At 43.0% G+C, this 115,343-nt stretch carries 95 protein-coding genes, 1 tRNA gene and 2 pseudogenes (2 of these 98 cut by a window edge); 74 read left to right on the plus strand and 24 right to left on the minus strand.

Going from position 1 to position 115,343, the window contains the following annotated elements:
- The 3 genes from TY03_RS17690 to TY03_RS17700 form a co-directional block, all read left to right on the plus strand.
- Nucleotides 1-1,035 carry the 3' portion of an aspartate kinase gene (locus TY03_RS17690; protein ID WP_042372408.1) on the plus strand. The gene continues 285 nt to the left of window position 1, outside the view, so the window shows 1,035 of its 1,320 coding nt (coding positions 286-1,320); its start codon lies off the left edge, out of view; the stop codon is at nucleotides 1,033-1,035.
- A gap of 1 nt (nucleotide 1,036) precedes the next feature.
- Nucleotides 1,037-2,197: a diaminopimelate decarboxylase gene (gene lysA, locus TY03_RS17695; RefSeq protein WP_042372697.1), complete on the plus strand. Its 1,161-nt coding sequence runs from the start codon at nucleotides 1,037-1,039 to the stop codon at nucleotides 2,195-2,197.
- Nucleotides 2,198-2,285: 88 nt separating this feature from the next.
- Nucleotides 2,286-2,768, plus strand: coding sequence for a ferritin (locus TY03_RS17700; RefSeq protein ID WP_042372409.1), 483 nt, complete (start codon nucleotides 2,286-2,288; stop codon nucleotides 2,766-2,768).
- Between the two features lie 70 nt (nucleotides 2,769-2,838).
- Here TY03_RS17700 and TY03_RS17705 read toward each other — a convergent pair whose 3' ends face one another.
- Together TY03_RS17705 and kbl are read right to left on the minus strand one after the other, a co-directional pair.
- Nucleotides 2,839-3,243 (minus strand): DUF2721 domain-containing protein, encoded by a 405-nt coding sequence (locus TY03_RS17705; RefSeq protein WP_042372411.1) that lies wholly within the window; start codon nucleotides 3,241-3,243, stop codon nucleotides 2,839-2,841.
- Nucleotides 3,244-3,253: 10 nt separating this feature from the next.
- Nucleotides 3,254-4,441, minus strand: a complete 1,188-nt coding sequence (kbl, locus tag TY03_RS17710; protein ID WP_042372413.1) for a glycine C-acetyltransferase — start codon at nucleotides 4,439-4,441, stop codon at nucleotides 3,254-3,256.
- 136 nt (nucleotides 4,442-4,577) lie between these two features.
- On the opposite strand from kbl, the gene TY03_RS17715 reads away from it, so the two are divergent.
- From TY03_RS17715 to TY03_RS17735, 5 genes are all read left to right on the plus strand, one after another.
- On the plus strand, nucleotides 4,578-5,528 hold the full coding sequence (locus TY03_RS17715; RefSeq protein ID WP_042372415.1) for an NAD-dependent epimerase/dehydratase family protein: 951 nt from the start codon (nucleotides 4,578-4,580) through the stop codon (nucleotides 5,526-5,528).
- 2 nt (nucleotides 5,529-5,530) lie between these two features.
- On the plus strand, nucleotides 5,531-6,382 hold the full coding sequence (locus TY03_RS17720; protein ID WP_042372417.1) for a DUF4348 domain-containing protein: 852 nt from the start codon (nucleotides 5,531-5,533) through the stop codon (nucleotides 6,380-6,382).
- Between the two features lie 13 nt (nucleotides 6,383-6,395).
- The gene (gene murB, locus TY03_RS17725; protein ID WP_042372698.1) at nucleotides 6,396-7,397 is read left to right on the plus strand and encodes a UDP-N-acetylmuramate dehydrogenase; all 1,002 of its coding nucleotides are present in this window, start codon (nucleotides 6,396-6,398) and stop codon (nucleotides 7,395-7,397) included.
- A complete protein-coding gene (locus tag TY03_RS17730) occupies nucleotides 7,397-8,155 on the plus strand; it encodes an MBL fold metallo-hydrolase (protein WP_042372419.1) in 759 nt (252 codons plus the stop codon). Before murB ends, TY03_RS17730 begins: the two co-directional genes overlap by 1 nt.
- A 64-nt stretch (nucleotides 8,156-8,219) precedes the next feature.
- The gene (locus tag TY03_RS17735; protein WP_042372421.1) at nucleotides 8,220-9,842 is read left to right on the plus strand and encodes a hypothetical protein; all 1,623 of its coding nucleotides are present in this window, start codon (nucleotides 8,220-8,222) and stop codon (nucleotides 9,840-9,842) included.
- A 545-nt stretch (nucleotides 9,843-10,387) separates the two neighbouring features.
- Here the strand turns inward: TY03_RS17735 and TY03_RS17740 are convergent.
- Complete coding sequence (locus TY03_RS17740) at nucleotides 10,388-10,759, minus strand: DUF3127 domain-containing protein (protein WP_042372424.1); 372 nt, start codon at nucleotides 10,757-10,759, stop codon at nucleotides 10,388-10,390.
- Between the two features lie 151 nt (nucleotides 10,760-10,910).
- On the opposite strand from TY03_RS17740, the gene dnaN reads away from it, so the two are divergent.
- The 8 genes from dnaN to TY03_RS17780 all read left to right on the plus strand — a co-directional run bounded on the left by dnaN (nucleotide 10,911) and on the right by TY03_RS17780 (nucleotide 19,616).
- A complete protein-coding gene (dnaN, locus tag TY03_RS17745; protein ID WP_042372425.1) occupies nucleotides 10,911-12,035 on the plus strand; it encodes a DNA polymerase III subunit beta in 1,125 nt (374 codons plus the stop codon).
- A gap of 33 nt (nucleotides 12,036-12,068) precedes the next feature.
- Complete coding sequence (locus TY03_RS17750) at nucleotides 12,069-12,842, plus strand: 3'-5' exonuclease (RefSeq protein WP_042372426.1); 774 nt, start codon at nucleotides 12,069-12,071, stop codon at nucleotides 12,840-12,842.
- A gap of 1 nt (nucleotide 12,843) precedes the next feature.
- Entirely contained in the window at nucleotides 12,844-14,046 is a 1,203-nt protein-coding gene (gene coaBC, locus TY03_RS17755; protein WP_042372427.1) for a bifunctional phosphopantothenoylcysteine decarboxylase/phosphopantothenate--cysteine ligase CoaBC, read from the plus strand.
- Nucleotides 14,047-14,049: 3 nt separating this feature from the next.
- Nucleotides 14,050-15,717, plus strand: coding sequence for a DNA repair protein RecN (gene recN, locus TY03_RS17760; RefSeq protein WP_042372428.1), 1,668 nt, complete (start codon nucleotides 14,050-14,052; stop codon nucleotides 15,715-15,717).
- A 102-nt stretch (nucleotides 15,718-15,819) separates the two neighbouring features.
- Nucleotides 15,820-16,560, plus strand: a complete 741-nt coding sequence (gene rlmB / locus TY03_RS17765; protein ID WP_042372429.1) for a 23S rRNA (guanosine(2251)-2'-O)-methyltransferase RlmB — start codon at nucleotides 15,820-15,822, stop codon at nucleotides 16,558-16,560.
- A 15-nt stretch (nucleotides 16,561-16,575) separates the two neighbouring features.
- Nucleotides 16,576-18,279 (plus strand): serine protease, encoded by a 1,704-nt coding sequence (locus tag TY03_RS17770; RefSeq protein ID WP_042372431.1) that lies wholly within the window; start codon nucleotides 16,576-16,578, stop codon nucleotides 18,277-18,279.
- Nucleotides 18,280-18,530: 251 nt separating this feature from the next.
- Nucleotides 18,531-19,112 carry a DUF805 domain-containing protein gene (locus TY03_RS17775; protein ID WP_042372433.1) on the plus strand — a complete coding sequence of 194 codons (582 nt, stop codon included), beginning with the start codon at nucleotides 18,531-18,533 and terminating at the stop codon, nucleotides 19,110-19,112.
- A gap of 129 nt (nucleotides 19,113-19,241) precedes the next feature.
- Nucleotides 19,242-19,616 carry a RidA family protein gene (locus tag TY03_RS17780; protein ID WP_042372435.1) on the plus strand — a complete coding sequence of 125 codons (375 nt, stop codon included), beginning with the start codon at nucleotides 19,242-19,244 and terminating at the stop codon, nucleotides 19,614-19,616.
- Here the strand turns inward: TY03_RS17780 and TY03_RS17785 are convergent.
- Entirely contained in the window at nucleotides 19,584-20,918 is a 1,335-nt protein-coding gene (locus tag TY03_RS17785; RefSeq protein WP_042372436.1) for a bifunctional folylpolyglutamate synthase/dihydrofolate synthase, read from the minus strand. The genes TY03_RS17780 and TY03_RS17785 overlap by 33 nt on opposite strands.
- 132 nt (nucleotides 20,919-21,050) lie before the next feature.
- On the opposite strand from TY03_RS17785, the gene TY03_RS17790 reads away from it, so the two are divergent.
- The gene (locus TY03_RS17790; protein WP_042372438.1) at nucleotides 21,051-22,376 is read left to right on the plus strand and encodes a PhoH family protein; all 1,326 of its coding nucleotides are present in this window, start codon (nucleotides 21,051-21,053) and stop codon (nucleotides 22,374-22,376) included.
- Nucleotides 22,377-22,555: 179 nt separating this feature from the next.
- On the plus strand, nucleotides 22,556-24,460 hold the full coding sequence (locus tag TY03_RS17795; protein ID WP_042372440.1) for a polysaccharide biosynthesis protein: 1,905 nt from the start codon (nucleotides 22,556-22,558) through the stop codon (nucleotides 24,458-24,460).
- Nucleotides 24,461-24,547: 87 nt separating this feature from the next.
- On the opposite strand, the gene TY03_RS17800 is transcribed toward TY03_RS17795, so the two are convergent.
- Genes TY03_RS17800 through TY03_RS17810 form a run of 3 tightly spaced genes read right to left on the minus strand, consistent with a single transcriptional unit; the run spans nucleotide 24,548 to nucleotide 26,680 of the window.
- Entirely contained in the window at nucleotides 24,548-25,525 is a 978-nt protein-coding gene (locus TY03_RS17800; RefSeq protein ID WP_042372441.1) for a dihydroorotate dehydrogenase-like protein, read from the minus strand.
- An 18-nt stretch (nucleotides 25,526-25,543) separates the two neighbouring features.
- On the minus strand, nucleotides 25,544-26,212 hold the full coding sequence (locus TY03_RS17805; RefSeq protein WP_042372442.1) for a YggS family pyridoxal phosphate-dependent enzyme: 669 nt from the start codon (nucleotides 26,210-26,212) through the stop codon (nucleotides 25,544-25,546).
- Between the two features lie 3 nt (nucleotides 26,213-26,215).
- Entirely contained in the window at nucleotides 26,216-26,680 is a 465-nt protein-coding gene (locus tag TY03_RS17810) for a DUF4494 domain-containing protein (protein ID WP_042372443.1), read from the minus strand.
- A 242-nt stretch (nucleotides 26,681-26,922) separates the two neighbouring features.
- Between TY03_RS17810 and TY03_RS17815 the strand changes: the two genes are divergently transcribed.
- Both TY03_RS17815 and TY03_RS17820 read left to right on the plus strand, forming a co-directional pair.
- Nucleotides 26,923-29,775, plus strand: a complete 2,853-nt coding sequence (locus TY03_RS17815; protein WP_042372444.1) for a bifunctional fucokinase/fucose-1-phosphate guanylyltransferase — start codon at nucleotides 26,923-26,925, stop codon at nucleotides 29,773-29,775.
- Nucleotides 29,776-29,972: 197 nt separating this feature from the next.
- Entirely contained in the window at nucleotides 29,973-32,129 is a 2,157-nt protein-coding gene (locus TY03_RS17820; protein WP_042372445.1) for an alpha-galactosidase, read from the plus strand.
- Between the two features lie 108 nt (nucleotides 32,130-32,237).
- Here the strand turns inward: TY03_RS17820 and TY03_RS17825 are convergent, their stop codons facing one another.
- The gene (locus tag TY03_RS17825; protein ID WP_042372447.1) at nucleotides 32,238-32,888 is read right to left on the minus strand and encodes a DUF1349 domain-containing protein; all 651 of its coding nucleotides are present in this window, start codon (nucleotides 32,886-32,888) and stop codon (nucleotides 32,238-32,240) included.
- A 149-nt stretch (nucleotides 32,889-33,037) separates the two neighbouring features.
- Here TY03_RS17825 and TY03_RS17830 point away from each other — a divergent pair, with 149 nt between their 5' ends.
- The 7 genes from TY03_RS17830 (at nucleotide 33,038) to TY03_RS17860 (ending at nucleotide 40,650) form a co-directional block, all read left to right on the plus strand.
- A complete protein-coding gene (locus TY03_RS17830) occupies nucleotides 33,038-33,799 on the plus strand; it encodes a response regulator transcription factor (RefSeq protein WP_042372448.1) in 762 nt (253 codons plus the stop codon).
- Nucleotides 33,800-33,986: 187 nt separating this feature from the next.
- Complete coding sequence (locus TY03_RS17835; protein ID WP_042372450.1) at nucleotides 33,987-36,038, plus strand: tetratricopeptide repeat protein; 2,052 nt, start codon at nucleotides 33,987-33,989, stop codon at nucleotides 36,036-36,038.
- 80 nt (nucleotides 36,039-36,118) lie between these two features.
- Nucleotides 36,119-38,059: a threonine--tRNA ligase gene (gene thrS, locus TY03_RS17840; protein WP_042372452.1), complete on the plus strand. Its 1,941-nt coding sequence runs from the start codon at nucleotides 36,119-36,121 to the stop codon at nucleotides 38,057-38,059.
- 115 nt (nucleotides 38,060-38,174) lie between these two features.
- Nucleotides 38,175-38,801: a translation initiation factor IF-3 gene (gene infC, locus TY03_RS17845; RefSeq protein ID WP_187374011.1), complete on the plus strand. Its 627-nt coding sequence runs from the start codon at nucleotides 38,175-38,177 to the stop codon at nucleotides 38,799-38,801.
- A gap of 65 nt (nucleotides 38,802-38,866) precedes the next feature.
- A complete protein-coding gene (rpmI, locus tag TY03_RS17850) occupies nucleotides 38,867-39,064 on the plus strand; it encodes a 50S ribosomal protein L35 (RefSeq protein ID WP_042372457.1) in 198 nt (65 codons plus the stop codon).
- Between the two features lie 101 nt (nucleotides 39,065-39,165).
- Nucleotides 39,166-39,516 carry a 50S ribosomal protein L20 gene (rplT, locus tag TY03_RS17855; protein ID WP_004297540.1) on the plus strand — a complete coding sequence of 117 codons (351 nt, stop codon included), beginning with the start codon at nucleotides 39,166-39,168 and terminating at the stop codon, nucleotides 39,514-39,516.
- 363 nt (nucleotides 39,517-39,879) lie between these two features.
- Entirely contained in the window at nucleotides 39,880-40,650 is a 771-nt protein-coding gene (locus TY03_RS17860; protein WP_042372463.1) for an EFR1 family ferrodoxin, read from the plus strand.
- Between the two features lie 62 nt (nucleotides 40,651-40,712).
- Here the strand turns inward: TY03_RS17860 and xpt are convergent, their stop codons facing one another.
- The 6 genes from xpt to TY03_RS17890 all read right to left on the minus strand — a co-directional run bounded on the left by xpt (nucleotide 40,713) and on the right by TY03_RS17890 (nucleotide 46,977).
- Nucleotides 40,713-41,279 (minus strand): xanthine phosphoribosyltransferase, encoded by a 567-nt coding sequence (gene xpt / locus TY03_RS17865; protein WP_042372464.1) that lies wholly within the window; start codon nucleotides 41,277-41,279, stop codon nucleotides 40,713-40,715.
- A 9-nt stretch (nucleotides 41,280-41,288) separates the two neighbouring features.
- A complete protein-coding gene (locus TY03_RS17870; protein WP_042372466.1) occupies nucleotides 41,289-42,599 on the minus strand; it encodes a phenylacetate--CoA ligase in 1,311 nt (436 codons plus the stop codon).
- Nucleotides 42,596-43,186, minus strand: a complete 591-nt coding sequence (locus tag TY03_RS17875; protein WP_042372469.1) for an indolepyruvate oxidoreductase subunit beta — start codon at nucleotides 43,184-43,186, stop codon at nucleotides 42,596-42,598. Before TY03_RS17875 ends, TY03_RS17870 begins: the two co-directional genes overlap by 4 nt.
- 3 nt (nucleotides 43,187-43,189) lie before the next feature.
- Nucleotides 43,190-44,782, minus strand: a complete 1,593-nt coding sequence (locus TY03_RS17880) for a thiamine pyrophosphate-dependent enzyme (RefSeq protein ID WP_042372471.1) — start codon at nucleotides 44,780-44,782, stop codon at nucleotides 43,190-43,192.
- An 84-nt stretch (nucleotides 44,783-44,866) separates the two neighbouring features.
- Complete coding sequence (mltG, locus tag TY03_RS17885; RefSeq protein WP_042372474.1) at nucleotides 44,867-45,904, minus strand: endolytic transglycosylase MltG; 1,038 nt, start codon at nucleotides 45,902-45,904, stop codon at nucleotides 44,867-44,869.
- A gap of 239 nt (nucleotides 45,905-46,143) precedes the next feature.
- On the minus strand, nucleotides 46,144-46,977 hold the full coding sequence (locus TY03_RS17890; RefSeq protein WP_042372699.1) for a DNA/RNA non-specific endonuclease: 834 nt from the start codon (nucleotides 46,975-46,977) through the stop codon (nucleotides 46,144-46,146).
- A 627-nt stretch (nucleotides 46,978-47,604) separates the two neighbouring features.
- Here TY03_RS17890 and TY03_RS17895 point away from each other — a divergent pair.
- From TY03_RS17895 to TY03_RS17975, 16 genes are all read left to right on the plus strand, one after another.
- Entirely contained in the window at nucleotides 47,605-48,198 is a 594-nt protein-coding gene (locus tag TY03_RS17895) for a contractile injection system tape measure protein (RefSeq protein ID WP_052332547.1), read from the plus strand.
- Between the two features lie 45 nt (nucleotides 48,199-48,243).
- The gene (locus TY03_RS17900; RefSeq protein ID WP_052332548.1) at nucleotides 48,244-48,597 is read left to right on the plus strand and encodes a hypothetical protein; all 354 of its coding nucleotides are present in this window, start codon (nucleotides 48,244-48,246) and stop codon (nucleotides 48,595-48,597) included.
- A gap of 150 nt (nucleotides 48,598-48,747) precedes the next feature.
- On the plus strand, nucleotides 48,748-49,164 hold the full coding sequence (locus TY03_RS17905) for a Hint domain-containing protein (RefSeq protein ID WP_042372475.1): 417 nt from the start codon (nucleotides 48,748-48,750) through the stop codon (nucleotides 49,162-49,164).
- Between the two features lie 107 nt (nucleotides 49,165-49,271).
- A complete protein-coding gene (locus tag TY03_RS17910; RefSeq protein WP_042372477.1) occupies nucleotides 49,272-49,664 on the plus strand; it encodes a hypothetical protein in 393 nt (130 codons plus the stop codon).
- A gap of 512 nt (nucleotides 49,665-50,176) precedes the next feature.
- Complete coding sequence (locus TY03_RS21620) at nucleotides 50,177-51,304, plus strand: Clp protease ClpP (protein ID WP_052332550.1); 1,128 nt, start codon at nucleotides 50,177-50,179, stop codon at nucleotides 51,302-51,304.
- Between the two features lie 20 nt (nucleotides 51,305-51,324).
- Nucleotides 51,325-52,386, plus strand: a complete 1,062-nt coding sequence (locus tag TY03_RS17925; RefSeq protein WP_042372479.1) for a hypothetical protein — start codon at nucleotides 51,325-51,327, stop codon at nucleotides 52,384-52,386.
- Nucleotides 52,387-52,401: 15 nt separating this feature from the next.
- Nucleotides 52,402-53,019, plus strand: coding sequence for a hypothetical protein (locus TY03_RS17930; RefSeq protein ID WP_042372481.1), 618 nt, complete (start codon nucleotides 52,402-52,404; stop codon nucleotides 53,017-53,019).
- Nucleotides 53,016-53,609 carry a hypothetical protein gene (locus tag TY03_RS21625; protein WP_148335708.1) on the plus strand — a complete coding sequence of 198 codons (594 nt, stop codon included), beginning with the start codon at nucleotides 53,016-53,018 and terminating at the stop codon, nucleotides 53,607-53,609. Before TY03_RS17930 ends, TY03_RS21625 begins: the two co-directional genes overlap by 4 nt.
- 3 nt (nucleotides 53,610-53,612) lie before the next feature.
- On the plus strand, nucleotides 53,613-54,788 hold the full coding sequence (locus TY03_RS17940; protein WP_042372483.1) for a hypothetical protein: 1,176 nt from the start codon (nucleotides 53,613-53,615) through the stop codon (nucleotides 54,786-54,788).
- Nucleotides 54,760-55,272, plus strand: coding sequence for a DUF6712 family protein (locus TY03_RS17945; protein WP_042372485.1), 513 nt, complete (start codon nucleotides 54,760-54,762; stop codon nucleotides 55,270-55,272). Before TY03_RS17940 ends, TY03_RS17945 begins: the two co-directional genes overlap by 29 nt.
- Nucleotides 55,269-59,093: a hypothetical protein gene (locus tag TY03_RS17950; protein WP_042372487.1), complete on the plus strand. Its 3,825-nt coding sequence runs from the start codon at nucleotides 55,269-55,271 to the stop codon at nucleotides 59,091-59,093. Before TY03_RS17945 ends, TY03_RS17950 begins: the two co-directional genes overlap by 4 nt.
- A 17-nt stretch (nucleotides 59,094-59,110) precedes the next feature.
- Nucleotides 59,111-59,449 (plus strand): hypothetical protein, encoded by a 339-nt coding sequence (locus TY03_RS17955; protein ID WP_074434204.1) that lies wholly within the window; start codon nucleotides 59,111-59,113, stop codon nucleotides 59,447-59,449.
- Complete coding sequence (locus tag TY03_RS17960; protein ID WP_042372489.1) at nucleotides 59,446-59,751, plus strand: hypothetical protein; 306 nt, start codon at nucleotides 59,446-59,448, stop codon at nucleotides 59,749-59,751. Before TY03_RS17955 ends, TY03_RS17960 begins: the two co-directional genes overlap by 4 nt.
- A gap of 198 nt (nucleotides 59,752-59,949) precedes the next feature.
- The gene (locus TY03_RS17965; protein WP_042372491.1) at nucleotides 59,950-60,384 is read left to right on the plus strand and encodes a phage holin family protein; all 435 of its coding nucleotides are present in this window, start codon (nucleotides 59,950-59,952) and stop codon (nucleotides 60,382-60,384) included.
- The gene (locus tag TY03_RS17970; RefSeq protein ID WP_042372493.1) at nucleotides 60,381-60,875 is read left to right on the plus strand and encodes an N-acetylmuramoyl-L-alanine amidase; all 495 of its coding nucleotides are present in this window, start codon (nucleotides 60,381-60,383) and stop codon (nucleotides 60,873-60,875) included. The genes TY03_RS17965 and TY03_RS17970 overlap by 4 nt, the downstream gene beginning before the upstream one ends.
- A complete protein-coding gene (locus TY03_RS17975; RefSeq protein ID WP_042372495.1) occupies nucleotides 60,872-61,468 on the plus strand; it encodes a DUF6549 family protein in 597 nt (198 codons plus the stop codon). The genes TY03_RS17970 and TY03_RS17975 overlap by 4 nt, the downstream gene beginning before the upstream one ends.
- 205 nt (nucleotides 61,469-61,673) lie before the next feature.
- Here the strand turns inward: TY03_RS17975 and TY03_RS17980 are convergent, their stop codons facing one another.
- On the minus strand, nucleotides 61,674-62,618 hold the full coding sequence (locus TY03_RS17980; protein WP_042372497.1) for a hypothetical protein: 945 nt from the start codon (nucleotides 62,616-62,618) through the stop codon (nucleotides 61,674-61,676).
- A 264-nt stretch (nucleotides 62,619-62,882) separates the two neighbouring features.
- On the opposite strand from TY03_RS17980, the gene TY03_RS17985 reads away from it, so the two are divergent.
- From TY03_RS17985 to TY03_RS18020, 8 genes are all read left to right on the plus strand, one after another.
- The gene (locus TY03_RS17985) at nucleotides 62,883-63,353 is read left to right on the plus strand and encodes a HEPN family nuclease (RefSeq protein WP_222860408.1); all 471 of its coding nucleotides are present in this window, start codon (nucleotides 62,883-62,885) and stop codon (nucleotides 63,351-63,353) included.
- A 1-nt stretch (nucleotide 63,354) separates the two neighbouring features.
- Nucleotides 63,355-63,570 carry a hypothetical protein gene (locus TY03_RS17990; protein ID WP_042372501.1) on the plus strand — a complete coding sequence of 72 codons (216 nt, stop codon included), beginning with the start codon at nucleotides 63,355-63,357 and terminating at the stop codon, nucleotides 63,568-63,570.
- Nucleotides 63,571-63,667: 97 nt separating this feature from the next.
- On the plus strand, nucleotides 63,668-64,102 hold the full coding sequence (locus TY03_RS17995; protein ID WP_042372504.1) for a GIY-YIG nuclease family protein: 435 nt from the start codon (nucleotides 63,668-63,670) through the stop codon (nucleotides 64,100-64,102).
- Between the two features lie 115 nt (nucleotides 64,103-64,217).
- Nucleotides 64,218-64,847 (plus strand): hypothetical protein, encoded by a 630-nt coding sequence (locus tag TY03_RS18000; RefSeq protein ID WP_148335710.1) that lies wholly within the window; start codon nucleotides 64,218-64,220, stop codon nucleotides 64,845-64,847.
- A 226-nt stretch (nucleotides 64,848-65,073) separates the two neighbouring features.
- Nucleotides 65,074-65,286: a DUF2589 domain-containing protein gene (locus tag TY03_RS18005; protein WP_042372509.1), complete on the plus strand. Its 213-nt coding sequence runs from the start codon at nucleotides 65,074-65,076 to the stop codon at nucleotides 65,284-65,286.
- A 147-nt stretch (nucleotides 65,287-65,433) separates the two neighbouring features.
- Nucleotides 65,434-65,637 carry a helix-turn-helix transcriptional regulator gene (locus TY03_RS18010; protein ID WP_042372708.1) on the plus strand — a complete coding sequence of 68 codons (204 nt, stop codon included), beginning with the start codon at nucleotides 65,434-65,436 and terminating at the stop codon, nucleotides 65,635-65,637.
- A gap of 4 nt (nucleotides 65,638-65,641) precedes the next feature.
- A complete protein-coding gene (locus TY03_RS18015) occupies nucleotides 65,642-66,643 on the plus strand; it encodes an AAA family ATPase (protein ID WP_042372511.1) in 1,002 nt (333 codons plus the stop codon).
- Nucleotides 66,644-66,651: 8 nt separating this feature from the next.
- The gene (locus TY03_RS18020) at nucleotides 66,652-69,222 is read left to right on the plus strand and encodes a S8 family peptidase (RefSeq protein WP_042372513.1); all 2,571 of its coding nucleotides are present in this window, start codon (nucleotides 66,652-66,654) and stop codon (nucleotides 69,220-69,222) included.
- 292 nt (nucleotides 69,223-69,514) lie between these two features.
- On the opposite strand, the gene TY03_RS18025 is transcribed toward TY03_RS18020, so the two are convergent.
- Nucleotides 69,515-70,777 (minus strand): Y-family DNA polymerase, encoded by a 1,263-nt coding sequence (locus tag TY03_RS18025; RefSeq protein ID WP_042372515.1) that lies wholly within the window; start codon nucleotides 70,775-70,777, stop codon nucleotides 69,515-69,517.
- A 1-nt stretch (nucleotide 70,778) separates the two neighbouring features.
- Nucleotides 70,779-71,219 (minus strand): LexA family protein, encoded by a 441-nt coding sequence (locus TY03_RS18030; protein WP_042369637.1) that lies wholly within the window; start codon nucleotides 71,217-71,219, stop codon nucleotides 70,779-70,781.
- A gap of 301 nt (nucleotides 71,220-71,520) precedes the next feature.
- Between TY03_RS18030 and TY03_RS18035 the strand changes: the two genes are divergently transcribed.
- Nucleotides 71,521-71,730, plus strand: a complete 210-nt coding sequence (locus TY03_RS18035; RefSeq protein ID WP_042372518.1) for a hypothetical protein — start codon at nucleotides 71,521-71,523, stop codon at nucleotides 71,728-71,730.
- A 54-nt stretch (nucleotides 71,731-71,784) separates the two neighbouring features.
- Here the strand turns inward: TY03_RS18035 and TY03_RS18040 are convergent, their stop codons facing one another.
- Together TY03_RS18040 and TY03_RS18045 are read right to left on the minus strand one after the other, a co-directional pair.
- Nucleotides 71,785-72,966, minus strand: coding sequence for a tyrosine-type recombinase/integrase (locus TY03_RS18040; protein ID WP_042372520.1), 1,182 nt, complete (start codon nucleotides 72,964-72,966; stop codon nucleotides 71,785-71,787).
- Nucleotides 72,967-73,118: 152 nt separating this feature from the next.
- Nucleotides 73,119-73,191 (minus strand) — tRNA-Thr (locus TY03_RS18045).
- A 452-nt stretch (nucleotides 73,192-73,643) separates the two neighbouring features.
- Between TY03_RS18045 and TY03_RS18050 the strand changes: the two genes are divergently transcribed.
- From TY03_RS18050 to TY03_RS18060, 3 genes are read left to right on the plus strand one after another with little or no spacing between them, the layout of a single operon-like run.
- Nucleotides 73,644-76,064: an SLBB domain-containing protein gene (locus TY03_RS18050; protein ID WP_042372522.1), complete on the plus strand. Its 2,421-nt coding sequence runs from the start codon at nucleotides 73,644-73,646 to the stop codon at nucleotides 76,062-76,064.
- Nucleotides 76,065-76,071: 7 nt separating this feature from the next.
- Nucleotides 76,072-77,184 carry a GNVR domain-containing protein gene (locus tag TY03_RS18055; protein WP_042372524.1) on the plus strand — a complete coding sequence of 371 codons (1,113 nt, stop codon included), beginning with the start codon at nucleotides 76,072-76,074 and terminating at the stop codon, nucleotides 77,182-77,184.
- Between the two features lie 5 nt (nucleotides 77,185-77,189).
- On the plus strand, nucleotides 77,190-77,654 hold the full coding sequence (locus TY03_RS18060; RefSeq protein ID WP_042372711.1) for a WbuC family cupin fold metalloprotein: 465 nt from the start codon (nucleotides 77,190-77,192) through the stop codon (nucleotides 77,652-77,654).
- Here the strand turns inward: TY03_RS18060 and TY03_RS18065 are convergent.
- Nucleotides 77,651-78,856, minus strand: coding sequence for an ROK family transcriptional regulator (locus tag TY03_RS18065; protein ID WP_042372527.1), 1,206 nt, complete (start codon nucleotides 78,854-78,856; stop codon nucleotides 77,651-77,653). The genes TY03_RS18060 and TY03_RS18065 overlap by 4 nt on opposite strands.
- A 311-nt stretch (nucleotides 78,857-79,167) precedes the next feature.
- Between TY03_RS18065 and TY03_RS18070 the strand changes: the two genes are divergently transcribed.
- The 4 genes from TY03_RS18070 to TY03_RS18085 are packed head-to-tail and all read left to right on the plus strand — an operon-like array spanning nucleotide 79,168 to nucleotide 82,999.
- A complete protein-coding gene (locus TY03_RS18070) occupies nucleotides 79,168-80,085 on the plus strand; it encodes a dihydrodipicolinate synthase family protein (RefSeq protein WP_042372529.1) in 918 nt (305 codons plus the stop codon).
- Between the two features lie 15 nt (nucleotides 80,086-80,100).
- A complete protein-coding gene (locus TY03_RS18075) occupies nucleotides 80,101-81,285 on the plus strand; it encodes an AGE family epimerase/isomerase (RefSeq protein ID WP_042372531.1) in 1,185 nt (394 codons plus the stop codon).
- A gap of 16 nt (nucleotides 81,286-81,301) precedes the next feature.
- Entirely contained in the window at nucleotides 81,302-82,540 is a 1,239-nt protein-coding gene (locus tag TY03_RS18080) for an MFS transporter (protein WP_042372533.1), read from the plus strand.
- 12 nt (nucleotides 82,541-82,552) lie between these two features.
- On the plus strand, nucleotides 82,553-82,999 hold the full coding sequence (locus TY03_RS18085; protein WP_042372535.1) for a YhcH/YjgK/YiaL family protein: 447 nt from the start codon (nucleotides 82,553-82,555) through the stop codon (nucleotides 82,997-82,999).
- A 497-nt stretch (nucleotides 83,000-83,496) separates the two neighbouring features.
- Here the strand turns inward: TY03_RS18085 and nanU are convergent, their stop codons facing one another.
- Complete coding sequence (gene nanU, locus TY03_RS18090; RefSeq protein ID WP_042372536.1) at nucleotides 83,497-85,059, minus strand: SusD family outer membrane lipoprotein NanU; 1,563 nt, start codon at nucleotides 85,057-85,059, stop codon at nucleotides 83,497-83,499.
- Between the two features lie 18 nt (nucleotides 85,060-85,077).
- Nucleotides 85,078-86,706 (minus strand): annotated as a pseudogene (locus TY03_RS18095) (SusC/RagA family TonB-linked outer membrane protein); the annotation flags it as partial.
- 134 nt (nucleotides 86,707-86,840) lie between these two features.
- On the opposite strand from TY03_RS18095, the gene TY03_RS18100 reads away from it, so the two are divergent.
- A complete protein-coding gene (locus TY03_RS18100) occupies nucleotides 86,841-88,124 on the plus strand; it encodes an IS1380 family transposase (protein WP_042366226.1) in 1,284 nt (427 codons plus the stop codon).
- Nucleotides 88,125-88,295: 171 nt separating this feature from the next.
- Here TY03_RS18100 and TY03_RS18105 read toward each other — a convergent pair.
- Nucleotides 88,296-89,939 (minus strand): annotated as a pseudogene (locus TY03_RS18105) (SusC/RagA family TonB-linked outer membrane protein); the annotation flags it as partial.
- A 308-nt stretch (nucleotides 89,940-90,247) separates the two neighbouring features.
- Between TY03_RS18105 and TY03_RS18110 the strand changes: the two are divergent.
- From TY03_RS18110 to TY03_RS18150, 9 genes are all read left to right on the plus strand, one after another.
- On the plus strand, nucleotides 90,248-93,574 hold the full coding sequence (locus TY03_RS18110; RefSeq protein WP_042372538.1) for a SusC/RagA family TonB-linked outer membrane protein: 3,327 nt from the start codon (nucleotides 90,248-90,250) through the stop codon (nucleotides 93,572-93,574).
- Between the two features lie 19 nt (nucleotides 93,575-93,593).
- Nucleotides 93,594-95,138 (plus strand): RagB/SusD family nutrient uptake outer membrane protein, encoded by a 1,545-nt coding sequence (locus TY03_RS18115; protein ID WP_042372716.1) that lies wholly within the window; start codon nucleotides 93,594-93,596, stop codon nucleotides 95,136-95,138.
- Nucleotides 95,139-95,368: 230 nt separating this feature from the next.
- Nucleotides 95,369-97,003, plus strand: coding sequence for a sialidase family protein (locus tag TY03_RS18120; RefSeq protein WP_148335711.1), 1,635 nt, complete (start codon nucleotides 95,369-95,371; stop codon nucleotides 97,001-97,003).
- Between the two features lie 39 nt (nucleotides 97,004-97,042).
- A complete protein-coding gene (locus tag TY03_RS18125; RefSeq protein WP_042372718.1) occupies nucleotides 97,043-99,055 on the plus strand; it encodes a family 20 glycosylhydrolase in 2,013 nt (670 codons plus the stop codon).
- 17 nt (nucleotides 99,056-99,072) lie between these two features.
- Nucleotides 99,073-99,738, plus strand: coding sequence for an SGNH/GDSL hydrolase family protein (locus tag TY03_RS18130; RefSeq protein ID WP_042372541.1), 666 nt, complete (start codon nucleotides 99,073-99,075; stop codon nucleotides 99,736-99,738).
- Entirely contained in the window at nucleotides 99,735-101,801 is a 2,067-nt protein-coding gene (locus tag TY03_RS18135; RefSeq protein WP_042372542.1) for a GDSL-type esterase/lipase family protein, read from the plus strand. Before TY03_RS18130 ends, TY03_RS18135 begins: the two co-directional genes overlap by 4 nt.
- A gap of 18 nt (nucleotides 101,802-101,819) precedes the next feature.
- Nucleotides 101,820-104,387: a beta-mannosidase gene (locus TY03_RS18140; protein WP_042372543.1), complete on the plus strand. Its 2,568-nt coding sequence runs from the start codon at nucleotides 101,820-101,822 to the stop codon at nucleotides 104,385-104,387.
- A 17-nt stretch (nucleotides 104,388-104,404) separates the two neighbouring features.
- Entirely contained in the window at nucleotides 104,405-106,729 is a 2,325-nt protein-coding gene (locus tag TY03_RS18145; protein ID WP_042372720.1) for a glycoside hydrolase family 20 protein, read from the plus strand.
- Nucleotides 106,730-106,741: 12 nt separating this feature from the next.
- Nucleotides 106,742-107,947: a cyclically-permuted mutarotase family protein gene (locus TY03_RS18150; RefSeq protein ID WP_042372722.1), complete on the plus strand. Its 1,206-nt coding sequence runs from the start codon at nucleotides 106,742-106,744 to the stop codon at nucleotides 107,945-107,947.
- A gap of 71 nt (nucleotides 107,948-108,018) precedes the next feature.
- Here the strand turns inward: TY03_RS18150 and TY03_RS18155 are convergent, their stop codons facing one another.
- Nucleotides 108,019-109,896 carry a fimbrillin family protein gene (locus TY03_RS18155; RefSeq protein WP_042372724.1) on the minus strand — a complete coding sequence of 626 codons (1,878 nt, stop codon included), beginning with the start codon at nucleotides 109,894-109,896 and terminating at the stop codon, nucleotides 108,019-108,021.
- Nucleotides 109,897-110,021: 125 nt separating this feature from the next.
- Here TY03_RS18155 and TY03_RS18160 point away from each other — a divergent pair, with 125 nt between their 5' ends.
- The 5 genes in view from TY03_RS18160 to TY03_RS18180 are tightly spaced (at most 13 nt apart) and all read left to right on the plus strand, a layout consistent with a single transcriptional unit that may run on beyond the window.
- A complete protein-coding gene (locus tag TY03_RS18160; protein WP_042372726.1) occupies nucleotides 110,022-111,281 on the plus strand; it encodes a TolC family protein in 1,260 nt (419 codons plus the stop codon).
- Nucleotides 111,282-111,294: 13 nt separating this feature from the next.
- Nucleotides 111,295-112,197 (plus strand): HlyD family secretion protein, encoded by a 903-nt coding sequence (locus TY03_RS18165; RefSeq protein WP_042372544.1) that lies wholly within the window; start codon nucleotides 111,295-111,297, stop codon nucleotides 112,195-112,197.
- Nucleotides 112,194-113,663, plus strand: a complete 1,470-nt coding sequence (locus tag TY03_RS18170) for an ATP-binding cassette domain-containing protein (protein ID WP_042372545.1) — start codon at nucleotides 112,194-112,196, stop codon at nucleotides 113,661-113,663. The genes TY03_RS18165 and TY03_RS18170 overlap by 4 nt, the downstream gene beginning before the upstream one ends.
- Nucleotides 113,664-113,665: 2 nt before the next feature.
- The gene (locus tag TY03_RS18175) at nucleotides 113,666-114,769 is read left to right on the plus strand and encodes an ABC transporter permease (protein WP_042372546.1); all 1,104 of its coding nucleotides are present in this window, start codon (nucleotides 113,666-113,668) and stop codon (nucleotides 114,767-114,769) included.
- Nucleotides 114,766-115,343: the 5' portion of an ABC transporter permease gene (locus tag TY03_RS18180; RefSeq protein WP_042372547.1), read on the plus strand. The gene runs 541 nt beyond the window's last position; the window shows 578 of its 1,119 coding nt (coding positions 1-578); its start codon is at nucleotides 114,766-114,768; its stop codon lies off the right edge, out of view. The genes TY03_RS18175 and TY03_RS18180 overlap by 4 nt, the downstream gene beginning before the upstream one ends.

Raw genomic sequence — 115,343 nt, forward strand, 5'->3', positions numbered from 1 at the left:
GACTACATTCGCTCTTATACCAAAGACCTGTTCACGCTGTTTGAAGAAAAAGTAGTGTTGGCTCAAGGTGAGTTAATCTCTACTGCTTTGGTTAACTATTACTTGCAAGAGTGTGGTGTGAAATCTATATTGCTTCCGGCTTTAGAGTATATGCGTACAGACAAGAACGCAGAACCCGATCCGGGCTATATCAAAGAGAAACTTCAGGCACAACTGGAGCTTTATCCCGATGCCGAGATCTATATTACACAAGGGTACATCTGCCGCAATGCATACGGCGAAATAGACAACCTGCAACGTGGGGGAAGTGATTATACAGCCTCGTTGATCGGTGCTGCCATCCATGCAAGTGAAATTCAGATCTGGACAGATATCGACGGTATGCACAACAATGATCCACGTATTGTCGATCAGACCTCTCCGGTGCGTCAACTACATTTCGAAGAAGCAGCCGAGTTGGCTTATTTCGGTGCTAAGATTCTGCATCCTACCTGTATTCAGCCTGCTAAATATGCTAATATCCCGGTTCGTTTGCTCAATACCATGGAGCCTGCTGCCCCCGGAACGATGATCTCTAACGATACGGAGAAGGGAAAGATCAAAGCAGTAGCTGCGAAAGAAAATATTACGGCCATCAAAATCAAATCGAGCCGCATGCTATTGGCTCATGGATTTTTGCGCAAGGTATTCGAGATATTCGAAAGCTATCAAACTCCGATTGATATGATTTGTACCTCGGAGGTAGGTGTATCGGTATCGGTTGATAATACCAAGCACTTGAATGAGATTCTGGACGACCTGAAGAAGTACGGTACAGTAACGGTTGATACCGATATGTGTATCATCTGTGTAGTGGGAGACTTGGATTGGGAGAATGTAGGTTTCGAGGCCAAAGCATTGGATGCTATGCGCGATATCCCCGTACGTATGATTTCGTTCGGTGGAAGTAACTATAATATCTCCTTCCTTATCCGTGAATGTGATAAGAAGAAAGCACTGCAATCGTTAAGTGACGTATTGTTCAATGGAAAATAAAATGAAAGGAATATTCCCTATTGAAAAGTTCCGTGAGTTGCGAACACCTTTTTATTATTATGATACGAAGGTGTTGCGCGATACACTGGCCTGCATCAAGAAAGAGATCGGCAGATATCCTAACTATAATGTGCATTATGCTGTCAAAGCCAATGCCAACCCGAAGGTGTTGACGATCATTCGCGAGAGCGGACTGGGAGCTGATTGTGTGAGTGGTGGTGAGATTCGTGCGGCGATAAAAGCCGGCGTAGCTGCCAATCAGATTGTGTTTGCCGGTGTGGGTAAAGCCGATTGGGAAATCAATCTGGGGCTGGAGTATAATATATTCTGCTTCAATGTAGAGTCTATACCCGAACTGGAAGTGATTAATGAGTTGGCAGCCGCTCAAGGCAAGGTGGCCAAGGTGGCTTTCCGTATCAATCCCAACGTGGGAGCGCATACACATGCTAATATCACTACCGGACTGGCCGAGAATAAGTTCGGCATCAGCATGCAAGACATGGAAACGGTCATTGACGTGGCCTTGACCATGAAGCATGTAAAGTTCATCGGGTTGCACTTTCACATCGGTTCGCAAATTCTCGATATGGGCGACTTTGTTGCACTCTGCAATCGTGTTAATGAATTGCAAGATAGATTGGAAGCCCGTCACATCCTCGTAGAACATATTAATGTAGGAGGTGGATTGGGTATCGACTACGACCATCCCAATCGTCAGCCCATCCCCGATTTTAAATCATATTTCTCTGCCTATGCCACACACCTGAAGTTGCGTCCTCACCAGACGCTGCACTTTGAGTTGGGGCGTGCGGTAACGGGTCAATGCGGTACATTGATCTCCAAAGTGCTGTACGTGAAGAAGGGAGCAAACAAGCAATTTGCCATTCTCGATGCAGGTATGACCGATCTCATTCGTCCGGCTCTCTATCAGGCGCATCATAAGATGGAAAACATTACTTCGGATGAAGCAATGCAGACCTATGATGTAGTAGGTCCTATCTGCGAATCATCGGATGTGTTTGGTAAGGCTGTCGATCTGAACGGAGTGAAGCGTGGCGATTTGATCGCTCTTCGTTCGGCAGGTGCTTATGGTGAGATTATGGCCTCGAGCTATAACTGCCGTGAGTTGCCTAAAGGTTATACATCTGAAGAACTTGTATAATAAAAATTGCCCGAGGATAGAACAAAGAAGAAAGATTGGTTGTTGTAGTTATATATAGTTTTCATTCACTTAAATACATAGTATAGTTATGATGACAGAGAAATTACAGCAAGTGTTAAACGAACAGGTGACTGCTGAACTGTGGTCGGCCAATCTTTATTTATCAATGTCTTTCTATCTTGAAAGAGAAGGTTATACCGGTTTTGCTGCTTGGATGAAGCGTCAATCGCAAGAAGAAACTGAACATGCTTATGCTATTGCCAACCATATTATGAAGCGAGGTGGTATTGCTAAGGTGGATAAAATAGATGTAGTACCTACAGGTTTTGGTACTCCGCTCGAAATCTTCCAGCACGCTTACGAGCACGAATGTCATGTTTCTAAAATGATTGATCTGTTGATAACGATTGCTGCTTCCGAAAAAGACAATAGTACGCAAGACTTCTTGTGGAGTTTTGTTCGCGAACAAGTGGAAGAGGAGTCTACTCTGCAATGTATTGTAGACCGCTTGAAGAGAGCGGGTGACAATGGATTGTTATTCCTCGACGCACAGCTCGGACAACGAAAATAAAAAAGATGGCCCGCAGAAAACGTAACGTAATCTGCGGGCCATTGTTTTGTTTGCCCGGAAGCTAACTCTCTTATTTATGCGCCTTCTCCATCGTGCTTAAATAGATATCAAGTGCGCGGGTCGATATCTGTATCTCGCGCAACGAAACGCCAAGCGAGGCAATAAGCAGCAGTAATGCCAATCCGAATACATAAACGGATAGCAGCTGGAGGTTGATGTATATCAGAAACATACTGATGACGCAAAGAAAGAGACTTCCGATGCCTAACTCCTGCATGGTGCGGGTTAAGTTGAGCCGTTTGCGCAAATTAACGATTTGTGCTGTCGTAATCTCTTCGGTCGGATTCTCCATGTGCCGATCGCGCAACAAACGCACCAACTGCGCGTATGATAAAAATCGGTTGGTGTAAGCCAATAAGATCAACGAAACTGCCGAAAAGAGTAGGGCAGGCGTTGTGAGGGTTAGTTCTTCCATACAATGATAATTATTTCACTACTCCCAGCTCCTTACCAATCTTGATAAAGGCTGCAATACATTTATCCAAATGTTCCCGTTCGTGTCCGGCTGATAACTGTACGCGTATACGAGCTTGATCTTTCGGAACAACAGGATAATAGAATCCGGTTACATAGATACCCTCTTCCAACATGCGGGCTGCATAGATCTGAGACAGCTTGGCGTCGTACAACATCACCGCACAAATAGCACTCTGTGTGGGTTTGATGTCAAATCCGGCAGCGATCATCTTATCGCGGAAGTACGTAACGTTCTCTACCAGCTTGTCGTGCAGTGCAGAGCTTTCTTTGAGCATCTTGAATACTTCAAGGCTAGCACCGATAATACCTGGTGCCAATGAGTTAGAGAATAGATACGGACGGCTGCGTTGGCGCAACAGGTCGATGATTTCTTTGCGTCCGGTTGTGAATCCGCCCAATGCACCACCAAAGGCTTTGCCCAGTGTGCCGGTGTAGATGTCTACCTTACCGTAGGTGGCGTACTGTTCACTTACTCCATGTCCTGTAGGGCCTACCACACCCGCCGAGTGCGATTCGTCTACCATAACCAATGCATCATACTTCTCAGCCAAGGCACAAATGCGATCCATCGGAGCCACATTGCCATCCATCGAGAATACTCCATCGGTTACTACGATGCGGAATCGTTGCGCTTGTGCCTCTTGCAAACATTTCTCCAATTCACCCATGTCGGCATTGGCATAACGATAACGTTTTGCTTTACACAAACGTACACCATCAATGATTGAGGCATGGTTCAGCGAGTCGGATATAATTGCATCCTCTTCCGTAAACAGAGGCTCAAACACTCCACCATTGGCATCAAAGCAAGCAGCGTATAGGATGGTGTCCTCTGTTTGGAAATAGTCCGAGATAGCTGCTTCGAGTTCTTTGTGGATATCTTGCGTTCCGCAGATGAAGCGAACGGACGACATACCGTATCCGCGGCGGTCCATCATCTTCTTGGCACCTTCGATCAAGCGGGGGTGATCGGATAGCCCTAAATAGTTGTTAGCACAGAAGTTAAGCACCTGTTTCCCCTTTACGGAAATAGCCGCTTGTTGTGCACTTTCAATCAGTCTTTCCTCTTTGTAGAGGCCGGCTTCTTTGATTTCAGCAATCGTGTTGCTAAGGTATTCTTTCATTTTACCGTACATAGCGTTTGAGTTTTAAGTTTCTTTGCAAAGGACACTATTTTTCTTGGAATAAACAATTTCTTTTTGCTATAAATGTGAAAAAAAAGTGCTTACTTTGTGCTCCCATTTAGCTTAATATACCTTATAAGTTGTAAGAATGAAAAATATTTTGGTAATTGGAGCAACCGGACAGATTGGTTCGGAGCTCACAATGGAATTACGCAAACGCTACGGCAACACAAACGTAGTAGCAGGTTACATTCAAGGCGCAGAGCCCAAAGGAGAATTGAAAGATTCGGGGCCGTCGGAAATAGTAGATGTAACGAACGAGGCAATGATCGAATCGGTAGTGAAGGCTTATCATATCGATACGATTTATAACTTAGCCGCTTTGTTGTCGGTTGTTGCCGAATCAAAGCCCAAGTTGGCTTGGAAGATTGGTATTGACGGGTTATGGAATGTGCTCGAAGTAGCGCGTGTACATGGTTGTGCTGTGTTTACACCTAGCTCTATCGGGTCATTCGGTGCCGATACGCCTCACACCTTGACGCCGCAGGATACCATTCAGCGTCCTCGCACGATGTATGGTGTAACAAAGGTGACCACCGAGATGCTGAGCGACTATTATCACACCAAATATGGAGTCGATACGCGTGCTGTACGTTTCCCGGGCATCATCTCAAATGTAACACCTCCAGGGGGTGGAACAACCGATTATGCTGTTGATATTTATTATTCGGCAGTAAAGGGTGAGAAATTTGTATGCCCCATTGCCGAAGGAACGTTGATGGATATGATGTATATGCCCGATGCGTTGAATGCCGCCATCTCATTGATGGAGGCTGATCCAACGAAGTTAGTGCATCGCAATGCTTTCAATATTGCCTCGATGAGCTTTGCTCCCGAGATGATTTATGCTGCCATTAAGAAAGAAGTGCCTGATTTTGAAATGGTTTATGACGTAGATCCTTTGAAACAGAGTATTGCCAATAGTTGGCCGGACAGTCTTGACGACACTTGCGCTCGTAACGAGTGGGGATGGAAACCGGTTTACGATTTGGAGAGTATGACAAAGGATATGCTTGAAAAGTTAAGAGCTAAACTGTAAAAATGAAGAGATTTATTGCTGGGGTTGCTATGCTTGCGTTCTTAGGTTCTTGTGGAAATAAGAAAGCAAGGGTAGACCCCTTCGCAGCAATTACAAATGAGATCGATTCTGTTATCATGAAGAAGGATACGCTTCATAAAGAGAAAGAATCTGATGAACCTAAACCGATAGAGGCAGATGAATCATTTGATGATTTCATCTACAGCTTTGCTTCCGATGATGCGTTACAGCGTCAGCGTGTACTTTTTCCATTGCCCTATTATAATGGAGAGGCACTCTCTAAAATCGAAGAGAAGTATTGGAAGCACGACGATTTATTTACGAAACAAAGTTACTACACACTTCTCTTTGAACGTGAAGAAGACATGGATTTAGTGGGTGCCAATACCCTTACTTCGGTACAGGTTGAATGGATTTTTATGCCCAAACGAATGGTGAAAAAGTACTGTTTCGAGCGAATTAAAGGCGCTTGGATGCTTCAGGCCATTCGGTTGCAGCCTATCGACAATGCCGAAAATGAAGATTTTGTGGTCTTCTTTGATCGCTTTTCAACCGATAGCGTCTTTCAAAGCCAACGCATTAGACAACCGCTTCAGTTCGTAACGATCGATCCGGACGATGACTTTTCGGTCATTGAAACCACCCTTGATCTTAATCAATGGTTTGCGTTTAAGCCCACATTGCCTACCGATAAGTTATCGAATATAAACTACGGGCAGAAAAGCGATGGGCAGTCGCCCTATAAGATACTGGCATTGAAAGGTATCGGGAATGGATTCTCTAACATCCTTTATTTCCAGCGTAAAGGCGATGGAAACTGGGAGTTATATAAGTTTGAGGATACAAGTATTTGAGGAATTAATTATGATGAAATTAGAACACTGCTCTTTGCTGTCGCACAATACCTTTGGTATTGACGTGGCAGCTCGTTGTTTTTTGGAGTATAACTCGGCCGAAGAACTTGGCCGACTGATAGCCGATAGGCAGATTACCGAACCCTATTTGCACATTGGTAGTGGCAGCAACTTGCTATTTACTAAAGATTATGATGGGGTTATTCTGCATTCGCGCATTGGAGGCATCGAAGTGATTGATGAAACTGACGAGTCTGTTTGGGTACGTGTGGGTGCAGGAGTGGTTTGGGATGATTTTGTAGCTTATTGCGTAGCACAGGGTTGGTATGGTGCCGAGAATTTGTCTATTATTCCAGGCGAAGTCGGAGCGAGTGCTGTACAGAACATCGGCGCTTACGGTGTGGAGGTAAAAGATTTGATTACCGTAGTCGAAACCATGAATATGAGAGGAGAAATTGTCTCTTATCCGGTCGAAGCATGTGCCTATGCTTATCGTGATAGTTTGTTTAAACGCTCTGATATGAAAGATGTTTTTGTGATTTACGTCTGCTTCCGGTTAAGTAAAATAGAGCGCTACACTCTCAACTATGGTACCATTCTTCAAGAACTCGAAAATCATCCGAACGTGACGCTCGAAGCGGTGCGCCAATCCATCATTGCCATTCGTGACAGTAAACTGCCCGATCCCCATGTGGTGGGCAATGCGGGAAGTTTCTTTATGAACCCTGTCGTCTCTCGGGCACAATTTGAGCCTTTGCAGCGGCAATACCCTCGGATGCCTTTTTACGAGGTGAGCGAGAATAAGGTGAAGATCCCTGCCGGCTGGATGATTGACCAGTGTGGTTGGAAAGGCAAGGCGTTGGGAGCGGCTGCCGTGCATGATAAGCAGGCGTTGGTGCTGGTCAATCTGGGTGGTGCTACGGGTGCCGATGTGATTGCGTTGTCGGATGCTGTGCGTGCTTCTGTGTGTGAGAAGTTCGGAATCGATATCCATCCCGAAGTTAATATTGTCTGATGAAGAGGTTAAGGATACTCGGTAGTGGAACGTCGACGGGAGTTCCCGAGATTGGTTGTACCTGTGAGGTCTGTACTTCGAAAGATCCTCGAGATAAACGTTTGCGTGCCTCGGTGCTACTCGAAACAGGTGATGCTCGGATACTGATTGACTGTGGTCCCGACTTTCGCGAGCAAATGCTTCCTTTGTCATTCGGTAAAATTGACGGCGTGCTGATTACTCATGAACATTACGATCATGTGGGTGGGCTCGACGACTTGCGTCCCTTCTGTAAGTTTGGCGAAATTCCGATTTATGCCGAAACTTATACTGCCGATCGGTTGCGTACGCGTATGCCTTACTGCTTTGTCGAACAAACCTATCCGGGAGTGCCTCGCATTCCTTTGCGCGAAATCGAAGTAGGTCACCCATTTTTTATTAATCAAACCGAAATTATTCCCCTGCGGGTGATGCACGGTCGTCTGCCTATTCTGGGTTATCGCATCGGAAATGTGGCTTATATTACCGATATGTTGACCATGCCCGACGATTCGTATGAACAATTAGCCGATCTTGATGTTTTGGTGATGAATGCGCTTCGTCCGGCTCTCCATCCTACCCATCAAAATTTGGTTCAAGCACTGGATACGGCAAAGCGCATCAGTGCAAAAGAAACCTATTTCATTCATATGAGCCATCATATGGGTTTGCATGCGGATGCAGTCAAAGAGCTTCCTCTACATGTCCATTTATCCTTTGATGGGTTAGAAATATTTTAGCAAAAGTTTTGTTTCTTTTGTAGAATTTATTATTTTTGCGCGTAACCGATAAATTCTAACTCGTATGAAGCTTCGTGTTCTCATGAAAATATCCGTTTTCACCTCTATTGTGCTTTTTTGTACAGCACTTATTGCATACCTGTTTCTTCGGATGACGGCTGTTGAGAATAACGAAAATTTCAATCTTTACAAACTCGTGCCTACCGATGCTGTTGCGGTTCTTGAAATCAACGATGTTGAAGAGCTTATAGGTGACATTGACGAGCTTGATTGCAGTCGTGATCATCATTTTTTATATATTTCCCATCTGTTTTCTTTGTTGAAAACGAATCTTTATGCATTAAAGGAGGAGAGCGCTCACGGTTTGAGTCGGCAGATGAATCAGATGCTGCTTAGTTTTCATGAACCCGATAGTGATAAAAACCAAGTACTTTATTGCAGTCTGGGTACAGGTGATTTTGGCTTGATTGAGCGATTGATTCAAAAATACTTTTTGGGCGCTTCCATGGTAAAAACTGCTCAGTATAAGGGTAAGGATATTCGCATCTATCCCATGCCCGATGGGAGCTTTCTCTCTTGCTATGTTACCTCGCAGTTTGTGGCCGTCAGCTTTCAGAAAAAACTGATTGAACAGGTAATGGATGCCTACTCTTCGGGGCATTCGCTATCTCGGGATCCATCCTTCAAGATGACTCGGGCAAAGAAACCTATAAACGGTGCTGTCACTATTTATGCGCGGATGCAATCGCTCGATATGGGCAAGATGACCGATGGGGCCTTTTCTACGATCTCTTTAGGTGGTTGGACCGAGTTCGATGTGAGGATGGGGGGTAAGACGCTCTATTTTACCGGTGTCAGCCACGATACCGACACTTGTCTGACGTTTATGAATGTGCTGCGCAAACAGCGCGCTATCGAAGGTTTCCTGCCCGAATCGCTCCCTGCTACGACGTTTTTCTTCAGCCGTCGTTCGGTCAGTGATCTGCAAACAGTATTCGATTTTACCTCCGAGCAAGCATATCTAGATTCTGTACAGTCCTCTTATATGCATGCCAGAGACGCTGAGCTTATAGCTTATTTGCAAGAGAATGGTGGTGTGGAGATGATGACTTGTGTTTTTGAAAACAAGGATACTGCGGCTCTTCCGGCGGTAGTGATGAGCTTTTCGATAAATGATCCGCCCGGAGCCGAACGAATGTTTAAAAATCTTCTTAAAACGACTCCGGGCGATCCGCTAGCGCCTTTATGGCAATTTGTAGAGAATCGATCCATTGCTTCGCAATTCTTCCCCGTTTATCGGATGCCCCGCAATACGCTGTTTGCTCGATTAACCGGTATTGGCACTGCCGATCTGCACACTTATGCATGCTTCTACGGTGGTAGGATGCTGCTCTCTCCCGACCCCGAACACTTGCTACTTTACATCGAATGCATTGAAAACGATGATGTCATTGACCTCGAGACTGTGTCCGACGAAGGCATTTCCGATCTGTCCGAATTGTATCATTTTATGTTCTTTTCCGATCTTGAAAAAGTGTTCGATCAACCCGAAAATTACGTACGGTTGATTCCCGGTTTCTTCTTTCGGAATGCCGAGTTCTTTCGGCACTTTAAACTTTCGGCCCAGTTTACCTGCACTGATGGGGTGGTGTCGCCCAATGTGGTGTTGCTGTACAAAGGCGATTGAGCCCGATCTTTGCGGGTGCGTGCAGCAGTTTGCTACTCATAGCTGTTCGGAATAGAATACCTTTTCGTTTCATAAGAAGCATCTTTTTCCCGTGGGCAAAATATCTATCGTTTTCGAAACGCTGTTTTTATCCGAGAGGTAGAGAGTGAATTTTTCTTTCGTTAGCTCACTGGGGATGAATATGTGAACTTTTTTTGTTTGATATTTGTACGCTTTTTCTTCTCTTTTTCCGCTTGTCGAGTCTGTTTACTTATGTGTACCCTAAGGTATACCCCTTGATATGTAGTAATATATTTGTTATCATTGTGTTATGTGTTTCTGTATTGAGGTCTTGGTGTACGGGTCAGTGCCACAATATAAAATAATTATAAAAAATAAAAGATAGATCTTTTCGTTTCCTTTTTGGCATAAAAAAACAAGTGCGGTGCATTAGTTTGCTTGTGTAACGGAGAAAATAAACGCAAATTTTATAACCCACAGAAATGTTTTTTGTAAATATTTGTGTGAGTTGTAAAATCTGCGCTAAAATAAGTCGGACAGGTTGCTTAGAACGGTAGGTCGTCTTTGGCGTCACCGCTCAAAAATTCGGGTGCAGCCGATGGTGCGGGTGGGGGAACCGGAGCTCCGGTAGTCATAGGGGCGCCGGCACTTACGCGTTCAACCTTCCATGCACGGATACTGTTAAACCAGCGATCTTGCCATTGACGTGCATCAATATCAAATGAAACGGTCAGTTCCTCGCCCATTTGAATATTGAATTGCTCTATTTTATCAGTGCCGAATACCTCAAAGCACATTTTGCGAGGATATTGATCGTGATTTTCAACAACAAACTCTTGTGCTTTCCACTCGTTGCCTGTTTTAGATACTCCACCCTTGGGCTGGAGTATGGCGATAATTTTTCCTGTAAATTCCATTATGATAATTTTAAAATCTGCGGCGAAGGTACTATTTTTTGGGAATATCCGACGAACAACTCCTGTTTTTTCTCTCTTTTGTTAGGGTGAGCCAATCTTTTTTTGTAATTTTGTGCATTGATAAAACTAAAATTTAAACATTCGGAAATATATGAAATTTATCGTTTCAAGTACCGCTCTTTCGAGCCGTTTGCAAGCTATCAGCCGCGTGATTAACTCAAAAAACGCATTGCCTATTTTAGATTGTTTTCTCTTTCAGTTGGAAGACGGAACGCTGTCTGTAACTGTTTCTGATAGCGAAACTACTATGGTTACCTCGGTCGAGGTGAACGATAGCGATACGAATGGTCGTTTTGCTGTTGTAGCCAAAACATTGATCGATGCACTGAAGGAAATACCCGAACAGCCACTTGCGTTTGATGTCAATCCCGAATCGTATGAAATTACTGTTCGATACCAGAATGGTGTGTATAGCCTTGTGGGACAAAATGCCGACGAATTTCCACAATCGGCTTCGCTGAGCGATAGTGCCGTGCGTGTGGAGATGAACGCTTCGGTGTTGCTTAACGGCATCAACCGTTCGGTATTTGCTACAGCCGACGATGAACTTCGTCCGGTGATGAATGGTATTTATTTTGATATAACCACCGAAGATATCACGATGGTAGCTTCGGATGGACATAAGCTGGTACGTTGCAAAACACTGGCTGCTCATGGAAATGAACGTGCCGCTTTTATTCTGCCTAAGAAACCTGCCAATTTGTTGAAGAACCTCTTGCCCAAAGAGCAAGGCGAAGTGGTGATCGAATTTGACGAACGCAATGCAGTCTTTATGCTTGAGAGCTATCGTATGGTGTGCCGCCTGATAGAAGGACGTTACCCGAACTATAACTCGGTTATCCCGCAAAACAATCCGCACAAAGTGACGGTAGACCGCCAGCAACTGATCGGAGCCTTGCGCCGTGTCTCTATCTTCTCGTCTCAATCGAGCAGCTTGATCAAGCTCCGCATTCAGGAGAACCAGATTGTGGTTTCGGCACAAGATATCGACTTTTCGACTTCGGCCGAGGAAACACAAGTGTGCCAGTATGCAGGAGCGAGCATGAGCATCGGCTTTAAGTCGACCTTCCTGATCGATATTCTGAATAATATCTCGGCAGACGAGGTGGTGATCGAGCTCGCCGATCCTTCGCGTGCCGGTGTGATTATCCCCGTAACACAAGAAGAAAACGAGAATCTGCTCATGCTGCTGATGCCGATGATGCTGAATGATTAATTTTCTCCCTCTAGAGAAACTAAAACAGAAGAAATGAAATTGAACCTCAAAAATCCCATTGTTTTCTTTGACCTCGAAACAACCGGGATTAATATCAACGCAGACCGTATTGTCGAAATCTGCTATCTCAAGGTTTATCCTAACGGAAACGAAGAGGCTAAAACCTTGCGCATCAACCCCGAAATGCATATCCCCGAATCTTCGTCGGCCATTCATGGCATTTACGATGAGGATGTGGCAGACTGCCCAACCTTCAAGGAGGTGGCACGCAACATTGCCAACGATATCGAAGGGTGCGACCTGGCAGGATTTAACTCCAACCGTTTCGACGTTCCTGTGCTCGCCGAAGAGTTTCTGCGTGCAGGAGTCGATATTGACATGACTAAACGCAAGTTGGTGGACGTACAGGTGATTTTCCACAAGATGGAGCAACGCACCCTGTCGGCCGCTTATAAGTTCTATTGCGAGAAAGAGTTGGAAGATGCCCACACGGCCGAAGCCGATACACGTGCCACCTATGAGGTACTGCAATCGCAGCTCGAACGCTATGCCGACGAACTGAAAAACGACATGGCGTTTCTCTCCGACTACTCGAGTTACAATAAGAATGTCGATTTCGCCGGACGCATGGTGTACGATGAAAATGGCGTAGAGGTATTCAACTTCGGAAAGTACAAAGGACAAATCGTGTCTGAAGTGCTTAAAAAAGATCCGGGCTATTATAGCTGGATTCAGAACAGTGATTTTACACTCAATACCAAAGCGGTGCTGACCAAAATCAGACTGCGCGAGCTAACCGGGAAATAAGATGCTGAAGGGGAAGAAGATTATTTTAGGAATTACCGGTAGTATTGCCGCTTATAAGGCGTGCTACATTATCCGCGGGCTCATTAAGCAAGGGGCCGAGGTACAGGTAGTTATCACTCCTGCCGGAAAGGAATTTATTACGCCGATCACTTTGTCGGCTCTTACCAGTAAACCTGTTATCAGTGAGTTCTTCGCACAGCGCGACGGTACTTGGAACAGTCATGTTGATCTAGGTCTCTGGGCCGATGCCATGCTCATTGCTCCCGCTACCGCCGCCACTATCGGCAAGATGGCAAACGGGATAGCCGACAATATGCTTATCACTACCTACCTGTCGGCCAAAGCGCCGGTGTTCGTTGCTCCGGCAATGGATCTCGATATGTTTGCCCACCCCTCTACGCAGCAGAATTTGGAGACGCTGCGTGGCTTCGGTAACCATATTATTGAACCGGGATTGGGCGAGCTTGCCAGTCATCTGGTAGGAAAAGGGCGGATGGAAGAGCCCGACGCTATTATCAAGGTGCTCGACGAGTTCTTTGCCTCGACCGGCGAACTCAACGGGCGGAAGATACTCATTACCGCCGGGCCTACCTACGAGAAGATCGATCCGGTACGCTTTATCGGCAACTACTCATCGGGCAAGATGGGTTTCGCGCTGGCCGAAGAGTGTGCCCGCCGTGGTGCTGAGGTTTGCCTCGTTGCCGGGCCGGTACAACAGGAGGTGAGCCACTCGGCTATTCGACGCATCGATGTGGAATCGGCTGCCGAAATGTACGAGCAGGCCATGCTGAACTACCCGACAACCGATGCAGCCATTCTTTGTGCTGCTGTTGCCGACTTTACGCCCGACAGCGTAGCTGATAAGAAGATAAAACGCGAAGGCGAAGAGCTGATCTTACACCTCAAACCGACGCACGATATCGCAGCCGCTTTGGGACAAATGAAAAAAACGGGACAGAAACTGATTGGTTTTGCCCTCGAAACCAACAACGAACAAGAGCACGCCAAAGGCAAACTGGACCGGAAGAACTTCGACTTTATCGTGCTCAACTCATTGAACGATGCCGGAGCCGGATTCCGTCACGATACCAATAAAATCAGTATCATCGACCGCGAAGGAACAACCGAATTTCCGTTGAAATCGAAACAGGAGGTGGCGCAAGACATTATCGACCGCTTGGTTCATCAACTTGTCAAACCGTAACATATGCTACGTTCATTATACATTCAGAATTATGCCTTGATAGAGAAACTGGATATCCGTTTCGAGACAGGCTTTTCCGTTATCACGGGCGAAACCGGTGCGGGAAAGTCGATCATCTTAGGGGCTATCGGTCTGCTGCTGGGGCAGCGGGCCGATGTGAAATCGATTCGTATGGGAGCTACCAAATGTGTCATTGAGGCACGCTTCGATATCTCCTCTTATCAGATGGAACCGTTTTTCGAAGACAATGAACTGGAATACGAACCCGACTGTATCTTACGGCGCGAGGTCTATGCTTCGGGCAAGAGCCGGGCGTTTATCAATGACACTCCCGCCTCTCTTACGCAGATGAAAGAGTTGGGCGAACAGTTGATCGACGTTCATTCCCAACACCAGAATCTGCTTCTTAATAAGGAGGGCTTTCAACTCAATGTACTCGACATACTGGCACACAACGATGCGGTGATCGAAGACTATCGCCGTCTTTACACACATTGGAAGCAGTTGGACAGAGAGTTGGCCGAGCTCATAGCTCTTGCCGAACAGAGCAAGGCGGACGAAGATTTCGTGCGCTTTCAGCTCGAACAACTCGAAGAGGCTCACCTCGAAGGAGGGGAGCAGGAGGAGCTCGAACAAGAATCCGAAACGCTGAACCATGCCGAAGAGATCAAAGCCGGACTCTATCGGGTTGAACAACTGCTGGCTTCCGATGAAGGCGGACTGCTGTCGGCACTGAAGGAGAGCCTGCACATTCTCCAAGGATTGCAGAAGGTGTATCAACCTGCCGGAGAGTTGGCCGAACGCATCGAAAGTACATATATTGAACTAAAAGACATTTCACACGAAGTAGGAGCCATCGGCGAGGGGGTAGAGTTTAACCCCGCCCGTCTGGACGAGGTGAACAATCGCTTAAACCTTATCTATTCGCTCCAACAGAAACATCGCGTGCAAACGCTCGAAGAACTGATTGAGCTTACCGAAGAGTATCGCCGGAAGCTTTCCGATATTACCTCCTACGATGATCGAATTGGCGAACTGACTTTGCAGCGCGATACACAATATAATAAGGTGAAAGCACAAGCCGCCCTGCTTACCAAAGCTCGGGTGCTTGCCGCCGCCGAAGTGGAGAAGCAGATGGCTTCGCGATTGGTACCGCTGGGTATGCCCAACGTGCGTTTTCAAGTCGAGATGGGGTTTCGCAAAGAGCCAGGGTTGCAGGGAGAAGACACAGTTAGCTTCCTCTTCTCGGCCAATAAGAACGGATCGTTGCAGCAGATTGCTTCGGTGGCTTCGGGGGGTGAAATTGCCCGCGTGATGCTTTCGATTAAAGCCATGATAGCCGGAGCCGTGAAGCTGCCTACTATCGTTTTTGATGAAATTGATACCGGTGTATCGGGTGAGATAGCCGACCGTATGGCGGATATCATGCAAGAGATGGGCGAACAAAACCGTCAGGTAATCAGCATTACCCATCTGCCGCAGATTGCCGCACGCGGCCGTGCCCATTATAAAGTCTATAAAAAAGACAATGATACAGAAACCAATAGCCACATCCGTCGCCTTGCCGACGAAGAACGGGTAGAAGAGTTGGCTCAGATGCTGAGCGGTTCGACACTTACCGATGCGGCTTTAAATAATGCAAGAGTTCTATTGGGGTTTGCTGCGAAATAACGGCCGACACATGGCGGAGTGCGTCGCTCTGCCCGTCAGGCGATGAATCACAGCATGGCAGACTCCATTGATTGTAAATTTCCTAATTCGTAAATAAAGAAAATGACTGATAACAATGAAATGATTTTTGGCGTACGTGCCGTAATCGAAGCCATACAGGCCGGTAAAGAAATTGATAAGATCTTAGTAAAGAAAGATATACAGAGCGATTTGTCGAAAGAGCTTTTTGCCGCCCTGAAGGGTACGCTGATCCCTGTACAGCGTGTGCCGGTAGAGCGAATCAGCCGTATTACTCGCAAAAATCATCAGGGGGTAGTAGCGTTTATCTCTTCTGTAACCTACCAGAAAACAGAACAACTGGTTCCCTTCCTTTTTGAACAAGGTAAAAATCCCTTGTTCGTGATGCTCGACGGCATAACCGATGTGCGTAACTTTGGTGCCATTGCCCGTACCTGCGAATGTGCAGCGGTGGATGCCGTTATTATTCCTGCTCGTGGTAGCGTAACGGTAAATGCCGATGCCATGAAGACTTCGGCCGGTGCGTTGCATACCTTGCCGGTGTGTCGCGAACAGAACTTGAAAAATACCTTGCAATTCCTCAAAGACAGCGGTTTCCGCATTGTGGCTGCCACTGAGAAGGGCGATTATGACTACTCGAAAGGCGACTATACAGGTCCTATGTGTATTATCATGGGTGCAGAAGATACAGGTGTCTCTTATGACAACTTGGCGCTATGCGATGAATGGGTGAAAATCCCCATGCTCGGAACCATCGAGTCACTTAATGTATCGGTAGCCGCAGGTATTTTGATTTATGAAGCCGTGAAACAACGAAATAACTAATATACACTACGATACATGAAAAAGAATCTACTACTAACTTTCATGCTCTGCCTGTTAACCCAGGCAGGCATGGCACAAGCACCCAAATGGGTGGAGAAAGCCAAACGAGCTATATTCTCCATCATTACTTACGATACGAATGATAAAATATTGAATACCGGTAATGGTTTTTTTGTAACCGAAAACGGCGTGGCACTGTCGGACTATTCTGTCTTTAAAGGTGCCCAACGCGCAGTGATCATTGACTCCGATGGCAAGCAGATGCCGGTGAATGCCATTTTGGGTGCTAACGATATGTACGATGTGATTAAGTTCAGCGTAGGTATTACCGATAAGAAAGTAGCTGCTTTGCAGATTGCTCCGGTTCCGCCCGTTGTAGGTGCTCCTATTTATCTTTTGCCTTATTCTACGCAAAAAGATCGCATATCCACACAAGGAACAGTGAAAGCCGTTTCTAAGATAGCAGAGAAGTATTATTACTATACACTTAACATGCCTCTAAAAGATAAGATGGTTAGCTGTCCGCTGATGAATGCCGAAGGACAAGTTTTTGGTTTGGCTCAACGTTCATCTGGTCAGGATACGGCTACTACTTGCTATGCTGTGGGAGCTGCATTTGCTCTTTCGCAAACCATTACAGCTCTGTCGTCAGGCGATGCCACGCTTCGAAGCATCGGCATAAAGAAAGGATTGCCCGAAACGGAAGAGCAGGCACTTGTATTCCTCTACATGGCCTCTTCGCAGGTATCTGCCGATGAGTATGCGATCTTGTTAGATGATTATGTACGCCAGTACCCCACTAGTGTCGATGGGTATATGCGCAGAGCCAATAATTGGTTGATTACAGCGAAAGAAGATGCCGATCTTCAGAAAGCTGCTGCCGATATGGATCAAGCATTGAAGGTTGCAAAGAAAAAGGACGAGGTTTATTATAACCTTGCCAAGATGATTTATAATTACCAGCTAAGCAAGCCCGAAAAGGTATTTAAGGATTGGACTTATGATAAAGCTCTGGAGTATGTACGCACTGCCTTTTCTATCGATCCGCAGCCTGTGTATACACAGCTCGAGGGAGATATTCTTTTTGCCCGGCAAGATTATGCCGGAGCATTGGTGTGCTACGAGAAGCTCAATTCCACTCCGTTGGCATCGGCATCTACTTTCTTCAATGCAGCCAAAACGAAAGAGTTACTCAAGGCAGATCCTAAGGAAGTTATTGTGCTGTTAGATAGTTGTATTGCCCACTGTCCGCAACCCATTACGGCCGATATGGCTCCCTATCTTTTAGAGCGCGCACAAGTGAATATGAATGCGGAGTTGTACCGTGCGGCTATGCTCGATTACGATGCCTATTTCGCAGCAGTTGGTGGTAAGGTGAACGATGTCTTTTACTATTATCGTGAGCAGGCGGCCTTCAAAGCCAAGCAGTTTCAACGTGCGTTGGACGATATTGCCAAGGCCATTGAACTCAATCCGAAAGAGCTTACCTATCGTGCCGAACAAGCAGTAATCAACCTACGCGTAGGGCGCAATGAAGGAGCTGTGAATGTGCTGAACGAAGCTCTCAAGATAGACCCCAAATATGCCGAAGCCTATCGTTTACTGGGCATTTGTCAGATACAATTAAAGAAGAATACCGAGGCTTGCGCCAGCTTTGCCAAAGCAAAAGAACTGGGCGATACGAATGTGGATGAATTAATACAGAAACATTGTAAGTAAAGCAAGTGAGAAATAAAAAAAGAAAAAATCCCTGTTAGTCAATAAAGAGTAACAGGGATTTTTTTGGTTTCGGTTTAGGTTTAGAACATTTGGTTTAGGTCTTTTCTCTCATGTAACTGTCAATATAAATACGGCGACGATAGAAATACTGCATTGTTTCTTTGCTTTTTCTTCTTTTTTTATATCTTTGTTTGTGCAAATACTTGATAGCGAGTAATTCACTTATTTATTCATTTATAAATTCATTTATTATGTTCAAAGCTCCTTTCTCTTTTGACGGTCGTATTCGTCGGATTGAATACTTCTTGTCTTATCTTATTGCCGGTTTGATTAGCGGATTGATCTGGGGTCTTTTATTTGCCGGATTGATGGCAGGCTCTATGCTTGGTTCTACCTCGATGATGGCTGGCGGAACTCTCTTTGGTGCATTGATAGGAATCGTGGTCTATGTTGCTATGCTTTGGTTTTGTTTGGCTCAAGGGGTCAAGCGTTTGCATGATGTCGATAAAAGCGGTTGGCTTATTCTCCTTCTTTTCATTCCTGTTGTTGGATTTGTGTTTGGTTTATATCTATTGTTTGCCGATGGTACGGTTGGTCCGAATCAATTTGGACCCGATCCCAAGAACCGGATGCCTTATCAGGCTCCGAGTAATCCGGCCAGTCCTGTTAATGTAACTGTAACAATTAATCGCGATGAGGTGAAAGTAGAAACGACCGACTCTCCCAAAGAAACAGTGGTAGAAGAAGCGGTGGTAGAAGTTCCGGCAGACGATGCGCCCATTGATGAAACTCCTTCACATGATGGTCCTGCAACGAAGCATACCCTTAAATAAACGGTAAATTTCTTCAATTATTTATCCTTCTGTGATCTTCATTTCTAACGATTGATTTTCGCAGAAGGTCTTTTTTTGTTATCTTCGAACCCTGAAAGACAGGTTAAACCTATTAATATAGATTATACAATGAAGAAAGTAATTTGTAGTGAAAAGGCTCCGGGTGCTATCGGCCCTTATAGCCAGGCTATTGAAGCCAATGGAATGATTTTTGTATCGGGTCAGCTACCTATCGATGCTGCAACAGGCGAGATGCCCCAAGGTATCGAGGCGCAGGCACGTCAATCACTCGAGAATATGAAGCATATTTTAGAAACAGCCGGATTAACCATGGCTGATATAGTTAAAACGACTGTTTTCTTGCAAGACATGTCTTTGTTTGCCGGTATGAACGGGGTGTATGCTACCTATTTTGACGGTGCTTTTCCAGCTCGCTCTGCGTTTGCAGTCAAAGCATTGCCCAAAGATGCCTTAGTAGAGATTGAGTGCATCGCGGCTCGCTAATAAATCGGCTACTATAAAACTACTGCCTCCTACGAAGATAAAATCTTCCGGGAGGCTTTTTTCTTTTGCTGCCTGTACAGCTTCGCACACGCTCTCGTAGCAATCTCCGTGTAAACCAAATTCCTGTGCCTGTTTCTTAAGTGCCTCTTCCGGCAAGGCTCGTTTGACACTTGCTTTGGTAAAGTAGTACGTCGCGTGCGTGGGCAAAAGACTCAGCATGGTATGAATATCCTTATCGTTCACCATCCCGATCACGATGTGCAGATGCTCACCGTGGCAATGCTCCAATTGCTTGCAGATGTATTGCATCCCGTGTACATTGTGTCCCGTATCGCACAGAATAGTGGGGTGATCGGATAGCTTCTGCCATCGTCCCATCAAGCCTGTTAGTTCGCAAACAGACCGGAAGCCTTCGCGTATATGCTTCTCTTCGATGCGATAGCCTGCTTGCTGTAACTGAGCCACTGCGTGTAGAATGGTATTCGCATTTAACTCTTGGCAGTATCCTCCCAACTCGCTTTGCAGATTGGCGTATGTTTTGGTTTGATAAACCACGCTTGTGGTATCTTCTGCCCTAACCGATACCTCTGTTGGACGGTTGGCGGGTTCTACACGAAGCACTTGTTGTGTTTCCTCTGCAAAGATAATAGGTGCATTGACTGCTGCCGCCCGTTGAACAAAAACCGATTTTGTTTCAGGTGTGGTTTCGCCTATAACTACCGGTATATTTGCTTTGATGATACCCGCTTTCTCGGTCGCAATTTTCTCCAGCGTATTTCCTAAAAACTGTGTATGATCCAAGCCGATATTGGTAATGATACACAGGTCGGGCTGTATGATGTTGGTGCAATCCAAGCGTCCGCCCATACCCGTTTCAATGACGGCTACCTCTATGTTCTCATCGGCAAAATAACGGAAAGCCATCGCTGTGGTCAGCTCGAAGAAAGAGGGGTGTAGGGGTTCGAAGAATGGACGTTGTTCTTCTACGAAATTGACTACATACGCTTCGGGGATCGGTTGTCCATTGATGCGAATGCGCTCTCTGAAATCGAGTAGGTGAGGAGAGGTATATAAGCCTACGCGATATCCTGCCGATTGCAAAATAGCAGCTAAGGTATGCGAACAGCTCCCTTTGCCATTGGTTCCGGCTACGTGGATGGTGCGGAATGACCGATGTGGATGATCGAAATGTGCATCGAGTGTTTGTGTGTTTTCTAATCCTTCTTTATATGCTTTGCTTCCTATTTGCTGAAACATGGGTACACTTTCATATAAGTAGTCTAAAGTCTCCTTATAGTTCATTTTTGTAATATTTAACGGGTCAGTAATCTTTATTGTCTATTTATTTGTTATCTTAGAAACATCAATTGTAATGAGGGCATTGGATTGATGATTCTACTTGCAAATATCAACATTTAAATCTAGAAAGAAAGTATGGGAACAAAGAAAAATTTTGTAATTGATACAAATGTTATTCTTCATGATTATAACTGTCTGAAGAATTTTCAGGAGAATGATATTTACCTCCCTATTATTGTTTTGGAAGAGTTGGATGAGTTTAAAAAAGGTACCGAACAGATTAACTTCAATGCTCGAGAGTTTGTCCGCGAGCTGGATTTAATAACGGATGACAACCTCTTTTCGACAGGAGCACCCTTGGGCGAGGGGCTAGGCCGTTTGTTTGTAGTGACCGGAACGGTCGATGCTCCCAAAGTGTCTTCTTCCTTCCCGGTGCCCAAACCCGATCATCAGATACTGGCAGTCGCCGAATACCTCGAAGCAAAATATCCGAAAATGAAAACGATACTTGTAACCAAGGATGTAAATTTGCGTATGAAGGCTCGTTCGATTGGTGTATTGTGCGAGGATTATATTACTGATAAAGTTGTAAATATCGATATCTTCGATAAGTCTAGTGAGATTTTTGATAATATTGATCCTACATTGATTGATCGCATTTATTCTTCCAAAGATGGGTTGGATATTGGCGAGTTTGATTTCAAGGACATTATTCGACCCAATGAATGTTTTGTGCTAAAGAGCGACCGTAGCAGTGTGCTTGCCCGGTATAATCCCGTTTCGCGAACCGTATACAGAGTCAATAAGACCAAGAACTATGGCATTGAACCACGCAATGCCGAACAGACGTTTGCTTTTGAAATACTGAATGATCCTCACGTCAAGTTGGTTGCCTTGACCGGAAAGGCAGGTACCGGTAAAACGTTGCTAGCACTTGCTGCAGCACTCGGTAAACTATCTGACTATAAACAAATATTACTGGCGCGTCCGATTGTTGCCCTTTCAAATAAAGATATTGGCTTTTTGCCTGGAGATGCACAAGAAAAGGTTGCTCCCTACATGCAGCCTTTGTTCGATAATCTGAATGTTATTAAGAATCAATTTCCAAGCAATTCTCCTGAAATTAAACGAATTGAGGATATGCAAAAGAGCGGACAACTGGTTATTGAAGCACTCGCTTTTATTCGCGGACGAAGCTTGAGCGAAACATATTGTATCATTGACGAAGCTCAGAACTTAACACCCCACGAAGTCAAAACAATCATCACACGTGCCGGTGAAGGTACAAAGATGGTTTTTACGGGCGATATTCAGCAAATTGACCATCCGTATCTCGATAGCCAATCCAACGGCCTTGTTTATATGATCGACAGAATGAAAGACCAGTCTATCTTTGCTCATATAAATCTGATCAAAGGAGAGCGAAGCGAGTTGAGCGAACTGGCCAGTAACTTAATGTAGATTGCATGAATAATATTGATTAATTTATAAATAAATATGCTAATGCATAGGCTGCTTTAAGTCGATGCATTGGCATATTTGTTTATAAGAAATTTGACTCATTTTACATCGATTTATGATGGTTTTGATAAAATTGCAGTATCTTTGCACCGCCTAAAAAAACTATAACTGTAAAACGAATGAAACAAAAATTTCTTCAACGATATCTTTCCGTAAAGGTGTTGCCTATTTGGACAATCCTGCTGATTGATGTCTTTATTATTATTGTATCCTGTTTGTTGGCTTATGCCCTTCGTTACGATTTTCGTACTTTATTCTTCAACACTACTACTATTGCAAAAAGTATTTCGTGCGTTGTCTTTATTAATCTGATCTTTTTTCGCGTATTTCGCACCTATTCGAACGTTCTTCGTTTTTCCTCTTTTGTTGATATCATGCGTATTTTTACTTCACTTACGGTATCATACGGGATATTGATCATATTAAGAGTATTGACTGAATCGTTTATGGGTGTGTGGATCGTTCCTGTCAGTGTTTTATTGATGGCTTATATCATTAACTTCTCCCTGATGACTTGTTCACGAATCGTGGTGAAGTTGTTCTTTGAGATTCTTAATTTCGATAGACGCAACATGACTAATGTATTTATCTACGGTGCCAAAGAGGCAGGTGTGAATATTGCGAAAGCGTTGCGCGTTAAGTTGATGAATAATTATCGCCTCAAAGGATTTATTGCCGACGAACCCGAGCTTATTAATAAGGTGATCATGGGGGTCAAGATATTCCCAAACGACGATACGCTGATGGATAATCTGGCGGATAAAGATATACATGTCATCATTGTTTCTCCGGCAAAAATGGAAGAACTCAAGAAGTCGGATATGATTGATCGTTTGCTAGAGAGCAATATCAAATTGCTCACCTCTCCACCTTTAAGTGAATGGGGCGGACAATCTTTAAAAAGCACACAACTGAAGGAAATTCAGATTGAAGACTTATTGCAGCGCGAGCCTATTCAGGTCGATCTTCATAAAATAGCCTCCACCCTCGAAGGCAAGCGAGTGATGATTACCGGAGCTGCCGGTTCTATCGGTAGTGAGATTATGCGGCAGGTTGCTTCGTTCAATCCCTATAAACTGATCTTAATTGATCAGGCAGAAACACCTCTACACGATGTTCGCCTCGAACTGCAAGACCGCTGGCGAGATATTGACGCCGAAACGATTGTGGCAGATATCTCCAACTCAACTCGTATGGATGCGATCTTTCATGAGTACAAACCGCAGTATATATTTCATGCGGCAGCCTACAAGCATGTACCGATGATGGAGGATAATGTGTCCGAGTCTATCCAAGTCAACGTAGCCGGTACGCGTATACTGGCCGATCTGGCAGTGAAATACGGAGCCGATAAGTTTGTGATGATTTCGACCGATAAGGCAGTAAACCCTACCAACGTGATGGGATGTTCCAAGCGTATTTGTGAAATCTACGTGCAATCGTTAGCTAAGAAGATACAAGCACAGGGAGGTAAGTCGGTGCAGTTTATCACCACCCGTTTTGGCAATGTATTGGGGTCTAATGGTTCGGTGATTCCTCGTTTTCGCGATCAGATTCAACGAGGCGGTCCGGTTACAGTGACCCATCCCGAGATTATCCGCTACTTTATGACCATCCCCGAAGCTTGTCGTTTGGTACTCGAAGCCGGAAGCATGGGCAATGGAGGAGAGATTTATATATTCGACATGGGTAAGCCGGTGAAGATAGTCGATCTGGCTAAGCGTATGATCAATCTTTCCGGACGCAACGAGGTGAAGATAGAGTTTACCGGTCTTCGTCATGGCGAGAAGTTATACGAAGAACTATTAAATATAAAAGAGCTGACCAAGCCTACCTATCACGAAAAAATTATGGTTGCTACGGTGCGCGAATACGATTATGATGAAGTAAAGCAACGTATTCAACAACTGATTGATATCAGTTACACTTACGACCAGATGAAAACGGTTATGGCCATGAAAGATATTGTTCCTGAGTTTCTAAGCAAAAACTCTTGCTTTGAAGCCCTCGACAACAAGAGATAAGACAAAAACAGCGAAAAGTGAAAACGGGAAGATAGCTTGACTATTCTTCCCGTTTTCACTTTTCGCTGTTTTGCTATTTGAATGGGCTTATGCCTTGTTCGAGAAGTATTTCAAGAACTGAGTACGTTCCCACATATTGATTCCCTCCGCATCTTTGGCTTTTAGCTTTCCTTTAAATTGCGGAATATTCTTAAACCCTTGTCGCTGCATCCAGCTTTCGAGAAAGTGATTGCTTTCACTAATAAAACTGTTTGTGTTTTGATAGATCACACTACACATCTCTACTGCCGAAGCTCCGGCCAGAAGAGCCTTTATTACAGCTTCCGGCTTGTGGATACCGCCCGATGCTGCATAATCGATTTTATCGACCAACGATGAAGCGATGCCGATCCAGCGCAATGGAGTCGACAGGTCATCGGCATGGCTGAATACATTGCCCGATATCTGTTCCAATTTCTCAATATCAATATCCGGTTGATAACAACGATTGAAAAGAACAACTGCTGCTGCACCGTTGGCATAAAGCTGATCGATCAATGCGATAGGATTGGTCAGGTTGTCGCCCAACTTCATAATTACCGGAATATGTATTGTTTTCTTGATGTGGCTCAAAATATCGATGTGACGTTGCTCAAAGGTTCCGTATGTATATTGAAGAGAAGTCTGCAAAGCCAGAATATTGATTTCGAGTGCATCGGCTCCCGCCTGTTCTATCTGTTTGGCAAAGTCTATCCACTCACTGTCGGTATAGCAGTTAATGCTGGCAATGACAGGAATGGTACATACCTTTTTGCTTTCTTTGATGAGATCCAGGTATTCGGACAGCGCGTGATTGCGGATGTATTCCTCCAGGTAGTCACTTCCTTCCGGATAATATGACGGATTTCTTAATCGGTCGGCTTCCAGTGTAATTTGTTCTTCAAAAAGAGATTTCAGAACAATGGCTCCTGCTCCGGCTGCTTCCAGCTTTTCGTTTTTGGCAGCGGTGTTGGTCAATCCCGAACTGCTGATAATAATAGGATTCTTTAGTTTCAATCCTGCAAAAGTTGTTTGTAAATCGGTCATGATATGATTGATTGATGGTTAATAATTTCTTTCTCCGAAAATCTTACTACCTACCCGTACCAGCGTACTCCCTCGGGCAATGGCCAGATGGTAATCATGAGACATCCCCATGGATAGCTCCTTAAACTGTGGCGCATCAACAAAGAACGTGACTCTCAACTCCTCGAAGAGGTTGTGTAAAGTCTCAAACTCCCGGTCTATCTGTTTCGTATCGTCGGTATTGCTCGCCATGCCCATGAGTCCGCATATACGTATGTTCTCCAATGTTTTCCATGCTCCGTCTACAAGCATCGCCCGGCATTCGTCGGGACTGAAACCAAATTTAGTCTCTTCCTGTGCTACGTGCACTTGCAACAAACAGTCGATGACTCGTCCTACCTTTTGTGCTTGTTTATTCACCTCGGTGAGCAGTTTGTACGAGTCAATTCCGTGAATCATGGCTACATAAGCAGCCATATACTTTATTTTGTTTGTTTGCAGATGGCCGATGAAGTGCCACTCAATATCGTTGGGTAAGCTCTCTTGTTTTGCTGTCATCTCCTGCACTTTGCTCTCTCCGAAAATGCGTTGTCCTGCCCGATAAGCCTCTTCGATTTCTTCGTTCGGATTAAATTTCGAAACAGCAACCAACCGAACTCCTGTGGGGAGTTCGGCCAGCACTTGCTTTAAATTATCAGCAATACTCATGGTTTATACTTCCGGTTTATCGTTAGGACCTTCACCATAAGGATATACATCCATAATCGATGTTTCGGCTACCATACCAATCTGATAATCGGCCATGGTACCCTTCATGCCTTCGTCCAGCTTCTTTACTGCGTCGCGCAGATCGGCAGCCTGTACCAATACCTGAGTGGATGATTTCTTTTCGGCACCGCTCTTCTCATCGAGTGTAATGAAAATCAATTTACACTTAAACCAGCGGTCTGCCGATTCCTCATCGCTTGCAAAAAGCTCGCTGTAGTTGGCACGCTTGATGTCCGAAACCGTAAATTCACCGGTAATAAACGGTGTCATCTCTTCGATAATACGGGCTTCGGCCTCTGTAAAGCTTAGTGCATCAACCAGATAAGGTTCGGTTACTTTTTTGTTCATTCCATTCTCCATTACTTTCTCGTAACGGATCTTGCATTCAAACCATGTATGCATTGACATGTTTCTTGAGTTTTTTTAATTAATGAATTGTTTCTTTTTATATATTCTACAGGCACTTTTTGGTGTCTATTACAAGCTGCAAAGATAATTGAAAATACCTCTTTTTGCATCTGTGATGCTAAAGAATTTCCCGAATCTTGCATTATTGAGCGAAAGATAGTGATTTCAGGGCAATTATGTTGCACGAATAGGCGAGAATGATTTAATTTGTAGACTAAAGTTGAAAAACAGTAAGAATAATCATGCAAAAATTACTCTCATTACCGCCCAATCTTGTGGCTTCTTTTTATGACTTGGAGCATGTAAATCGTGCCGATTGGTTTTGTACCTCCGATCCGATAGGTATGAAATTAGGATCGGGTGGTGGTACTACCTGGCTGTTGCAGGAGTGTTATCGTCAGGCTGCAACCGATCAAACTCAATCGGAATGGTTGGCATCCGAAAAACGAATCTTGCTGCATGCCGGCGGACAAAGCCGCCGCTTGCCCGGCTATGCTCCTTCGGGTAAAATTCTGACTCCTATCCCGGTGTTTCGTTGGGAGCGTGGACAGAAGTTAAGTCAGAATCTGCTTTCGTTGCAATTGCCCTTCTACGAGCAAATCATGCAGAAGGCTCCCGAAACATTGCGTACCATGATCGTGAGCGGTGATGTATATATACGTGCCGAGAAACCTTTACAAACCATACCTGAAGCCGATGTAGTATGCTACGGACTGTGGGTTGATGCCTCTTTGGCAAGCCATCACGGTGTCTTTCTGTCGCATCGAAAACAACCCGATCAGCTCGATTTTATGTTGCAGAAACCCTCACTGGGCGAACTCGAAAGGCTGTCTTCTTCTCATTTGTTTCTGATGGATGTAGGCATTTGGATGCTTAGCGACCGTGCGGTAGAGCTGCTCATGAAGCGCTCGCATCAGGAGGGAAAGAAAGATGTGTTGAGGTATTACGATCTTTATTCCGATTTCGGCCTTGCGCTGGGCAATCATCCGCGTACCGAAGACGATGAGCTAAATGCTTTGTCGGTAGCCATTCTGCCTCTGCCCGGTGGTGAGTTCTACCATTACGGTACTAGCCGTGAGCTGCTTTCGTCGACCGTAACACTGCAAAACAAAGTGCACGATCAGCGTCGTATCATGCACCATAAGGTGAAGCCTAATCCGGCCATCTTTACACAGAACACCATTGTAGAATTGCCCCTTACCCCGGCCAATGATCAGGTATGGATCGAAAATAGTTATGTGAGCCAACGCTGGCAATTGGGTACGCGCCATATCATCACCGGTGTGCCCGGCAATGATTGGGTGCTTAAACTGCCCGACGGCGTTTGTGTCGACATCGTGCCTGTGGGCGACACCGCTTGGTGCGTGCGTCCTTATGGCTTCGACGATGCCTTTAAAGGAGACGTGTGCGATGATACGACTCTCTTTCAGGGAGTACCTTTCGGTGCGTGGCTTACGCAGCGCGGCTTGACTACTGCCGTGCTATCGGGTCGGAAAGATGACCTGCAAGCCACTGCTATCTTCCCGTTGGTCGAAAGTGTCGAAGAGATGGGATGTGTGCTTCGTTGGATGGTTTCCGAACCCCATCTCGAAGAGGGAAAGACCATTTGGTTGCGCAGCAAACGCCTCTCGGCCGATGAAATATCGGCACAAGCAAACCTGCAACGACTGTATGAACAACGTGATTCGTTTAGAAAAGAGAATTGGAAAGCATTGTCTGCCAATTACGAAAAGAGTGTTTTTTATCAACTCGATCTGGCCAATGTAGCCGATGAGTTCCATCGTTTCCATTTGCCGCCTCCTGCCGTGCTGCCCGAAACGGCACCCCAACTACAACGCAGTTGCAACCGGATGTTGCGTGCTCAGATATTGAAACTCGATGGGAAGCCCTATACTGAAGATGAAAGCAATGCTTTTGCTCTGTTGCGCGAAGGATTGCTGACCGACCTGTATGAACACAAGAACCAACCGCAACTCAATGTCTATACAGACCAGATTGTTTGGGGGCGCAGCCCGGTACGCATCGACCTGGCAGGTGGGTGGACGGATACTCCGCCTTACTCATTGCAGGCCGGTGGCAATGTGGTGAATCTGGCTATTGAACTCAACGGACAACCCCCTCTTCAGGTATACATCAAACCCGCTAAAGAGCATCAGGTAGTGCTTCGCTCCATTGATATGGGTGCGTTAGAGATAGTGACGACTTTCGAAGAACTGATGGAATATGGTAAGGTCGGTTCGCCGTTCTCCATACCCAAGGCAGCGCTGGCACTGGCGGGTTTTGTTCCGGAGTTCTCGCAAACCCGCTACCCCTCTTTGCAAGAACAACTCAAAGCCTTTGGATCGGGTATTGAGATAACCTTGTTGTCGGCCATTCCAACTGGATCGGGGCTCGGAACCAGCTCTATTCTTGCATCGACCGTGTTGGGAGCCATGAGCGATTTTTGCGGCCTTGCATGGAATAAGAACGAGATATGCAGTCGTACGCTGGCTCTTGAACAGTTGCTCACTACCGGTGGCGGATGGCAAGACCAATATGGCGGCGTGCTTCAAGGCATCAAGCTTTTGCAAACAGAGGCAGGCTTCGCACAGGAACCGTTGGTTCGCTGGTTGCCCGAACACCTCTTTACACACCCCGAATACAAAGATTGTCATTTGCTTTACTATACCGGTATTACCCGTACGGCAAAGGGAATATTGGCCGAAATAGTACGCTCTATGTTTCTGAACTCTTCTTCGCACCTTCGCTTGTTAACGCAGATGAAGGCGCATGCATTGGATCTTTCGGAAGCCATTCAGCGCAATCAGTTCGAAGAATACGGCACATTGGTCGGTACAAGTTGGATGCAGAATAAAGCACTCGACAGTGGCACCAATCCGCCCGAGGTCGAAGCGATCATCCGACAAATAAAAGACTATACGCTCGGCTACAAGCTTCCGGGAGCCGGTGGGGGAGGATATCTCTATATGGTAGCCAAAGATCCGCAGGCTGCTTTGCGCATCCGGGAAGTACTCACGCAGAATCCGCCCAATTCCTGTGCACGTTTTGTTGAAATGTCGCTTTCGCAATTAGGACTTCAAGTATCCCGTTCGTAGTTGGCAATTGGCTGAATTATAGAAAGTTATATTTTCTATATAACCTTGCTTGCAAAAGTACGTATTTAATGCTGTGTTAATATACTAGTTTATACAGCATTAAGTACGTACTCTTTGATACCAAGAATACGTACTTATTAAAACTCACAATTAACAAAATAGGTTGAATTGTTAAACCTGCAATCTAATTTAATACCATGAAAGTCAAATTCTTTTTTCTGATCTGCTTTTTATGCATATCGTGTGCGTTGAAGTCGGCGGATAAGCCGGTTATCAAAATTGCTACCAATCAGGTGCATCTTATTTATAGAGTTGCCGATAATGGACGTTTGTATCAAAGCTATCTGGGCAAGCGTCTGAATCATGATTCGGATATCGCTTTTTTACCCTTGGGAAAAGAGGCTTATATCACCCACGGACTCGAAGATTATTTTGAACCTGCCATTCACTTGTTGCATAATGATGGTAATCCGTCTCTGTTGTTGAAGTATGCATCTCACACCGTAAACCAAGTGTTGCCGGGTGTAGAAGAAACTGTGATTACGTTGCAGGATGATAAATATCCCGTGACCGTTCTCCTACATTTTGTTGCATACGGCAAAGAAAATTTGATAAAAACCTATACCGAAATCAGTCATAAAGAGAAGAAACCGGTGGAACTGCATAAGTACGCCTCTTCTATGCTTCACCTCAACCGCAGCAACTATCTCTTAACGGAGTTTGTAGGTAATTGGGCGAGTGAAGGTCAAATGAAAGAGACTCCGCTGGAGTTTGGAAAGAAAATTTTAGATACCAAGTTAGGTAGTCGTGCCAACATGTTCTGCTCGCCTTTCTTTCAGTTGGCGTTAGATGGCAAAGCAGATGAGAACAGTGGCGAAGTCCTTGTCGGTACACTGGGGTGGACGGGCAATTTCAGCTTTCTTTTTGAAGTCGACAACAGAAACTGGCTCCGCATTGTGTCGGGTATCAATCCTTACGCTTCGATATACCGTCTGAAGCCGAACGAAGTGTTTCGTACCCCCGACTTCTATTTTACGTACAGTTTCAACGGTAAAGGAGAAGCCAGTCGCAATTTTCATGATTGGGCACGTAACTATCAGGTAAAAGATGGGAACAAAGACCGTATGGTATTGCTTAATAACTGGGAATCCACTCATTTTGATTTCAACGAAAACAAGCTTGAGCAACTGATGGGCGATGCCGTAGAGCTAGGTGTAGATCTATTTTTGCTCGACGACGGATGGTTTGGCAACAAGTATCCCCGCAATAGCGACCGTCAAGGTCTGGGCGATTGGGAGGTAATGACTACCAAGCTACCCAATGGCATTGCTCACCTCACTCAAGTGGCCAAAGAGAAGGGCGTGAAATTTGGATTATGGATAGAACCCGAAATGGTAAGTCCGAAGAGCGAACTTTACGAAAAGCATAAAGATTGGGTGATTCATTTACCCAACCGCGATGAATACTACTACCGTAATCAGATGGTGTTGGATCTGAGCAACCCCAATGTGCAGGATTTTGTTTTCAGTGTGGTCGACAACCTGATGACCAACTGTCCCGATATCGCCTTTTTCAAGTGGGATTGTAACAGCCCCATAACCAATATCTATTCGGTATACTTGAAAGATAAGCAATCGCATCTTTACATTGATTATGTACGAGGTCTGTACCGAGTGCTCGAACGTGTGAAAGCCAAATACCCCAACCTGCCCATGATGCTTTGTTCCGGTGGTGGTGCACGTTCAGACTACCAAGCATTGAAGTACTTCACCGAGTTCTGGCCTAGCGACAATACCGATCCTATCGAACGTTTATTTATTCAATGGGGATATTCGCAGGTATTTCCCGTGAAAACGATGTGTGCACATGTCACTTCCTGGAACAAGAATACCAGTATCAAGTTTCGTACCGATGTAGCCATGATGTGTAAGTTGGGTTTTGATATGAAGTTGGAGGAGATGAGCCGGAACGAACAAGCCTATTGCCGCGATGCCGTTAAGAATTATCGTGCATTGAAGCCGGTTGTTATGGAAGGCGACCAATACCGTTTGGTTTCTCCTTACAGTGGAAACCATACGTCTACGATGTACGTGGAAAAAGATCAGCGTAAAGCAGTGGTGTTTGCATTTGATATACATCCCCGTTATGCAGAAAAGTTGTTTCCGGTGCGTTTGCAGGGGTTGAACGCTGATACGATGTATCGGGTGAACGAAATAAATGGTATGCCGGGTACTGTCTCTTCTTTATCGGGAAATGGAAAGCTATTTTCCGGCGAATATCTAATGAACATTGGGTTGTCTCTTTTTACAGGATCTCAGCTGAATAGCCGGGTGGTCGAGGTAGTGGCAGAATAAAAGTTTATTGAGAATAATCTAAATTGAAGGCAGAACTGTGTCAGAGACAGAGTGTAGAATGATCTACATACTCTGCTCTTGTGCCGTTCTGCCTCTTTTGGTTAATTTTTAGTCTGCATTTTTCATTAACCATTCTGTTCTACGCATATCGGGTAGGTGTTTTACTTTGAAATGCTCAAACGTGGCATTGAACCCTTGTCCGTCGGGGCACGCTCCCATGAATCCGACCATTACGGGGACGTGATCCTGTAGCCATGCATTGCGCATCATCACATACGTTTTATCGTCGAAAGAATAAAAAACCTCAACTGCGTCCAAACGTCTTATGGCTTTAATCCAAACGTATGGCACTGGTTTTTCAAGTGTAATAACACTCCAGTCGGAGGTTTTATGAGTAACGACCGTGCTTAAATTGTATTTACCATCTACAAATTCAACACCTGCTTTGATATAGTTTTCGTGGTCGGTGCGAAGCATTAATCCTGCTTGGTCAAAACGAACTTTATAATCACCCGATATCTTTACCTTTACTTCAAATTCGCCCCCATACGTGGCATAGTAAAAAGGTGCATCGTCTACTGTAAATCCATAATGAGAAATACGCCAATAGTCACTTTGCGGAGTGACGAACATAGAGACGGTATTATTCTTTATCGTCCATTGTTGTGGTTCGTTAAACCATTGCATTTTTTCCAATGACTGTGCAAAGACACTGGGTGCAATTGCAATGATAAATAAATTTAGTAATACTTTTTTCATTTAATACATTTTTATTAGTTAGCAGAAAAAAAAGATGTTATTTGAACAGAAAACATCATTTCCTATATTCAAATAACCATTGATATTATACCTTTGCAAAGGTAATACATTGCTGTATGATGTGCAATGGTAAATAATAACCATAGAAGATGAAGGAATTAGCAGAATTAGAGAGTCGATTGCTCGAACAGGATTTTATTCCACAACAAAAAAACTGTGTTTTAGAGCAGTACAAACAGACCGCAGCGATGTATGCTCAAATAGAAAATTCAATAGCTGTTTTGAGCGACCTGAAAGACAGAAAAAGTTATATATACAATGGAGCGCTTGGCGAAGTACTCGATTTATACCCCAAGAACGCCGCCAAAGAAATTAATTCCATTTGGGAAGAGGATATCTATAACCGTATCCATCCGGACGATATAGTAGCACGGCACGCTTTTGAATTGAAGTTCTTTCATTTGCTCAAAAAGACACCCATTCGGCAACGTATCCATTTTCGTACGCATAGTTTCCTACGTATGGCAAACTCGAAGGGCGAGTATCTATCGGTTTTACATCGCACTTTTTACTTGTGCAACCAAAGTAATGGTACTTTGTGGCTCGCATTGTGTTTGTATAACTTTGCACCTACTAGCGAACCCATACTTTCTTTCGAAGGAATAATACAAAACTCACTAACCGGTGAGCTGCTAAAAGAGTCGAACGATACTGTTCCGGAAATTATTTCGTATCGCGAAAAGGAGGTGTTAAACTTGATAGAACAAGGCATGCCGAGTAAGCAAATTGCGATAAAATTAGCTATAAGTAAAAATACGGTCGACCGTCATAGGCAGAATATTATGGAAAAACTACGAGTCGGAAATTCGATGGAGGCAATCAAAGTGGCCCACGAACTGAATATCATATAACTCCTCAAATTCATAAGCTACGCTCACGGTAAAAAAGTAGATAATTTAGTGAAAAGGTAACAATTTTCACTAAAAACAGACGCGGTCGCTTAAAATAATCAAAAAACACAAAAAGTTCTTACGAATTCTCATTAAATAGCCGAAAAGCATTACTTTTGTTTTACTTATACGTATTAAAATAGAACCGATGATAAAAAAAATACTAACAGCACTCTTGTTGTTTCCTACGTTGGTATGTGCTCAGATAAACACAGACAGGGTAATGATGATTGCTCGCAATGCCCTTTATTTTGAGGACTACGTTTTGTCTATTCAGTACTTTAATCAAGTAATCAATGCGAAGCCTTATTTGTATGAACCTTACTTCTTTCGGGGATTGGCAAAGATCAACCTGGACGATTTTCAAGGAGCCGAAGCCGATTGTGATGCTGCCATCGAGCGTAACCCCTTTGTAGTAGGCGCTTATCAGATACGTGGCTTGGCACGTATTCGCCAGAATAAATACGCCGAGGCTATCAGCGATTATAAAAAGGCGCTACACTACGATCCCGAAAATGTAACCCTTTGGCACAACCTGACGCTGTGTCATATTCAAGAAAAAGATTATAAGTCGGCTGAAGAAGATTTAGGTCATCTGCTGGCTGTTTCTCCCCGCTATACACGTGCCTACTTGATGCGTGGCGAGGTGGCGTTGAACCAAAAAGATACGGTGAGGGCATTGAATGACTTCAATACGGCTATTTCGATGGATAAATACGACCCCGACGCCTGGTCTTCGCGTGCCATTGTTTATTTGCAGCAAGCCAAGTATGCCGATGCCGAAGCGGACTTGAACCAGGCCATTCGTTTGAGTGCCCGAAATGCGGGAAACTATATCAACCGCGCTTTGGCTCGTTTTCATCAAACAAACTTGAGAGGGGCGATGAACGATTATGATCTTGCACTCGATATCGATCCCAATAACTTTATCGGGCACTACAACCGTGGTTTGTTACGTGCGCAAGTGGGCGATGATAACCGAGCCATCGAGGACTTCGACTTTGTGCTCAATATAGAGCCCGATAACATGATGGCTACCTTCAATCGTGGCTTGTTGCGTGCTCAAACAGGTGATTATCGCGGAGCTATCAAGGATTATACCACCGTGATCGATCAATATCCCAACTTTTTGGCGGGTTATTATAGCCGTGCTGAGGCTCGGCGCAAAATGGGCGATCGAAAAGGAGCCGAGATGGACGAGTTTAAGGTCATGAAAGCTCAATTGGACAAACGCAACAATGTGGGGGTGAATGATAAAGCGGTAGCCGAGAACAAGGATGGCGACAAGAACGACGGTGATGCAAAGGATGGCAACAAAACCCGTAAGAAGTCGGATAAGGATATGAACAACTATCGGAAAATTGTGATTGCCGATGATACGGAAGCAGAACAGAAGTACAAGAGCGATTATCGCGGACGTGTGCAGGATCGGAATGTCAATATCAAGATGGAACCGATGTTTGCGTTGACCTATTACGAGAAGGTGAGCGAGGTGAAGCGATCGGTGAATTATCATAAATTCATCGACGCATTGAACCGAAGCAACGAGCTTCCCAAGCGTTTGTACATTAGTAATATCGAGTCGCCGCTAACCGAGGAGCAAGTGAAGTTTCACTTTGCGTTGATCGATGCGCATACGTCGGCTATCGTGGCCGATGGAAAAGATGCGCGTAAGCGTTTCTCGCGTGCTCTTGATTTCTATCTCGTGCAGGATTTTGCCAGCTCTATCGACGATTTGACACAAGCTATTTTGCTCGACGATACCTTCTTCCCCGCCTACTTCATGCGTTCGCTGGTGCGCTACAAACAGTTGGAATATCAAAGAGCTGAAGCTGGTGCAACCGACTCGTCGCCATTGAGCAACTCTACCGCTGCTAAGCCCGAAGTGGGTGCTGTTGACTATGAGGTGGTTCGGAAAGATTTGGATAAGGTAATTGAACTGGCTCCCGATTTTGTATATGCTTATTACAATCGCGCCAACATAGCGGCTATGCTGAAAGATTATCGTGCGGCTATTGTCGATTATGACAAAGCAATTCAATTGAATCCGGAGTTCGCAGATGCCTATTATAACCGTGGCTTGACTCACATCTTCCTAGGAAATAACCGACTGGGTGTAGCCGATTTGAGCAAAGCAGGCGAATTAGGTATTGTTTCGGCATACAACATCATTAAGCGTTTTACCGAGCAACCGGAATAACATTTATTTGATAAAAATCTGAAAAGTCAAAAGAAAACCTTATTTTTGCGAGCTAATAATAGAAATATAACATCACACTTATGATAAAGATAACATTTCCCGATGGCTCTGTTCGTGAGTATAACGAAGGAGTGAACGGTCTGCAAATTGCAGAAAGCATCAGTTCGCGTTTGGCACAAGACGTTTTGGCTTGTGGGGTAAACGGCGAAATTTATGATTTAGGACGTCCCATCAACGAGGATGCCGCTGTGGTTCTCTATAAATGGGACGATGAGCAAGGTAAGCACGCCTTCTGGCATACCAGTGCCCACTTGCTCGCCGAGGCTTTGCAGGAGCTATACCCGGGCATTCAGTTTGGTATAGGACCCGCTATCGAAAACGGTTTCTACTATGATGTAGATCCGGGCGAAGCGGTAATCAAGGAAGGCGACCTGGCAACGATCGAAGCCAAAATGGCCGAGCTGGTAGCCAGAAAAGAGGCTGTAGTAAGAGCCGATATTGCCAAAACCGATGCGCTGAAAATGTTTGGCGAACGTGGCGAAACATACAAATGCGAATTGATCTCCGAGCTCGAAGACGGTCGTATCACTACCTATACGCAAGGTGCATTCACCGACTTGTGTCGCGGACCGCACTTGATGACTACCTCGCCGATTAAGGCTATTAAGCTGACCTCGGTGGCCGGAGCTTACTGGCGTGGACACGAAGACCGTAAGATGCTTACCCGTATCTACGGTATCACCTTCCCGAAAAAGAAGATGCTCGATGAATACCTGGTGTTGATGGAGGAAGCTAAAAAACGCGACCACCGCAAAATCGGTAAAGAGATGGAGTTGTTCATGTTCTCCGAAATGGTTGGAAAAGGATTGCCGATGTGGCTTCCCAAAGGAACCGCGCTACGTTTGCGTTTGGAAGACTTCCTTAAGAAAATTCAACGACGTTTTGGATACCAGCAGGTCATGACTCCGCATATCGGTAACAAGCAACTGTATATCACTTCGGGTCATTATGCCAAATATGGCAAGGACTCTTTCCAACCGATACATACGCCCGAAGAGGACGAAGAGTATCTGTTGAAACCGATGAACTGCCCTCACCACTGTGAGATTTACAAATGGCAACCTCGCTCGTACAAAGACCTTCCTTTGCGTTTGGCAGAGTTCGGTACTGTATACCGCTACGAGCAAAGTGGTGAGTTGCACGGATTGACTCGTGTGCGCAGTTTTACACAAGATGATGCACACATCTTCTGTCGTCCCGATCAGGTGAAAGATGAATTCCTTCACGTAATGGATATTATCTTTATTATTTTCAAAGCACTTGACTTTGAGAATTTTGAAGCTCAAATCTCTTTACGCGATCCCAACAACCGTGAGAAGTATATCGGTAGCGATGAAAACTGGGAAAGAGCCGAACAGGCCATCATCGAGGCTTGTGCCGAAAAGGGCTTAAAGGCTAAGATCGAATTGGGCGAAGCTGCCTTCTATGGTCCTAAGCTTGACTTTATGGTACGCGATGCCATTGGTCGTAAGTGGCAGTTGGGAACGATTCAGGTTGACTATAACCTGCCCGAGCGTTTCCAATTAGAGTATACCGGTAGCGATAACATGAAGCACCGTCCTGTGATGATTCACCGTGCACCGTTTGGTTCTATGGAGCGTTTCGTTGCTGTGCTTATCGAGCATACCGGTGGTAAATTCCCCTTGTGGCTTACTCCCGATCAGGTAGCTATTCTTCCCATCAGCGAGAAGTTTAATGACTACGCACAGCAAGTAAGAACTTATCTGGATACGCAAGATATCCGTGCCATTGTAGACGATCGTAACGAAAAGATTGGCCGTAAAATACGTGATAATGAGATGAAACGTATTCCTTATATGCTTATCGTAGGTGAGAAAGAAGCCGAAAATGGTGAAGTTTCAGTTCGTAGACAAGGCGAAGGAGACAAGGGAACAATGAAATTTGAAGATTTTGGTAAAATTTTGAACGAAGAAGTTCAGAATATGATAAATAAATGGTAACTTTGCGCGCAATTGTAGAAGCACGGTGTCAAGATGACGCTCTAAAGTACGCTGATACATTAATAAATAAATTAATTTGGTAGTAAATAAAAAACAAACTGGTAATCGTTATTTAATGAAGAATGACAGCTTAAAAGGGCAATACCGGATCAATGAACAGATTCGTGCCAAGGAAGTACGTATTGTGGGTGAGGAATCAGAACCTCAGATTTTTACGATCGCGCAAGCTTTGAAAATGGCTTCAGATCAGGAACTGGATCTTGTCGAGATTTCTCCCAATGCACAACCCCCTGTTTGTCGTATTATTGACTACTCTAAATTCCTTTATCAGCAGAAGAAGCGTCAGAAAGAGCAAAAGGCGAAACAGGTAAAAGTAAACGTGAAAGAAATTCGTTTCGGTCCGCAAACAGACGACCATGATTACAACTTTAAGTTGAAGCATGCCATCGGTTTCTTGGAAGACGGAGATAAAGTGAAGGCTTACGTTTTCTTCAAAGGACGTTCAATCCTTTTCAAAGAGCAAGGAGAAGTTCTTTTGTTGCGCTTTGCCAATGACCTCGAAGATTATGCGAAAGTAGATCAGTTGCCGGTACTCGAAGGCAAGCGTATGATTATCTTCCTTTCTCCGAAGAAGAAAGAAGCTAGTGCACCGAAGAAACCCGCTGCACCTAAAGTAGTAGCTCCCAAAGCCGAAGCAAAACCTGCCGAAGCGGTTGAAGCAAAGGAAGCCAAAGCAGAATAAAGAAAAATGCGTAACGCGCAGGTATAGTGCGTTGCCATCTATTTAATAATTTAAAAACAAGTAAGATGCCAAAGATGAAGACTAACTCCGGTGCAAAAAAAAGGTTTACCCTTACCGGAACAGGTAAAATCAAAAGAAAGCACGCTTTTCACAGTCACATTTTGACTAAGAAATCAACCAAGAGAAAAAGAAACCTGTGCTACTCTACAACTGTTGATGCAACAAATGTGAGCCAGGTGAAGGAACTCTTGTGCATGAAGTAACCAGAGAAGCGTACAACGTATTATTAAAGTATTAACCGGATGTATAGCTTTAAGTTCGCTACATGAAGCAGCGGCGCTAACATTCAAAAAAGAGTAAAACTATGCCAAGATCAGTAAATCATGTTGCTTCGAAAGCAAGAAGAAAGAAAATTTTGAAATTGACCAGAGGTTACTTTGGTGCAAGAAAAAATGTATGGACCGTAGCTAAAAACACTTGGGAGAAGGGTTTGACGTACGCGTTCCGTGACCGTAGAAACAAGAAAAGAAATTTCCGCGCGCTTTGGATACAACGTATCAACGCTGCTGCACGTCTTGAAGGAATGTCATATTCTAAATTGATGGGTGGCTTGCACAAAGCTGGTATCGAAATAAACCGTAAGGTTTTGGCCGATTTAGCAATGAACCACCCAGAGGCTTTCAAAGCTGTGGTTGCTAAAGCAAAGGCTGCCTAAGTTTCAATCGTTTACGATTTGTGAAGTGCCGGATACATCCATGTATCCGGCACTTTTTTATGTATAAACAGGTGCTATGAGATGTGAAAAAAGCAATTTGCCGTAAACAAAGTCCTTTAATCTCTTGTTTAATTGGCGTAGAAAGATTACATTTGTAGTACGAAAAATATAAGCCGTATCGACTTGATCGGGAAACTCTTCAAATTAATCTGATGCACCGAGAAAGTTTCGTTTCTTAATGGCGGGCCACATCCTTCGGGACAGCTTTAAGCCGGTGGATTACAAAAAGAGCGAACACTCAAATCTTGTTCTATCAGAGTTTCATCACATCGTCGGTACGGCTTTCTTTTATATTCTCCCCCTATGATATTCTACTTTTCAGGTACAGGAAACTCAAAGTGGGTTGCACAGCAACTTGCCGACGTACAACAAGAAAGACTCGTATTTATACCCGATGCTTTACGAAGCGCAACAACCGAATTCTCTCTGCAAGAAGAGGAGAAGGTGGGTTTCGTTTTTCCGATCTATTCATGGGGGCCTCCGCCTATCGTGCTGGAGTTTATTCATCAACTGGTGCTGCATGGCGCCGAAGCGCACTACCTTTTCTTTGTTTGCTCTTGTGGCGATGATACGGGGTTGACCGAAAGCGTCATGCGCAAAGCATTTGCAGCGCGTGGGTGGGAGTGTAGTGCCGGATTCTCGGTAGCTATGCCCAACAACTATGTGCTGCTGCCGGGTTTCGATGTCGACAGCAAAGAGGTGGAGCAACAGAAGCTCTTGCATGCACAACCGACTCTGGACGAAATAAATCGGTTGATCGAAGAGCGGCAGCCACTCTTTCGGTGTCACGAAGGGAGCATGCCTTTCCTTAAAACAAGGTTAATCTATCCGCTTTTCGTCCGTTACGGCATATCGGCCAAGAAGTTTTGGACAACAGATGCGTGTGTAGCTTGCGGACGCTGTGAAAAGGTATGCCCGATGCAGAATGTAACGATGGATCACCAAAAGCCCGTCTGGGGCGAGCATTGCACCTCCTGTCTGGCTTGTTACCATGTGTGTCCGAAGCGAGCCGTGCAATACGGCAAACAGACCAAGGGGAAGGGACAGTACTTTAACCCTCAGGCTCTGAAATAAGAAATGGCGAATAACTCACACCTGCCGGGTGGTTATTCGCCATTTATCATGCTTGTCGACTCTTACTTAATAACAATCTCGCAGTGCGACAGGTCTTCTATAATGGCAAGGCTCTCTACTCTGATGCCTTTTTCTTCGATCTTTTTGCGGCCGTGCTGGAACTCTTTCTCGATGATGAATCCCATACCTACCAGCGAAGCACCGGCTTGATTAATCAGGTCGATAACCCCCAAGGCTGCATTGCCATAGGCAAGGAAGTCGTCGACGAAGAGCACTTTATCATTGGGCGTGAGGAAATCGGAACTGATCACGACATCGTAATCGCGGTCTTTGGTAAACGAATGAACCGTTGTGCTCAAAACGTTCTGAATCGTTTTGGGGGATTTTTTCTTCGCAAATACAACGGGTAGGTCTAACAGATACCCGGTCATGATAGCAGGGGCAATACCGCTGGCTTCGATCGTCATGATCTTGTTTACTCCGGTTGATGCAAATCGGCGTACAAATTCTACACCGATTGATTTCATTAACGTTGGGTCCATCTGATGGTTGATAAAGCTATCTACTTTCAAAATACCACCTTCAAAACACCTGCCATCTTGCAGGATTCTCTTTTTTAATAACTGCATATTTAGGTTTTATTTATTATCGCGCAAATCGTTCACCCGTACGGCTTTGCCCTCGCTTTGAGGAAGACTGCCTTTTTTGACAAGTTTCAGTTTGGGGGTGACCAGAATTTCATCCTTTAACTGATGAGTGATGGATTTGCGGATACGTTCCAGTTCGATATAGTTGTCGGTAGAGAGATCGCTCAACTCTACTTCTACAATCATTTCGTCTTGATTGTTAATGGTTTCAAGTGTAATCAGATAATTGCTACCCAGTTGGGGGAATTGCACCAATATCTTTTCAACTTGCATGGGGAATATATTGACACCTTTGATGATAAACATATCGTCGCTGCGGCCTTTAATTCGATCGATACGCAGGTGCGTGCGTCCACAAGGGCATTGACCGGGAAGGATGCGGGTGAGGTCGCGCGTGCGATACCGGATAAGCGGCATCATCTCTCTGTCGAGCGTTGTCAGCACCAGTTCGCCAATCTCACCTTCGGGCATAGGATCTCCGGTTTCGGGGTCGATGATTTCGACCAGAAAGCAGTCTTCCCAGAAGTGCATACCGTTTTGTTCGGTACACTCGAAGGCCACACCGGGGCCATTCATTTCAGTCATTCCAAAACTGTTGTATGCTTTTACGCCGAGCATCTTCTCGATCTTTCGGCGTTGCTCATCGGTGTGAGGCTCAGCACCGATAACCAAGGTTTTCAAGCTAGTGCTAGCAGGGTCGATGCCTTCTTCTTGGAAGACTTCTGCCAAACGGATAGCGTAGCTGGGAATGGCGTGCAGGGCGGTTGACTGAAAGTCGGTAATGAACTTAATCTGTCGCTTACTGTTGCCCGCTGCCGCAGGTACGGTTAGTGCTCCCAAGCGCTCAGCACCATACTGGAAACCTAGTCCGCCTGTAAACATGCCATAGCCCGAACTGTTTTGAAAGACATCGGTTTTGCGGATACCTACCATATACAAGCACCGGGCCACAAGGTTGGCCCAAGAGTCAAGATCGTGTTGTGAGTGTACAATAACAGTGGGGTTTCCAGTGGTTCCGCTCGATGAGTGAATACGCACACCATCTGCTTTCATATCGCCTGCCACCAATCCGAAAGGGTAGTGTGCCCGCATGTCTGCTTTGGTAGTAAAGGGGAGTTGACGGATGTCGTCGATTGACTGAATGGTGTTTTCTGTAATGTGCTGTTTGGTAAAAACTTCTTTGTAAAAGGGGGCGTGGGCGGCCATCGCTACTGTTTTCCGGAGTCGTTGGAGTTGCAGTTGTTGCAACTCCTCGCGACTCATGATTTCTATCTCTTCTTCCCAGTATGATTGTGTACTCATTGTCCCTTCGTTAAGTTCTCAGCAATCTCTTTGCCTGCGGCAAGTGCTTTCAGGTTCATTTCTACGATGGCTTCTCCTTTGCGTTCGAATATCTCGCGAATACTATCCTGAATTTTTTCGTAATCGATACCCAAGAAAGGAATGGTAGCTCCGAGTAGTACCATGTTGGCCACGCGGACAGAACCTACCTCCTTGGCGATACTGTCGACATTGAACATTACCTTGTGGGGCAGCTTGTCGATTTCGGCTTTGATGGCTGCCTCGTCGGGATAGTTAGGGATGTTGATAAATGGAGTTTCGTTGGTCACCAACCAGCCTTCGGGAGAAAGATAGGGCAGATAGCGCAGGCCTTCCATCGGTTCGAGAGAGATAATCAGGCCGCACTTACCTTTGGGGATAAGGTCCGAGGCGATGGGTTGATCGCTGATGCGTAGGTTCGATTGTACATCGCCACCGCGCTGGCTCATTCCGTGTACTTCGGCTTGTTTCATATACAGGCCGTTTTTCAGGGCTGCTTTACCGATTACTGTGGCGATAGAGAGGATACCTTGTCCACCAACGCCCGATAGGATAATATCTTTCTTCATGGCTTATTTACTTCTTTTTTTACGTGATAATGTCTGGATACACTCTCTGCGAGGGATGATGACTGATACACCGTTGTAGTCTATCTCTTCACGTATCATCTGCTTCATCTCTTCGTAGTTTTTCTTGAGAGGAGTGACTACGCGCAAGTGCGCCGGATCAACACCCAGGCCTAGGCAGATAGCTTCGATGCGTCCTGTTCCGGCCGAATCTTGTCCGCCGGTCATGGCTGTTGTTTCATTGTCGGAAATGACGATCACCACGTTTGAGTTTTCGTTCACGCAATCGAGCAGTCCCGTCATACCCGAGTGGGTGAAGGTAGAGTCGCCGATCACGGCTACCGACGGATGCAGTCCGGCATCGGCCGCACCTTTGGCCATGGTGATCGATGCACCCATGTCTACGCACGAGTTGATGGCATTGAACGGAGCGTTCGATCCCAATGTATAACAACCGATATCGCTGAATACCTTATGAACCGGGTACTCTTGGCGCAACACTTCCGAAAGGGTGATATACATATCACGGTGTCCACATCCTTCGCATAGGGCGGGTGGACGCATCTCGACAAGCGAAGGGGTTTCGAAGAGCGACTTATTTTCTTTGCCCACAGCGCGGGCTACTGAGTCGGGAGTCAGTTCGCCGTCTTGCGACAATGTGCCGTCGAGACGCCCTTTTACCTTCAGTCCGATGCCAAGGTATCCCTTGAGCTGTTTCTCTACGAAAGGCTGTCCGTCTTCGAGAATGAGAATCTCGTCGCAAGCCTCTACCAACTGCATGATTTGCTTTTTGGGAAGGGGATACTGCCCGATCTTCAATACCGGATATTCGCATCCTTCGGGATAGTTCTCCATCAAGTAGTTGTAGCCGATGCCACAGGCAATGATGCCCAGCTTCTTGTTCGGCCCGTCGGTATAGCTATTGTAAGGTGAGTTTTCGGATGCTCGGATAAATTCGTCCTGCCGTGCCAGTAGTGCCTTGTAGCGTTTGCGCGCATTGCCGGGCAATAAGATGAACTGGCGTGGGTCTTCGCTGAAAGCCATTTCGTTTTGTGGCTTTTGTGCGTTGCGCTCTACGCCCGAGCGCGAGTGCGCCAAGCGTGTAACCATACGCATGAGCAGGGGCTCTCCGGTTTGTTCGGAAAACTCAAAACCGTTGTACACCATATCGTAAGCCTCTTGTTGGTTACTGGGCTCGTACATCGGTATGAGCGAGAAGTCGCCATAGAAGCGGCTGTCTTGTTCGTTTTGCGACGAGTGCATACTGGGGTCGTCGGCAGCAATGACAATGAGTCCGCCCTTTACTCCGGTGATGGCCGAGTTGATGAAGCAGTCGGCAGCCACGTTCATGCCCACATGTTTCATGCATACCAAGGCACGCTTTCCGGCAAACGACATGCCCAGTGCCGTTTCCATAGCTGTTTTCTCGTTCGACGACCATCGGCTGTGAATATTCCTCTCGCTCGTGATCGGAGCCATTTGAATGTACTCGGTAATCTCAGTAGAAGGAGTGCCGGGATAGGCATAAACGCCCGATAATCCGGCATCTAGTGCAGCTTGTGCAATGGCTTCATCGCCAAGTAATAGTTGCTTACTCATATCTTTATTTTAAATTTAATGTTAATCGAAGTTTGTTCTTTTTATCTGGCAAAGATACATTTTTGCCGTCATTTTATAATGAATTTAGTTGAAAATCTTCCTTTCGTTCAGCGCCTTCCAATATCTTTTTGCGTTGACCATGTGCTCGTTGTAGTTGGCTGAAAAGTTGTGCGTGCCCGAAAAATCCTCTTTTGCGCACATGTATATATAATTGTGCTTCACGTGATTAAGTACGCTGTCGATGCCTTTGGGTGAAGGGATGCGGATAGGGCCGGGAGGTAGTCCGGCATGTATGTACGTATTGTAAGGAGAATTGGTACGTAGGTGCTCGTTAGAGATGCGGCGCAACGAAAAATCTTGCAAAGCGAACTTAATTGTGGGGTCTGCTTGCAAGGGCATGCCGGCTTGTAGGCGGTTGATGTATAGCCCGGCTACCATTGGCTTTTCGGCATTGTTGTTGGTTTCCTCCTCAACAATCGAAGCCAAGGTGACTACCTCTTCGGGAGTCATGTTCATCTGTTTCGCCTTGGTTAGCCGCTCGTCGTTCCAGAACTTGCGGTGTTCCTTTTGCATGCGCGTAAAGAAATCTTCTACACTCATGTCCCAGTACACCTGATAGGTTTCGGGGATGAAAAGGCAGGCCATTGTTTCGGGTTTATAACCCAGTTTCGCCTGAAAGGTGGTGTCGAGCAGTTGCCGGGCTACTTCGGCTGAGTCAATCATCAGTTGCTTGCCGATACTGCGAGCCAATCGGTCGAGAGTCCGTACACTGCCGATGGTGAGATTGATGGGGTCTTGATGGCCTCTGGATAAGCGGCTGTACACGCGATAGACATTATCTCCCGGTTGAATGACGTAGCGTCCGGTGTGTACGTTCTGGTCGAAGTTGCGCAACTTTGCCATCAGCAAAAATCCGTTGAAGTTGGCGGGACGACCGATGGTTTTCAGCTTCGTATAAACCGAATCGGGCGTGTCGTCGCGGTCGATGTATATCGATACTTTCTCGTTGGGGCGGAACTGCGGGTATAAGAAATAATAATAAGCTATACCTATGATTACAATGCCCGTCAGGATGACTATTCCGATGGCAATAAGCCCTGTCTGTTTCCTTTTTTTGTTCATGGAAATGATGAATTTTGAAAATTGCTCCAAAGATAGGAAGAAATCAAATACAACACCTCTTCGGTTTGCAATAGTTTGTGTAAAGTCTCGTCATTTTTTACTTCCTAATAGATATAGATGTGTTTGTGCTGGTGTATGTTTCCTTTTGTTCGTTTGCAAGGAAACGAAAAAGACACTGCAAGCAATCTTTCGTGTGTTTACAACAGAACAAACAGTATACTGAGCGTTGTGGAGTAAATTTATTCAATTCCCCATTTATTTGGTTGAAATGACCCCTCTAACTGTTCCTCAAGTTCATCGGGCAAGGGAGCGAAGAAGTCCATACCCGTCAGCTTTTCAACGCTGTCTACCGTAACGGCATAGCTCTTTAGTGGTGATACCGAGCGAGCATTGTCAAAGAGAAACCCAATAGCTTTGGGTGACGCCCCGTAGAGCGAAAGAATGACTTTGAAGAATTGCCTCGGCACAACGACTCGATTGCTGCCTATCGTTCGTGGAAACTTGTCGACAACAGGGCCACAGATAATGATAATGGCACTGTCGGCAATGACCCAGTCGCGTGTTTTCTCTTCTAAGTCTTTCCATTTGCGGCGATTCAGTTCTGGGTGTTGCGGACATACGTTGCTAAAATAAAATGACTCTTTCATCACCTTGCTATTCCACTTCATATCGGCCGCAGGAGCCATGTGCCCTTTATCGTAGCCCGAGCGTGCATAATCGCTGTTGGTAGGCATGCCGCCTTCGGCTAGCGGATCGCTAGTGAAGCGGTCGCTGCGTTTCTCTTTCCCCTTCGTCTCCTCCCGGGTGAGTTCATAGGCTACCCAGTTGGGTATACGCCATTCTTTATTATATGAAACGGTGTAACCTGTGTGTTGAATAACCTGCTGTTGCCTGTCGGTCAGTCCCCTCGGGAGTTCGAGATTGTCGTACTTCTCTATGGGCATTGCCGTGTTGACCACCGTTTGCTGGCTGTAAAGGTGTAGCCCATAGCATACCGGTATTAATACTAGTATCGCCAGCAAGTATCCTATTTTAAATGTCGATTTTGATTTCCTTCTTTTTTTTGCTTTCATGCGGCTGTTTGTTTGCGGTATGAGTTGAAAAGTACAACAAAGAACGCAAAATGATTTGTTGGCTCCAATAGTTTGTACTGCTTTTTGCGTTTCTTTAACCCCGTTGTACGCTTGTTTCTGTGTGTATTTACTCAATCTGTTTATTGCTTCCGATCAAATCTTAAGCGATTTTATGTTTATAATGTTGATTTATAGAATGTTTGTTTTGGGTTTTGGCATATCCTTTGTCTGATTATTGGTATAAGAGTTTAATAAAAATAGTAAAGATAAACACTTACAATTGTGAGAAAGGTAATAGTAGTAGCAATGATTAATCAAAGAAGCCTTTGCGATAAATAGGGTAGGTTATCACCCGCAGATTTTTAGATCGCACAGATTCTTATTATTTCAGATTATTAATAATCAAAATCATATAATTCACGCAATTTGTTAATCTGTGGTTGAAATGACTGAGCAAGGAGTTATTATTCACTCTCTTTTTTCTACGACTTGTATTCATCGGTTGTTGAAACGATTGCCCTTGTCATCTTTGGAGCTTACATCACTTCTCGCTCTTCATCTCTTGTTTTTATTAATAAAAAATAAGCTATTTGCTTGTTTGATTGTATTTTAAAGTAGTATATTTGAATGAAAATTCAGAAACACAGCCATATGAACCATGATTATTTAGCTACTTCGCAAGATGAATCGAAGCATGTTCCGATATCAAATGCCGGACTTGCTCTGTTATCCCCGTGGTTTCCGCACCTTTTCTACACGCTTGGGTGGTTAAATGATGAAAGAACGAATTTTAAAGATGCTGACTCATGTGTACGTGCCGTTTTTGCTCTTCAGTATCTTGTTGGTTCGGATCAGAGTGAATTTTCTAAAGAAGAGCTGGTTTTTAACTGCATTCTTGTAGGGTGTCCTTTCACTGTTTCGCTTCCCGGTGAATTGGAGTGTAGTAAAGCGGAGAAAGAGGTGCTTGATGCTCTTTTGCAAGAGATAAAAGCTGCATGGCCTAAAATGAGAAATACTTCAATAGAGGAGTTTCAGAGTTCTTTTATCGAGCGTAGTGGTTATCTGGAACAAAAGGAAGAGGAATTGTTGCTAACGGTTGGTCAACGATCTTACGATTTATTTCTTAACTCTCTTCCATGGACATTCGGTTTGATTCGTTTTCCTTGGTTGGAAACTACGATCGTTGTTAATTGGAGGTCAGGCAATCGTCCAAATTGGTAAATAAATTTATGAAAGTAATATAAACCCTTCAAACAAACGACACACATGAAACAGTTTTTTTTAATGCTAGTGTTTTTTGGAATCCTTTCGGTTTCCTGTAGCAGAACAACTTCTCTTACCGTTCGCGGAAAATTGTCTATAGGCCACGAAGTATCTTCGTTTATCCCTTGTGGAGATACAACAGATTATTGGGTCGATGACCAGACGGGCGAGTTGGATAGCCTATACAAAACCGTTGTTGGCGAAAATTCCGAACCCTATGCTCCTGTATATGTGGAGTTGAAAGTAAATAAAGTAGATCGTCCTACGGAAGGGTTTGCTGCCGAGTACGATGGAATGTATGAGGTCGTTGAGATAATCAAAATAGAACCGATTGAGGAAAATTCTAATTGTAAATGAGTCTTTTAAATTGAGGTGTGGTGTGTGAAATAGTTCTGCTTTTTTACAATCAATATCTTCGAGTTTAGGTACTTTTTGTGTTATTAAATATTCCTTTAAATTAGCAATAAGAGAGGTATAAAGTATCTTTGTTATATAATTCAAAATACCATGGAGTTAAAGAAAACTGCTACAGTCCTTATGGCCGATGGATCAACAAGGAAAATTAGTGATATCCACATCGGTGATAGGATTTTAAATCCTAATGGAAATATGCTTGTTGTCGAGAATGTTTTTTGTGGAACAGAGACTGCTCTCGTTTCCATAATGACTATTAGCAAAGAAGAATTATGTATGTCAATGAGTTCTTTTGTCGAAACAGATAGAGGCATAATTAGTGCACGAGACATACAGCTTTCCGATTCGATAAAGACCATAAACGGCTTTGTTAAACTCGAAGAAATAAAAGTTATTTCTAATGAAGATCCTGTGTATCTTTTGCTTCTAAACGTTCCCTTATCCCGATATATTGTAAATGGTTCGTTCATTGTTGGGGATATGAGTTGGATGATGTATCAGAAGCGATAGTTCTAGTTGTACCGAATCATAATGACAAAGGCATTGAGAAAGACACTTATTACAGCATTTTGAGGCAAGCGGGCAAAAGTGGCTTAGTTAAAAAATAGGAAGTAAATATGAAAACAGTAGACGTAATCGTTGAACAGGCTGGTAAGAATCTGAGTGCTTACATTGAAGGTGCATCTATCATTACAGTTGGTAATGATATGAATGAGTTGGAGGATAATATGAAGGAAGCAATCGAATTATACTTGGATGATAACACTAATCCTTGCGAAGTATTATCCGGGGAGTTTGAGCTGAAGTTTAAGATTGATGCTGCAACCTTTATCAACTATTACAGCAATATCTTTACTAAAGCTGCATTGAGTCGGATTACAGGAATTAATGAACGCCAATTATGGCATTATGCTGCCGGTGTACATAAACCCCGTAAACAGCAGTTGGAGAAGATTCAGAAAGGGATTCAATCTTTGACCAAGGAGTTGTCAGCAATAAATTTGCTTTAAACTATAACAGAATAATTGATGTTAGAGAACTAAGAATTGGAAGCTATGTGTATCTGTTTAGGAGCATCGCCCCATGTAAAATAACAGATATTGGATATAGCGAAATCGAGAGAGATAGGTATGAAGTAGGCGGATTATCTTCCGACTCTGTACTTCGTACTTATGTTGATAATCTTAATCCTATTCCAGTTACTAACGAACTTCTTATGAAGTGCGGTTTCAGAAAGGAGAAGGATAGCTTTTATAGAGCTGATCTAGGGAACATCGTTTTAATTCAGTATGGGTATTACATTCAGTTGATGAAGTGTACAAGTGAAACTATCCGTGTAGTGAAAATAGAATTCTTGCATCAACTTCAAAATTTGTATTATAGCTTAACTGGTAGAGAACTTGAAGTAAATCTTTAAACCCTTACCTTAATCAAAGAGCATAAGCGTGGTTCCCGTTGGGTATCACGCTATTTTTATTTTAGCACAAGCGTGTGTCTATCTGTATCTTTGAACAAAAAAGGTATGGCAATACTTAAGATCTACAATGACATCGCCGATGAAGAAAGCAAGAATATGAAGCTCTGGTTTACCGGGGTAGATTCAACTTGCTTTAAAGACATCGACGAATTCCTTTCTTCCATTCCGGAAGATGATAAATCCATTGACATAAAAATGAACTGTCCCGGGGGTTCTGTCTCCGAAGGATGGGCTATCTACGATAAATTGCGTGATAGCGGAAAGACGATATCTGTGACCGTTGAAGGGCTATGCGCTTCGATGGCCACTGTACTGCTATTGTCCGCCCCGAAAGGTAAACGGATTGGTCTGCCTAATTCTGAGTATCTAATCCACGCACCCTACATTCCAGAGTATACCCTTGCCGATGCTTACAGAGCGGATGATCTGCGAGTCATTGCGGATAGTTTGGAAGAGGATACATCTAAGCTTCTTGACCTTTACGTAGAGAGGACCGGTGCCAAGCGTGAAGAGTTGGAGGCAATCATGGGAGAAGATAAGCGCATGAGTGTGGAAGAGGCAAAACGTCTTGGATTCATTGATAGTATAAAAGTGCCATCAACGGCAAAAGTAAATAACCATAATTTTAGAGGTATGAATAAAAAGAAAGAAGTGACAGTAAAGCAAGGCTGGTTAGACAAAGTGCTTGCTAAAGCCGGGTATGCAAAGATTGAAGATGTACCGGTTGTTGACATGGAACTATCAACTGCTGACGGTGAAACGTTAACGGTTGAACGTGAAGAGGGAGAACCGCAGGTTGGCGATGTTGCAAGTCCTGATGGTGAGTTTGTAATGCCCGATGGATCTACTATCATTGTTGCAGAGGGTGTGATTACAGAGATCAAGCCGGCGGAAGAAGAAACGGAGAGTGAAGTTTCTCAATTGCAGGCGCGCATTGATGAATTGGAAATTGAACTTGAAGCGACTAAGGCACAAGCCAAGTCTCAATCTGATATGAAGATTCTAAATGCCGTGAAAATGGCTGGTGGTGAAGCTTGGTTGGCCAAGAATTGTTCGACATATAAAGTTGCCGGACGTGCGCAGACTCAACGCCATGATGATCATGCTGAGAAAGAGACTCCGCTTCAAAAGAAGTTGAGGGAAGAGAAGGAAAAACGAGTTGCTAAAAAGTAAAGAATAGGAGGAAAGAATTTATGTTGGATTTTTCAAAATTAACTCCCGACAATCAAGCGGTCAAGGATCTGAAAGAACTGATTCAATTGACTGTCTTTTTGAGCGAGGATATGGCTCAGTTCATGACGTTCATGCCAAAGGTGACTACCGGCAAGAAGCTTGGTTTTATTGGTGAGATGGAAGATGTTGGTAAGGCTGGTGCAGGATGTGACCCGACATATCAAAAGGTTGCCATAGCAGCAGCTCAGAAAGAATGGAAGCTTGGATCATGGGAAGTTCCATTGGAAATGTGCTATTCAGAGCTAGAAAATACCATTGCACAGTATTGCTTGAAGACCGGCACTGAAATAGCTGATCTTACTTCAACGGAGTACATGGATGGGATTGTTCTTCCAAAGCTGCAAGAGGCTATGATGAAAATGCTTTGGCGTTTTACGTGGTTTGGTGACGAATCGGCTGCCAGCATTACAAGTGGTGGTCAGATCACCGATGGTCTGAATATTGAGTTGTTTAAAACCTGTGATGGTTTTTTCAAGCGTTTGTTTGCGATCTGTGCAACCAATGCCGACCAGCATACAGCTATTGCCGCGAATAGTGAAGCATCTTATGCGTTACAACGTGCTAAAATGAAAGAGATCGGTGCTGCTACGTCTGTATTTGATGCGATGCTCGAAGATGCCGATAGCCGTATTTTCCAGAAGTCTGATCATGGGATATTTGCCACCAAATCCTTGTGTGATGCTCTTTCTCGTGATATCAAAGAAAAATACAAGGTGATCATGCCTTGGACAACAATCTTTGATGGCTTGGAAGTGGGGGAATATGATGGCGTAAGAGTTATCAAATGTTCTATTTGGGATCGGTTTATTCAAGCCTATCAGAACAACCAAACGAAACTTAACCTACCGCACCGTGCGGTTTTGTGCTCTCCGAGTAATCTGTTTTATGGCTGTGAAGGTGATAACCCCATGTCTGAACTTGATATTTGGTTTGAACGCAAACCTCGCAAGAATTACATCTATTCTACCGGTAAGTTAGGTGCTCTTATCGGTGAAGATAATTTAGTTCAAGTCGCTTATTAAAGAAGGAGGGATTATATGGGTTTATGTGATTCTATTATTAAAAAATCGATATCAGTAGATTGCGCCAACCCCATCACCAAGGGGTTGGAGGCAAACGGTTTGATAATCAACCGTCAAGATGTTGATTTTGCGGCAACGGTATTTGACGGTAAGCGAAATAATATCGTCAAGACGTTGGTTTTGAAAACGGGGAAGAAAGGATTTGAAGTTCATTGCCCCGGCGCGACACCATTTACTGGAGCTAAGACTTCTTTGGAAAAAGGAACGTACAAAAGCAAGTGGACTAATGATATTCCTTTGGTTGTTCTCGATAATGGGCCTGAGGTGTGCGAAGATATTATCGAAGGGTTGGCGAACGGTGAATATGTCGTTATCCTACGCAATAAGCATAAAGGAGAAAATGGCAGTGCCGAGTATCAGGTTTATGGATATTATCAAGGGTTGCGCTCAGAAACTATCGAAAACGATAAATACTCAGAGGATACGGATGGGGGATGGGCTGTTTCGTTAAAGGAAACAGGCTCTCCTAAAGCGGCTGTATTTTTCTTTAATACTGATACGAAAACAACTGAGATTCAGTTTGCGACCTTAACGGATTCTGGTGAAGGGGAACCTGAAAATCCATTTGAATGATGTATCAGGATGCATTAACCAAAGTAAATGAATTGAAAGCCCGTATGGATTCGGGCTTTTCAGATCAAGATAAGACATCCATATCTAAATTGTACGGTAGTGTACTCAGCAAGAATGTGGTGAATACCCGTTGTAGCGATTGTTATCGCGATGCTTTAATTGAAGTATATAATTATTTAAAACGTGAGAGGAAGATGAAAGAAAAATGTGATTATTCATTGAAGAATGGAGTAGTGCTCCAATTCTTCGGTACCAGTGAAGTGTATACCAATGCCAATCTGACGAACGACGTTTCGGAAAAATACCTGAAACAGTTCCCGGCTGCCGCAGAAACTCTTTTCGCTCATACTCCGGCTGATTTGGAAGATCGCTTGGCTAAGTATGACGAAAAGCAGAAAGAGGAAACGGTAGCTCTCAACGAAAATTTAGTCCAAGAATTAGCCGAGAAACTGGCAGGCGATGTGACCAAGAAATCGTTGAAAGAAGAGTACAAAGAATACGAAATCGACGGCAAGAAGGTGACTGCACGCTTACTAGATGCTCACATCAAGGCTGCTGATGAGTTGAATCTTTCGAAGGGAGGAAAGTAAGCAATGAATGTAAAGACTGCAAAGAAACCAGAGTCGAGAATAGACACAAATTATTTGTCGAAGTTCAAGATGAGCACTTTCGGCAATGATAATCTGTATCCACAAACAATAGCTTCAATCGCTGCATCATCCGGTACAGCAACGCTATGCTTGAATCGATATGCGAAATTCATTGAAGGAAATGGTTTTAAAAATGTGGACTTTGCAGAGGTAGCTGTTAATCGATCAGGAGATACGGCGGATAGTATTCTTCATTTGCTATCACAAGATTTGGCAAAATTTGGAGGATTGGCCATACACGTAAACTATAACCTGCTTGGTGAGATTGTCGAAATTCAGCACGTACCGTTTGAAAATTGCCGACTTGAAGAAGAGGATGAGAATGGGTATGTGTCACATATTCTCATACATCCTGATTGGCGTGGGAAGAAGACAAGAAATGGGGTAATAGTTAAGGTTGATAGCAATAACGTGGATCGCATCAATGTGTTCAATCCAAGAAAAAATGTTGTTTTATCGCAGATAGATAAAGCTGGTGGATTAGAGTATTACAAAGGGCAGGTGTTGTGGGTTAGCATGGCCGGCAGTAATACTTATCCACTAGCTATCTATGATTCAGTGATAACAGAAATGAGTACGGATGAAGGTCTTTCCAACATCAAAAATCGAAATACACGTAACAGCTTTCTTGTCTCTTGTATGCTTGTGGTCAAAAAGGGATCGCCAAGAATTAACGATAATGGGGAAGAGGTTGAGACCAAATTGATTGAAGCTGATGATTTGAAGAGGTTTCAAGGAGACACAAACGGTAATAAAATAATGCTTGTCGAGCTCGAGCAAGACGAAGAAGAACCAAAGATCGTGCCCTTTACGACCGCAAATTATGATAAGGATTTTACCGTTACTGACAATAGTACTGTCGAGCGTATCTACGCTGCTTTTAGTCAAGAGTTATTTTATGCCATACGAATTGGTAAATTGGGGTTTTCCGGTCAGGTGATGCGCGATGCTTACGAGTATTATGCCGGTCAAGTAACGAATGAACAGCGATTTATTGAAAGGGCTTTTGATAAGGTATTTCGCTATTGGTATGTTCCTGTAAATCCTTCGATGAATTTTAGTATTCAACCTATTAAATATATGAATAGTGATGGAAATACATCTGATAACCAAGGGTGATGTACTCTCTTTAGCTAGACCTACCTCGGTGCACGTCGATGAATCTGATGTTGATGTGTTTATTGACGAAACGGAGCAGTTAGATATCATTCCTGCAATAGGGTGTGATCTGTTTTTGGATATTCAAGGAAACTTATCGGGTCCGAAATACGAAACGCTGTTAATGGGTGGTGTATACGTCGGTAGAGACGGTAAAAAGCACCTGTTTAAAGGGCTTAAAACGGCAATGGCTTATTATGTGTATGCTCGATTAGTGAAAAATGATGGCCGTATTCTTTCAGAAAGTGGTTTTTTATCACACAATGACGAATATGGGGAAAAGGTAGATGATAAACAGAAATATGCAAGCTATCATGATGCTTTGAATGTAGGTAAAAGGTATTTAGCAGATGTGCTCAACTACTTAAAGACTACCAATCAGACTTTTGATAAGAGAGCTAAAGTGAAAAATAACGGAACAAGAATAATTGCAATAGGTGAATGATGAGTGATACAGCTGAAGTGTTGAAGAAGCTGGCATTGCAAGTACGTAATGCTTCTTCTGCAGGGGAAAATACCGCGGAGAGGGTAGGACGGGTGCTTATGGGGTTGTTGGAGCTCCTTGATAATGACAACGAAGAGCTAAAGAAACTCTTCCTATCCAAGACCGGCCCCGATCAGACCGACTTCCTATTAAAGCTGTTGGGTGGTGCTGAAATAAGGAGTGGTTTAACCGTTGATAGCCTCATTGCCGAAGAGCTAGCCAAGTTAAAGAAGGGGTTAAACGTCACAGGTGGTGCGGATATCGACTACTTGCGTGTCCTTGAAACGATCTCTTCAAAGCTAGTTGATGCGGTGCAGGTGAATGCTACGAATGTAACCGCCACTGATAAGGTCAAAGGCGCAAAGGGTGAGTTCAATCTACTTGAAGCATTAGAAAGGATCATTGCGAAAGATGCAACCTTTTCTGGTGACCTCTCTTCATTCGATTACGTCGAAAAGCTAATCGGATGGGCTATCAACAAAAAAGGGCATATCGATGCCGGATCACTTCGTTTACGTGATTTTCTTGAAGTACCTGAGTTACGATACAATCGAGTAACCGTTGTTTCCGGTGAGCAATGGAGTGCTCCGGGTGGCGGTATTATCGCCGAGGTGGACACAGCTAATCGCATCATTACGATGAAACTTGAACCGGGAGAGCTGGCGGCTATTGCGATAGACGACATTTGCAAAGCAAAGTTCAATAACAACACAGGCTTTCAGACTGCCTACTTCCGCATCGTTGAAAAGATTGAAGAAGAAGGAAAGTATAAATACACCCTTCGCACCGGTTACGATTTCCATCCACAAAAAGCGATGCACTTTGTGGCGTATGGTAACTTTACAGACAAAGAGCGTCAAACATCGGCATATACCACACGTACCTATCAGCGTTATTTGTCCGGGGTGAATAACTGGGAGATTACCAAAGATATGGTGATGATGCAATTAGGTGATTTGTCTAATTTGAAGCTATTCGGTATCGATATGACCGGGCATAGTGCCTATTTGCGTAACATCTATGCTACCGGGTCTATTCGTGTACTTTCTGCCGATGGTGCCACCGAAGTGCCCGTTCCTGTATTTAAGGGTGATTGGGTAGTCGGAAAATACTATTATTACGACGAAGTAACCCATAATGGCAGTACATGGATTTGTATCGCTGAAAGCTTTACTACGCAAGTGCCGGGCGACAATGCTACGGACTGGCTCAAATCTATATCAAAGGGCGATACCGGTGCAACAGGTGCCACCGGAGCGGTAGGCCCAACAGGAGCAACGGGTCATACAGGATCGCAAGGTATACCGGGTACATCTCAATTCTTTCATGTACGTTATTCTACTGCTGCCAACGGTAATCCAATGATTACCACACCAAGCACTTATATTGGAACTGCCGTAACCGCTAGCGCAACCGCACCCACATCGTATACCTCATACGTTTGGGCGCAATTCAAAGGTTCACAAGGTCCTGCAGGTACAAATGGTATTGCAGGTCCTGCGGGTGCTGATGGAAGAACAAGTTACTTACACATCAAGTACTCGGACAATGGTACTACTTTTACCGCAAACAATGGTGAGACTCCGGGTGCATGGATCGGACAGTATGCGGACTTCGAGCAGGTAGATAGTACTGTATTTGGAGCGTATACTTGGACGAAGGTAAAGGGGGATACAGGAGCAACCGGTGCAGTTGGCCCAACGGGTGCCACGGGAGCAACAGGAGCCACAGGCCCTACGGGTTCACAAGGTATTCCCGGCACATCGCAGTTCCTGCACGTTCGTTACTCTGCCAATGCCAACGGTAATCCGATGGTGACCACTCCCAACACTTATATTGGTATAGCTGTCACAGGAAGTTCGACCGCACCTACTGCCTACACCTCATACACCTGGGCACAGTTCAAGGGCTCGCAAGGTCCTGCAGGTACAAATGGTATTGCAGGTCCGGCAGGCGCAAACGGACAAACATCATATTTGCATATCAAGTACTCCGATAATGGTACGACTTTCACTGCAAACAACGGTGAAATACCCGGGCAGTACATTGGTCAGTATGTCGATTTTACTCAAGCCGACAGCATGACTTTTTCGGCTTATACATGGACGAAGGTAAAGGGTGATACGGGTGCAGTTGGGCCAACGGGTCCTATCGGTCCCATCGGTGCAACAGGAACTACCGGTGCGACAGGTCAAGTTGGTCCCGTTGGACCAATCGGTCCCACAGGTGGTAAGGGCGACAAAGGCGACAAAGGTGACGCCATTGCATCCTCTTACATGAATGGAGTCATGAAGTATGCCGATCCGTTTTTTCGGACAAGTGCAAACTCCACGAACCGATATAATAATTCAGGTGGCAGCACCAGTATTTGGGAACGGTTAGTAAAGCCCGATGGCGTACCGGGTCCAAGTGGCTATTATATGAGATATCGGTATTTAGGTGGTGGTTCAACTTCACCCGGGCTCGGTGGGTTCTATTTCGGCACGCAGACTTATAGGCATTGCGAGTTTATTGCTCGTATTATAGCCAATATCCCCAAGGGGTATACCATTAATTATGCGTCCAATGCTTCAGGCGATAATCCTATTTCGGAATGGTTGACGCCCAACATCGGCACCGGCACTTATACCGAATACGTTTACCGTGTCAAATGCTCCGGTACGGGTACATTCTCTAGTGGTATGTATTTTTACTTTGTTGGATCTGACGTCGCATTTAACGTTGAAGTAGCCTATGCCACTGTATTTGACACGATGGCCAATGATCGTACTACCTACATTGATTCGAACGGAGTGTATACCGGTACACTCGTGGCGCAACAAATTACCGCTACCAATGTCGTATTTGGAACGGCTAATATAGGAGACGGTACCATCACCAATGCTAAAATTGCCAATTTAGATGCCGGTAAGATCAATACCGGGTTTCTGAATGCGGCTCGTATATCAGCCCTGTCAATCACTGCCGATAAAATCGCCGGCGGAACGATTACCGCTGATAAACTGAATGTTGCTAACGTACAGGCTGCTTTGGTCACAGCTAAAGCAATAGAATCGTTGGATATAACAACCGGTCGGTTGACGGTAAAAGATGGGGCGCGCATCGGTGGTATGGTTATAGAAAACAATATGCTCAAAGGAGGCAGCATGGTGCTTACCGAAGGTGCAGTTGTTGGCGGTTTTACGATCTCAAAAGATATCTCAGGCTACTCATTAATCAATAATGACCTGAGTGCAAAAATTGAAATAACGGCATCCAATAATAGATATCTTCGAATTGGTGGAAAATCTAGTACCATGATGGCAATGCGGCTAGACGCGGCATCAGACGGGTATGGGAATGAGGGGTTATCAATTCAGTCATACGGTACCAATAATGTATGTTTAAGCCTAATTGCTAACGCTGGAAGTGCATATTCTATACGCTCATTCGGATCACATGTGTTTGGCCAACGAAATGGAGAGATTTGGAACGCGCCCGGTGTTTTATGGGCAGGACGAGTGAATGCATGGGGAACACTTGAAAATAGTTGGGGAAATGGATGTACGGCATCTACACGACGTACGAGCGATGGTAACTATACCATTAGCCATAACCTTGGACACAATCAATACTATGCCATAATACAATGTACACCGTATGCGACAGATGGATGGAGGTATATGATCGGCATGATTGGAGCAAAAGGCTTAAGTAGTTTTGACATCGCTCTTGTTGATGCTGGCCAAGGCCTTAAAAATTGCGCATTCGAGGTGTTTATCGTAGGTAGGAATAAGTTTTAACAATAAAATAACAAATTATGAAAATCGATTTTAGAAAAATTGAGGTGAAAGACATTGATGGCGGTCCTCGATGGAAGAAAGTGAAAGATGAAAATGGAGAGCTTCACCCTTTGGAAGGTGTCCCCGAAGTTTATGACATTTCTAAGGATTTGGGCAATGTGATTTACAATAACACACCCGATCTTGGCGAAATGGAACTTGGACGTGAAATCTATAGGAATGGAGAGGTCGATATAGATGCACAACAGGCAGTTGTGTTGAATAAGTACATTCGTATGGGGCTTGTTGCCTTCATTCAAGAGGCTGTTTGCCCTATGTTAGACAATATTATTAATCAAAATCAATCAAAATCATGAATCAAGAAGCATTAGCGAGACGATTATCCTTATTGGATAGTCTCTCATTCATCAAAGTATCCTCAGGTGAGGTACGTCAACTCAGAGTAATCAGAGGTGAGAATAGAACTAAAATAGTTGCTCCCATTATCGAAGAGTTAACTACTAATGTCGATCAAGAAAAGGCTGGTTATATTCAGAAGCTACTTGTCGATCATGAGTATAACGAGGAGGGAGAATGTGTCTCTATTCTGCAAGGAGAAGAAAGAGCACAGCTTGAATCTGCGTTAGTTGACTACATTGTAGCCGGAGGGGAGTTATAAACCAAACGAAAAACCGCCCGACCTATCACAGACCGGGCGGAGTTTCCACTAACTTAAATATAGCTACGTAATGAATTTATGACTAATTAATTCTTTGCAAAGATAGGGCATTGATTATCTGCGCACAATCGCTTTATGTAGGTATAGTTTCAGTTAGGGTAATTATAACAAGGTAGTATAATCGTAAATAAAGAGTAAATGGATGAAAGGAATGTGATTGGAGGTATTACCACCGCTGCCTTAAGCGGTTGTATTGAGTTCTTGGAGCCGCTTCGGTGGTTCTTCTTGCTGGGGTTAATTCTCATCCTTGCCGACCTACGGTTCGGGATTAGTGCGGCTAAGGTTCGCAAGGAGAAGGTTCGTTCATCACGGGCTATCAGAAGGACGATAAACAAGATTATTGATTATCTGTGTTGGATTTTCACGGCCGGAGCATTGGGTGCAACGTTCGGTGCGCCTTTTGGCATCACTGCATTGCCTGCACTAGTGATGCTTGTTGTGTACGGCATAGAGATCAATTCTTGCTTCGCTAATTACTTTGAGGCGAAGGGGAAAAAGATCAAGGTAAATATATTCAAGTTCTTCGCTAAGAAGAGCGATATCATTGAAGTAGAAGAGGAGGAGACAAAATGAAAACAATCGATTCAATTATTATTCATTGCTCGGCCACACGTGCCGGGCAAGATTTGAGAGCCAAGGATATTGCAAAGATGCACCTTGCTCGCGGCTTTAACCAGATTGGCTATAATTTCGTGATTGACCTTGATGGTACCGTCGAGAATGGCCGTCCGCTCTCCATCGACGGAGCACACTGTAATACCAAAGGGTTCTCCGGTGTTTCGTACAACAAACACAGTGTCGGTATTTGCTACATCGGTGGGCTGGATGCTAACGGTAAGCCGGCAGATACTCGTACGGATGCGCAGAAGAATGCTCTTTGTGACTTGGTGGCAAAACTCTGTAAAGAGTACCCTATTATTGAACTGCTTGGTCATCGTGACACATCACCTGATGCAAACGGTAGCGGAGAGGTGGAATCATTCGAGTTCATCAAGTCGTGCCCATGCTTTGACGTGCGAAGTGAGTTTAGTAACTTTATGAAAAATGTAGTGATAAGGCCATGAAAAAGTATTTGATTATTGCGATAGCATTCATCGCATTATTGGGAGGGGTTAGTTACCTCTTCCAGCAGAACCGAAAGCTACAAGCAGAGAATGAACGGAAGTCTGGGAATATTGAAACACTCATGGATACCGTAAAGCACTACAAGGTAGCTGTCAAGCATGGAGATAGCCTATTAATGGTAAACGCTGCCTCTGTATCTGCATTGAACCTCACTATTGACGAGTTCAAGAAGTATCGGGTCGATGATGCAAAACTTATCAAGGAACTGGGAATCAAAAACAAGTACCTGGAATCAATTGCCAAGGTGTCTACTGAAACCAAAGATACCATACCCAAAGAGGCTTGGAAGCCGTCGAAAGAGCTACCTGACTGCTTGGAATACTCTGATAAATGGGCAACGGTCACAGCCTGCTTCAAGGATTCTACGGTAATGTATGCTACTCGTGATAGCTTGGCCTTAGCCGTCCACAGAATACCCAAAAAACGCTTCCTTTGGTGGACGTGGGGAACGAAAGGATATAAGGTGGAGATAGTCAATTTTAATCCGAGGTCGGAGGTCAAATATAGTGAGCTTATTCAAGTCAAGAAATGAAAGTTGAAAACTACAGGATTCAAGCATAAAAGATGAATCCTGTAGTTTTCTATTTACACAAAATATTGTGGACAGTGGCATAAAATGAAAAAGTCGTGAATGCAATTAGCTCACGACTTTTATTATTTACTTATGATTATTCTCGCTTAAACTACCCTTCGGTATCACCATAAAGTATTGTTTTCATATATCTATATTTTATATATTAATTCCTTTTGAGTGCAAAGATATAACCTTGTCTTGGTAAAATCAAACCTTTATAGGAATATTCTTCGCTTGTTTTGTCATTTTTAACAGGTTTATAATCCTCGGAGGTTCCTCTACATATAAAAGATACATCCATATCATTAGGGTGATTGAAGGTTACACTCAAATTTCTAACAATGTATTTTGCTCTAAAGCCAATATCAAAATCGTAATCAAAGCAATATTTTCGTTCTCGCTTCTGAACAATTTCATATTTACTTTTTCCTTCAAGCTCAATATCGCATTGGTGTAAATATTCCATTTTTTTATTGTTAATAGTGGTAGTAATTTGGGGAGTTTTTTCAATATCGTCAACCCAACACGACACTTTAGAATAATACTCATCCTCTTCAAGATTTTTGATGTTTATCCAAGTTTTTAATGGTATTGTGAATTTTTGTTGATTTTCGGCAATAAGATCAAATGTGATTGTGTCTTGGACAATAATAAAACGTCTATCAGCATCTGCCCACTTTACATCTGTAATTACTCTATAATTATCGTAGTAGCTTACTTCATCATCTGCTAGATAATGTTTTTTTATAAGCTCAAGAAGTTCTTTGCTCATTTTGGGAAATTTAGACCTGAACATAGTTTTTGAAACTAATTCCCATATTTCAACTATATTTCTTTGATTGCTTAAAAATTTCTCAGAATACACTATGTCTTGTAAGTCTCTTTTGAATATTCCTAAAAATTGAGCGGCATTAGATAAATAACCAATAATCACACCTATAACTAATACGTCTGATATCTTTATAACGATTTCTTTCCAGATGCTTGCTGTGTCAAATCCAAAGTATCCAAATGCATACCCTCCTATTCCTATTAATAATATCAGCCAAGCAGAGCCTCCTTTAAACTTGTCGTACGACAATAAGCTCTTATAGTTCATAGTATTCATTCAGTTCTTATATTTATTTTGTTAAAATTAAAACATTGCTTTTATTTTCTGCAAATATATTCTTTTTTTTTGTATTAAAGTTATATTTCTATATTTATGGTCTTTTTTTACTGCAAATATCAATAACTTATTACATTTCGCCCCGTCTACCAACGGGGCTTTCTTTTTCCCAATAAACTATATTTTTTACATTTATCTATTTTCTAAACTGTATATCTGATAAATATGTTTATATTTGTAAAATTAATCAATAATACTAAGAAAATGAGTAGTTATAATGCTGAAACTGACTTTATCACAAGAACAAAAAATATTTTAGAACAATATGATCAAAATAATTCCACAAGGCAGCCAGGCGAGATATATGATGTCACTTTATTGTTGAATTGTCTGATAGGGTTAGTTGTTATCCCACGGGAACGTTATACGGATAAAGTACCAGAAATTAATGTTGATGGAGATTGGGGAATTGCAGAACACATTGAACTTATTAAAGGTAGAAAGACTCTGAAGAAAACCGTAAAGCATATTAGAAATTCCGTAGCTCATGGTAATGTAAATCCGATTAGCGAAGATGGTGTATCAATTACTCATGTTAAGTTTAAAGATTGTATCCCATGTCGCAATTGTGGCGGTGAGGTAACATTTGAGGCTAAAATACCAGTCAAAGCATTAAGAGTCTTTACGGTCAAATTTGCAGATATAATGTTGGACATTATAAATATACCTCATTAACATGAAAACACTATCGAAAATATCAATTAAGGCAGCTACTTTCTTAAAATGGGAAGGGTACGATATTGATAAAGTTAAGCACTGTATGACCCTTCCTGATTTTTCGTTCATGCTTTGTGAAAATGCTAAAGAAAGAAAGGTTGCAGGAGTGACTAAATCATTGCCTTATGTAGTATACAATCCAAAAGGATATGATATAAGCCAGTCTCCTTATTGACTTGTTTTGGCTCCTTAAATTCATGCATATCCTTAATTCCTTTTACATTTTATTCTGTTAGAAGAGGTATTTGATCCATAATATAAATATAATTAATATGGCTAAATTAGATGAAGCTAAAACATTGATACACTCTTATGAGTGTAAGTATCGTAACCCAAAATTGATTCCTTTTTTGATCAGTGATAAATACGACTTGTTTCCAACCGATAGTGAATCCGTTAATTGCTGGCCTAAATGCTATCCTTATGTAGATAGAGCAGGGGTTTATTTAGTAATGGATGCTGAAGATAATATATTGTACATTGGAAAATCGTCTGTAGCAGTAGGTCGAAGGTTAGGACGATACTTTGGTTACAGTGCTGATGGTAAGTCGTGCCTAATAAAAGATGAAAATTGGACTAAGCCTCCTAAATATATAGTAACGGTCGCTGTACCAATTGATTCTCCTTTTGAATGTGCTTCTTTGGAAGAATTTTTACTAAAAGAGATAAAGACGTCTGATAATTATAATTTATCAAAACGTTCATAAGTAAAACAATTGTATCATGATTATATTTACTCCACTTCAACGAAGTGGAGTTTTCTAGTAAACCTGCTGTCAAACATCTTTCAACTTACGATTAACTGCATAAACTTAAGTATCTTTGGCTAAATATAAAAAAGGAAAAAGTATGTCATGCAATAGGTTTCGAAAAATAAAAAAGACAAATAGATGCTTTGATCACATTGATGAACTAATTCTTGCGAATAGTAAGAGTGAGGACGAGAAATATGATTCAATTATTGCCCATTATAAAGCGACGCATTCGGAGAGAGATAAACATTTAGCGGACATAAAGAATGCTGCCAAAATAGAAAACGCGATAGTTCTAGCAGCTACTGCAAGAGATGGCGAGGGACGTAAACATGGACACCAAAATTTAATACCTCCATCGGATCTACAGCAGTTCTCAGACAGTATTTTGATGCGAAAAGATGATATCGTTGCTGCCGATTCTTTTGGTCAACTGTATAATATTATAAAAGAATCTAAGGTGGGAGGGGTAGGAGATCTTTGTATTTATGATACGGCTCATAGGTTAGGTCATTATCTTGGATTGTCGCCGGATGTAATCTATTTGCATAGGGGAACAAAAGAAGGAGCCACTAAATTGATAGGTAAGATAAAAGAGGCCTATATTTCCAAAGACATGTTGCCTGTCCCCTTTCAAAGAGAAGATTTGTCTAATTCTGAGATAGAAGACATCTTGTGCATTTATAAAAAACATTTTTGATCATTATAACGGTATTTATTTTGCTTATGTTACCACTCTGAAAAATGGATTTTAGTTCTGGGAGTGGGGCTTTTCATTATACAATATTTGAAGCGAATTATATATGATCCGGAAATAAATACTGCCTTCCTTAAAATCTATCACGCTTTCAAGAAAATCCTTTAATAACTAAACGCAGTGTATTGTCTTTTTCTTACCTTTGCGTATGAACTAAAGAATCTATACCATGGAAGAGCAAAGCAATCTATCTCCTGACCAAAGCCAAGAAGAACAATCTTCTAAGCGTCCAGATAACCGTGCAATCGATAGTTTTAAAGGACTCCCAATAGATGGTCTAATCGGAGGCCCTTTAAGAGCAGCTGCTGAAGCACAGCAAGAATTGGCAAATAGCACAAAAGAATTTTTGAAAAAAATGGCAGCTGAAGAAAATAATTCATAGCAATAAATATCACTGGATCTTCAATATCATAATAGTCTGTGAATTATTTATATCCTTGTATGTTGTTGTTCCAAAATTAATACTTATATTTGCCTAAATATAGATAAAAAGCAAATATTGTTGCAAATTACATAAATTATGGTAGCCATGGGCATTTCAATAAATAGAATAAAAGTAGTGCTTGCTGAAAATAAAAAGACAAATAAATGGTTAGCTGATGTACTTGGTAAAAATGCAGCAACTGTGTCTCGTTGGTGTACAAATGAAAGCCAGCCGTCCGTTGAAACGTTTTATCAAATAGCAAAATTGATCGATATAGACATAAGGGAGCTTTTTAATAAAACGAAGTAGAATAATGGCTAGAGCAGATTTAATAGTAGATTTAGTGCGATATGCGATCACCGGGAATAAACCTATGATCAAAAAAGTCACTGAGGCAATTGTTTCTGAGGAAAGAAAGAAACAACATACGATTTTGGCTGATAAAATAGAGAATGAGCTAAATAAAATTCGAGCTACTGATAGCTCTAATAATACAAGCTTAAACACTAATGGTAAAGCAATAATAGATTACAGAGCTGAAAGCTTAATCACGGAGATAACTCCAACAAAAAGATTATCAGATTTAATTCTGCCAACAGAAGTGCTTACCTCATCAAATCAGTTTATTCAAGAGCAGTTTAGAGTTGACTTATTACGCTCTTATGGACTTGAACCAAGGAACCGAATTCTTCTCATTGGCCCTCCTGGTAATGGAAAAACATCATTAGCTGAGGCATATGCCGAAGCCTTGATGGTGCCATTGTATGTTGTCAAATATGATAGTCTGGTCGGAGCTTATTTGGGTGAGACTGCATCAAGGTTGCGGAAGTTAATGGATTATGTTAGCACAAGGAAATGCGTGCTATTTTTTGATGAATTTGAAACTTTAGGTAAAGAGCGTGGCGATATCCATGAAACTGGTGAAATTAAACGAGTTGTTAGTTCTTTATTGTTACAGATTGACAATCTTTCTAGTCATGTAATCGTTATTGGTGCTACAAATCATCCGGAGTTATTGGATAGAGCTGTGTGGAGAAGGTTCCAGATCAAAATATCCCTGCCAATTCCAACAAGGGTGAATATTGTTTCATGGCTAGATCAATTTCAAAATAAGCATAGAATTCGATTTGAATATGCTTCTGAAACGATAGCTAAAAAACTATTAGGGATAAATTATGCTGAATTAGAAGAATTTGGTCTGTCAATATTAAGACAGTATGTATTATCTTTACCGGATTCAAATATGAAAGACATTGTATCTAATGAGTTGAAAAATAAAGCAAATAATATATCTGACTCAGAGTCTAAGAAATAATTTATATTATGCCAAATAATCATCCTTTATTATTTTTCCCAGAACCTATTTCACTTCAAAAAAAGGCAGGAGTTCGATTCATTCCGAAATCTATATCTTATCCATCAAATGATAGACAAACGGAACGTTTATCCCCATTGTTTGATGCATTATGTAGATCATTTGAACATCAAAGAGTTGATATTCAAAACACACCTGTGGGAATAGACCCCGAACAGGTGCTCGTATTTGAGACTATAGGCAATGTAGAGAACTTCATTATAGCAATCGGAAAGACAGATGGCTTGGAATGGATGGGTGAGATAGAATTGGATGATATATGTCCTTCTGATGATTTTCATTATACTGAGGTTGGATCAGAAGAAAAAAGTCTTCATGGGCGATTATTTTTAACAATGACTAACCAGAGGGCTATGACTGAAATGTTATCTCTTTGGAGAGAGTACTCTGCTAATCCAAACATCAGATTCCGAAAAGGATTAAATGGATTTAAGGCTTTATTTAAACAACTTTATACTATCCGTAGATGGGATGTGCAGGATCGTTTAATCGAAACTAATGTTATTGAATATTGGAAAAAAGATATAGAAGCAAATGAACAGAATATCCGTTTTGAATTACAATTGTGGTATAGTGCATCTGCTGAAAAAAGAGATACATCATTTCGTAGGGTATCTACCATCGTTGAATCATTAAACGGAAGATGCCTAGTTCACTCTGTTATTGAAGAAATATCTTATCACAGTATATTAGTAGAATTGCCATCAACTGCTATACAGGATATTATCAGTACCCAAGACACTCAGTTGGTGAGATGTGATCAGGTGATGTTTTTTAGGCCATCTGGACAAATAGCAATTGTCTCAGATATTGAATCCGATGGGTTTGTTAGTGATGAGTTTTCTGATGATGAATTGCCAAGTGGTGAACCAGAAGCAGCTATTTTTGATGGACTTCCTGTTAATAATCACCAGAAGCTATCTAATAGAATTATGGTTGATGATCCTGATGATTATAGTGATGGATATACAGTTCAACATAGAGTTCATGGAACAGCAATGAGTTCCTTGATAATACATGGTGATATCAATGACAATGAGAAGGCGATATCAACCCCATTATATATTAGACCTATAATGAAGCCTGTAGCTGGGATGTCTAGTTCGATAGAAAAAGTACCTAGCGATGTGTTATTTGTTGATTTACTCCACAGGGCAGTTAAGAGATTGTTCGATGGAGAGGGAGATAGCGTTCCTATTGATTCTATTAAACTCATCAACCTGTCTATTGGAGATAGCTCCCTGTTGTTTTTTCATTCGATGAGTCCTGCTGCAAAATTATTAGATTGGCTTAGTTGGAAATACAATGTGCTATTTATAATTAGTGCAGGTAACCATGTTGATGTTCTTGAGATGTCAACCTCATACAGAGACTTCAAGGCATTAAGTGATCAGCAAAAAGAATATATTATCTATAATACTATTATCAACGATAGAAGGAATAGAAGAATACTGTCGCCATCAGAGAGTATGAATAATATTACGGTAGGCTCAATAAGCGTAGATAATTCTCCTGAGAATTATTGCGAAAGGAGAATAAATCCGACTTTACATGTGTTACCAAATGTTTATTCTTCTTTTGGCGGTGGCTATAGGAAGTCCATAAAGCCTGATTTTGTTTATTATGGTGGAAGACAATTTTTTGATGAACCTTTCTCGGATTTGCAGCCAATGAAATTGAAATATTCTTGTCATTTCGGAACGCCAGGGAATCGAGTAGCTGCTCCAGCAGATGATTTAAGTAAAACTTGGTTTGTTAGAGGTACCAGTAACGCTGCAGCTTTAATTACTCGTAGAGGGATTCAAATAACAGACACTTTAAAAGAGCTATTTCAAGAAAATTATTTTTTGCCGCAATATCGCCAATATTTACCGCTAATAATTAAGACACTTCTTACACATGGATGTTCTTGGGGAGAATTAGAGTCAAATCTCAAAGGAATGTTAAATAGCAGATATAATAATAATGATATAGAGAAGATTATCACTGATTGGACTGGGTACGGAATCCCAGACACCAGCAAGGTTCAAGAATGCACTCAACAAAGAGTTACGATTCTTGGTTTTGGAGAGATCGGACAAGATAAGTCTCACTTATTTAAATTTCCTCTACCTCCTTCACTTTCAGGTATACCAGAAAATAGAAAACTGACAATAACTTTATCTTGGTTCACTCCAATAGCATCCAATACTCAAAAATATAGGGTAGCAAATCTTTATTTTGAAGCAGACAGTAACACTATTGGAGTAACGAGAGATGATGTACAATGGCAAAAGGTCAAAAAAGGTACTTTGCAGCATGAAGTATTTGTAGGTCAGAATGCTGTAGCATTTGAAGATGACGGAAATATTGCAATACAAGTTACCTGTAAAAAAGATGCTATAAGCTTTGACTATTTAATACCATATTCTATAGCAGTAACGTTAGAAGTTGCAGAAGAAATAGATATACCGATTTACCAAGAAGTCAGAGATAAGTTATTAACTCCAGTTATTGTAGAGCAAAGCTCTTTATTTTAATTTATATAGTATGTACAATGCACACTTAATTTATATGTAACCATCCGATAAAAGTACAGGTAACCACTAAAAACAGAACCACTAAGAACCTTCCATTGGAGTTGACCTTGGTGGTTCTATTTTGACTTTTCTTAGATGCCCATTAGAACTGTATTGGAGTTCTGTTAGACTTCTTTGTTTTCAAGCTTTTTTGAAACAACTCTTTCATCTCTTTCCAAATCGTTTCTCCAGATAGGGGGTAATTAGATTATTACAGTATGATTTAAAACGAAATTAGCTGAACCTTAGACTTTTATTCACACGATATCTGAATAAGATCGTCCAAATTGGTCGTATAATTATGGGATATGAACTCTCGCTTTAGTTTCCAATTATGGTTTCCTGCCTGTATTGCTAGCTGAATACAGTTGCTTCCACTCTTCCGGTTTATCTCGTCTACAACAGATAGAAGCCGTTTCTGCTTATCGGTGTCACGAGGATCGAACAAGTCACGAATAATCGTCTGCTCATTGGCGATGTCGGAGACTATTACACCGGCCTTTTTGAATTGGTAGCCTTCGCGGTAGATACTTGTTAGTGCCATACGTGCGTAAGCAATAAGCTCTACTGTATCGTTGGTGGCAAAGGGTAGTGTGATTACTTTGTTCTGTGAATATTGCATCAGGTCCTCCCTGTGTCTATTGGTGTATATAAATACCATGATTACCTTTGCGCAGCACTTCTGTTCCCTGAGTTTCTTGGCACAAGCAGAAGTGAAGTTTGCCACAGCTTCCATCAGCGTATCGAACGATGAAATCATTTCGCCGAATGATCTGCTGGTGCAGATTGTTTGCTTCTGAGAAACGGTTTCCATTTCAATACAAGGAATACCTCGTAATTCTTTCCATGTGCGTACACCGATAACAGTCATTTTGGAGCGTACCCATGACTCGCTTTTCTGAGTTAAGTCGTAGGCGGTGTTTACACCGTGGTAATTGAGCATCTTTACCAGTCGGCGGCCAATGCCCCATACGTCGCCAACATCAAACAACTTCAATGCTTTCTCTCGCTTTTCGTCACTGTCGATAATGCAAGCCCCTTTATAACGAGGATATTTCTTTGCAAATTTGCTAGCTACTTTTGCAAGGGTTTTCGTTGGGGCGATACCCATGCTTACCGGGATTCCTGTGCCCTTTGTTGTTGTCCTTACGATCATCTGGCCATACTCGTGTAGGTCGTACTTCTCGAAGCCATTGAAATTTAGAAAGGCTTCATCGATGGAATAGACCTCTATGTCTTCAACGAAGGTGCTAAGAGTTGACATAACGCGGTGTGACATATCGCCGTAGAGTGAATAGTTAGAAGAGAAAGCTACTAACTGATTTGAATCGAGCAGCGGCTTGATTTTGAATGCCGGCTGCCCCATTGGAATACCGAGTTTCTTTGCCTCTTCTGATCGGGATATGACACATCCGTCGTTGTTGCTAAGTACTACGACAGGGAATGATCGGAGTGCCGGGTTAAAAACACGTTCACACGATACGAAGAAGTTGTTGCAATCTACCAATCCGTACATATTACTTTCTTCTGCGTCGATTCTTCTTGATGGTATAGGTAACGATTCCCCAGACGATGAAATCGTTTTCTGATGTGATGGGTATCTCCGGATAGGCTTTGTTTGAGGGTACAAGCCATATAATCGCTGCATCTATCCGTACTCGCTTTAATGTAAACTCTCCATCGACGAAACACACGGCGAGATCATCGTTCATTAATTCGAGAGACTTATCGATCACGAGGATATCCCCATCTTCTATTCCCTCTTCTTTCATGGAATCTCCTTTGACCCGTCCATAGAATGTTGATGATGGGTGCGGAACGAGTTCTTTATTCAAATCGATGGATAGTTCCATGTAATCCTGAGCGGGCGATGGAAAGCCTGCACGTATCCCTTCTTCGGCATATGGAAGAGGGAGCGTGGTTGATGTGTCGGATGAATAAAGCTCGAGATTTTTCATAGCACAAAGGTAATGCTTGTTCTGAACACAGATTACTTTTCTTATGAATTTTTGAGTTAAAAGCGAAAAGAGGTAAGCTGGGTTTGCTCGTTTCGATTATTCTCTCCATCTTTGTACTGCGTTTTACTGAGAGGCAAGGCAACTTGCTAAGGTTGCTGCGGGCATTATATATGTCCGTAGCTTCGTTATATATACGGCTCCGACCCCCGTGTGGTGTATTAATGTACCCACTGCCTCTCAGGTGAAACGCAACGGGAAAGCGGAACCGTATTCTTTTTCCGCTTGATTAATACTTACCCTTATGCGGAAGACTATTCAAAACGTTAAGCTCACGAAGGATTTCCTTTCTTATGGTCATTATAGGCTAAATGTTGAGCTTGAGAACGGTAGCATTCTATCGGTTGTCACAGGAGATACGGAGCTTGTTTCCGATCTTGATTCAGTCGTTGATACAATACGGGAGCGAGCAAAGGAACGAGCTATTGAGTTTGTTATGGCCAATCATAGCTAATTGCTCTGTACTGCGAGCAATACAGAGCAATTTTTACCCTTGATAATTCTGTACTTACTGTTTCAGATTATCAAGGATTTTGCGGATGGCTTCATCTGCATGCTTACGCATGATCTTTACGTAATTGAAGATAGGGCGGTTTGCTTTCATACTTTGCCCGATACAATATTCCAAAATCTCTAAAGTCACTCCAAGCTCAAAGCCATGCTGAACAAATGATTTTCGAGCCGAATAAAACACAACCCGTTTGTCTATTTGTAAATCCTTTGTGAGTTTTCGGATTCTCCCGGCAATGTAACAGCTAAGATTGTGGTATGTGAATTTGTATCCTAAATCGATCTTGCCTTTTTTGTTCCTATATTTTAGGATGATTGGTTTTGCTTCTTCGGGTATAGTGATGCTGATTGTTTTGTCGCTTCTTTTTGTGTTTTTGGATTTTTCTCTCACATAACTGATCTGCTCCAAAGACTGAAAGTTTATGTCCAGTAGGTCGATAAGGTTTATTCCACCCAGGTAGTAGGATAGCATGAATAGGTCACGTGCGATGCCAACGCCTTTATCTGTTAGCTGTGCATCTCGGATAAGTATGAGCTCTTCTTTGGTAATATCAAGTTCACGAACGACCTTTGCCGGAGGCACGTAATATTCGAATGGGTTAATCTCATATTTGACTACTCTGTCCTTTTGTGCTCTATTTATGACTGTTCTTAAATGACACATCATCATCCCGATAGTAGTAGGGGATAATTCCCTTGAATTATTAAGAAATCGTTCGTAATTTCTTATGAGCTGGGGCGTAATGCTGCTTAATAGGACATCGCCGTTGTTATACTCGGCGAACAGGTCTACTGCTCGTTGAATGAATCCCGAATATCCATGCCTCTTATCTTCTTTAAGCTCTTTGATGAATGAGTTGGCATATGTGGTAAACGAGTTGTCTTCGTCTAAGCTTACAGAAAATAAGTATTCTCTTAATTGCGATGCGGTGTATCGAGACGGTTCAATCTTGTCTAACTTATCTTGGTAGTCATTGAGTATTGTTCGTAGCTTCTTGTTGATAACGTTGGCATCCGCTCGATTGACAACCTGTCCGGCTTTGAACTGTGAAAGATCGTCAATGGAAAATCTAGTTACCAGATAATGTGTCCGCTGACGATGTCCAATTGCTACTCTAATTTTATGGGTACCGCTTTTTGAAACTTTGGCGGGAACTACTGCTAATTTTAATGTTGCCATTTTGTGTGATTAAATTAAAGATTCGTTTTGGATTCGTGGTTTAGTCCAAAAGTGGACATTCCAATCTTTTTTTTAATCTAGGCAAGAAGAGAAATTGAAATTAAAATGGTCTTCATTCGGTTTTAGAGCCATTTGAAGACCATTTTATCAAGAGCCGCTAGCCAGACTTGAACTGGCGACCTACGCGTTACGAATGCGTTGCTCTACCAACTGAGCTATAGCGGCAGGTTCTTGTTTCTGGCGTGCAAAATTACAGATTAATTTGAAAAAACAAAAAGAAAGCGATTCTTTTTTAACTTTAAATTTTCTTTTAGGCTGGCTGTATAAAGATAAAAGGTATATCTCTACAAAAAAACGTTGGCTTGGTTGTGATGAATAAGTCTGTTTTTAATATATCTTTTATGTGTTGAAATAGTTGATTTAATACAATAGCTAATAGACTGTTTTAAGAAATTATTTTAAGCCCGAATTAGTAGATTTATAAATGAAGATTGTGTTTAGAATTTTTTGTTTGTTTTCCAAGAAAACCTTTAAGAAGTAAATGAGGAGTTACAAGATGAATTACAATACCTTTAGAAAACTTACGAATACAATAAAGGTATATTATAAAATAATATACTACCTTTGCTCTCGATTTGTAATTATAATAAAACTAGTACGGACTAATCGAATATTTTATGCATAGATTTGTAACGTTATTCTTTTTGATTTTTATTTTTTCGGGCGCTGTTATGGCACAGCGTATGTCGGATGATCAAGTTATACAATACGTAAAAGAAGGACAAAAGCAAGGGAAAACTCAAACGCAGATGACCTCGGAATTAGTAAAACGTGGGGTTACTAAGGAGCAAGTTGAAAGAATTAAAAGTAAATATGAAGGTACAAATGCCTCAAATGTTGATTCTTCTCAAGATAATCCCATCGAAGAAGTCTCTCGTCTGCGCAATGATGCATCTCGTCAGCGCAACGATGCATCTGCAACCTATGATGATAATATACCCGTACCAGTGGTCGTTGATAATAATGTTGATCGGACACAAGAAATATTTGGTCACAATATATTCACCAATCGGAACTTAACTTTCGAACCCAATATCAATATCGCTACTCCATCGAACTATAAATTAGGACCTGGTGATGAGGTTATCATTGATGTTTGGGGAGCATCCGAAACAACGATCCGTCAGACCATCTCTCCTGAAGGTAGTATTCAGATCAGTAGCATCGGGCCGGTTTACTTGAACGGACTGACAATTAAAGATGCTACAAACTATTTGCAGCGCGAATTCATGAAGATATATGCCGGAATATCCGGTAGTGCTCCCACTTCTCAAGTTAAGTTGTCGTTAGGAAAGATCAGAACTATTCAGGTCAATATTATGGGCGAAGTAGCTGTTCCAGGTACATATGCTCTCTCTTCTTTTTCTTCTGTATTTCATGCATTGTACCGTGCAGGTGGAGTGAGTGATATCGGTAGCCTGCGTAGTATTAAAGTTGTTCGTAGCGGTAAAACACTTGTTGATCTTGATGTTTATGACTTTATCATGAAAGGCAAAATGACCGATGATGTTCGCCTGCAAGATGGTGATGTTATTCTGGTAGAACCCTATGACTGTCTTGTGAAAATTTCGGGCAAAGTAAAGCGTCCGATGTTTTACGAAATGAAGAAAACCGAAACCATTGCTACATTACTTAAGTATTCGGGCGGTTTTACGGGTGATGCTTATAAGAAGGCAACTCGTCTGATCCGTAAGACCGGTCGTGAACATCAGGTTTATAATGTTGACGAAATGGACTACTCTGTTTTTAAACTCGAAGATGGAGATGAGATTACCGTTGATTCAGTATTGAAGCGTTTTGAAAACAGAGTAGAGATTCTCGGAGCTGTATATCGTCCGGGTATGTATCAGATAAATGGTGCGGTCAATACGGTGAAGCAGCTGATAAAGAAAGCGGAAGGCATTCGTGGAGATGCTTTTCTGAATCGTGTTATTCTTGATCGCGAAAAAGAAGATTTGTCGCACGAGATTATATCTGTTGATCTGAAGGGGTTATTAAATGGAACCGCTACTGATATACCATTGCAAAAGAACGATATTCTTTACATCCCCAGCATTGTTGATTTAAAAGAAGAGGCTACCTTGACTATTCATGGTGAAGTAGCCAACCCTGGTATGTATAACTATGCCGAAAACATGACGATAGAAGATCTCGTTATTCAGGCAGGAGGATTGCTTGAAGCAGCTTCTACCGTGAAAGTAGATGTGGCTCGACGTTTGAAGAACCCGAAGGATAAAACCTTAAGTAATACCATCGGTCAAAATTTCTCTTTAGAACTGAAAGATGGCTTCTTGGTAGGAGATGATAAATTTACTCTCGAACCTTTCGATGAGGTTTATGTTCGCAGAAGCCCTGCCTATCATAAACAGCTTAATGTTACAGTAGCTGGTGAAGTCCTTTTTGGTGGCAACTTTGCTCTCTCTAAAAAGAACGAACGTCTGAGTGACTTGATTGCAAAAGCTGGAGGTGTGACTCCGGATGCATATGTAAAAGGTGCTCGCTTGATCCGTAAGATGACAGATGATGAATATCGCCGCAAGCAAGATGCACTTCGTGTAGCAAATAAAGGTGGGAAGGATTCTATTTCGATTGAGAAGTTAGACCTTGCAGATACCTATGCGGTCGGTATTGATCTGCAAAAGGCATTAGATAAACCAAAGTCAAACTACGATATGGTATTGCGTGAAGGGGATGAACTCTTTGTGCCTGAGTATGTAAGTACAGTCAAAATCAATGGTGCAGTGATGTATCCGAATACCGTTTTATATAAACAAGGCGAGAATATGCTTTATTATATTAATCAGGCAGGTGGCTACGAAAGTCGTGCCAAGAAGAGCCGCGCATACGTTGTGTATATGAATGGTACGGTATCGCGACTAAAAAAGAGAAATTCAAAAATGATTGAGCCCGGATGTGAGATTATTGTGCCTAGTAAAGAGGCCAGACGTAAGATGTCTACCGGCGAGATCTTTAGTATGGGAACTTCTGCTGCTTCGTTAGCAACAATGGTTGCAACAATGGTTAGTCTATTTAAGTAAATATAATATGAGTGAGAATAACGACATAAAGACAACTCCGAATACCGAGGAGCAAGAGATTGATTTGATTGAATTGGCTCGTAAAGTCTGGGCGGGCAGAAAACTGGTATTGAAAGCCTGTGGTGTTGCTTTGCTGATAGGTCTTGTGGTTGCATTAAGCATTCCCAAAGAGTATGCAACCAGCGTAAAACTTGCTCCGGAAACGACTACCAGGTCTGTAACCGGTACAGCGGGTGCATTGGCTGCTATGGCAGGTATTAATTTGGGAGGTGCTGGTGGCGAAGATGCTTTGTCCCCTGAGTTGTATCCCGATATTATCAATTCGACTCCTTTTCTAACCGATTTGTTTGATATTAAGGTAAAAGACCAAACAGGTAAGATAGATACCACTTTATATGCTTACTTAAATGATTACCAGAAAGCACCGTGGTGGGGAGTTGTTGTTTCGGCTCCTTTCAAAGCCCTCGGATGGACGATTTCACTGTTTAAAGATACCCCTGAAGAGCAAGGTGATGCGAAACTAAATAGCTTTAGACTAACTCAGGAAGAGGCCGATATTGCAGCTGCTTTGACTTCTCGAATATCAGTATCGGTGGATAAAAAGACAGGTGTAACCACCTTGGCTGTTACCATGCAAGATCCTTTGATTTCTGCATCTCTAACCGATACCGTTATGCGTTCTCTGCAAAACTATATTACGGGCTATCGAACCAACAAAGCTCGCTATGATTTATCATTCACAGAGAAGCTTTACAAAGAAGCCGAACAGAAGTATTATGATGCCCAACAGAAGTATGCACGTTATTCGGACGGTAATAAAGATGTCGTTCTGCAAAGCTATCGTATCGAACAGGAACGATTGATGAATGAGATGAATCTGGCTTATAATGTGTACAATCAGTTAGCTCAACAGTTGCAGATGTCAAAGGCAAAAGTGCAAGAAATTACTCCCGTATATACAGTTGTACAGCCGGCTACGGTACCTTTGAAGCCTGCGAAGCCCAATAAAATAATGATTCTTATCGGTTTTATCTTTTTAGCAGGTGTGGGTAGCGTAGGCTGGATTCTCTTTGTGAAAGATTTGTTGAAGGGATGGAAAAAGCAAGGATCAGCCGAATGATACCCATGAAATTAATTACAGAGGACTTATTAAATACGGTTACAAATCAGGCAAAGGACAATGCTCGTTTGCGAATGAACCATAATTTTCATGATTCGATGGATGCACCCATTCATCGTATGCTGAATGCGCTTGAGCCGGGTACTTACCTGCCTCCCCATCGTCATAAGAATCCCGATAAAGAGGAGGTTTATTTAATTCTCCGAGGTGATCTTGTTGCCATCCTTTTCGATGAAGAAGGAAATCCAATAGAGAAGATAAATCTAAGTCCATCTAAAGGTATGTATGGTATAGAGATACCTCCCGGTGTATGGCACTGTATCGTTGTACGGGAGCCGGGAACAGTTATTTATGAAATAAAACAGGGACCATACGCCCCCTTGACTCCTGAGAATTTAGCTCCTTGGGCACCGGATGTGACCGATGTGCAAGGAGCAGCAGCTTTTATGAAGCGGATGCTTGAGGATTAATCCTCAAACATTCTGCTTCGTGCCATCATGCAGGCACCTATAATTCCTGCTTTATCTTTTAGCTTTGAAGTAAGTACAGCCGAATCCTGATTGACCAGGTTAAGCGAATACTTGCGTATGGCAGTCTTGATGGGTTGTGTGATGTAGTCTTCGGTTAAAGACAATGTTCCACCTATGATAACCAGTTCCGGATTGAATATATTAATAAGCCCGGCTATTTGCTTTCCTAATTTCTGCCCGATTTCTTCTACTATTTCGATGCAAAGCATATCCTCCTTATTTACTGCTTCAATAATGTTGTCGAGTGTAACCGACTCTCCATTTTTGATGCGATCGGAGAGGACGGAGCTTTCTCCGTTGTTGATGCGCTCCACTAAAATACGGTGTAGTGCAGAACCTGATGCTTCTGTCTCGAGGCATCCCTTCTTCCCACAATGGCAGATAATTTCATTTTCATAAACGCTGGTGTGCCCAAACTCTCCCGAGAAGCCCGATTTTCCAGTGTATATCCTACCATCAATAATAATTCCGATACCGAGTCCCCAGCTTACATTGACGAAAATAATATTTTTTTCTCCCTTCACGCATCCCTGCATGTATTCGCCATAAGTCATGGCACGCGTATCGTTGTCGATGGTAACCTTATATCCTAACTTCTCGCACAATACGTCGGTTAGCGGACGCTCTTCAAAATTGAACGAGCTGAAGCTGAATCCCGATTCCGGATTAACGCGCCCGGACACATTGATGTTGATGTTTAGTATCTTCTCCTTATTAATAGTCAGCTTCTTTATGAAACTAAGAATAAGTTTGCATAGTTCGTTTAGTCCTTCTATGGAGTTTTCAAATCGATAGGGAATGTTCATTTTAAGCTCTACCATGTCTCCTTTGAAGTTGATCAAGCCTATGTTGACGGCAAATCGTTTGATGTCGACACCAATAAAATAGCCCGATCCCGGATTTAATCCGTATAAATTAGGATGCCTTCCACCACTCGTTTCTAACTTTCCATTGTCGTTGATATAACCATCTTCGCACATTTCACTAATGAACTTAGTAATAGTGGGCACACTTAGATCCAGTTCTTTTGACAGGTCAGTAATGGTAGAGCTGCCATTATATATATAATGTGTAATAATCTTCTTTTTGATAAGGGCATTTTTGGAGCCCATTTCTATTTCTTTGAGGAACTGCTGGTTCATGTTTTGGCTTGTTTTTAGATGAGAATACGCAAAGATAATAAAATATCTAATTAATTGTTCCATGAATTGCTGTAATAATTATAAAATGGATTTTCAAAATATAAAGATGAATGACCTATTGGTATTTAATCATTTTCACAATGCATACGACGTAATATTTTATGTTGTTAAACTCCATATTTTTAGGATGTTGTTATATGTGTAATTCTATTAACTCATAATTTGATAATAAAATATTTAATTATATGTTGCCTATATTTTTAAAAGTTGTATATTTGTACGTTGATATAACTGAAATTAATATATTTATTATGGAAAAAATTATTGGATTAATCAATGCGCCATTTACTCCGTTTTATGCAAATGGAGAAGTAAATTACGAGCCTATCAAGGCTTATGCTGATATGCTTGTGAAAAACGGACTACAAGGTGTCTTTATCAATGGCTCTTCGGGCGAAGGCTATATGCTGACAGACGAAGAACGAATGAAACTTGCTGAAAGATGGATTGAGGTATCTCCTAAAGGCTTCAAGGTGATTGTTCACGTAGGTAGCTGTTGTGTTAAGTCCAGTCACCTGTTGGCCGAGCATGCTCAAAAAATAGGTGCATGGGGCATTGGTGCTATGGCACCTCCTTTTCCAAAAATTGGTAGAGTAGAAGAGTTGGTGAAGTACTGCGAAGAGATTGCTTCAGGCGCTCCGGAGCTTCCTTTCTACTATTATCATATCCCTGCATTTAACGGTGCTTTTCTTCCGATGTACAGTTTCCTTGAAGCGGTAGACGGTCGTATCCCCAATTTCGCCGGAATCAAATATACATTCGAAAGCATGTACGAGTATAATCAATGCCGTTTATATAAAAACGGAAAGTTTGATATGTTGCACGGGCAAGATGAAACTATCCTACCTTGTTTGGCAATGGGTGGTGCTCAGGGAGGTATCGGCGGAACAACCAACTACAACGGTGTTAATCTGGTAGGTATTATCAATGCATGGCAAAGCGGTGACTTGGAAACGGCTCGTGAATTGCAGAACTTCTCTCAAGAGGTGATTAATGTCATTTGTCACTTCCGTGGCAATATTGTAGGTGGTAAACGCATCATGAAGCTTATCGGCCTTGATTTGGGTCAGAATCGTGTTCCCTTCCAGAATATGACCGACGAAGAGGAAGTGAGATTAAAAGCCGAGCTCGAAGCCATACATTTCTTTGAGCGTTGCAATAAATTCTAAATACTGTGCCAAGTTATGAACTCTAAAGAATATCTACAAACCTGGTCTGCGTCATATAAAAGAGATTTGATAGAAAATATCATGCCTTTCTGGATGTTGCATGGTTGGGATCGTAAGAACGGAGGTGTTTATACCTGTGTCGACCGTGAAGGAAAACTGATGGATACCACAAAGTCTGTTTGGTTTCAAGGACGTTTCGCATTCACCTGTTCTTATGCTTTTAATCATGTGGCTCGTCATCCGGAATGGTTAGAGGCTGCTAAAAGCACACTCGATTTTATCGAGAAGTATTGCTTTGATGCGGATGGCCGTATGTATTTTGAGGTAACAGAAACCGGCGTGCCTATTCGCAAGCGGCGTTATGTGTTCTCAGAAACATTTGCAGCTATTGCCATGTCCGAGTACTCCATTGCTTCGGGCGACTGCTCTTATGCGCTGAAGGCCTTGAAGCTGTTCAATGATATTCGTCATTTTCTTTCGACTCCGGGTGTATTAACACCCAAATATTGCGACGGAGTACACCTGCAAGGTCACTCCATTGTGATGATTCTCATTAATGTCGCTTCCCGTATACGGGAAGCGATCAGTGACCCGGTGTTGGACGAACAGATTAAGGAATCCATTGACGATCTTCGTAAGTACTTTATGCATCCCGAATTCAAGGCTTTGCTTGAAACCGTAGGACCCAATGGCGAGTTTATCGATACCAATGCCGGCAGAACGATTAACCCCGGACATTGCATCGAAACAGCTTGGTTTATCCTCGAAGAGGCTAAGGCACACAATTGGGATAAGGAAATGGTCAATACGGCACTTACGATTCTTGACTGGTCGTGGGAGTGGGGTTGGGACAAAGAATTCGGGGGTATCATCAACTTCCGCGACTGTCGCGATCTGCCTTCACAGGATTATGCGCACGACATGAAGTTCTGGTGGCCTCAAACCGAAGCGATTATAGCAACACTCTATGCTTATCAGGCTACGAAGGATGAAAAATACCTGGCAATGCATAAGCAAATCAGTGACTGGACGTATGCGCACTTCCCCGATACTGAGTTCGGAGAGTGGTATGGATACCTTCACCGCGATGGGACGATTTCTCAGCCGGCAAAAGGAAACCTCTTCAAAGGGCCGTTCCATATTCCCCGTATGATGACAAAGGGCTATATCCTTTGCGAAGAACTATTGTCAGAAAAATAACCGTTACAACACAAATATGAAAAACTCAAAAATATATCCTTGGGTCGTCGTTGCCCTTTTGTGGGTGGTAGCCCTACTCAACTATATGGATAGGCAGATGCTCTCCACTATGCAAGAAGCCATGCAGGTCGATATTGTTGAATTGGGTAAAGCTGAAGCCTTTGGTGCTTTAATGGCTATCTTCTTGTGGATTTATGGTTTCATGAGTCCGGTAGCAGGTATTATTGCCGATAAGATGAGCCGCAAATGGCTTGTCGTAGGCAGCTTATTCGTGTGGTCTGGGGTAACCTTTATGATGGGTTATGCCGATACCTTTCGCGAACTTTACTGGCTTCGGGCCTTGATGGGTGTCAGTGAGGCGTTATATATTCCTGCTGCTTTATCGCTTATTGCCGATTGGCATCAAGATAAATCGCGCTCATTGGCCATTGGTATTCATATGACGGGTCTTTACATGGGGCAAGCAATCGGTGGCTTTGGAGCCACCGTAGCTGCTGCCTTCTCTTGGCATGCTACCTTCCATTGGTTTGGTATCATAGGCATCGTTTACTCCTTTGTTTTGTTGCTTTTCTTACATGAGAATCCGGTACATATCAAAGTCGAGAAATTATCTTTAGGTGCTACCAAAGAGAAGAAGCCATCTTTATTCAGCGGCTTGTCGTTGGTGTTGTCTAATTGGGCTTTTTGGATTATTCTATTCTACTTTGCGGCCCCCAGTCTGCCTGGGTGGGCTACCAAAAACTGGTTGCCTACTCTGTTTGCCGATAGTTTGAACATTCCGATGGCCGAAGCAGGGCCGATCTCTACGATTACGATTGCTTTCTCTTCATTTATCGGAGTTATTTTTGGTGGTATTCTTTCCGACCGTTGGGTGCAGAAGAATATTCGTGGACGGGTATATACCGGAGCTATTGGTTTGGGGCTCACCATTCCTTCGTTGCTTTTGCTGGGTTTTGGACACAGCTTTGTTAGTGTGATCGGAGCGGGATTGCTTTTCGGTATTGGTTATGGTATTTTCGATGCCAACAACATGCCTATTTTGTGTCAGTTCGTTTCGACCAAGCATCGTGGAACCGCCTATGGTATTATGAACATGACCGGTGTATTTGCTGGTGCAGCCGTAACCGAATTGCTAGGTAAATGGAGCGACGGTGGAAACTTGGGGCAGGGCTTTGCCATGCTGAGTGTCATCGTACTGATAGCATTGGCTGTTCAGCTTTATTTCTTGCGACCGAAAACAGATAATATGGTATAAAAATATAAAACTATGATTGTTTCTAATTTACAGAATAGTCAGCGGATAGAGAGTCTCCATCCGCTGTTTAAAACACTTTTTGAGTACGTAAAGACCCATGACTTATTGCATACAGAGCTGGGACGCATTGAGATTGATGGCGACAACCTGTTCATCAACAATGTGAATCCGGAGTGTGTAAGCCGTGACAAACAAGTGTTGGAACTCCATCATGATTATATTGATGTTCATATCCTTTTGGAAGGAGCCGAAAGTATTGGGTGGAAAGCATTGGAAGATCTCGAAAACGAGATAAAACCTTATGAGCAAGAGGGTGATTGTGCTCTTTATGCCGATGCTCCTACAGCATGGGTCGATATCCTACCGGGACAATTTGTTATCGTATACCCCGAAGATCCGCATGCTCCTATTGTGGGAAAAGGTAAAATACGCAAGTTGATTGCAAAAGTAAAAGTTTAACTCTTTAAAATGTTGCAACTTTGTTGCGACGCTCTGTTTCCTTACGTCAATAGTCCCATAAAACACTGTTTTATGGGACTATTTTATTAATTAAGTCATATCCGCTTGTTGCTTTAATACTGTTAATTAGTTTGTTTCTGTTGCTTCGCAATAGTACGTACTTTTTGTATGAATGATTACGTACTCTTTGATACCAAGAGTACGTTTTTAACACACTCTTAAAATACTATTTTTGCAAACCTCAAGAAGCAGAGTACTGTGAATGGATTATTGTTTTTTTATCTAATTGATATATATATATGTTTAAGTGATGTTTATCTTTCTTCCCGTTTTATTCTTCCTGCTTCTTTTCATTCTTCTTCTGCTTGATTATCTACTTTGCTTTTATAAGGATACTTATGTGTTTGTTAACCTCATTGACAAAATAAGCCCCCATTTGCTCGTTATGCAAATGAGGGCTTGTTTGCTGTTTATATACGTTCTTTTCGGTGGATGGTTTAGTATCCGGGAGTTTGTTCCAATGCCGGATTATTGGTCAGTGTGCTTTCGTTAATTGGCCATAATAAGCGCTCTGCACTGGCAGAAGAGTATTTGGTTACGTAATCTGCTCCCATCAATCTCAGGTCATACCAGCGTTTTCCTTCAAAAAAGAATTCGCGCATACGCTCTTTTAAGATTGCTTCCATTGCATTTTCATCACCGGCCATGTATTTATTGTCGGTGTAGAAATCGCCTTTATCGTTAGGATAGGCTAGTGTTGCTTTATTGGCTTCGAAGTAATCCGCTCCATAAGCGCGTTTACGCACCTCGTTGATTTCGCTGGATGGATCTTCGCCTAAGAATACTTTCGCTTCGGCAAGTAGTAAAAGGCAGTCAGCGTAGCGATAGATAGGATAGTCGTCCAAAAAACTGCGCGTTGATGAACCATCGATCAACACACCTTTGAATTTATTCGCATACGGAGCTACATAAGTAACTGCTCCGTTTGTTTCTTTCCTATATACGGCAGCTAGTGTGGCATCTTTACGTGTGTCTCCATCACGAAAAGCCTTGTTGTACAAGTTATATCTAATCTGAAGACGAATCAATCCGTTTAGTTGTCCTTCGGGAAGATTTTTGAATGAAACCCCTTCTTTATTGCAGTAATTAGCTGTCATATAGGCTTGTTGAGGGATCATGTTTTGTCGGTAGCTATCGTTCCATAAACTATATTCATCTTTTCCATTATGAATCGTAAAGATGATTTCTGCATTTCTTTTATTATCATAAGCAAATATTTTCTGGAAGTTGGCGAGTAGACTCACATTTGCTTTTTTTACATCCTCCAAAGCTGTCTTTGCAATCATGTAATCTGTATTTCCTCCATTCATCTGCTTACCGCTCCATAAGTATACCTCACCTTTGAGCATCATTGTGGCTGCTTTTGACCAAAAGTGTTTTCCGTTTTTGAATGAATAGTCGTCTCCAAAAGCATTTTCTGAAGCTGCAACATCCGCTTTGATTTGAGCCATTACTTCTGTTGCAGGTGAGGCCGGTTTAGCCAAATTTGATAAATCTAACGAAGAGCCACTTGTATAGTTTAAATATAAAACTACATCACCCCATGACCGTAATAGGTGGAAATAGAGATAGGCACGCATACCATAAGCTTCGCCCAGATAGTATTTTTTGCTGGCTTCGGGCAATATAGAGGTCTCGTTCGTTTTGGCTATCATTAAATTAATCTGGTTGATAACCTTGTACATACCCGCAAAATTGCTTATTCCAACGTTTTCTTTGTTGATGGTATTGTATGGAAGACGCTCCATTCCCTGTGTGGCTTCTCCCCCAAACGGAGTGTCGCCATAAATGTCTGCTCGCGGTTCGCCCAGCAAGAAAAAGTTAAAACTACACTCTCTGAGCAATGCATGCAAACCTACGTTAAATGTGCTGAATTGTGCTTCGCTCTTCCAATAGCTGTTGTCGGCAATGGAGCTAACCGGCTCCATATCTAATGCATCGCATCTTGAAAATAGTACGATAGAAAGCCCTGCTAATATATATGTGAATAGTTTTTTCATAATGCTATTTATTTTATTTTAAAATGTTACTGATAAACCAAATAAAACGGTTCTTGGGGTTGGATAACGTCCGTTATCGATACCTCGCCCGTAAGTTGAATCTACTGCGGGTTCTGGCGAAGTGCCTTTGTATCCGGTGATGTAAAACAGATTTTGACCTGTTACATAAACCGATGCATCGGTCATACCGGCTTTGCTGATTATTGTCTTCGGCAGATTGTAGCTCAGGGTTAACTCGCGCAATGCCAAGTAATCTCCCTTTTCGTAGAAACGAGAACTATTGTTGTCCACAGCTGTTGATCCGTTATTGGACCGCGTAATATTCTTCTTGCTTAGTTGGTCGGCATAATAGAATGCTGGTAAGTCTGTGGTTGTATTACTCTCGCTCCACATGTTTCTTACATCATCAATAATGTTAAATGATCCTTGATATTGTCCCAAAGAGCGTGCGGCGAGGTCATTGTAAATCGTGTGTCCCAATGCATAGTCGAAACGAGCATACATAGAAATTCCTTTATATCCTAATGTTGTAGAGAATCCACCTGTTACTTTAGGGAAAATATTTCCCACTACTTGTCGGTCGTAACCATTGATTATTCCATCACCGTTGATGTCTTCCCAGCATACATCGCCCGGTTCAATGGCTTTCCAACCCTCCTTTCCTGCATATTTGTCCGCCATTCCGGGACCATACAAGTTGGCTACTTCGTCAATGCGGTTGTTGGCGTGCTGTTTTACGTCGTCCCAATCTTTAAAGATGTGATTCTGCTTATAGGCTACCAACTCACCTAGTTTGCCTCCCTCTTGGCGTCCTGCAATCCATTTTGTTGCATAGGTGCCATCTGGATTTTTTCCTCCGGTAGCGACTTCATATCCACCTACACGGTTGTTCTCGTTTCCGTTGAATGGTAGTTTTACAATCTTATTGGCAACCGACGATAAGTTAGCTGTTACATCCCATGTCAGACCTTTGGGATTGGTTAAGATACTGGCTCTGGCTTCAATTTCGAAACCATAGTTGCGTAAGCTACCCATATTCGTCATCACCTCTCCAAAACCGGTATATCCTGGCAGCGCCTGTTTGGTGAGCAAATCCTTGGTTGTACGGTTGTAGTAATCAAGAATAAAGCCTAATCGGTTATTTAGGAAGCCAATATCTAATCCAGCCTCAAATGATTGACTTTGCTCCCAGCGCAATCCCGTGTTCACTAATCCCGAATTGTAGAATGCGGCTGATCCACCATACGACTTACTATCGACTTGGCTATATGAGCCATATACTTCATAATTGCCAATACCATTTACATTACCATTTACCCCATAGCTCAATCGTGGTTTTAGATTGGATACTACCTCTGAAATTTTCGAATCCTTCCAAAAATTTTCTTCCATAACATTCCAGCCTATGGATACACCGGGGAAAAATCCCCAACGATTATCCTTTAGTTTTGATATACCATCATAACGAGCTACGAATGATATAAGATACTTCATGTCATAATTATAGTTAATGCGGCTGAAGCCCGATAATATACGATAAGCTGTTTTGCTGCTCGAAGTATATGTCCTGTCTGATCCTGCATTCAACGTTGGGATATTGTCTGTTGGTGACTTTTGTGTTTTTGCTTCCAGATCGAATTGATTATAGCCTTAAATCCGCAGTCATATTATTTTCAGAGAATCCAAACACTTGAGGATGAATAACATCCTCAAGGTTTGGTTATGTCACAAGATTCACCTAAATTAGTGCTACCAAACAAACCATAAAGGTACTTGTGCATATGACAACAAAAATAGCCATAAAATCAGATAATATCACTCCTTTTGGGGGTATATTTTACGCAATGGATGAATTTTCTCGTTTAGGACTGAATTCCGTGATCGATAAATCTTTAGGATTACGTTCTTCCTACGCCGGTTACCAATATAGCGAAATTATTTCGAGCCTATTTTGGATCTACTATTGCGGCGGTGACCACATCGAAGATATCGGCAAACACCTTGGCAAACATCTTGAATTACGCCCGGATACTGAAATCCCCAGTCCGGATACTTTATTGAGAGGCATAAAAGAACTCGCAGAATTGGATATCCACTATACTTCCCAAAAAGGAGCAAGCTATGCTTTCAATAAGGCGGAACAGCTTAATAGTTTGATGCTCGATATGCTCCTTCAAACAGAACAACTCAAGCCAAACACGCTTTATAACTTGGACTTCGACCACCAGTTTATTCCCACAGAAAAGTATGACACTCAGTATTCTTACAAGAAAAAACGTGGTTATTTCCCCGGCACGGCAACTATTGGTGGTAACATTGTTGGTGTGGAAAATCGGGCCGCAAACGCAAATGTCCGTTTTCGTCAAGCGGATACGCTCCAACGGACTTTTCGTCGTTTGGCCGATAGGGGAATATTCATAGACCGTTGCCGGATGGACTGTGGTTCTTATTCGGAAGAGATTATCCGTATGACACATGGCTACTGCAACAAGTTCTACATACGAGCCGGCAAATGTCAGTCTCTGTATGAAGAAATGACGAAAATCACAGATTGGAAAAAAGAAGAAATCAACTTCGAGAATTATGAAGTGACCTCCATACCTTTTACTTCCTTTTTGCAAGAAGAAAACTACCGACTTGTTATTCAAAGGCAAAAGCGTAAGGACAACCAATTGGACCTATTTGATGGTGAATACACCTATCGGTGCATCTTAACCAATGACCATGAAAGTTCTGAAAAAGACATTGTACTCTTCTACAATGCTCGTGGAGCCTGTGAAAGAACATTCGACATGATGAATAACGATTTCGGGTGGAGTCATCTTCCCTGTTCATTCCTCAAAGAGAATACAGTATTCCTGCTACTTACAGCCATGGCTAAAAACTTTTATGCTTACCTTATTGAGAAGGTTGCAGCCGTGTTTGAAGATATTGAACCGGTAAGCCGAGTCAAACGATTTATCTTTCGATTCATTACAGTTCCTGCGAAATGGGTAAAGACAGGCAGACAATGGGTACTCAATATTTATTCCGACAAACCATACAAGTTGCTTTGGAGTCCGTAAAAACAACTTTTCGTGGGATTACTTATGCCTTCAGCTAACTGGGGAAAGGGGAAGCTATGCCCTATAACCTGAAATCAAGGAGAAAAGCAGGGGGAAAAGCTACGAGTAGGAACTATTAGGTGAATTAAATCGCTATTTGAATCAGTTATAAATTAGCTGCGGAATTGAGGTATAGGTGAAATATTCGACACCTACCATCGCATCCAAATTATGCTTTTCGGCAAATGTTTCTGTATAATTCAATGTTCCGTTCAACTGAATCTGTGTGTATTTCTGTATGTAAGCTTCTGCTTGGCGAGTATTATCCGGCGAAGAAGATGTTTGTGTTTGGTACGACTTGTTAAATTTCTCTCTTTGCCAATCGTATTGATACAAAGAGGCATTTCCGTTTAGAATTAGCTTTTTAGGAAGAATATCCAAAGCAAAGCCCATATTGTAAGTAGCCTTACGTGTGCTGTTCTCATTGGTCAGCTTGTCTCTATAGTATTCGGGATTACCATCACCTGTTCCGACTCCCGAAGCAGGACTTCCGTCTGTCAACCAAGGGCTCCATGTAGGGCGTTGAGAACGTGTACGATAGAACATCTCATATGTACCAATCCACAATTCAGGCTGTGTAGACCAAGAGTAAGTTGTTGCTGCTTTTACTGTAAGGAATGGAAATACTTTGTAAGAACCGCTCAATGCGCCATTGAACCGTTCATATCCGGTACCTTTTATTTGACCATCTTCTTTGTAATACCCAATACTTGATGAATACGTTCCTTTGTCATTACCTCCGGTGATGTTTAGGTAGTGATCTTGTGTAAGGGCACTGTTGTCAAATACTGCGTCGTCAAGCTGTCCAGCGTAGTCTTTAAATAAAATCGTTTTTCCTTCATAGAAAGGATCGTCCATCGAAAGCCATCCTTCATTTTTCAAATGCGCAGTTGCATCTGTCAAATAGCGAATGTCATATAGTTCATTTCCAATTCCGTATCCTGCCTGTGTGTCTACATTGCTACGTCCTGCACGTTTATATCCGGTACGGTTGTAATAGATATAATCTTGCGCATTACAGAATTCGTATCCTTTTCGTGCGAAGTTTGCACCCATTTTAAACTTGTAGTTCACAGAAGCTTTACCTTCTTTTCCGGTTTTAGTTTCAATCAAGATAACTCCCCCGTTGGCACGTGCTCCATAAATAGCTGTCGAAGCGGCATCCTTTAATACTTGAATGGATTCAATGTCAGAAGGGTTAATATCGCTCATACTGTTGCGGACGATACCGTCTACTACAATGAGTGCCTTACTGTTATCACCCGTGATAGTAGCTCCACCTCTTAGTGTGATGTCTGGGTCTGATCCCGGCTGTCCACTCTTGTTTATGACTCGTAGACCGGTTACAGATCCTTGTAGAGATTGTCCTACATTACTAAATGCAGCTTTGTCGAGTACTGCGTTGTCCATTTTAGAAATAGCTGTAGTCAATGTTGCACGTTTTTGCGAACTGCCATAACCGGTTACCACAACCTCGTCGAGTATCTCTGTGTCTTCTTTTAATACGATGTTGTAGTGATTTTCATTTCCAATAGTAATGGTTTGAGCTTTATAACCGATATAACTGATGGTTAGTTTAGCCCCTTTTACTACGGATAGAGAAAACTTTCCGTCGAGGTCGGTTATTGTGCCATTACTTGTGCCTGCTTCGACAACGCTGGCACCTATGATACTCTCACCTGCACCGTCTGTTACGGTACCGGTAATTGATTTCGACTGTGCTATAGCTCCTATTGAGCATAATAAGCATAGGATCAGGAAGATAGATTTCTTCATAAGTATTATGTTTAGTTTTAAATAAAGATGTTTAGACTGACTGTACATAGTTCTAAATGAACTTGTTTGTGTTTTTATTGCTAATATTTCTTTAATAATGAATCAAAGACTTTACTTCAAATAAAACGTTGCAAATATAATATTTATTTTAATAAACAGCAATCATATATTAAAATATTAATTTATATATTTTGGTTATAATTAAAATATATGCATATACTATGCTTATTGATTAATAAATTACTTAATAACGCATTAGTTCATTTAGAACTAATGCAACCTTTATTATTAATTAAAAAACAGTACTTATGAAGAAAACCATCATTTTGATGTTGTGTCTACTATGCTCAATCGGAGTTATGGCACAAAAAAAGCTAATAACTGGTGTGGTAACAGATGGCGCAGGTGAAAGTGTTATCGGTGCAAGTGTAATTGAAGTCGGTACCACAAATGGAATCATTACTGACTTAGATGGTAAATTCTCGCTATCGGTAGATCCGAATGGAAAAATTAAGATCTCTTATGTTGGATGCCAACCCCAAGTAGTCGATGTAAAGGGTAAAACGTCTTTTGCGATCAAGCTGAAAGAAGACTCCGAGCTACTGGAAGAAGTGGTTGTAACGGGTTATGGTGGTACGCAACTCCGTACGAAAGTAACCAATTCTATTGCTAAGGTGAAAGAGGATGTGTTGCAGAATGGTCTGTTCTCTAATCCGGCACAGGCTCTTTCGGGAGCGGTAGCGGGCTTGCAGGTACAGCAAACATCGGGTAATCCGGGTAGTACTCCAATATTAACTCTTCGTGGAGGAACGAATTTTAATGGTACTGGTTCTCCTCTGATCTTGGTTGATGGGCAAGTGAGAAGTTCATTAAGCGATATTAATCCGGAGGATATTCAATCCATGGAGGTCCTAAAAGATGCTGGTGCAACAGCTATTTATGGTGCTCGTGCCAATGATGGTGTAGTGCTGGTAACCACTAAGCGAGGTAAAGCCGGCAAAGCGGAAGTTTCATTAAAAGCTAAGTTTGGAATAAATTCGTTTCAAAATTCCTATGAGTTTTTAGAGGCTGGCGATTACTTATATTGGATGCGTACGGCTTATAAAAATGCCGACTATGCAGGTCGGAAATATCCTGATGGAAATCCAATGAAGTCATGGGCCAATATGTCTGGATTGACAGGAGCGACTCCTTATGGTACAGGTAATAAATATTGGGCTGATGACACTCATACTATTCCATTGGATGGTAATAAAAACTCGAATGCCGTATGGAGTACGATGAATTATAGCGATGATTTGGCCTTTTTACTCGATCAGGGTTGGGCCACTATGATTGATCCTGTAACCGGTGGAAAGCTTTTGTATAAAGATACATCCATAGCCGATTTTAATATTAAAACACCGAGTTTTTCTCAAGATTATAATATTAGTATAACCGGTGGTAATGATAGGGGCAATTATTATGCCGGATTGGGCTACAACAAAAGCGACGGAACAGCTATTGGAAACTGGTACCAACGTGTTACATTTACGCTCAATGCGGATTATAAAGTGAAAGACTGGCTGACGTCCAATTCGACCTTCAGTTTTGCTGATGCTACTTGGTATGGTTTACCTGCTTCACAAGAAGCGGAAGCAAACTATTTTTCGCGTACCCTTTCACTGCCACCGACTTTTCGCGGCTACAATGCAGTAGGTGATCCACTCTTAGGACCTAATACTGGTGATGGTAACCAACAATATAATCTGAGTAAATTTGTTCGAGATAATAATACCGATAAGTTTACGATGGGGCAATCTTTCAAAATCGATTTAATGAAAGGGCTGTATTTAAAATTAGGTGCTACATGGTTCTATTCTGAGGAAAAGAAAGAGGCATTTAATAAGGATTATCTTTCAAGTCCAGGAAATACCAATACCACCCGATCAACATCGGCTTCTTACTCTCGAACTTTAGACCAAACATATAATGCTGTTCTTAATTACGATTATCAGATAACCAAAGATCATTATCTGGCAGCGATGTTAGGCTTTGAGTACTATGACACTTTCTATAAAGGCTTTTCTGCTTCCGGAGAGGGTGCGCCGACTGACGACTTTGCCGATCTTCAGTATACAAGTACCAAAGATGGTAAACGCTCGATTGATTCGGGGCATAACGGGAATCGTATCATGTCATTTTTCGGACGCTTGAATTATGATTTCCAAAGTAAGTATCTCTTCTCATTTGTTATGAGAAAAGACGGATATTCTAAACTCTCAAAAGATAATAGATGGGGGGTGTTTCCGGGTATATCGGCAGGTTGGGTCTTCGGAAAAGAAGCCTTTATGGAACCTCTTGTAGATGTTCTCTCATTTGCCAAACTGCGAGGTAGTTACGGCTTGAATGGTAATGTGTCGAAAGATTGGGTCGGCAATTATACGGTGCAAGGCTCTTATGGAAGTAATAAGTATAATGGAAATACAGGCTTTTTGATTGGCGGCATTCCTAATTCTTATTTGACATGGGAGAGGTCGAAAACATTTGAAGTCGGTTTAGACCTTAGCTTCCTTGCCAATAGGATCAATACCAACTTCACTTATTACAATCGCAAAACCTCTGATAAGTTTGCCAATATTACCGTGCCTTCTATCTCGGGTGTAAGCTCTATAGTGTCTAATAATGGAGAATTTCAGAATCAAGGTTTTGAGTTTGATTTAGGCTTCAGAGTCTTAGATACTAACGACTGGAAATGGAATGTGAACTGGAATGGTGCTCTCAATATAAATAAGGTAACTAAGTTGCCGAATAATGGATTGGAGAAAAATCGTCAAGATGCCTTTCAGGTATATACCGGAAAAGGGAATGAACTGATGTGGGTCGGTGGCTATCAAGAGGGACAACGTCCCGGAGATCTGTATATGTTTATAGCCGAAGGCATTTATCAGTCGCAAGACGAAATCCCTGCCGGGTTGGTGGATATAACGTCGGGTAATAACGGATCGAATGGGCGTCCGCTTTATGGTGGCGAAGAAGGGTACAATAAATTGTCGAAAACAGAAAAAGCCAATGCGCTACCTATTGAACCGGGTGATGTGAAGTGGAAGGACGTGAATAACGATGGAAAGATTGATAATTATGATATGGTAAAGGTTGGCAACTATAATCCCAAATGGACGGGTGGCATCAACACAAGCCTTTCTTGGAAAGATTTACGAATTTCGGCACGTTTTGATTATGCATTGGGGTTCATGGCAGTAGACTGGAAAACGCCGTGGATCATGGGCAATATGCAGGGTACTTATAATACCATCTCTGAAACAAGAGATACATGGACTCCTGAAAATACCGGAGCTGCATTGCCCAAATATGTTTGGGCAGATCAATTGGGAAAGCGTAATTATGCACGAAGTTCTTCCATGTTTGCTTATAAAGGTGATTATATTGCTTTTCGGGAGCTTAGCTTAGCCTATAAATTACCCGAAAAACTTGCTAACAAAGCACTCTTAAATAATGTAGAAGTATCAGTAACCGGACAAAATTTAGGATACCTTACTGAAGCCAAGCACTTATTCTCCCCTGAGAAAGCAAATAATAACGGAGGCTACCCGTTGCCATTATCTGTTATTTTTGGAATCAATGTTTCTTTCTAATTTATTAAATGGACAGTTTATGAAAAAAATAATTTATAGTTTAGTTTTATTAGTTTCCAGTATATTGTATAGTTCGTGCAACGCCTTAGATATGGCTCCCGAAGATTATTATGGAAGCGGTAATTTTTGGAATAATGAAGCGCAAGTCAGAGGATATCTTTTTGGCATGCATGCACAGTTAAGAGATAAATACCAGATGTTTTTTTATTTAGGCGAAGCTCGCGGAGGCACACAACGGACTGGCACATCCTCTCAGGATACTAGTCTGGATGATGAACGCATTAAAACCAATTTGCTCAATAAAGACAATACAGGTATCGATAATTGGAATGGCTTGTATAATCCTCTGATGAATGTTAATCATTTCATTCAGAAAGTAGAAACGGAATGCCCGTTTTTGAGCGAAGAGAACCGGAAGGGTTATTTGGCTCCGGCATACGGACTTAGGGCACTGTATTATTTTATGCTATACAGAACTTATGGTGGAGTACCCTTAGTTACTACTGTGGAACTGTTGAACGGAAAAGTATCGGTCGATAAGTTTTATATTCCACGCGCAACAGCTGAAGAAACATTGGCTTTAGTGAAAAGCGATATCAACAAGTCAGAAGCTCTCTATGGACCAAGCTTTGCAATAACTAAGCGTTCGGAATGGTCAAAAGCTGCCACGCTGATGCTAAAAGCTGAAATTTATCTTTGGTCGGCGAAAGTAGCTACGGGTAATCATGCTGCCGCAGGTAAAGCCGATCTCGAGGTTGCTAAAACCGCACTTCAGCCGATCATTGGTAAATATGAACTACTACCTAGCTTTCAGGAACTTTATTCGACTAAAGAAAGCAAGGAAATAATTTTTTCTATTCACTTTGCCGATACGGAAGCAAGTAACTGGGGAGGAGCATTTCTGTATTATAACGCAGTCTTTTTGGACCAAAAATATGGTCGTAACGGGAAGCTTATAAAAGGGGATACACTGAACTTGAAAGGAGGTAATACGCTTCGCCATGAGTATAAAGAAGCTTTTTGGAAAAGTTATGATGAGGCAGATACCCGTCGTGATGCCACATTTATGGAATACTACAATGAGGCTCAAATGCAAACGTTTGGCGTAGTTATGAAAAAAGGCATTGGGAGTGTGAATGCTACCAATAATCGTATTTACGATAATGATATTCTCGTTTACCGATATGCAGATGCATTGCTCATGATGGCTGAGATCGAAAACGGGTTGGGCAATCCCTGTGCTAATTATATAAATGAAATTCGTAAGCGTGCTTATGGCAAGAACTATTCGCCGGCTGTTGCATATGCCGAAGGTACTTATGCCGATAATGAATTAGCTATTTTGAAAGAGCGCGATAAGGAATTTGTATGGGAAGGTAAACGCTGGTTTGATGTTGTACGTATGCGTGCTGCCGACGGTTCTTCGCTCGCATTCTCAGCACCGGCTAATTATCCGAATACATCTCCATTGATTCTTAAAGAAAATGAGCATCTGTTGTTGTGGCCCGTTGATGTAAATACACTAACGAATAACAAAGAATTGACCCAAACTCCTGGGTATTAATTACTCCATTCTATTTCTGATAGTCAGATACACGTTTAATAAATAAGCCTATTGTAAGTGACTTACAATAGGCTTATTTATTAAACGTGATTTTGAGTTCTTGTATTTTTTATCTTCTTTGTTTATTATATATGTTATAGATATTAAATATTTTAATTAATAGCGGCGTTTGTAAAATGAAAAGATTATCTTTGCTTTCCATAAACATTCATACTAATTTATTTGATACCATGAAGAAATCCGTAATTCTATTTTCGCTTTTCTATTTATTATGTGCAATTCCTGTCGCTAAAGCTGCAGATACGATTTTTATTAAAGAGACACGCATTCCTATTCTTTTAGAGAGGAAAGACAATGTTCTGTTCTACATCCGCTTGGATGCTAAAGAGAGTCAGACATTAAATGATGTCGTTCTGAAGTTTGGTGAAAATGTAAATCTCAAAGAAATACAGTCTGCTAAACTGTATTACAGTGGTACGGAGGCGCTTCAAGATAGAAATAAAAAGCGCTTTGCACCTGTAGAATATATCTCTAGCCATGCTCCGGGAAAAACTCTTGCTGCAAACCCCTCTTATTCGATCATGAAAGCCGAGGTGAATGTTGCTAAACAGGAGATTGTACTAACCGGAAATCAAAAACTGTTTCCGGGGATCAACTATTTTTGGGTTAGCTTACAAATGAAACCGGGAGCTACTTTGACAAATACTGTATCGGCAGAAATTATTTCTGTTACTTTAGATAATCAGAAAGCCCCATTGTCTGTTGTTTCAGAGAAAAACATAGCACATCGCATGGGAGTAGGTGTGCGTCATGCCGGCGATGACCAGTCTGCTGCCTTTCGTATACCGGGATTGGTTACTACCAATAAAGGAACCTTGCTGGGAGTATATGATGTGCGCTACAACAACAGTGTTGACCTGCAAGAACATGTGGATGTAGGATTGAGTCGTAGTACCGATGGGGGACAAACTTGGGAGAAGATGCGTCTGCCTTTGGCTTTTGGCGAATACGACGGTTTGCCTGCCGGACAGAATGGAGTGGGCGACCCTTCTATTTTGGTAGATACAAAAACGAACACCATCTGGATTGTAGCTGCATGGACTCATGGTATGGGAAATCAACGTGCTTGGTGGAGTTCTCATCAAGGCATGGACTTGAATCATACCGCACAGTTGGTGCTCGCTAAGAGTACCGATGATGGAAAAACATGGTCCGGACCAATTAATATAACAGAACAGGTAAAAGATCCTTCTTGGTACTTCTTACTCCAAGGTCCCGGTCGTGGTATTACAATGAGTGATGGTACGCTGGTATTTCCGACTCAATTCATTGACTCTACCCGTGTGCCCAATGCCGGTATTATGTATAGCAAAGATAGAGGTGAGACTTGGCACATGCATACCTATGCCCGTACCAACACGACCGAAGCACAAGTTGCAGAGGTAGCGCCCGGAGTATTAATGCTCAATATGCGCGATAATCGTGGAGGGAGCCGTGCCGTATCTATTACTAAAGATTTAGGCAAAACCTGGACCGAACACGAGTCTTCTCGCAAGGCATTGCAGGAATCGGTTTGCATGGCTAGTTTGATTAGTGTTAAAGCCAAAGATAATGTATTGAATAAAGATATCTTGATTTTCTCAAACCCCAATACAACCAAAGGACGTCATGACACGACGATAAAGATCAGTTTGGATGGGGGTGTGACTTGGCCTGACGAATATCAATTATTGCTTGACGAAGGTGAGAACTGGGGATATTCATGCTTGACCATGATCGATAAAGAAACCATCGGCATCTTATATGAAAGTAGTGTGGCGCACATGGCGTTTCAGGCTATTAAGCTAAAAGATATTGTAAAGTAAGGAAGAATCTGATCTTAAAAACACAAACCAATTATTATGATGAAGAATAAGCAAATTTTCTTAATCAGTTTTCTTATTTGTTTATGTATGTTCGCTACAGTTCGGGCAGGTGATTATCACCTGCTGCCGAAGCCGCAGAAGTTTGCTCCGTTAGCTTCTGGTTTTGTATTAGATAAGGTAGAGCTTTCTACTCCTGTGTTAAGGCAGGAGTGGGAAGCTTTTATCACTCAAAGAGGTGGGGTGATAGACAGTAAAGCCCGCTGCCGTATAGAGGTAAACCTTGTGTCGTCTTTACCCGGTGTAATGTTGAATGTCGATGAAGCATATACGTTAAAGGTAGAAGGAAAGCGCATTAAGATAGAGGCGGTAAGCCAACGGGGAGTGTATTGGGCGATGCAAACACTTGCTCAATTGCAAAAGAACGGTTCGGGGAAGGCTACCTTTAGCGGATGTGATGTGGTCGACTGGCCAGCTTTTCGAGTACGTGGATTCATGCAAGATGTAGGGCGTAGCTATATTTCTATGGATGAGTTAAAACGGGAAATAGAAATGCTGTCGCGTTTTAAAATCAATGTGTTTCATTGGCATCTCACCGAAAACCAGTCGTGGAGGTTGGAGAGTAAGATATTTCCCATGCTGAATGATAGCATAAATACGACTCGTATGCCCGGCAAATACTATACGTTGGAGGAGGCAAAAGAGTTGGTTGCTTTTTGTAAAGCCCATAACGTGATGTTGATTCCGGAATTCGATATGCCGGGACATAGCGAGGCCTTTGTTCGCACTTTCCGTCACGATATGCAAAGCCCCGAGGGTATGAAAATCCTTAAACTATTGCTTGATGAGGTTTGCGACACATTTGATGTGCCTTATTTGCACATCGGTACCGATGAGGTACAGTTTACGAATGCCCGGTTTGTGCCCGAAATGGTTGCATACGTACGTGCCAAAGGGAAAAAGGTAATTTCATGGAATCCCGGATGGCATTATAAACCGGGCGAGATCGATATGACGCACTTATGGAGTTATCGGGGAAAAGCGCAACCAGGCATTCCTGCCATCGACTCCAAATTTCATTACCTGAATCATTTTGATACATTCGGAGATATTATTGCTTTGTACAACAGCCGGATTTATAACGTAAATCAAGGTAGTGATGATATGGCAGGCGTTATTCTGGCTATTTGGAATGACCGGGTTGTTGATAAGGAGTGGAACATGATTCTCGAAAATAACTTCTATCCCAATATGCTGGCCATTGCCGAAAGAGCATGGCAGGGGGGAGGAACCGAATATTTCGATAAGAACGGAACGATTCTTCCTTCGGAAAATACAGAAGAGTTTAAGGCTTTTGCTGATTTTGAAGACCGGATGCTTTGGTATAAAGAGCATTGGTTTGGCGGATATCCTTTTGCCTACGTAAAACAAACCAATGTTAAGTGGAGGATAACCGATGCATTTCCCAATGAAGGGCAATTAAATAAAGTATTTCCACCCGAAACGGAGCTCAGTAAGACCTATACTTATGAAGGAAACGAATATACGACTCGCACAGCAACCGGAGCCGGTATTTATTTACGCCATGTATGGGGGAAATTGGTACCTGCCTTTTATAAAGATCCGGAAGAAAATCATACCGCTTATGCATATACATGGGTATATTCTCCCAAGAGTCAGGACGTTGGAGCATGGGTTGAGTTTCAGAACTATGGTCGTTCAGAGATGGATTTAGCTCCATTATCCGGTACATGGGACTATAAGAGTAGTCGTATTTGGGTGAACGATAAAGAACTATTGCCTCCGTTGTGGACTGCTACGCACCGAAAGAAGAGTAATGAGATTGCTTTGGGCAATGAAAACTGTGTGGCTCGCCCCCCCGTTGCAGTACATTTGAATAAGGGGTGGAACAAGGTGCTGTTGAAGCTGCCTGTCGGACGCTTTTCGACTCCTGAGGTGCGTTTGGTAAAATGGATGTTTACGACGGTCTTTGTTACCCTCGATGGAGAAAAAGCGGTAGAAGGCTTGATCTATTCGCCCGATAAAATAAAATGAATAAATGATTTAGGAATATGAAGCGTTTTTTATTTACCATCATTGTATGGTGCGTTGCAATGATGTGTTATGGGCAAGAGCATAAATACTCTACGTTCTATTATCAGCGAGCCAGCCTTTTCGAGGAGTTGCCCATCGGTTCGAAAGACATTGTCTTTTTAGGCAATAGTATTACTAACGGAGGCGAATGGGCCGAACTTTTGAATAACAAACGGGTTAAAAACAGAGGAATTAGCGGTGATATTTGTCAAGGTGTATATGATCGCCTGGATCCGATTTTAAAAGGAAAACCGGCTAAAATATTTCTGTTGATAGGCATTAATGACATCAGCCGGGGGACTCCGGTTGATACGATTGTTCGAAAAATTTCTTTGATTACTCAAAAAATTAAACAAGAATCTCCGAAAACAAAGCTATATTTGCAAAGTATACTTCCGGTAACAGATTACTATAAGATGTTTGGAGGGCATACTTCGCAAGGGAACACAGTAAAACAGCTAAATGAAAAGCTTAGTGAGCTATCTGAAAAAGAGAAAATTACTTATATCGATCTTTATTCTTCATTTGTAGATAAACAAACGGGAAAAATGGATATTCGTTATACCAATGATGGTTTACATCTATTGGGCAAAGGTTACCTCAAATGGATCGAAATTATTAAACCTTATGTTGGTGAGAAATGAAAAGACTACTATTACTCTCTCTATCTTTGATCATGACCATGACTTTATTTGCACAAAAGCAAATAAAGGTGGCCTGCGTTGGTAATAGTATTACGTATGGGTCTGGTTTAGCCGATCCAAAAACACAGTCTTATCCTTCGCAACTTCAACAACTATTAGGTGAGGCTTATGAAGTGGGCAATTTCGGCAAGCCGGGAGCCACTTTATTAAACAAAGGCCATCGTCCGTATATGGAGCAGAGTGAATATAAAGATGCACTTGCTTTCGCAGGAGATATTGTAGTCATCCACTTGGGCATTAATGATACTGATCCGCGCAACTGGCCTCATTATCGAGATTATTTTGTTAAGGACTATTTGGCGTTAATCGATTCTTTCCGAATGGTTAATTCTAAATGTAGGGTTATCATTGCTCGGTTAACTCCAATAGCCGACCGCCACCCTCGCTTCGAATCGGGCACACGTGATTGGCATGGAGAAATTCAACAAGCCATTGAAACAGTTGCCGACTATGCCGGTGTTCAGTTAATCGATTTCCATGAACCGCTCTATCCATATCCGTTTTTATTGCCCGATGCCGTGCACCCAACGAAAGAAGGAGCCGGGATTTTGGCTCAAACGGTATGTGCTGCTATCACAGGTAATTTTGGTGGTTTGCAATTATCCGAACTTTATTCGGACAACATGGTGTTGCAGCGCGACACTCCTTTAACCATTCAGGGCAAAGCCAATGCCGGCGATAAGATAGTGGTGAAACTCGCCGGGCAACAAGCAACAGCCAAGGCTGCCGACAATGGACGGTGGGCTGTGACACTGCGCCCATTGAAAGCAGGAGGACCTTATACACTGACTGTTGCCGGACAGAAACAAAAGTTAGTGTACACGGATGTATTGATTGGAGAAGTGTGGCTCTGTTCGGGGCAGTCGAATATGGAGTTCATGGTAAAGCAAACTGCTACCGCAAAGAGTACCCTGCAGCAAGCCGATAACAATTTGATTCGCCTGTTTGATAAGAAAGCACGTTGGCGTACGAATGCCGTCGAATGGGACCAGTCTGTGCTCGACTCGCTTAATCATTTGCAGTACTATGCCGACACTCAATGGTCTGTCGCTTCGTCGGGCAGTGTGAGTTCTTTCTCGGCCGTAGCTTATTATTTCGGGAAAATGTTGCAAGATAGTTTGCAAGTTCCTGTCGGGCTGATTTGCAATGCCATCGGAGGTTCTCCCACAGAGGCTTGGATAGATCGTGCAACATTGGAATATCAATTTCCGGGCATCTTACGTAACTGGACACAAAATGACTTTATACAAGATTGGGTACGCGGACGGGCTGCTTTGAATGTGAAGAAATCGGATAATAAGCAGCAACGGCATCCATACGAACCTTGCTATTTGTATGAGGCGGGGATTCGTTCTTTCGATCAGTTTCCGATAAAGGGTGTTATTTGGTATCAAGGAGAGTCGAATGCACAAAACAGGGAGACGCATGAGAAATTATTTACCCTCTTGATACAAAGCTGGCGCAAGAGCTGGAAGAATGAAACGCTTCCGTTCTATTATGTTCAGTTGTCAAGTTTAGATCGTCCGTCGTGGACCTGGTTCCGCGATAGTCAACGCAGATTGATGAAGCAGATTCCTCATACAGGTATGGTGGTATCGAGCGATTGTGGCGACTCGCTGGATGTGCATCCGATCAATAAAAAACCAATTGGTGAGCGTTTGGCACGTTGGGCTTTGAACCAAACGTATGGTCAAACGAATGTGGTTCCCTCCGGACCCCTTTTCCGTAGTATGGAACTGCGTGACGGGGCTGCATACCTCTCTTTTGATTATGCCGAAAATATGGGCAGTGTAGACCGGCAACCATTAAGAACGTTTGAAGTGGCAGAAACCGAGGGTGTTTATTATCCGGCAACTGCCGAAGTAATAGGAAATCAAATTAAAGTATATAATAAGGAAGTGAAGCAGCCGCATTACGTACGCTACGGGTGGCAGCCTTTTACGCGTGCCAATCTGGTGAATGGATCCGGATTGCCGGCTTCGACCTTTCGCACAGATAAATAAAAGAAGGAATAATAACGTATGGTGAAGAGAATAATTGGAGGATTGCTTTGTTGTTGCAGTATGGTTTACGGCCAAAACCGGAGTGAGGCTGTGACACTGACGTTGAATGACCATTGGCTGTTTTCGCAGGCAGGAACTGAAAAGTGGTTATCGGCTAAAGTGCCGGGTACTGTACATCAGGATTTAATTCATCATCAGCTATTGCCCGACCCCTTCTATGGAGTTAATGAAGAGAAAATTCAATGGGTCGAAAATGAAGATTGGCAATATAAAACAAGCTTTACGGTAAGTGAAGAGTTGCTGAACCGGGAGGGTGCTTTGCTAACCTTTGAAGGGCTTGACACGTATGCCGATGTCTACCTTAACGGTAGTTTGGTGCTAAAATCCGATAATATGTTTGTAGGCTATTCGGTTCCGGTGAAGTCGGTCTTGCGTAAAGGTGAGAATCGGTTACAGGTTTATTTTCACTCGCCTGTCAAACGGGTTATGCCGCAGCAGGCCTCCAACGGTTTCAATTATCCGGCGGATAATGATCATCATAAAGAGCATTTGAGTGTTTTCACCCGAAAGGCTCCTTATAGTTATGGCTGGGATTGGGGCATTCGTATGGTGACCAGTGGAATTTGGCGCCCGGTTTCTTTGCGCTTTTATGATGTAGCTACCATCGATGATTATCAGGTAAAACAACTTTCATTAACAGACGAAGCGGCTCAACTGCTTCATGAACTGGAGGTGAAAAGTGTGTCTGCGCAAGAAGAGCAGGCCGAAGTCGTTGTCTCCTACTCATTGGAAGGAGGAGCCAAGACAACAATTAGGCAAGAGGTACGCCTACAACCGGGCATGAACCGCATTCGTATCCCGATGGAATTGCCGCACCCGGTGCGTTGGATGCCTAATGGGTGGGGCAAGCCTACTCTGTATGACTTCTCTGCACAACTTGTATGTAAGGACGTAACCGTTGCCGAGCAACGGCATCGTATTGGTTTGCGTACCATCCGTGTGGTCAATGAAAAGGATAAAGCGGGCGAGTCGTTTTACTTTGAAGTGAACGGCATCCCGATGTTTGCTAAAGGAGCTAACTATATTCCCCAAGATGCCCTGCTTCCGAATGTAACCACAGAACGCTATGAAACCTTGTTTCGTGATGTTCGCGAGGCTCATATGAATATGATCCGCGTATGGGGCGGAGGAACGTATGAAGACGATCGTTTCTATGAATTAGCCGATGAAAATGGTATATTGGTATGGCAAGACTTTATGTTCGCGTGTACCTCTTATCCGAGCGATCCCACGTTTTTGAAGCGGGTGGAAGAAGAGGCTACTTATAACATTAAACGCTTGCGCAATCATGCTTCATTGGCTATGTGGTGCGGTAACAATGAGATTTTAGAAGGATTGAAATACTGGGGTTGGGAGAAAAAGTTCACCCCTGAGGTTTATCAAGAGATGTTTCGCGGATACGATCGGTTGTTCAACGAATTATTACCGGCTAAGGTAAGCGAGTTGGATGGTGATCGTTTTTATAAACACAGTTCACCTTACTTTGCTAACTGGGGGCGTCCCGATTCATGGGGAGTAGGCGATAGCCACAACTGGGGAGTATGGTATGGTAAGAAAACATTCGAATCATTGGATACCGACCTGCCTCGTTTTATGAGTGAGTTTGGCTTTCAGTCATTTCCCGAAATGAAAACAATTGCTACATTTGCTGCTCCCGAAGACTATCAGATTGAGTCGAAGGTGATGAACGGACACCAAAAGAGTAGCATCGGGAATGCACTGATACGTACGTATATGGAGCGCGATTATATCGTTCCGGAGAAGTTTGAAGACTTTGTCTACATCGGCCTGGTGCTTCAAGGAAGAGGTATGCGGCATGGATTCGAAGCTCATCGACGCAATCGCCCTTATTGCATGGGAACGCTCTACTGGCAGTTGAACGATAGTTGGCCTGTGGTATCGTGGTCGAGCATTGATTACTATGGCAACTGGAAAGCGCTTCATTATCAGGCGAAGCGTGCATTTGCACCGTTACTTATTAATCCGGTGCAACAGGGCGACTCTTTACAGGTTCACCTACTGTCGGATGAGTTGAAAGCATTGGATGCTTTGACACTGGATATGCGTTTAATTGATTTCAATGGTAAACTTATAAAGAAAGAATCTATAAAATCGTTATCTTTGCCTGCCAATACGTCTATGTGTGTGTACCGACAGTCATTGGCCTCGCTTTTGACAACCGAACAGCGTACAAACTGTTTTCTTTCGCTCACTCTGAAAGAGAAGTCAGGGCATAAGGTAGCCGAAGAGGTGTACTTCTTTGAACCGACTAAAAACTTGAATCTTCCTCAAGCATCTGTTTCTTATAAGGTGAAGCAACGCAATGGAAGTTGCGAGTTAACGCTCACTTCTTCTCAGTTGGCTAAAGATGTATTTATTCAGGTGCCGATACAAGGAGCACGATTTAGTGATAACTTCTTCGATCTGCTTCCCGGAGAAACAAAGAAGGTTACCATTAGCTCTCCTGCGCTGAACAAAGAAGGAAAATTAGACATAACAATAAAACACGTAAGAGAAACATATTAATTAATCAAACTATTATGATGAAACAAACTTTTAAAGTGGCCGGTTTTCTGGCATTAACGGGGCTTATAGCTTCCTGTAAATCGGAGCAAAAGCTTGCCGATTATCAAGTGATTCCTTTACCGCAAGAGATTGCCGTATTGCAGAGCAATCCTTTTATACTGGGTGGGGATGTGAAAATAATCTATCCTGAAGGAAATGAGAAAATGCATAAAAATGCTCTTTTCTTAGCCGAGTATTTGAAGAAAGCTACAGGAAAAGATTTTGCAATCGAAACGGGAACTGAAGGGAAGAATGCCATTGTGCTTCAATTGGGTCTGCAGTCGGAAAATCCGGAGGCTTATCAACTCAAAGTAGGCAGTGAAGGTGTTACCATTGCTGCACCTAGCGAAGCAGGTGTATTTTATGGTATTCAGACACTGCGCAAATCAATTCCGGTAGCAGTGGGTGCACAAATCTCATTGCCCGCAGCAGAGATCAACGATTATCCTCGTTTTGGATATCGTGGGGTGCACCTTGACGTAGCTCGTCACTTCTTTACGGTAGACGAAGTGAAGTCATTCATCGATATGATGACGTTGCATAATATGAATCGTATGCACTGGCATCTTACCGAAGATCAAGGCTGGCGTTTGGAGATAAAGAAGTATCCGAAGCTGACAGAAATCGGTTCGAAAAGAACAGAGACGGTGATCGGACGTAATTCCGGCAAATATGACGGAATACCTTACGGTGGATTTTACACGCAGGAGCAAGCTAAGGAAATTGTTGAGTATGCTGCTCAACGATATGTTACCGTTATTCCTGAGATAGATCTTCCGGGACATATGCAGGCTGCATTGGCTGCTTATCCTCACCTTGGCTGTACCGGCGGACCGTACGAAGTATGGAGAGAATGGGGTATATCGGATAATGTGCTTTGTGCAGGCAATGACAGTACGTTGACCTTTATCGATGATGTGCTGACTGAAGTGATGGAAATATTCCCATCCAGTTATATTCATATTGGTGGCGACGAATGTCCGAAAACACAATGGGAAAAGTGTCCTAAATGTCAGGCTCGTATCAAATCTCTGGGTTTGAAATCGGATGATAAGCACTCGAAAGAAGAGCGTTTGCAGAGCGTCATTATTAACCATGCAGAGAAGTTCCTCAACGAACACGGTCGTCAGATTATCGGTTGGGATGAGATTCTCGAAGGTGGATTGGCTCCTAATGCAACCGTTATGTCATGGCGTGGTGAAGCCGGTGGTATTGAAGCTGCCAAGCAGAAACACGATGTGTTGATGACTCCGAATACATATCTGTATTTTGATTATTATCAGACGAAAGATGTGGATAACGAACCTTTAGCTATTGGTGGTTATCTGCCGTTGGAGAGAGTATACAGCTACGAACCGATGCCTGCTTCTCTGACTCCCGAAGAGCAGAAATACATTGTAGGTGTACAAGCCAATCACTGGACTGAGTATATGCCTACCTTTGCGCAGGTGCAATACATGGCATTGCCTCGTTGGGCTGCTTTGAGCGAAATTCAATGGACCATGCCTGCTAAGAAAAACTATCAGGACTTCTTGAAGCGCCTGCCTCGCTTGATTGAGCTTTACAACGCCGAAGGTTATAACTATGCTAAACACGTATTTGATGTGACAGCCGAGTTCAACCCAAATCCGGTAGATGGTACGCTCGATGTAAAACTATCGACACTTGATGGCGCTCCTATTCACTATACGTTAGATGGTACAGAGCCTACTGCTTCCTCACCGGTATGCGATAGCATTTTGAAGATAAAGGAAAACGGAACGTTGCAGGCGGTTGCTATACGTTCGGCAGGTAATAGCCGTATCGTTTCTGAGAAGGTTGTGTTCAGCAAATCAAGTATGAAGTCGATTGTTGCCAATCAGCCCATAAATAAACAATATGAGTTTAATGGTGCCCCTACTTTAGTAGATGGCCTTAAGGGTAATGGAAATTATAAGACTGGTCGCTGGATTGCTTTTTACAAGAACGATATGGATGTTACAATTGATATGCAGCAGCCAACCGAAATAGCTAGTGTAGAGATTTCGACTTGTGTGGAGAAAGGTGATTGGGTATTTGATGCCAGAGGCTTGTCGATAGAGATATCGGAAGATGGCAAGAGCTTTACCAAAGTGGCTTCAGAGGATTATCCGGCTATGACGGCAGCAGACCGCAACGGCATTTACAATCATAAACTGACATTTTCTCCCGTAAAAGCACGCTACGTGAAAGTGGTGGCATTGTCCGAACAGTCTATTCCCGATTGGCACGGTGGTATGGGTAAGCCCGGCTTCTTGTTTGTCGATGAGATTACTGTAAACTAATTGTTGCATACAGTGGTAAGGACAACTGTTTGGTTTTTCCTTTGTATACTTGTCGGGTTGATTGCTTCGTGCAACTCCCGACAAGCAACACTGCTTACGCAACCGATCAGTATACAAGAAATGATAGGAATCCCTGATGCAGAACCCGGTTTTGCATCAGGGGTTTCGGCTTGTTATGCAGGTGCTATTGATGATCTGCTATTGGTAGCGGGTGGATGTAATTTTCCCGATCTACCTTTAACGGCAGGTGGGAAGAAGAGATATTATAAAGGTATTTACGTAGCCAATCGCAATGTCGACTCTGTTTTCCATTGGAGAAAAGTAGGAGAGCTGCCTGTAGCTGCCGCCTATGGTGTTTCCATACCTATTCCCGGAGGTTTGATCTTTGCCGGTGGAATGAACGAAGAGGGATCGCTCTCTTCGGTATATCGGCTGCGTCTAAGCAAGGATAAACAATCGGTTATTATGGATACACTACATTCACTACCTTTTGCTATAGATAATATGGCGGGTGTTGTAGTGGGCGAAAGACTCTTTCTGATAGGTGGCAATGTAGAAGGAAAGCCCTCTTGTTCCCTTTTATCGGCAGAGTTATCCCATCTAAATGAAGGCTGGTTGCAAGAATCCTCTTTTCCCGGCGACCCCAGAATTCAGCCTGTTTGTGCAGCACAATCTGCTAAGGGTGGAAGCATTTATATGTGGGGAGGTTTTGCTCCCTCGGTGGACGGTGTTCGGGCTACATTGTCGACAGACGGGTATGCTTATTCAATTGCTGAACGTAGTTGGAAACAGCTTGCAACGCCTACGGGAAGCGACTCTGTATCTGTTTCGTTAGGTGGCGGCGGTGCTGTTTCGTTAAACGATAGTTTAATAATCTGTACCGGAGGGGTCAATAAACGTATCTTTTTATCTGCACTTAGGCGGGGAGAAATGCTTCAAAAAGCGAAAGCGGCTCAATGCACCAAACAGATTGACAGCCTCAAAGCTGTAGACAGTGTTTATCTATCTCGTCCGGCCGATTGGTATTGTTTCAACGATAAGGTGCTTCTCTATAACGTGCTTCGCGACTCTTGGACGGAGGTATCTCAAAGTACTTCGCTGGCTCGTGCCGGAGCTGCTTTAGTGGGCTGTAACGATACGTTATTTTCCATTTGCGGAGAGCTAAAGCCCGGAGTTCGTACCCCTGAAATAAATAAGTTGATCATCCGTTCTTATTAAAAACTTATATCAGTAAACGAAAGAGAGGCGAATGTTACTTCAATGGACAGTAACATTCGCCTCTCTTTCATTTATTCTCTAAGGTAGCGTATGGAGTAACCGGCATAGTCATTACTCTCTATCATTCTTATCTCATTGTTGTTGTAAAGTAGAGAGAACCCACCTCCTGTAAAGTTTGTGAGGGTTCCTTCTGCATACCAGAATACTGTAAATTGATTTTTAAAGCTATAAATACTTGTATTCTTATTTGTAACTTTATTGAAGAAACCGACCGGCTTTCCACTAAATCCCGATAAGTTGTTGGGTGTATGGCTGCTTGCAGAACTTTCCCATGAGCTTCCCATTTTGAGTGCAGCAGTATTATTTTTTATATAGCTTTTAAGCTTTTCGCAATCGCCATTATTCGGTATTTTCCATCCGGAAGGTGCCATTGTTCCTTTAGAAACAGCCGCTTTGTTGTAGAATAAATTATCTTCTTTGAGATAATACCCGGCAGTACTCACTGTCATATTGGTTATTAGGTTGATAGTTCCTCCATCATTGTATTTGGTTGTTTTTAGATTTTCGCGCATCCAGTATTGGGTACCTATCTTTACGGTTGGATAGATAAATCTTTCTGTTCCTTTGCTGTCTGTTAAAACAGTGGGACGCAATGAAACACTTTGTCTGTTTTCGGGTGGTGTAAGTACGATGTTGCTTTCTGCATCGGCATAGAGTGTGGTAATGGCTTCGTCAATACCGGAAGTATATATGAAGGAATTTGTTTCTGTATTCCACGAAACGGTTCCGCCGTGTACGTTGCCTGTTGCGTTGAGGAGTTGGAGTACAGTACCATCCTGTGAACCGATCGGATAGAGAACAATAGCTTGCGCATTGATACCTTCGCCTAATAGATATTCTTTGCATACCTCTGCCAGAGCAATGCCGGAAGCATTGGTGATGTTATATACATTACTCTGTTCAAAGTTGAAGTCCGTTAAGAGAATCACTCCCTCGTCTTGATCTTCTTCGAGCGTTCCTTCGCTTTGACTTCCTTCCTGCCATTCGCCAATGCTGGGAAAAATTCCATTAACTCCCGTTTTAGAGCTAAACTTCAACAGTAATTCGCAACTATATCCGCTCGCTATTTCCATATCATTGGGAAAAGGTAGGGAGTAGCTTTTTCCCTGCACCCGTAGCGTAAGTTTGCCATTACCTATTTCTTGTGGAATGAGCAATGCTTTCTTACCCGTTAGTTTATGCGTTGCTTCGTCAATAATCCATTCGCCATTCGTTAGAATGTTTTGTGGAGTGTTTGGTGATGAGAAAGTATTATTGGTAAAATTGTAAGTAGCCCGGGTGAAGGTGTTGTTGAATACGATAGAAGCGTTTTGTTTCAATGCATTTATATCTTCATCTTCTGTTAATTGAATCGAGACTCGCACTTGGCACATTTTGTGTTCGAGTGTGAGGTTAACGCTTTTGTTGCTTGGGATGACTCCTGTTGTTTTGGCAACCATAAAGTCCGACAGGCTGTAGCCTACATTCGTGTTCTGCTCCGGGCTAACCGAAACTTGTATGTTACTTTGGTTAGGGGCAATAGCGTTTGGCTGATACGGGTAATAACCCGTGAAGTCATATTTACCATCACCACTGGGATAATAGATGGGCTCGTCGGGTTCAAAAATTGCTTCTTTCAATGTAAATCGCATATTATCTACGTATCGTTTATCACTTAAATCTTTCGATTCGGGTAAAACGAAAAGACCGATCTGATCATCAGTTTCGAACTCATTGTTTGCGACACGTGTTTGCATCAATAAAATCTGAGCTGAAATTTGAATCGGAATAGTACCCGGAGTTAAAGGGAAGTCTTCTTCTTCTTGAATGTTATTGACACAAGATGTTGAGAGAAAAAGAGCGAGAACAATGCTTGATGCCTTCAAGCATGTAGTTTGTACGTGTTTCATAGAAATCATATTATTTAGTTGAATTTGCCTCTAAACTAATGTTTTACGAAGATAGGCTATTTTTCTTAAAAAATCGAATCATAATATATATCTTTGTGCATCGAATGTATATTAAATCGATGCTTATGAAAAGAATATTGTTTTTCCTTTCTTATTTTCTGTTTGTATATGAGATATACGGACAAGTTACCTTGGAGCATTGTTTGCAAAAAGCACAGGAGAACTATCCGTTGATGAGGCAGTACGACTTGATACAACAGGCCAAAGAATATAATCTGGATAATGCTTCGAAAGGCTACCTGCCACAGTTTGCTCTTTCAGCCAAGGCAACCTACCAAAGCGAAGTAACAGAGCTTCCGGTATCAATACCGGGGGTAAACATGAAGGCACTGCCTAAAGAGCAGTATCAGGTGATGTTGGAACTCCGGCAAAATCTTTGGGACGGAGGGGAGATACGCAAAGCCAAAGCCGGAATGAAAGCTGCCTCTGAGGTGGATCGAGAACGCCTTGCTGTGGATATGTACACACTCAATGAACGAGTCGATCAGCTTTACTTCGGTACCTTGTTGTTGGGCGAACAGTTGAACCAGAACCAGTTGTTGCAAGATGAGTTGGAGCGCAACCTGAAGCAGATCGCTGCTTACGTAGCCAATGGCATTGCCAATCAAAGCGATCTTGATGCAGTACAGGTGAATCTGCTGGATGCGCGGCAGAAACGAATAGAGTTGACAGCTACCCGAGTGGCTTATCTTCAGATGCTGTCATTGATGATTGGTGAAGAGTTGGCGCCTGATGTTACGTTGATAAAACCCCTGGATATGGGTAGCGGGTCGAACGAACAACAGATCTTACGCCCCGAACTCAATTGGTTTGCTGCACAGGAACGCAGGCTGCAAGTACAGAAGGAAAGCTTGATGGCACGCAGCTTACCCCATTTGGGGTTTTTTATTCAGGGAGCTTACGGCAATCCGGGGCTGAATATGCTGAAGAATGAATGGACTCCCTTCTACATAGCAGGTGTTCGTCTTTCCTGGAACTTTGGCAGCTTGTATACCCTACGCAATGATAAGCGCTTGATCGAGACTACTCGTTTGCAGGTTCAGAACAATCAGGAGGTGTTTCTTTTCAATACGCAACTTCAGCTAACGCAACAAAACAATGCGATTGCTTCCATGCGCAAACAGATGCAAGACGATAACGAAATTATCCGCCTTCGAACCAACATTCGTCAAGCAGCCGAGGCCAAAGTAGCCAACGGTACATTGACGGTAACTGAGATGCTACGCGAGATTACGGCAGAGAATATGGCTCGGCAAACCAAAGCACTGCACGAAATTCAGTTGCTGATGAACATTCGTAAGCTAAACTATATCACTAATCATTAAATACCTACCGATTATGAAACTCATTCGAATCACAGTATTCATTGCAGGCCTGCTATTGGTCTTTGCCTGCGGAAACAAATCTCCCCGCTATGACGCTACCGGCACGTTCGAAGCGACCGAGGTACTTGTCTCGTCGGAGGCTGCGGGACGTATCTTACGGTTGGGTATAGAAGAGGGCGAGGTACTGAAAGCAGGACAAAAGGTGGGACTTATCGATACCGTGCAACTCTACTTGAAACAGTTGCAACTACAAGCCAGCATGAAGTCGGTTGAAAGTCAACGTCCCGACCTGAAGAAACAAATAGCAGCCGTTCAGCAACAAATTGTTACTGCCGAGCGCGAAAAGAAACGTGTCGAGAACTTACTCAAAGCAGGAGCTGCCAATCAAAAGCAATTAGATGACTGGGAGGCACAGATCGCTTTGCTTACCAAACAATTAGCTGCCCAGCAGTCTTCGTTGCAACACAGTACCAACAGCTTGACTGAGCAAGGCTCTTCGGTGGGCATACAGGTGGCACAGGTAGCAGATCAGTTGGCCAAATGCCACCTTGTTTCGCCTATTGACGGTACGGTATTGGCTAAGTATGCCGAGGCGGGCGAACTGGCATCTATAGGCAAACCGCTGTTCAAGGTAGCCGATATGCAGCAACTTTATTTGCGTGCTTACATCACCTCCGAGCAGTTGGCCGATGTAAAGCTGGGGCAATCTGTTACCGTTTATGCCGATTACGGAACCGACCGGCATACTACCTATCCGGGTGTGCTTACGTGGATATCGGATCGTTCGGAATTCACGCCCAAGACTATTCTAACCAAAGACGAACGCGCCAACTTGGTGTATGCTGTAAAGATAGCCGTTGAGAACGACGGATTACTTAAAATCGGTATGTATGGTGGAGTAACCTTTAACAAATGAATAGCAAGAAAGAAGCAGTTGTTGTTAACAACATCATGAAACGGTATGGAAAGACCGAGGCACTGAAAGGTGTTTCTTTTTCGGTGAAGCCGGGCGAACTCTTCGGACTGATCGGTCCCGACGGAGCAGGTAAGAGTACGCTCTTTCGTATTCTTACCACCTTGTTGCTGGCCGATAGCGGTACAGCCACCGTTGGCGGATGGGATGTAAAAAGCGGCTTCAAGGAGATTCGCCACCGGGTAGGATATATGCCGGGACGTTTTTCGCTCTATCAAGACCTCACTGTCGAAGAGAATCTGGCTTTCTTTGCTACCGTTTTTCATACAACGGTCAAGGAGAACTACGAACTGGTCAAAGACATCTACCGGCAGATAGAGCCTTTTCGCAAACGGCGTGCCGGAGCACTGTCGGGCGGAATGAAGCAAAAGCTCGCTCTCTGTTGTGCCCTGATTCATAAGCCCGATATCCTGTTCCTCGACGAGCCCACCACAGGTGTCGACCCCGTATCGCGTAAAGAGCTATGGGAGATGTTGCAGCGCCTCAAAGAGCAGGGAATCACCATCGTTGCCTCTACACCGATTATGGATGAGGCTCGCCGGTGCGACCGCATTGCCTTTATCAACGACGGTATCATTCATGGCATTGATACGCCTGAACGTATTTTGCAACAATTTGCCTCTGTGCTCTGTCCGCCCGCGTTAACGCGCGAAGAGTCGAACCGGAAGAGCGATGATGTGATCGAAGTAAACGGGCTCACCAAAACATTCGGAACCTTTACAGCGGTCAATCACATCTCTTTTCAAGTTCATAAAGGCGAGATATTCGGTTTTCTCGGTGCGAATGGAGCAGGCAAGACCACCGCTATGCGGATGCTGTGCGGATTGAGCAAACCGACTTCGGGCACGGGCAAGGTAGCCGGTTTCGATATCTCCACCGAGCCTGAGGAGGTAAAGAAGAACATTGGCTATATGAGCCAGAAGTTCTCGCTCTACGAAGACCTGAAAGTATGGGAAAACATCCGCCTGTTTGCCGGAATCTATGGTATGAAAGACAAGGAGATAGCCACCAAGACCAACGAATTGCTGGAACGTTTGGGCTTTATGAGCGAGCGCAATACCTTGGTCAAGAGCTTACCGTTGGGGTGGAAGCAAAAGTTGGCATTCTCCGTTTCTATTTTCCACGAACCCAGAATCGTCTTCTTGGACGAACCAACGGGTGGGGTCGATCCTGCTACCCGGCGTCAGTTCTGGGAACTGATCTATCAGGCAGCCGATCGGGGGATTACCGTATTCGTAACCACGCACTACATGGACGAGGCCGAGTATTGTAACCGTGTTTCCATCATGGTTGATGGTTGTATCGAAGCACTCGACACGCCTGATCGTTTGAAAGAACGGTTCGGTGCAAAGGGCATGGATGATGTATTTCAACAACTGGCTCGCAAAGCCTTACGTAAAGCCGACTAACCATGAAACAACTGATTGCCTTTGTCCGGAAAGAGTTCTATCATATCTTTCGCGATCGGCGAACGATGTTGATTCTGCTGGGCATGCCCATCGTACAGATTATCTTGTTTGGATTCGCCATCACTACCGAAGTGAAGAATGTGCGCCTTGCAGTGCTCGACCCTTCGAACGATGTAATCAGCAGGCAGGTGATCGACCGGTTGGATGCCAGTGAGTATTTTATCCTCACCCATCGTGTACAGTCTCCGCAAGAGATGGAGAAGCTCTTTGCCGAGGGAGATGTTGATATGGCGGTAGTGTTCGGCACGCAGTTTGCCGACAACCTCTATACGGGGCATGCCTCCATACAGTTGGTCGTCGATGCCACCGATCCGAACATGGCCACTACCCAAGTCAATTATGCTTCGGGCATTATTGCCGACGTGCAGCAAGAGATGCTTCCGCCCGGACTGACACCCGTAACGATTGTTCCCCAAGTGAAGCTACTCTACAATCCGCAGATGAAGAGTGCCTACAACTTTGTGCCCGGGGTGATGGGATTGATTCTGATGCTTATCTGTGCCATGATGACCTCCATCTCTATCGTACGCGAGAAGGAGATGGGCACGATGGAGATTCTGTTGGTTTCGCCCGTTAAGCCGCTTTTTATTATTCTGGCCAAGGCAGTACCTTATTTCGTTCTTTCGTTTGTGAATCTGGCTACCATTCTTCTCTTGTCGGTCTATGTGCTTCATGTGCCTGTGGCGGGTAGTCTGTGGTGGCTCATCGGCGTATCGTTGCTCTTCATCTTCGTATCGTTGGCACTGGGGTTGCTTATCTCGTCTATCACCCGCACACAGGTGGCTGCCATGCTCATATCGGGTTTGGTTTTGATGATGCCTACGATGTTGCTGAGCGGTATGATTTTCCCGGTCGAGAGTATGCCGCTTCCGTTGCGTGTGATTTCCGACTTTCTGCCTGCCCGTTGGTATATACAAGCGGTGCGTAAACTGATGATCGAAGGGGTCGACATCTCCTTGGTGTTGACCGAAGTCGGTATTCTCTTCTTCATGGCTGTGGTGCTGATATTGATTAGTTTTAAGAAGTTTAAAAACAGACTGGAATGATAAAGTATTTAATGGAGAAGGAGTTTAAGCAGTTGCTTCGCAATGCTTTTCTGCCGCGGCTTATTTTTATTTTCCCTTGTATGATTATGATTCTCATGCCTTGGGCTGCGAATATGGAGATACACAATATCTACTTGAATATAATCGACAATGATCATTCGACCCTCTCGCAGCGATTGGTCGATAAAATAGCGGCTTCCACCTATTTCCGTCTGACGGATCTACCCGATTCGTATGCTGTCGGCTTGCAGGCGGTAGAAGCGGGAACGGCCGACATCATACTGGAAATACCCCGTGGGTTCGAGAAGGACTGGACAAATGGCAGTTCGCCACAGGTGTTGATAGCCGCCAACGCCGTGAACGGAACAAAGGGCGGACTGGGCAGCTCGTATTTAGTTCAGATTATTCGAGACTATGCGGCGCAGCTTCGTGCCGAACAACCTGCTGTGTTGCCGAGTGCTTCGGGGGGTGTACCCTCGATACAGGTTAGCAGTCAGAATTTATTTAATCCTTACCTTAACTATAAGCTCTTTATGATTCCGGCGTTGATGGTAATGCTCTTAACGATGCTCTG

Source organism: Bacteroides neonati (assembly GCF_000499785.1).
Taxonomy (GTDB): Bacteria; Bacteroidota; Bacteroidia; order Bacteroidales; family Bacteroidaceae; genus Bacteroides; species Bacteroides neonati.

What these genes read in the sequence shown, in the direction of transcription:
- TY03_RS18160 (WP_042372726.1), top strand. Translation starts at nt 110,022, where the DNA reads ATGAAAAGAATATTGTTTTTCCTTTCTTATTTTCTGTTTGTATATGAG.
- TY03_RS18035 (WP_042372518.1), top strand. Translation starts at nt 71,521, where the DNA reads ATGCGGAAGACTATTCAAAACGTTAAGCTCACGAAGGATTTCCTTTCT.
- TY03_RS18055 (WP_042372524.1), top strand. Translation starts at nt 76,072, where the DNA reads ATGAGTGAGAATAACGACATAAAGACAACTCCGAATACCGAGGAGCAA.
- TY03_RS18085 (WP_042372535.1), top strand. Translation starts at nt 82,553, where the DNA reads ATGATTGTTTCTAATTTACAGAATAGTCAGCGGATAGAGAGTCTCCAT.
- TY03_RS17800 (WP_042372441.1), bottom strand. Translation starts at nt 25,525, where the DNA reads ATGACCGATTTACAAACAACTTTTGCAGGATTGAAACTAAAGAATCCT.
- TY03_RS17930 (WP_042372481.1), top strand. Translation starts at nt 52,402, where the DNA reads ATGGGTTTATGTGATTCTATTATTAAAAAATCGATATCAGTAGATTGC.
- TY03_RS17960 (WP_042372489.1), top strand. Translation starts at nt 59,446, where the DNA reads ATGAATCAAGAAGCATTAGCGAGACGATTATCCTTATTGGATAGTCTC.
- TY03_RS17830 (WP_042372448.1), top strand. Translation starts at nt 33,038, where the DNA reads ATGAAGGAATTAGCAGAATTAGAGAGTCGATTGCTCGAACAGGATTTT.
- TY03_RS18165 (WP_042372544.1), top strand. Translation starts at nt 111,295, where the DNA reads ATGAAACTCATTCGAATCACAGTATTCATTGCAGGCCTGCTATTGGTC.
- TY03_RS18040 (WP_042372520.1), bottom strand. Translation starts at nt 72,966, where the DNA reads ATGGCAACATTAAAATTAGCAGTAGTTCCCGCCAAAGTTTCAAAAAGC.
- TY03_RS18115 (WP_042372716.1), top strand. Translation starts at nt 93,594, where the DNA reads ATGAAAAAAATAATTTATAGTTTAGTTTTATTAGTTTCCAGTATATTG.
- dnaN (WP_042372425.1), top strand. Translation starts at nt 10,911, where the DNA reads ATGAAATTTATCGTTTCAAGTACCGCTCTTTCGAGCCGTTTGCAAGCT.
- TY03_RS18065 (WP_042372527.1), bottom strand. Translation starts at nt 78,856, where the DNA reads ATGAACCAGCAGTTCCTCAAAGAAATAGAAATGGGCTCCAAAAATGCC.
- TY03_RS17910 (WP_042372477.1), top strand. Translation starts at nt 49,272, where the DNA reads ATGAAAACAGTAGACGTAATCGTTGAACAGGCTGGTAAGAATCTGAGT.
- TY03_RS17970 (WP_042372493.1), top strand. Translation starts at nt 60,381, where the DNA reads ATGAAAACAATCGATTCAATTATTATTCATTGCTCGGCCACACGTGCC.
- TY03_RS17880 (WP_042372471.1), bottom strand. Translation starts at nt 44,782, where the DNA reads ATGAGTAAGCAACTATTACTTGGCGATGAAGCCATTGCACAAGCTGCA.
- TY03_RS18145 (WP_042372720.1), top strand. Translation starts at nt 104,405, where the DNA reads ATGAAACAAACTTTTAAAGTGGCCGGTTTTCTGGCATTAACGGGGCTT.
- TY03_RS18170 (WP_042372545.1), top strand. Translation starts at nt 112,194, where the DNA reads ATGAATAGCAAGAAAGAAGCAGTTGTTGTTAACAACATCATGAAACGG.
- TY03_RS18030 (WP_042369637.1), bottom strand. Translation starts at nt 71,219, where the DNA reads ATGAAAAATCTCGAGCTTTATTCATCCGACACATCAACCACGCTCCCT.
- TY03_RS18060 (WP_042372711.1), top strand. Translation starts at nt 77,190, where the DNA reads ATGAAATTAATTACAGAGGACTTATTAAATACGGTTACAAATCAGGCA.
- TY03_RS21625 (WP_148335708.1), top strand. Translation starts at nt 53,016, where the DNA reads ATGATGTATCAGGATGCATTAACCAAAGTAAATGAATTGAAAGCCCGT.
- lysA (WP_042372697.1), top strand. Translation starts at nt 1,037, where the DNA reads ATGAAAGGAATATTCCCTATTGAAAAGTTCCGTGAGTTGCGAACACCT.
- TY03_RS17770 (WP_042372431.1), top strand. Translation starts at nt 16,576, where the DNA reads ATGAAAAAGAATCTACTACTAACTTTCATGCTCTGCCTGTTAACCCAG.
- xpt (WP_042372464.1), bottom strand. Translation starts at nt 41,279, where the DNA reads ATGCAGTTATTAAAAAAGAGAATCCTGCAAGATGGCAGGTGTTTTGAA.
- TY03_RS17835 (WP_042372450.1), top strand. Translation starts at nt 33,987, where the DNA reads ATGATAAAAAAAATACTAACAGCACTCTTGTTGTTTCCTACGTTGGTA.
- TY03_RS17965 (WP_042372491.1), top strand. Translation starts at nt 59,950, where the DNA reads ATGGATGAAAGGAATGTGATTGGAGGTATTACCACCGCTGCCTTAAGC.
- TY03_RS18020 (WP_042372513.1), top strand. Translation starts at nt 66,652, where the DNA reads ATGCCAAATAATCATCCTTTATTATTTTTCCCAGAACCTATTTCACTT.
- TY03_RS17805 (WP_042372442.1), bottom strand. Translation starts at nt 26,212, where the DNA reads ATGAGTATTGCTGATAATTTAAAGCAAGTGCTGGCCGAACTCCCCACA.
- TY03_RS18125 (WP_042372718.1), top strand. Translation starts at nt 97,043, where the DNA reads ATGAAGAATAAGCAAATTTTCTTAATCAGTTTTCTTATTTGTTTATGT.
- TY03_RS17705 (WP_042372411.1), bottom strand. Translation starts at nt 3,243, where the DNA reads ATGGAAGAACTAACCCTCACAACGCCTGCCCTACTCTTTTCGGCAGTT.
- TY03_RS18070 (WP_042372529.1), top strand. Translation starts at nt 79,168, where the DNA reads ATGGAAAAAATTATTGGATTAATCAATGCGCCATTTACTCCGTTTTAT.
- murB (WP_042372698.1), top strand. Translation starts at nt 6,396, where the DNA reads ATGAAATTAGAACACTGCTCTTTGCTGTCGCACAATACCTTTGGTATT.
- TY03_RS18080 (WP_042372533.1), top strand. Translation starts at nt 81,302, where the DNA reads ATGAAAAACTCAAAAATATATCCTTGGGTCGTCGTTGCCCTTTTGTGG.
- TY03_RS18120 (WP_148335711.1), top strand. Translation starts at nt 95,369, where the DNA reads ATGAAGAAATCCGTAATTCTATTTTCGCTTTTCTATTTATTATGTGCA.
- TY03_RS17735 (WP_042372421.1), top strand. Translation starts at nt 8,220, where the DNA reads ATGAAGCTTCGTGTTCTCATGAAAATATCCGTTTTCACCTCTATTGTG.
- TY03_RS17775 (WP_042372433.1), top strand. Translation starts at nt 18,531, where the DNA reads ATGTTCAAAGCTCCTTTCTCTTTTGACGGTCGTATTCGTCGGATTGAA.
- TY03_RS18015 (WP_042372511.1), top strand. Translation starts at nt 65,642, where the DNA reads ATGGCTAGAGCAGATTTAATAGTAGATTTAGTGCGATATGCGATCACC.
- TY03_RS17730 (WP_042372419.1), top strand. Translation starts at nt 7,397, where the DNA reads ATGAAGAGGTTAAGGATACTCGGTAGTGGAACGTCGACGGGAGTTCCC.
- TY03_RS18175 (WP_042372546.1), top strand. Translation starts at nt 113,666, where the DNA reads ATGAAACAACTGATTGCCTTTGTCCGGAAAGAGTTCTATCATATCTTT.
- TY03_RS18005 (WP_042372509.1), top strand. Translation starts at nt 65,074, where the DNA reads ATGGAAGAGCAAAGCAATCTATCTCCTGACCAAAGCCAAGAAGAACAA.
- rpmI (WP_042372457.1), top strand. Translation starts at nt 38,867, where the DNA reads ATGCCAAAGATGAAGACTAACTCCGGTGCAAAAAAAAGGTTTACCCTT.
- TY03_RS17900 (WP_052332548.1), top strand. Translation starts at nt 48,244, where the DNA reads ATGAAACAGTTTTTTTTAATGCTAGTGTTTTTTGGAATCCTTTCGGTT.
- mltG (WP_042372474.1), bottom strand. Translation starts at nt 45,904, where the DNA reads ATGAACAAAAAAAGGAAACAGACAGGGCTTATTGCCATCGGAATAGTC.
- TY03_RS18075 (WP_042372531.1), top strand. Translation starts at nt 80,101, where the DNA reads ATGAACTCTAAAGAATATCTACAAACCTGGTCTGCGTCATATAAAAGA.
- TY03_RS18140 (WP_042372543.1), top strand. Translation starts at nt 101,820, where the DNA reads ATGGTGAAGAGAATAATTGGAGGATTGCTTTGTTGTTGCAGTATGGTT.
- TY03_RS17990 (WP_042372501.1), top strand. Translation starts at nt 63,355, where the DNA reads ATGAAAACACTATCGAAAATATCAATTAAGGCAGCTACTTTCTTAAAA.
- TY03_RS17955 (WP_074434204.1), top strand. Translation starts at nt 59,111, where the DNA reads ATGAAAATCGATTTTAGAAAAATTGAGGTGAAAGACATTGATGGCGGT.
- TY03_RS18100 (WP_042366226.1), top strand. Translation starts at nt 86,841, where the DNA reads ATGACAACAAAAATAGCCATAAAATCAGATAATATCACTCCTTTTGGG.
- TY03_RS18110 (WP_042372538.1), top strand. Translation starts at nt 90,248, where the DNA reads ATGAAGAAAACCATCATTTTGATGTTGTGTCTACTATGCTCAATCGGA.
- rplT (WP_004297540.1), top strand. Translation starts at nt 39,166, where the DNA reads ATGCCAAGATCAGTAAATCATGTTGCTTCGAAAGCAAGAAGAAAGAAA.
- TY03_RS17825 (WP_042372447.1), bottom strand. Translation starts at nt 32,888, where the DNA reads ATGAAAAAAGTATTACTAAATTTATTTATCATTGCAATTGCACCCAGT.
- TY03_RS17715 (WP_042372415.1), top strand. Translation starts at nt 4,578, where the DNA reads ATGAAAAATATTTTGGTAATTGGAGCAACCGGACAGATTGGTTCGGAG.
- TY03_RS17950 (WP_042372487.1), top strand. Translation starts at nt 55,269, where the DNA reads ATGATGAGTGATACAGCTGAAGTGTTGAAGAAGCTGGCATTGCAAGTA.
- thrS (WP_042372452.1), top strand. Translation starts at nt 36,119, where the DNA reads ATGATAAAGATAACATTTCCCGATGGCTCTGTTCGTGAGTATAACGAA.
- TY03_RS17870 (WP_042372466.1), bottom strand. Translation starts at nt 42,599, where the DNA reads ATGAGTACACAATCATACTGGGAAGAAGAGATAGAAATCATGAGTCGC.
- coaBC (WP_042372427.1), top strand. Translation starts at nt 12,844, where the DNA reads ATGCTGAAGGGGAAGAAGATTATTTTAGGAATTACCGGTAGTATTGCC.
- kbl (WP_042372413.1), bottom strand. Translation starts at nt 4,441, where the DNA reads ATGTACGGTAAAATGAAAGAATACCTTAGCAACACGATTGCTGAAATC.
- TY03_RS17995 (WP_042372504.1), top strand. Translation starts at nt 63,668, where the DNA reads ATGGCTAAATTAGATGAAGCTAAAACATTGATACACTCTTATGAGTGT.
- TY03_RS18130 (WP_042372541.1), top strand. Translation starts at nt 99,073, where the DNA reads ATGAAGCGTTTTTTATTTACCATCATTGTATGGTGCGTTGCAATGATG.
- TY03_RS17860 (WP_042372463.1), top strand. Translation starts at nt 39,880, where the DNA reads ATGATATTCTACTTTTCAGGTACAGGAAACTCAAAGTGGGTTGCACAG.
- TY03_RS18025 (WP_042372515.1), bottom strand. Translation starts at nt 70,777, where the DNA reads ATGTACGGATTGGTAGATTGCAACAACTTCTTCGTATCGTGTGAACGT.
- TY03_RS17790 (WP_042372438.1), top strand. Translation starts at nt 21,051, where the DNA reads ATGGGAACAAAGAAAAATTTTGTAATTGATACAAATGTTATTCTTCAT.
- TY03_RS17980 (WP_042372497.1), bottom strand. Translation starts at nt 62,618, where the DNA reads ATGAATACTATGAACTATAAGAGCTTATTGTCGTACGACAAGTTTAAA.
- TY03_RS17810 (WP_042372443.1), bottom strand. Translation starts at nt 26,680, where the DNA reads ATGTCAATGCATACATGGTTTGAATGCAAGATCCGTTACGAGAAAGTA.
- TY03_RS17925 (WP_042372479.1), top strand. Translation starts at nt 51,325, where the DNA reads ATGTTGGATTTTTCAAAATTAACTCCCGACAATCAAGCGGTCAAGGAT.
- TY03_RS17750 (WP_042372426.1), top strand. Translation starts at nt 12,069, where the DNA reads ATGAAATTGAACCTCAAAAATCCCATTGTTTTCTTTGACCTCGAAACA.
- TY03_RS18135 (WP_042372542.1), top strand. Translation starts at nt 99,735, where the DNA reads ATGAAAAGACTACTATTACTCTCTCTATCTTTGATCATGACCATGACT.
- infC (WP_187374011.1), top strand. Translation starts at nt 38,175, where the DNA reads ATGAAGAATGACAGCTTAAAAGGGCAATACCGGATCAATGAACAGATT.
- TY03_RS17905 (WP_042372475.1), top strand. Translation starts at nt 48,748, where the DNA reads ATGGAGTTAAAGAAAACTGCTACAGTCCTTATGGCCGATGGATCAACA.
- TY03_RS17785 (WP_042372436.1), bottom strand. Translation starts at nt 20,918, where the DNA reads ATGAACTATAAGGAGACTTTAGACTACTTATATGAAAGTGTACCCATG.
- TY03_RS17740 (WP_042372424.1), bottom strand. Translation starts at nt 10,759, where the DNA reads ATGGAATTTACAGGAAAAATTATCGCCATACTCCAGCCCAAGGGTGGA.
- TY03_RS17700 (WP_042372409.1), top strand. Translation starts at nt 2,286, where the DNA reads ATGATGACAGAGAAATTACAGCAAGTGTTAAACGAACAGGTGACTGCT.
- TY03_RS17940 (WP_042372483.1), top strand. Translation starts at nt 53,613, where the DNA reads ATGAATGTAAAGACTGCAAAGAAACCAGAGTCGAGAATAGACACAAAT.
- TY03_RS18155 (WP_042372724.1), bottom strand. Translation starts at nt 109,896, where the DNA reads ATGAAACACGTACAAACTACATGCTTGAAGGCATCAAGCATTGTTCTC.
- TY03_RS17780 (WP_042372435.1), top strand. Translation starts at nt 19,242, where the DNA reads ATGAAGAAAGTAATTTGTAGTGAAAAGGCTCCGGGTGCTATCGGCCCT.
- TY03_RS18050 (WP_042372522.1), top strand. Translation starts at nt 73,644, where the DNA reads ATGCATAGATTTGTAACGTTATTCTTTTTGATTTTTATTTTTTCGGGC.
- TY03_RS17815 (WP_042372444.1), top strand. Translation starts at nt 26,923, where the DNA reads ATGCAAAAATTACTCTCATTACCGCCCAATCTTGTGGCTTCTTTTTAT.
- TY03_RS17975 (WP_042372495.1), top strand. Translation starts at nt 60,872, where the DNA reads ATGAAAAAGTATTTGATTATTGCGATAGCATTCATCGCATTATTGGGA.
- TY03_RS21620 (WP_052332550.1), top strand. Translation starts at nt 50,177, where the DNA reads ATGGCAATACTTAAGATCTACAATGACATCGCCGATGAAGAAAGCAAG.
- TY03_RS18010 (WP_042372708.1), top strand. Translation starts at nt 65,434, where the DNA reads ATGGGCATTTCAATAAATAGAATAAAAGTAGTGCTTGCTGAAAATAAA.
- TY03_RS17795 (WP_042372440.1), top strand. Translation starts at nt 22,556, where the DNA reads ATGAAACAAAAATTTCTTCAACGATATCTTTCCGTAAAGGTGTTGCCT.
- TY03_RS17720 (WP_042372417.1), top strand. Translation starts at nt 5,531, where the DNA reads ATGAAGAGATTTATTGCTGGGGTTGCTATGCTTGCGTTCTTAGGTTCT.
- TY03_RS17985 (WP_222860408.1), top strand. Translation starts at nt 62,883, where the DNA reads ATGAGTAGTTATAATGCTGAAACTGACTTTATCACAAGAACAAAAAAT.
- TY03_RS17945 (WP_042372485.1), top strand. Translation starts at nt 54,760, where the DNA reads ATGGAAATACATCTGATAACCAAGGGTGATGTACTCTCTTTAGCTAGA.
- nanU (WP_042372536.1), bottom strand. Translation starts at nt 85,059, where the DNA reads ATGAAAAAACTATTCACATATATATTAGCAGGGCTTTCTATCGTACTA.
- rlmB (WP_042372429.1), top strand. Translation starts at nt 15,820, where the DNA reads ATGACTGATAACAATGAAATGATTTTTGGCGTACGTGCCGTAATCGAA.
- TY03_RS17890 (WP_042372699.1), bottom strand. Translation starts at nt 46,977, where the DNA reads ATGAAAGCAAAAAAAAGAAGGAAATCAAAATCGACATTTAAAATAGGA.
- TY03_RS17820 (WP_042372445.1), top strand. Translation starts at nt 29,973, where the DNA reads ATGAAAGTCAAATTCTTTTTTCTGATCTGCTTTTTATGCATATCGTGT.
- TY03_RS17875 (WP_042372469.1), bottom strand. Translation starts at nt 43,186, where the DNA reads ATGAAGAAAGATATTATCCTATCGGGCGTTGGTGGACAAGGTATCCTC.
- TY03_RS17895 (WP_052332547.1), top strand. Translation starts at nt 47,605, where the DNA reads ATGAAAATTCAGAAACACAGCCATATGAACCATGATTATTTAGCTACT.
- recN (WP_042372428.1), top strand. Translation starts at nt 14,050, where the DNA reads ATGCTACGTTCATTATACATTCAGAATTATGCCTTGATAGAGAAACTG.